Here is a 113,568-nt window from a genome sequence, read left to right as displayed (position 1 = left end):
ATCTCATCATCCGAGTCAACTGACTCCGACATCACTTGGGCCCCAGGTGTGACACGAGCCGTAAGGACGACCACCGGCGGGCCCCTTTCTCCACTTGGGGATCGCATGCGCATCAGAGCCACCGTGGCCGCCGTCTCCGGCGCCCTGGCCCTCTCCGCCCTCGCCGTACCCGGCGCGCACGCCGCCGACTCCGGCTCCACCTCCACCTACCGCGCGGACGCCGCCAAGGTGCGGGAAGCCGCCCACACCGCCACCTCCGGCAAGAGCGCGTTCAGCGCCTCTGCCGCCGCCGTGGACGAGCCGTACGTCCTCGACGCCACCTTCTCCAACGTCAAGGTGAACAAGGGCAAGTCGATCGTCGTCGGCGCCACGACCCACGTCACCGTCCCGGCCACGTACACGCTGACCCACGCCGCCGACGTCGACATCACCGCCGCGGACTTCTTCAGCGGCCCCTACATCTACAAGGGCTCGTTCGACACGCCGGACAACGTGCAGTTCGGCGACGACCCGGGCACCTGCACCCCCACCTCGTCGACCACCGCCTCCTGCGTGGCCGACATCGACATCTACGCCAACGAGGGCTACCTGATCAACTCGGACGCCGGCGCCTGGAAGGCCGCCGGCCTGGCCTACGCGTACAACGGCCAGGACCCGTCGAGCCCCAGCTTCGACATCACCAAGGTCGGCGTCGCCGACCAGGGCGGCTTCACCTCTCCCAAGGTCCAGCGGCTGTCGAAGCTGACGGTCAACGCCGCGCCGGAGCCGGTGAAGAAGGGCAAGACCATCACGGTCACCGGCAAGCTGACGCGCGCCGACTGGGAGACGAACAAGTACGTGGGTCTCAGCGGCCAGACGGCGACGCTGCAGTTCCGCAAGGCGAACAGCACCACCTACACCAACGTCAAGGGCATCAAGTCGACCGCGGGCGGCGCGCTGAAGACCACCGTCAAGGCCTCGGTCGACGGCTACTACCGCTTCACCTACGCGGGCATCACGTCCACCGCGGCCTCCACCGCCACGGGTGACTACATCGACGTGAAGTAAGCAGCCCCGCCACTACGCGGGAACGCGGCGGTCGACCCATCTCCACGTGAGTTCCAGGGCGACCGCCGCCACCGCCGCGATACCCACCGCGATCCACGGCATCGTCACCCCGACCAGCTTCAGCGCGAAGAAGTTCTGCAGCCACGGCACGACGAGCACCAGCAGGAACGCCCCGCCCATGGTCGCGACCAGGGCGATCCGCCACCATGTGTAGGGCCGGGCGACGATCGCCAGCACCCACATCGAGATCAGGAAGAGCGTCAGCGTCGCGGCGCTCGTCTCCGCGCTCAACGCGCCCGACCCGGTGTAGCGGTGACGGGCGATCAGGTACGTGATGAAGGTCGCCACCGCCGCGATGACGCCCCCGGGGATCGAGTACCGCATGACCCGCCGTACGAAGTTGGGCCTCGCTCGCTCCTTGTTGGGGGCGAGGGCGAGGAAGAACGCCGGGACGCCGATCGTCAGGGTGGACAGCAGGGTCAAGTGGCGTGGCAGGAACGGGTATTCGACCTGCCAGCACACCACCAGGATGGCCAGCAGCACCGAGTAGACCGTCTTCACCAGGAAGAGCGTCGCGACCCGGGTGATGTTCCCGATGACCCGTCGGCCCTCCGCGACCACCGAAGGCAGCGTCGCGAAGCTGTTGTTGAGCAGCACGATCTGCGCCACCGCGCGGGTCGCCTCGGAGCCCGAGCCCATGCTGACCCCGATGTCGGCGTCCTTCAGGGCCAGTACGTCGTTCACGCCGTCGCCGGTCATCGCCACGATGTGCCCGTTCGACTGCAGCGCGCCCACCATGTCCCGCTTCTGCTGCGGGGTGACCCGGCCGAACACCGTGCCCTCGTCCAGCGACTTCGCCATCTCAGCCTGCTCGGAGGGCAGATGGCGCGCGTCCACGACCGCGCCGCTCAGCCCGAGCTTCCCGGCCACCGCGCCCACCGACACCGCGTTGTCGCCGGAGATGACCTTGGCCTTGACGTCCTGTTCCGCGAAGTACCGCAGGGTGTCCGCCGCGTCCGGGCGCAGCCGCTGCTCAAGGACGACCAGGGCGGTGGGCTTCGCGCCCTCCTTGACGGTGGGATCGTCCAGGTCCTTCGTGGCCCGGGTGAGCAGCAGCACCCGCAGCCCCGCCTCGTTCAGCCGCGCGGTCTCGGCGAGCGCCGGATCCTGGTCCGACAGCAGCACGTCCGGGGCGCCGAGCAGCCAGGTACTCGACTCGCCGTTTCCCTCGCTGAACGACGCCCCGCTGTACTTGCGGGCCGAGGAGAAGGGCAGCGACTCCGTGCAGCGCCAGTCCTCACTGTCCGGGTAGGCGTCGATGATCGCCTTCAGGGACGCGTTCGGCCGCGGGTCCGACTCACCGAGCGAGCCGAGGACCTTCCGTACGTAACTCTCGTCGCTGCCGCCCAGGGGGCGCACCTCGGTGACGTCCATGCCGCCCTCGGTGAGCGTGCCCGTCTTGTCGAGGCAGACGGTGTCGACGCGGGCGAGCCCCTCGATGGCGGGCAACTCCTGCACCAGGCACTGCTGTCGGCCGAGCCGGATGACTCCGATCGCGAACGCGACGGAGGTGAGGAGGACCAGTCCCTCCGGGACCATCGGGACGATCCCGCCGACCGTCCGGGCGACGGAGCCCTTGAAGTCGTTCTGCTTGACCACCAGTTGGGTGATGACCAGGCCGATCGCGCTCGGGATCATCATCCACGTCACGTACTTGAGGATCGTGGAGATACCCGTTCGCAGCTCGGACTGGACGAGCGTGAACCGGGACGCCTCCTCGGCCAGCTGCGCCGCGTACGCCTCCCGGCCCACCTTCGTCGCTGTGAACGCGCCGCCGCCCGCGACCACGAAGCTGCCCGACATCACCTGGTCGCCGGGCTGCTTGACCACCGGGTCGGCCTCACCGGTGAGCAGCGACTCGTCGATCTCCAGGCCGTCGGCCTCCACGCACGTACCGTCGACGACGATCTTGTCCCCGGGCCCGATCTCGATCAGGTCCCCGAGCACGATCTGCGACGTACTGACCTCGGCGGCGACCCCGTCCCTGCGTACGGTCGGTTTCGCCTCGCCGATCACCGCGAGCGAGTCCAGGGTCTTCTTGGCCCGCCACTCCTGGATGATGCCGATCCCGGTGTTGGCGAGGATCACGTACCCGAACAGGCTGTCCTGGAACGGTGCCACGAACAGCATGACCAGCCAGAGCACGCCGATGATCGCGTTGAACCGGGTGAAGACGTTGGCGCGGACGATCTCCCGCACGGAGCGGCTGCTGCGCACGGGTACGTCGTTCACCTCACCGCGCGCCACCCGTTCGGCCACCTCGGCGGCGGACAGCCCCTGCGCCCGCTCGGAGAGGGAGGCGGGCATGGGCACAGGGTGAACGGGATCGAGTTCGGCGCCCGCGTCGATGTGCGTCATGCGTTCGACGGTACGTGCGGATATACGGCTTCACCCGCTGAGTGCCCCAAAGATCCGACCTGGGGAGGACGGGGGCGGCGGTCAATGATGCGGTGGTTGTAGGGGTTTTAGTTGGCTACTCCGCAGTTACGGGGGGCTGCCGCTGACTACTCCGCAGTTACGGGGGCTGTGGCTGACTACTCCGCGGTGGTGTCGGCTTCCGCGGCGCGCTTGAGGGCCGCCTCGCGCCCCCGGACGTACCAGATGCCGATCAGCCCGAGACCCGCGCCGGCCAGGCACGTCCACACCCACCAGGTGTGCCCACGGTCGTCGAACCAGCCGTAGAACGGCAGCTGCACCAGGAAGAGGACGAACCAGAGAATCGTGAGGCCGGTGATGGTGGCGACGACGGGCCCCTCCAGGGGCTCCGGCGCCTCGTGCTTGGGGGTCCACTTCGCCATGGGGACAGCTTACGAGCACCCCGCGCGGCTCTCCGCGCAGGTCGGCGGACACCCTTGTATACCAAGGGTCTACGCGCGGAGATGGCGATTTAGGACTCATATGTTCATACTGAAACCGCCTGAGTCTGGCTCTTTCTGTTCGTACGAAACACCAACGGAAACACTCAGGAAACCCACTGGTGATCACGCGACAGCCAGACTCGATCAAGTTCCCAGCCCGGCGCCGTCCCGCCCGGCGCCCACCGGCCCAGCAAGGCCCCCGTACGTATGAGGTCACGCATGTCCACCTCGGCCCTCACCAAGGCCCCCACCCCTGAGCAGCCGGAGCCCCGGCCCGGCCAGGGCGCCCTGGACCGCTACTTCAAGATCTCCGAGCGGGGCAGCACGCTGCCGCGCGAGATCCGCGGCGGTTTCGCCACCTTCTTCGCCATGGCCTACATCATCGTGCTGAACCCGATCATCCTCGGCAGCGCGAAGGACATGTACGGGCACCAGCTGGACAACGGCCAGCTGGTCACCGCGACCGCGCTGACCGCGGCGTTCACCACGCTCCTCATGGGTGTCATCGGCAATGTGCCGATCGCGCTGGCCGCCGGTCTGGGCGTGAACACGGTCGTCGCGCTCCAGCTCGCCCCTCGGATGTCCTGGCCGGACGCCATGGGCATGGTGGTCCTCGCGGGCCTCGTCGTGATGCTCCTGGTCGCCACCGGTCTGCGTGAGCGCGTGATGAACGCGGTGCCGCTGGGCCTGCGCAAGGCCATCTCGATCGGTATCGGCCTGTTCATCATGCTGATCGGCCTGGTCGACTCCGGCTTCGTCTCACGCATCCCGGACATCGCGCAGACCACCGTCCCGCTCCAGCTCGGCGGCGATGGTCACCTCAACGGCTGGCCCGTCCTGGTCTTCGTCCTCGGCGTGCTGCTCACGCTCGCGCTGATGGTGCGCAAGGTGTCCGGCGCGATCCTCATCTCGATCGTCACGATGACCGTCCTCGCCGTGATCATCAACGCCGTCGCCAAGATCCCGTCCTGGGGTCTGACCACCCCGGAGTGGCCCGGCAACCCGGTCGCCACCCCGGACTTCGGGCTCGTCGGCAAGGTCAGCCTCTTCGGCGGCTTCGGCAAGGTCGGCGTGCTGACCGGCGTCCTCTTCGTCTTCACCGTCCTGCTGTCGTGCTTCTTCGACGCGATGGGCACGATCATGGGCGTCAGCGACGAGGCCAAGCTGACCGACGCCCAGGGCAACATGCCCGGCATCAGCAAGGTCCTCTTCGTCGACGGCATCGCGGTCGCTGCGGGCGGCGCCACCTCCTCCTCGGCCACCACCTGCTTCGTCGAATCCACGGCGGGCGTCGGCGAGGGCGCCCGCACCGGCTTCGCCAACGTCGTCACCGGCGCGCTCTTCGCCGTCGCGCTCTTCCTGACCCCCGTCGCCACCATGGTCCCGTCCCAGGCGGCCACACCCGCGCTGCTCGCGGTCGGCTTCATGATCCTGGCGGGGTCGATCAAGGAGATCGACTGGGCGGACCACACGATCGCCATCCCGGCCTTCATCACGATGGTGATGATGCCGTTCACGTACTCGATCACGAACGGCATCGGTATGGGCTTCATCACCTTCGTGGTGCTGCGCCTGACGGCAGGACGTGGCCGTGACATCCCGGTCGCGATGTATGTGGTGGCGGCGGTGTTCGGGTTCTACTACCTGATGCCGGCGCTGGGTCTGACCTGAGCCTTGTCCGGACGGGGGGCACGTGATCCACCGGCTCACGTGATCCACCGGCTCACGTAACCCCGTAGAACTTCTCCGTCTCCTCGACCGCGGTCTGGAACCGCTCGTCGAAGTCGTCGCGAACGAGCGTCCGGACCACATAGTCCTGGACGCTCATTCCGCGTTTGGCGGCGTGGTGTCGGAGCCGGTTGAGCAGCTCCCCGTCTATCCGCAGGCTGAGCACGCTGGTCCCCATGGAGTCGAGGGTCGCGTTCCCCCGTGGGGTGAGGGGTCACTTTCCGGATCTGACTCACTCATATGAGTGACGTGAAGATTCAGTTTGCGGTTTCGCGGGCACGGCGGTGGTCTTTAGGGAGAGTAATGAGTTACGCTAAGGAACATGCCTGACCTTGCCCATGGCGACGATGCTGCCGCCGTGAACTCCCTCCGCTCCGCAGTCATGCGGTTGTCGCGCCGACTCAAGCACCAACGGGTCGACGAGTCGCTGAGCCCCACCGAGATCTCGGTGCTCGGCACCCTCGCCCGCTGTGGCAATGCCACGCCGGGTGAACTCGCCCGCAAAGAGCATGTGCAGCCGCCCTCGATGACCCGCATCGTCGCGCTGCTCGAAGCCAAGGGACTGGTCAGGCTGGAGCCGCACCCCGACGACCGGCGCCAGAAGGTCGTCACGCAGACCGACAAGGCCGAGGCCATGCTCGAAGAGGCCCGCCGCAAGCGGAACGCGTGGCTGGCCGGCCTGGCCGAGGGCCTCGACGAGGACGAGTGGGCCAAGCTCCGCGCGGCCGCTCCCGTCCTGGAGAAGCTCGCACAGATCTGAATCGCAGCCGCAGGGGTGACGGCACGACGATGTCCGCCACCCTCCACCACCGGAGGACGACGATGTTCGCCATGACAGGACGATGCCGTCCGTCATGACAGGTCGACGCCGTCCACCACCTCAGGACGACGACGTCCACCGTTCAGGACGACGCTGTCCGCATATCCCTACGCCTAGGAGGCGAGCCCTTTTGAGTTCGGGACCCGGAGCAGACTCCGCCCCCGCACCAGCCACCCACGACTCCCCGCCCACCCCCTCGTCGATGTTCAGCTCGCTGAAGGTCCGGAACTACCGCCTGTTCTTCATGGGCCAGGTCGTCTCCAACACCGGCACCTGGATGCAGCGCATCGCCCAGGACTGGCTGGTGCTGAGCCTGACCGGCTCGTCCGCCGCGGTCGGTATCACCACCGCCCTGCAGTTCCTGCCGATGCTGCTGTTCGGGCTGTACGGCGGCGTCCTCGTCGACCGACTCCGCAAGCGCCCGACCCTGCTGGCCACCCAGACGGCCATGGGCGTCACCGGCCTCGCGCTCGCCTTCCTCACCCTCTCCGGCCACGTCCAGGTCTGGCACGTCTACCTGGCCGCCTTCGCCGCCGGTCTCGTCACGGTCCTCGACAACCCGGCCCGCCAGTCCTTCGTCTCCGAGATGGTCGGCCCGGACCAGTTGCAGAACGCGGTCAGCCTGAACTCCGCCAACTTCCAGTCCGCCCGCCTGGTCGGCCCCGCCGTCGCGGGCGTGCTGATCACCGGCGTGGGCACCGGCTGGGCGTTCCTCTTCAACGGACTGTCGTTCGTGGCCCCCGTCGCCGGCCTGCTGATGATGCGCACCCGCGACCTGCACATGGTCAAGCGAGCCCCGCGCGCCAAGGGCCAGCTCCGCGAAGGACTCCACTACGTCGCCGGCCGCCCCGAGCTGCTCTGGCCGATCGTCCTGGTCGGCTTCATCGGCACCTTCGGCTTCAACTTCCCGGTCTGGCTCTCGGCCTACGCGGACGACATCTTCCACGCGGGCGCCGGCGCGTACAGCCTCTTCAACATCCTGATGGCGGTCGGCTCCTTGGCCGGCGCGCTGCTCGCCGCCCGCCGCGGCACGGCTCGCCTGCGCGTCCTGATCGCCGCGGCGGTGGCCTTCGGTGCCCTGGAGGTGGTGGCGGCCATGGCCCCCTCGCTCTGGCTCTTCTCCCTCCTCATGGTCCCGATCGGCCTCTTCGGTCTGACGGTCAACGTCACCGCGAACACCTCGGTCCAGATGGCCACCGACCCCGCCATGCGCGGTCGCGTCATGGCCCTGTTCATGATGGTCTTCATGGGCGGTACGCCCCTGGGCGCGCCCCTCGTCGGCTGGGTCACCGACGCCTACGGCGCGCGCATCGGCTTCGCCCTCGGCGGGCTGATCTCGACGCTTTCCGCGGTCACCATCGGCCTGGTCCTGGCCCGCCTCGGCGGCCTGCGCCTCTCCCTCGGCTGGAACCGCGGCCATCCCCACGTCCGCTTCGTACCGAAGGAGCAGCGGGAGCCGCTGACGGCGGCGGCGTGACGGGGGTGACGGCATGAGACTCTTCGCGGCTGTGCTGCCACCCGAGGGCGTGGTGAGTGAACTCGGCTCGGTGGTGGACGAGTTGCGGCGGCTGCCGGGTGCGGAGGGGCTGCGCTGGACGGGCCGCCCGGGTTGGCACTTCACCCTTGCCTTCTACGGCGAGGTGGACGAGGACGTCGTACCGGCCCTCTCGGAACGGCTGGCCCGCGCGGCTCACCGGAGCGCTCCCTTCGACCTTTCCCTGCGCGGTGGTGGCCACTTCGGTGGGCGGGCGCTGTGGGCGGGGGCGTCGGGAGACGTCGCAGCCCTGCGGCTGCTCGCCGACCGGGCGGAGGCGGCGGCCAGGAAGGCGCGCGTCCCGATGGGGGATCACCGCCGCTACCGGCCGCACCTCACGGTGGCCCGCAGCGGCTCCGACGCCGACTTCGCGGCGTACGTCACCGCCCTGGACGCCTTCGCCGGGCGCGAGTGGACGGTGGGGGAGCTGTGTCTCGTACGCAGCGACCTGCCGAGGTCGGGGGTGCCGGGGGAGCAGCCCCGCTACGAGACGGTGGCACGGTGGCCGCTGGGGGCGGGCGCGTGAGGCCGGCCACTGGGGGCGGGTGCCTGAGTTCGCCGCTCGGGGCAGGCGCCTGGAAGCTGGCCACTGGGGCGGGCGCCTGAAGTTGCGCTGCGGCGGCCGGATAACCTCGACGCCGTGGACCCCAAGACTCGTAACCGGATCATGGCCGGCGTGCTCGTGCTGATGTTCGTCGTGGTGGCGCTGGCGGCGGCGGTCGGGCAGTAGCCCGCCGCCGCCCCCTGTGCGTTGCCCTCACGGGCCGTGCGCGGTGCCTTTGAGGGCTGGGCTACCAGGCGAACGCCTCCGGCGACGGCCCAGGACCCGGGAAGATCTCGTCGAGCGAGGTCAGCAGCTCCTCGCTCAGCTCCAGCTCGACGGCGCGCAGCGCGGACTCGAGCTGTTCGGCGGTGCGCGGGCCGACGATGGGGCCCGTGACGCCGGGACGGGTCAGCAGCCAGGCCAGGGCGGCCTCGCCGGGCTCCAGGCCGTGCTTCTCCAGCAGATCCTCGTACGACTGGATCTGCGCGCGTGAGGTCGGGTTGGCGAGGGTGTCGGCCGCCCGGCCGCTCGCCCGGCGTCCGCCCTGGATCTCCTTCTTGATGACTCCGCCGAGCAGTCCGCCCTGGAGCGGCGACCAGGGGATGACCCCGAGCCCGTACTCCTGCGCGGCCGGGATGACCTCCATCTCGGCGCGTCGCTCGGCGAGGTTGTAGAGGCACTGCTCACTGACGAGCCCGATGGTGCCGCCGCGTCGCGCCGCGATCTCGTTGGCCTGGGCGATCTTGTAGCCGGGGAAGTTGGAGGACCCGACGTAGAGGATCTTGCCCTGCTGGATAAGGGTGTCGATCGCCTGCCAGATCTCCTCGAAGGGAGTGTCGCGGTCGACGTGATGGAACTGGTAGATGTCGATGTAGTCGGTCTGGAGCCGCTTCAGGCTGGCGTCCACAGCCCGCCGGATGTTCACGGCGGAGAGCTTGTCGTGGTTGGGCCAGGAGTCGCCGTCGGCGGCCATGTTCCCGTACACCTTGGTCGCGAGCACGGTCTTGTCCCGCCGCTCGCCGCCCTTGGCGAACCAGCTCCCGATGATCTCTTCCGTATGGCCCTTTTTCTCGCCCCAGCCATACACGTTCGCGGTGTCGAAGTAGTTGATTCCCGCGTCCAGCGCCGCGTCCATGATGGCGTGGCTGTCGGCCTCGCCGGTCTGCGGACCGAAGTTCATGGTGCCGAGGACGAGCCGGCTGACCTTGAGTCCTGTGCGTCCGAGCTGCGTGTACTTCATGACTACCAAGCCAACGACGTGGAGTGCGCTCTAAGCAAGGGCAGGGGGTGGGGTGGGGTCAGTCGCGGGGGAAGTCTTTGGTTTTGAGGGTGAGGCCGACCACGGTTTCGGTGAGGTCCAGAGAGTCACCGAAGGAGAGCTTCATCTCGGTCGCGTACTCCCCGTCCTTGGGCTGGGTGTATACGTGGCACCTTCCCTGGTAGGGGTCGGCGATGACATAGACGGGGACCTCGGCGCGTGCGTACGCGGCTTTCTTGAGACCGTAGTCGTTGGCAGCGGTGCCCTTGGAAATGACCTCGGCCACGAAAACGACGTCCTGATACCGCCACAGACCCCTGTCGTTCTTCTCAGCGTCTCTGGCGAGGAGCGTGACGTCGGTTGCGAAGCCGTTGAGGTGGCCGGGGTAGTCAATGCGCACGTCGGACTTCACGCGCTGGCGCGGGTACTTGTTCCGCAGCTGATCGTAGATGGCTGCGATGATCTCCCAGTGGGTGTCCCGCTGCGGCGACATGAAGATGTTTCCCCCGACGATCTCGACCCTGTATCCCTCGGGGACGGGCATCCTCTCCAGCCACTCGAACATCATGTCGAGCGAGAGCTCGCCAATGCTGTCGGCCATCTCGATCCTGTCTTCAAGGACGGTCATCGTGGCGCTCCTCCCCGGCCGCAACTCGGTCGAGCGCAGCCGCGCGGTACAACGATACGCACGGTGACTGGCTACGGCGCTTTTCAGTCGAGGGCGGCGAGGAAGATGGTCCAGGTGGTGGGGGTGACGGAGAGGGTGGGGGCGGTGGGGGTCTTGGAGTCGCGGATGTGGATGGTGGCGGGGGTGGTGGCTATCTCCAGGCATTCGCCGCCCTGGCTACCGCTGTAGCTGCTTTTGAACCAGTTGAGGTCGGTGCTCATAGTTCGCCTGCCACCTTGTCGATCAGCTTCGCCGACTCGTCGGGGTTGAGAGCCTGAGCCCGCAGAATGCCATATTGCGCGAACAGGTCGCCCAGGTTGGGATGTTGATCCACGAAGTAGCCGCCGCCCGGGCCCTCGACGTACGCGAGCGGCTGCCGCTCGGCCGTCTCCAGCAAAATCATGGGTCCGTTCAATCCCGCATGGACCTCTCGGTCATGGGGCATGACCTGGATCTCGACGTTGCGCTGTTTCCCGACCTCAAGTAGGTGCTCCAACTGCTCCTTGAGCGCTTCTCGACCCCCGATGGGACGGGTGAAAGTGTGCTCGTCCAGCACAAAGCCGACGAGTGGCAGGGGCTTGCGCCGCAGGATGTGCTGACGGTCGAGTCGGGCGATTACCCGAGCCTCGACCTCGTCGTCTTCGAACGGTGGGCAGTGCGTGTTAAAGATCGCCCGCGCGTACGCCTCGGTCTGGAGCATCCCGGGGATCACATGGTTGGCGTACATGTTGATGGTGACAGCCTGTGCCTCCAACTCCGCGTAGTCCTCGAACCATGACGGAAACCGGCTGGCCTTCAGCTCCCGCGCCGCGGTGAGAAGTGCACCTTGTGCACCCAGCTTCTCGTCCGCGATCTGTACGAGTTGCCCCTTCGGCGGTCGCTCCCCCCGCTCCACCATGGCTACTTGGGACTTGGAGTACCCCACATACTTGGCCAGCGCCTCCTGAGTCACCCCGGCCCGCTCGCGGAAGAACCGCAACAACGAGCCGAACATCTCCAGGTTTCCCGACCGTTGATCACCCGCGTGCACAGCGACCTCCCCAAGTACACAACCCCGCACTGCCCTTGCGAACCCCTGGTCACAGTATGTGACCGCGCGGAAGCATTTGCCGCATGAACACCGAACCCTTCCCCCCGGACGTCCACTCGTGGATCCCCGCCACCGGCCACGCCCTGCGCCACGCGGGCATTCACTTCGACGCCGTACGTATCGCCGCACCCCTCGCCGAGCGCGTCGCTTCTGAGTTGATGCGCTGTACGGACTTCGACGCGGGCCCGATCGTCCGCGAACTCACCGGCGAGCGAAGCCACTACTTCCTGTTGCCCCCGCAAACCGTGTCCCCGTACGCATGGCCACCCGGCGTACGCGCGCTGACCCGCGGTGACAGGGGGCTCGCGTACGTCGGCGTGCCGGCGCTCACCGGTATCACGTGGCCGCTGGACTGGCGGTCGACGCCTACAGTTGAAGCCCCCTTTGTGGAGCGGGAGTTGATGCGGGAAGTGGTGGGGAGGGTGGCCGGGGTCGTGACGTGACCGTGGGGCCGCCCGCTTCTTGGTCAGTGTCGTGCTTGCGCGTGCCGAGTAAAGGGCGCTCCGCTGCGCTACGCGTCGGCTACGCCGATCGGCCTCCGGCCGACCCTTGACCAGGCCCGCTCCAGCACGGAGGAGAAGCGAGCGGGCGGCCCGGGGGTGAGGGGGCCCCGAGGTGGGCTGGAGAGGCCGTGGGTGGGGTGTTGCCCGGGTCGGTGGAGCGCGATCGCGCCTCGCCTGCACGCCGGGTCGGTTCGGCGGCGAGCGGTGGGTGGGGTGCGCGGGCGGGGAGGTGAGGGGATTGGCAGATTCGTACCGGGATTGGGCGGCGTCGGGGCGTGTGGGGTGGGACGAATCTGCCAATCGGGGGTGGGCTGGCTCCGAATGAGGGGCTGTTGATCGGTGGCCGGGCGCTCTGGATTCAGAGGTCGGCTGTCGGCCACGAGGACTTCGAGTTCGACTCGATGCAGGCGGAGGAGGGGCTGATCCGCATCGTGAATTCCGATGACGGATGGCGGGTCGGCTCCATCTTCACGCCGGACTTCTGGACCTCTCACGTCACTTGGGATGTTTTGGTGACGGCGATCAAACAGTTCGACCGCTCCGTGCGCGAGGGCGTTGCCGCGTTGGGTATCGAGCCTGCCTTCATCCCGGAGCCCTGACGGCTGTCCCAGCCCTGTTGCCCATGGATGGGTCGCGCTCCAGGACCGTGGGCGGTTGCTTCCGGGCGGAACTCCGCCGCACCTCCGACGGCCGGTGCTTTCGCCGTATGGCGGTAGAGGCGGTGTGGGCGCGGGGCAGCTGCTCGTCCCTCCCGCCCGTTCAGGCGGAGTAGGGCTCGCCCAGGTCCCAGGCCTGGTACATCGCCTCGGCGAAGACCTCGGTGATGCGGTGCTCGCCGGTCTCGTTGGGGTGGGTGCCGTCGTAGGTGTCGAGGTTGACGTCGTACGGGGATGGAGGCGAGGTCAGGAGGAGGGGGGAGCGGGGTTCGTCGAGGTCGGCGACGGTTTTGGCGAGGAGTTCGTTGAAGGCGGCGACCTCGGCGGCGAAGGGGGCGTCGGACTCGACGCGGATGTTTGCGATCACCGGGAGTACGACCATGCGGATGCGCGGGTTCGCGGCGCGGGCCTCCGCGATGAAGGCGCGGGCGTTGTCCGCCGTCTGCGCCGCGTTCGTGTAGAAGCCCAGGTCGATGAGGCCCAGGGAGACCAGCAGGATGTCGGCGCGCTGCGAGCGGACCGCCTCGCGGATCAGCGGGGTCATGTGGAGCCAGCCCTCGCCCCAGCCGGCGAGATGGGCACGGGGGAAGTCCGGGTCCGCGTACTCGTAGGAGTCGGGGGACTCCGTCGCCTTGTCGTAGAGCGTCTCGCGCGGGCCGACGATCCGGAACGGGCCCGCGTACGTCTCGCGCAGGTGCTGCCACATCCGGTAACGCCATGTGTGTTCGCCGGCGCTTCCGATCGTCATGGAGTCGCCGACGGGCATGAACCTGAGCATTCGCTCATCATGAACGATCGGTGCGGGTGCCATGGGGGGTGGGAGTGTGAGGCTGGACACGCCTCACGGGGGGGCGGGTGTGAGGCTGGACACGCCCCGTGGTCGGGTGGGTCATCGTGGAGGTCGAAGTGAACGACTGTCCGGGGTGGCAGGCTTGGGGCATGCGTCGATCGTTTGCGTTTCTTGCCGGGGTCCTGCTCGTGGGTGTGTTCGCCGTGCCCGTGCCCGCCTCCGCCGCCGACGGCGACGAGGGGTTCACGATCAAGGACCCTCGCATCACGGAGTCCAGCGGGCTTGCCGCCTCCAAGCAGCACCCCGGGATCTACTGGACGCACAACGACCAGGACACCGGCGCCTACCTCTACGCCGTCGACAGCCGCACCGGCGAGACCGTCGCGACGATCACCATGACCGGAGTGGGCACCCCGCGCGACGTCGAGGCCATCTCGATCGGCCCGGACAACCAGATCTACGTCGGTGACATCGGCGACAACGACGGCGTCGTCTGGGACTACGTATGGGTCTATCAGCTGCCCGAGCCCAAGGAGCTCAAGGACCAGACGATCCGCACCACGCAGTACGTGGTGAAGTACTCCGACGGACCCCGCGACGCCGAGTCGCTGGTCGTGCACCCCAAGACCGGGCGGGTCTACATCATCGACAAGCAGGAGGACGGCGGGCACCTCTACGAGGGGCCTGCCAAGCTCTCCGCCTCCGGGACCAACGTCTTCAAGCCCGTCGTCCCCGTCGACCTGTGGGCCACCGACGCCGCCTTCTCCCCGGACGGCCAACAGCTCTCCGTACGCGGCTACTTCGGCGGGATCGCGTACGACTGGAACGACGGGAAGATCAAGAAGCTGGGGCGGATCAGTGTGCCCCTCGGGCAGGGGGAGTCCGTCAGTTACTCCACCGACGGGACCAAAATCATGCTCGGCAGCGAAGGCGCCGGGAGTTCGGTCGTGGCGGAGGACGCCCCCGGGGACACCGGTGAAGCATCGTCCAAGTCGCCGTCCGGGAGTGGGAGTTCGGCGGCGCAGGGTGGCGACAGTAATGGGTTCAAGGTCGGCGCTCTTGCCATTGCCATCGGGCTCGTCGTCGTCCTCGGGTTCAAGCGGTTGCTGCGGCGGTCGTAGGCGTCATCCTTTGCCGCGCTGGGCGACGAAGGTTTCGAGGCCGTCCAGGATGCGCTGTAGGCCGAACTCGAAGTGGTCGAAGTCGGGGCCGAAGGCGTCCTCGCTGAGGGAGGCGAGGAAGGGGTGGTTGCCGTCGCTCATGACCTTCTCGAAGACGGGGATGTGAGCCTGCCAGAATTCCGCATCCGTCAGGCCGGTTCGGCGTTCCGCCTCCTCGTGGTGCACCTGGGTGCGGGCCGCCCCGACGACGTATCCGTCGATCATGATGATCGCCGAGACCAGCTCGGGATCGGACAGGCCCATCGGCTTGATGCGGGAGAGCATCTTCTCCATGCCGTCGAGGGCGCTCGGGCCGAGGATCGGGCGGGACTGGTTGACCTGGAGCAGCCAGGGGTGGCGCCGGTAGAGGGCCAGGGTCGCGCGGCCCAGGGCCTCCAGGGCTGAGCGCCAGCTGCCGTCGCCGAGGTCGGCGGGGTTCTCGGACGGCCTCTGGACCCGGTCCAGCATCAGGTCGAGCAGCTCTCCCTTGCCGGGGACGTAGCGGTAGAGGGACATCGCGCCGGTGCCGAGTTCGGTGGCGATCCGGCGCATCGAGACCGCCTCAAGACCCTCGGCGTCCGCGACCCGGATCGCCGCCTCCACGATCCCCTCCAGCGTCAGACCCGGCTTGGGTCCGCGGCTGGGGCGCTTGCCGGTGTCCCAGAGCAGTTCGAGGGTGCGCCCGATGTCGCCGCTGCCGCTGGTCTCCGTGCTGCTCGTCATGGGTGCAGCTTAGTTCCGGGAGAAAAACTGGGTACGGTGTACGCGTAATCGGGTACGGTGTACTCGGTTAAGGGGAAGGGGACCCATGAACGACGGTTACGCGGTGCGGGCAAAGGGCCTGGAGAAGCGGTACGGAGACAAGCGCGCCCTCGACGGATTCGACCTGGCGGTGCGGGCGGGGACGGTGCACGGCCTGCTCGGGCCGAACGGCGCGGGCAAGACCACCGCCGTCCGTATCCTCGCCACGCTCCTGCGACTCGACGGCGGGAGCGCGACGGTGGCCGGCCTGGACGTGGCGCGGCAGCCGCGGGAGGTACGGGCCCGGATCGGGCTCACCGGTCAGTACGCGGCGGTGGACGAGGTGCTCACCGGGCGGCAGAACCTGGAGATGTTCGGCCGGCTGTTCCATCTGGGCGGACGCAGGGCGCGGCTGCGGGCGGGGGAGCTGCTTGAGCAGTTCGACCTCGTCGAGGCCGCCGACAAGGGAGTCGGGAAGTACAGCGGCGGCATGCGGCGCCGGCTCGACCTCGCCGCGTCGATGATCCTCACCCCGAGCGTGCTGTTCCTGGACGAGCCGACGACCGGGCTCGACCCGCGCGGCCGGGGTGAAGTCTGGGATTCCGTAAGGGCGTTGGTGACCGGTGGCACGACTGTGCTGCTGACCACGCAGTATCTGGAGGAGGCCGACAAGCTCGCCTCGCACATCACGGTGATCGACCAGGGCCGGGCCATCGCGGACGATACGCCGGACGGGCTGAAGGACACGGTCGGCGGCGACCGCATCGAGGTCGTGGTGAGCGAACGCGCCGACATCCCGAAGGTGGTGAAGGTCGTGGCCCGGGTCGCGGACGGCGAACCGGAGTCGGACGAGACCGAACTCCGCGTCCACGCGCCGGTGACCGACCGGGTGGCCGCGCTCACCGACGTGGCGCGCACCCTCCAGGACGAGGGCGTCGCGGTCGAGGACATCGGACTGCGCAGGCCGAGCCTCGACGACGTGTTCCTGCGCCTGACCGGGCATCGGACCGAGAGCTCTCCCGAGGACAAGAAGGCGGCGGCATGAGCGCGCTGGAGCTGACCGAACCGAGCGGTCGCGGTCGTACGTACTGGGCACTCGTCGACTGCTGGAACGTCGTCCGGCGCGGACTGACCCACTATCAGCGCCAACCCATCAACATCGTCTGGCAGTTGGGCTTCCCGATCCTCTCCGTGCTGCTGTACGGGTACGTCTTCGGCAGCGCGATGAAGGTGCCCGGAGGCGGGGACTACAAGGACTTCCTGATGCCGGGCATGTTCGTGATGACGATGGCCTTCGGCTTCATCAACACCGCGACGGTCGTGGTCTACGACGCGACCAGGGGCGTCATCGACCGGTTCCGCTCGATGCCGATGGCGCCGTCCGCCGTGGTCTCCGGTCGTGGGGTGACGGATCTGCTCGGTGCCTGCGCGGAGTTGACGATCCTGATGCTCACCGCGGTCGCCATGGGCTGGCGGCCCGACGGCGGATTCGCCTTCCTGGCGGCCTTCGCGCTGCTGCTCTGGCTGCGCTTCGCGCTGATCTGGCTCGGCGTGTGGCTCGGGCTGATGGTGCCCAACCCGGAGGCGGCGGGCGGGCTGTTCGCGGTGGCCTTCCCGCTGACGATGATCTCCAGCATCTTCGTCGCGCCGCAGCTGATGCCGGACTGGCTCGGCTTCGTCGCGGCCTGGAACCCGATCTCGTCCACGGCGGCCGCCGCGCGTGAGCTGTTCGGAACGCCGGTGGGCAGCGGGGACTCGTGGGTCGAGCAGCACGCGCTGCTGATGGCGGGGGTGTGGCCGGCGATCCTGACGCTGATCTTCCTGCCGCTGGCGGTGCGCAGGTTCAGGAAGCTCAGTCACTGACGAGAGAAGGGCGCCCGGGCACGATTCACGTGCCGGGCGCCCCTCTCCGCCGTAGAAACGGTTACAGCTTCTCGATCACGTAGTCGATGCTCTTCGTCAGCGCCTCGACGTCCGCCGGGTCGATGGCCGGGAACATCGCGACGCGGAGCTGGTTGCGGCCGAGCTTGCGGTAGGGCTCGGTGTCGACGATGCCGTTGGCGCGCAGGACCTTGGCGACGGCGGCGGCGTCGATCTCGTCCGCGAAGTCGATCGTGCCGATGACCTGCGAGCGCTTGGCCGCCTCGGCGACGAACGGGGTCGCGTACTTGCTGTCCTCAGCCCAGCTGTACAGGCGGGTCGAGGAGTCCTTCGTACGGGCCGTGGACCAGTCCAGGCCGCCCTGGCCGTTGATCCACTCCAGCTGCTCGTTGAGCAGGAAGAGGGTGGCGAGGGCCGGGGTGTTGTACGTCTGGTTCTTGCGGGAGTTGTCGATCGCCGTGGGGAGCGAGAAGAACTCCGGTACGTGGCGCCCGCTCGCGTGGATCCGCTCGGCGCGCTCGATCGCGGCCGGGGAGAAGACGCCGATCCACAGGCCGCCGTCGGAGGCGAAGGACTTCTGCGGGGCGAAGTAGTAGACGTCGGTCTCGGCGATGTCGACCGGGAGGCCGCCGGCGCCGGAGGTGGCGTCCACGAGGACGAGGGAGCCGTCGTCGGCGCCGGCCACGCGCTTGATGGGGGCCGCGACACCGGTGGAGGTCTCGTTGTGGGTGAAGGCGTAGACGTCCACGCCCGCCTCGGCCGCCGCCTCGGGGTGCGTGCCGGGGTCGGAGGAGATCACGGTCGGCTCGGCCAGCCACGGGGCGAGCTTGGCCGCCTTCGCGAACTTGGAGCTGAACTCACCGAAGGTGAGGTGCTGCGACTTGTTCTCGATGAGCCCGTGGGTCGCCACGTCCCAGAACGCGGTGGAGCCGCCGTTGCCGAGGACCACCTCGTAGCCCTCGGGGAGCGAGAACAGCGCGCTCACGCCCTCGCGCACCTTGCCGACCAGGTTCTTGACCGGGGCCTGGCGGTGGGACGTACCGAGCAGAGAACTGCCGGTCGCCGCCAGGGCGTCCAGCGCCTCCGTACGCACCTTGGAGGGGCCCGCGCCGAATCGACCGTCGGCGGGCTTGATGTCAGCGGGGATCTCGATATCAGCCACGCCCGCGAGCCTAGCCCTTTCCGGAAACGTGGGTGAAACCTCGTCCGTCGGGTGAGACAGGTGGCTGAGATTCAGCCCCTCCGGCGTTTGAGGAGCTGGGTCTGGGGCGGAGTCCCAGGAAGAAGGGACGGGCAGGGGCGGAGGGGGCGAGGAAACTACGGAGTCTCCAGCCGTACCGGCAGCCCGAACAGGTCGTTCTGGGTTACTACCGGCTTGTTGCGGAGTTCGGTTGGCGGGACTGCCAGGTCGAGGTCGGGGAAGCGCTCGTACAGGGCCGGGAGGGCCACTGCTGCCTCCAGGCGGGAGAGGGCCGCGCCGGGGCAGACGTGTGGGCCGTGGCCGAAGGAGATGTGCCGGTTCGGGGAGGTGCGGGCGATGTCGAAGTCGCCAGCGGTCGGGCCGTGGGCCTGCTCGTCGCGGCCTATCGCGCCGTAGGAGACGATCAGCGCGTCCCCCGCGGCGATGACCTTGTCGCCGACGGGAACGTCCTCCGTCGCGAAGCGGATCAGGACGTGCGAGGTGGGCGTGGAGTAGCGGAGCGTCTCCTCGACCACCGCGGACCAGCCGGCCTCGCCGGAGAGGACCTGGGCGCGCTGCTCGGGGTGGAGCGACAGGTTGACCACCGTGTTGACGATGAGGGAGATCGTCGTCTCGTGGCCCGCCGCGACCATCAGCTGGAGGGTGGAGACGATCTCCGCGTCGGTGAGGTGGTCGCCGTGCTCGGAGGCGAGGATGAGCGCGGACGTGAGGTCGTCGCCCGGGGCGGCGCGCTTGGCGGCGACCGTCTCGGCCATGATCCCGGCAAGCTCGGTGAGCGTGGCGATGACCTCCGCGGGCGGGGTCTGCGTCGAGAAGAACTTCTCGAAGAGCTCCTGGATACGGGGCAGCCTGGCCTCGTCGATGCCCATGAGGTCGGCGATGACGAACATGGGGAGGGGATAGGCGAACTCGGCCTTCAGGTCGACGGTGCCATCCGACTGAACAGCAGCCAGGTTGCCCTGGACAGCAGTCAGGTTGTCCAGCAGCTGTTCCGTCCGCTTCGCGATCCGCTCCCGCATCTGCTCCACCCGGCGCGGGGTCAGCGCCTGCGCCACCAGCGTCCGCATCCGGCGATGGTCCGCGCCGTCCACCGTGAGCATGGAACGGCCGGGGTTCACGAGCCCGATCAGCGGCCAGTCCGGGGCTATCTCGCCGCGCTGCCAGGCACCCCAGACGTCGATGTCCTTCACCAGCCGGGGGTCGGACAGCAGCCTCTTCGCCTCGGCGTGGTGCGTGACCGCCCACACCGGAACACCACCGGGCAGGTCCACGGCGGCGAGCGGCCCCGCCGCGCGCAGCCTGGCGCTCTCGCCGGCGAGGTCGGTGACGAAGGGGTCCAGGACGATACGGGTCTCTTCGGGACGGGTCTCTTCGGTGCCGGCGGTCGTCATGCGGGGGTCCCTCCAAGGGCCGGGGTGGGAGTGAAGCGCACGGGCAGTTCGGTCAGGCCCCGCAGCCACGGGGAGGGCCGCCGGGCCAGCGACTCGGCGGGCACGGCCAGGTCGATGTCCGGCAGCCGGTCCAGTACGACCTCGATCCCGGTCCGTGCGATGACCTCCGCGATCTCCTGCGCCGGGAACGGACAGCGGTGGTCGCCGTGGCCGAAGGAGAAGTGGGCGCTGTTGCCGCCGGTGAGAGCCGAGCCGTCGGTGCGGACCTGGGGGTCGGAGTTGGCGCCCTGGAGGCCGAGGATGAGCAGGTCGCCGGAGCGGATGCGGCGGCCGCCGAGCTGGGTGTCGCGGGAGGCCCAGCGGCCGGCGATGTTCTGCGAGGGGGTGTCCTCCCACAGGACCTCGTTCATCGCCTCGGCGACGCTGTGCCGGCCGCCGAACAGCGACGCCGCGAAACGGTCGTCGGTGAGCATCAGGCGCAGCGAGTTGCCGATCCAGTCGGCGGTCGGCTGGTGGCCCGCCGCCAGCATGACCATCAGGTCCTGGACGATCTCCTCGTCCGTGAAGCCCGAGCCCTCGGCCGCGGCCTCCTGGGCGAGCGCCGTCGCCAGCATGCGGCTGACCACGTCGTCCGCGGGCGTCTCCTTGCGGTCGGCGAGCAACTGCCCCATGGACGCGGCGAGATGCTGCTGCCCCGCCAGTGCCCCCTCCGATCCGTTGATCATGTCGTTGAGGTCGGTGACCAGGCGCGGTCCCTGCTCGTCCGTGAAGCCGTAGAGCGTCGCGAGGACGCGGACGGGCAGCAGCGTCGCGTAGTCCCCGATGAGGTCCGTCTCGCCCTTGGCGCTCACCGCGTCGATCAGTTCGTCGGCGAACTTCTCGGCATGGCTGCGCAGTTCGAAGGGGTCTACGGCTTCGAGGGCGTCGCTGATCATCGCGGCGCGCACGCGGTGGCGTTCGCCGACCGTGTAGAGGATGGAGGGCTGCTTGCGGCCGATCATCGGCAGCATCGGCCAGTCGTCCGGGATGCCGGGCCACTGGCTCCACAGGTCGGAGTCGCGGCTGAACAGCACGGGATCGCCGGTGACCTGGTGCAGTTCGCGGTAGCCGAGCACCAGCCAGGCCGGTATGTCACCGTCGAGCGAGACGGGCACGACGGCACCGTGGTCGCGCCGCAACTCCCGGTACAGCTCGGCGGGTTCGGTCTGGAACCGGGGCCCGCTGAGGGGCACGGAGGCGGAGGTCACAGGGCCAACTCCGGTGATTTGAGGGGGGTTTCGCCGACAGCTCCGACAGCTCCGACAGCTCCGGGGGCGCCTGTGGCGGCGTACAGACTCTGGATGTACTCGACCAGCGTTATCAGCACCCGCTTGCCGGACTCCCGTGAGCGGGCGTCGCAGTCGACCAGGGGGATGTGCGGGTCGAGGTCGAGGGCCTCGCGGACCTGGGCGGGGGTGTGCGGGTGGCCGCCGAAGTCGTTGCAGGCCACGATGAACGGCGTGCCGTGGTGTTCCAGGCGGTCGATGGCGTACCAGGAGTCGTCGATGCGCCGGGTGTCGACGAGGACGACCGCGCCGAGCGTGCCGGAGAACAGGCGGTCCCAGAGGAACCAGAACCGCTCCTGTCCCGGCGCGCCGAACAGATACAGCACGTTGCGGGCGTCGAGCGTGATGCGCCCGAAGTCGAAGGCGACGGTGGTCGCGGACTTGTCGCGCACCTCGCTGATGTCGTCGACCGCCTCGCCCGCCTGGGTCATCGTCTCCTCGGTGTTGAGGGGACGAATCTCGCTCACGGAGCGGACCAGCGTCGTCTTGCCGACGCCGAAACCACCGACGACGACGATCTTGAGGCCGTTGTCGGCCGACGCCGCGAGAGGCGTACGGGCGTCGGCCGGGAGAGGCGTACCGGCGTCTGCGGGCACGGCGTCAGCGGGCGCGGCGGCACCGACAGTGGCGGCACCGACAGGCCTGCCGGCGTCAGAGGTTACGGAGTCCAACGAGCACCTGCTCCAGGATGTCGGGATCGGGAAGAGCGGCGACGTGCGGATGACGGGCGCTGACGCGGCCGGTGGCGAGGAGATCGGAGAGCAGGACCTTCATGATGCTCACCGGCAGCCGCAGTTCGGCCGCGAGCTCGACGACCGCCGTGGGCCGCCGGGCGAACCGCAGGATCGCGGCGTGCTCCGACTGCATGCCCGCCGCCGGATCGCACTCGGCGACCACCAGCGTCACCAGGTCGAACGGTGTGTCGGGTCCGGACCCGCTGCGCCCTCCTGTGAGGGTGTACAGCCGGTCGGGCGCGTCGTCCCTGCCCGGACGGCTCATGACGTACGCGGCGGCGCGCTCAGGTGTTCGCCGAGTTGCTCGACGAGTTCGCTCATGTTGTGGCCGACCAGACCGGCGTCCGCGTCCTCGGCGGTGATCACCGCCAGGTGCGCGCCGTCGCCCGCCTCGACGATGAACAGGACCCCGCCGTAGAACTCGGTCATCGCGGACCGTACGCCCCCGCTGCCGTCGCCGAACTCCACGGACGCTCCGTGGGACAGCGACTGGATGCCGGCGGCGATCGCCGCGAGCTGATCGGCCTGGTCGACCGAGAGCTCGGGGGTGCGGCACAGCTTCAGGCCGTCACGGGAGAGCACGAGCGCGTGCCGTGTGCCCGGGGTGCGCTCAAGGAGGCCCTCGATGAGCCAGGAGAGCTTCTCGTCGGCTGTGGTGGTGCCGGTCATGAAGTGGTGTGGCCTTTCGGGTGCGAGTGGGCGGGCGACTGGGTGGTCGGCTGGGAGGGGGCGGCGGAGACCGTGTCCCGTACCCCTTCCTGTACTTGTTCGTGTTCCTGCTCGCGTGCTTCCTCTTCGCGTTCTTCCTCGATGTGTACGACGTCCTCGGCGCCCTGCGCCGCACCGCGTACCGCCTGCCGAAAGCTGCTGAAGCGGTCGCCCCGGGACTTGGCGCGGTCGGCGCTACGGGGGTCCGGGTCGGCCGGAGGCGTGGCGCGGGCGCGGCTGCGCTCGGCGTGCGCGAGGGTGCGGCCGCGGCGGCGCTTGGGGAGGCCGCCGGTCGACGGGGTGCCCTCCTCGTGCCGGGGCGAGTCATGGGTGGGGACGGGGTCCGGGTCGAGGTCGGCGGCGTCGGCGCGGGCGGCGGCGTACGACGGCTCGGGGAGCGGCTGGACGGCGGCCGGCGCGGTCGTGGTCGCCGTCGCCGTCTCGGCAGGCTCGTCGTCGAGGGGCAGCGTGAAGGTCGGGAGGGTGAGGAGGTCCTGGGGGATGAGCACCAGGACGCCCGTGCCGCCGCGTGCGGAGGGCCGGAAGGACACCTTCAGGCCGTGCTTGCGGGCGAGCCGGCCGACCACCGCGAGGCCGAGCCGGGTGCCGGTGAGCCCGCCCAGTTCGACGCTGTCGCCGGACACGGCACGCTCGGCGCGGCGCAGCTGGACGTCGCCCATCACCAGGCCGCTGTCCTCGACGGAGACGATGACGCCGGCCGGGACCTCCTCGACGTACACATGCACTTCGGCGGTCGGCGGGGAGAAGTTCGCGGCGTTGTCGAGGAGTTCGGCGAGCGCGTGCATCACGCCCTCGGCGGCGTGCCCGGCGACGGCGGCCTCGCTGGCGGAGTGGATGCGGACGCGCTGGTAGCCGCCGATGCGGCCCATCGCGCCGCGCAGGATCGACTCCATGACGATGGGCCGCGCCCAGCGGCGGCCGGAGCGCGCGCCCGAGAGGACGGCGACGGAGTCGGCGAGGCGGCCCGCCTGCGCGGTGCGGTGGTCGAGGTGAAGCAGGTCGGCGAGGACCTCCTCGTCGGAGTGCCGCTCTTCCATGGCGCGCAGGTCGGCGAGCATGCCGGTGGACAGTGCCTGCATCCGGCCGGCCGCGTTGGCGGTCGAGGCGAGCGCGGCGGCGCGGTCACCGGTGGCGTGTCGGGCGCGCTCGGTCAGGCGGGCGTTCTCCGCGGTGAGGCGGTCCCGTTCGTCGGTGAGCCGCCGGCGCTCGGCCGTGAACTCCTCGGTGAGGCGCGCGCGTTCCCGCGCGGCGGTCTCGGTCAGCCGCTCCCGCTCCCGCGTCGCGGTCTCCGTCAGCTGTACGCGTTCCTTTGCCGCCGCCTCGGCCAGGCGCGCCCGCTCGCGGGCGGCGTCACTGTTCAGCCGGGCCTGTTCCTGGTTGAACTCCTCGGTCAGCCGAGCCCGTTCCTGTAGAAGCCGTCCGGCGTCCTGGGTCACGGCGTCGAGCCGACGGCGTACCAGCCTCGACGTCTGTACGGCGCGGGCGGCCACGGCGACGGCCGCGCACAGCAGCACGGCTGCGGCGCCCGCGGCCCAGGCGAGGGGGACGCGCACCGAGTCGGGTGCCAGGTAGACCGCGCCGACGACCGCGAGGGCGGCCGGGACGGCGGTGATCAGGGGGGCCGGCGCGACGGCGCGGAGGGTGGGTCGTTCGCCGGAGGGGGTGGGCGCTGTTGGCGCGGTCATGAATCGTGTCCTCGGTCGTGTCCTGGGCGAGGTTCCTGGAGGGGGCGAGGTTCCTGGGCGAGAAGCGACACCTGGTGCTCAACTGACCGTCACTATATGAGAGTTCGTGATCGTATTGGGACCGTTGCGGTTTCCCGGTCTGAGTATTCCCGCCCACATTCGACCCGTCGAACGCGATCGCGTTCGGTGGCTAATCGGTCACTGTCAGTGGTCGGGGGCATCCTGGGGGCATGACGGATCAAGGTGCACTGCGGGCAGGGTTGCGGAAGGCCGTGCGGGGCGAGGTCGCCTTCGACGTGACCGCGCGGGCGCTGACCACCATGGACGCGTCCAACTATCGGCGCGTCCCGCTCGGTGTCGTCTCCCCGCGCGACGCGGACGACGTGGCGGCGGCCCTCGCCGTGTGCCGTGAGCACGGGGTGCCGGTCGTCGCGCGCGGCGGCGGCACGTCGATCGCCGGGCAGGCGACGGGCACGGGGGTCGTCCTGGACTTCACCCGCCACATGAACCGGATCGTTTCCGTGGACCCCGATGCCCGTACGGCGGTGGTCCAGCCCGGTGTCGTACTGGACCGCCTCCAGGACGCCGCCGCCCCGCACGGCCTGCGCTTCGGCCCCGACCCCTCTACCCACGGCCGCTGCACGCTCGGCGGCATGATCGGCAACAACTCGTGCGGGTCGCACTCGGTCGCCTGGGGCACGACGGCGGACAGCGTGCGGGAGCTGTCAGTGGTCACGGGCCGGGGGGCTGCTGTGCGGCTGGGGCAGGACTGGGCGGGCGCCCCCGATGGCCTCCGTCCCTTGGTGGAAGGCGAGTTGGCGCGCCTGCGCACGGGCTTCCCGGACCTCCCGCGCCGGATCTCCGGGTATGCGCTGGACGCGCTCCTCCCCGAGAGAGGCGCGGATGTCGCCCGGTCCTTCTGCGGCTCGGAGGGCACCTTGGGGGTGCTGACCGAGGCGGTCGTACGACTGGTCGAGGCTCCGCGCGCGCGGGCGCTGGCCGTGCTGGCGTACGCGGACGAGAGCGCGGCGGCGGAGGCGGCCGCCGGGCTGCTGCCGCTCGGCCCGCTGACGGTGGAGGGGATGTCCGCCGACCTCGTACCGGCCGACGCGGGGCTGCCGCGCGGCGGGGCCTGGCTCTTCGTGGAGACGGGCGGGGCGGACGCGGCGGAGGCCCGCGCACGCGGCGACGCGATCGTGCGGGCCGCCGACGTCATCGACTCCTTCGTGGTCACCGACCCGGCCGGGCAGCGCGCCCTGTGGCGGCTGCGCGAGGACGCCAGCGGCACGGCGACCCGGATGCCGGACGGCAGCGAGGCCTGGCCGGGCTGGGAGGACTGCGCGGTGCCGCCCGCCCGGCTCGGGCCCTACCTCCGCGACTTCCGGGCCCTGTTGAAGGCCCACGGGCTGCGCGGCACGCCGTACGGCCACTTCGGCGACGGCTGCATCCACGTACGCATCGACTTCGACCTGATGACGGCCGGCGGGGTCGGTCGCTTCCGGCGCTTCTCCGAGGAACTCGCGGACGTCGTCGTGTCCCACGGGGGCTCGTTGTCGGGCGAGCACGGTGACGGGCAGGCGCGGGCGGAGCTGCTGCCGAGGATGTACGGCGCGGAGATGGTCGGCCTCTTCGAGCGGGTCAAGGGCATCTGGGACCCGGACGACCTGCTCAACCCCGGGATGCTGGTGCGCCCGCACCGGCTTGACGAGAACCTGCGGTTCGCGGTGCTGCCGCGCGAACCGGTGGACGTGGCCTTCGGGTATCCGGCGGACGGCGGTGACTTCTCGGCGGCGGTGCGGCGGTGTGTGGGGGTTGCCAAGTGCCGTACGCCGGCCGGGTCTTCCGGCTCTTCCGGGGATGTCATGTGTCCCTCCTTCCGGGCCACCGGCGAGGAGGAGCACTCCACGCGGGGGCGGGCACGGCTGCTCCACGAGATGCTCGCGGGCGAGGTCGTGACGGACGGATGGCGTTCGACGGAGGTCCGCGACGCGCTCGACCTCTGCCTCTCCTGCAAGGGATGTCGATCCGACTGCCCGGTCGGCGTCGACATGGCCACGTACAAGGCGGAGTTCCTCCACCACCACTACGAGGGACGCCGTCGCCCCGCGGCCCACTACGTCATGGGGTGGCTGCCGGTGTGGCTCGGGGCCGTCGCCAGGACCCGCACGGCGCGGATCGTCAACTCCCTTGCCGGCGTGGGGCTTTTGGCGGCGGTGGCGAAGCGGCTGGGCGGGATCGCGCCCGAGCGGGGGATTCCGCCGGTGGCGCGGGAGACCTTCAGCGGGTGGTGGTCGCGGAGGTTCCGGGAGCGGGTGCGGAGTTATGTGCGGGGGGTCAAGCGGGGGGTGCGGGGGCCGTTTCCGGGGTTCGGGGCCGGAGCCGGAGCCGGAGCCGGGGTTGGGGCCGGGGCCGGGACAGGCTCTGGAACTGGCTCCTCCGGCTTGGGTTCTGGTGGGCAGGTCATTGTGGTGTGGCCGGACACCTTTACGGAGTACCTCTCGCCGTCCGTGGGGCAGGCCGCCGTACACGTTCTGGAGGCGGCGGGGCTGACGGTGCTGCTGCCGCCGACGAGGGCGATGAGGTTCACGCCGGCGGGGGCGGGTGCGGGAGTGTCGGAGGAGCATGCCGGGGCCGGGGTATCGCGAGGTCCCGGCGGGGGCGGGCCGTCACGGGGCCCGATCGGGGACGGCGTGACGAAGGGGCCGCTCGGATTCGGCGCGGTCCTGCCGCGTCGCCGGCACCGCGTCTGCTGCGGCCTGACCTACGTCTCCACCGGCCAACTCGACCGCGCCCGGACCGTGATGCGCCGCACGCTGGACCTGATGGAGCCGTACCTGGAGATGGGCACCCCGGTCGTCGTCCTGGAACCGAGCTGCGCCGCCGCCCTCCGTACCGACCTACCGGAGCTGCTGCACGACGACCCGCGTGCGGCGCGTCTGGCGGCGGCGGTGACGACGTTCGCGGAGGCCCTGGAACGGCACGCCCCGCACTGGACCCCACCTCGCCTGGACCGCCCGGCCGCCGGCCAGACCCACTGCCACCAGCATGCGGTCCTCGGCGACGCCGCCGACCGCCGCCTGCGCGAGGCCGCGGGCCTCACCGGCACCCTCGCCGGCGGCTGCTGCGGCCTCGCCGGCAACTTCGGCTTCGAGAAGGGCCACTACGAGGTGTCGACGGCCTGCGCCGAGGAGCAACTCCTCCCGGCCGTACGGGCCGCCTCGGACGACACGGTGATCCTGGCGGACGGCTTCTCCTGCCGTACGCAGCTGGACCAGCTGGCGGGGCAGAGGGGGCGGCACTTGGCGGAGGTGCTGGCGGAGGGGTTGAGGGAGGGCTGACGGATGGCTGACGACGGGCTGGCGGAGGGCTGGCGGAGGGCTGACGACGGGCTGATGGAGGGCTGACGACGGGCTGATGGAGTGGCAGGCTGATTTGCCTAAAGGTATTAGCTAAATGCATGATGGCCATCGGTGATTCGGAGGATGGTTATGGTTCGAGTAGGGCTGACCGCGGAGCGTCTGACCCGGGCCGGGGCGGAGCTGGCCGATGAGGTCGGCTTCGACCAGGTGACCGTCTCGGAGCTCGCCCGGAGGTTCGACGTCAAGGTCGCGAGTCTGTACTCGCACGTGAAGAACTCCCATGACCTCAAGACGAGGATCGCCCTGTTCGCGCTGGAGGAACTCGCCGACCGGGTCGCCGCCGCACTGGCCGGGCGGGCCGGCAAGGACGCCCTGGCCGCTTTCGCGGACGCCTACCGCGACTACGCCCGGGAGCACCCCGGTCGGTACGACGCCATGCGGCTCCGGCTCGACCCCGAGACGGCGGCCGCCAGTGCCGGCGTCCGGCACGCACAGATGACGCGGGCGATCCTGCGGGGCTACGACCTGACGGAGCCGGACCAGACGCACGCGGTCCGGATGCTCGGCAGCGTCTTCCATGGTTACGTCAGCCTGGAGATGGCCGGCAGCTTCAGCCACACCGCTGTCGACTCCCAGGAGTCCTGGACCTGGACCCTGGACCGCCTGGACGCCCTCCTGCGCAACTGGACCACGCCCTGATCAGCCACAGCAACAGCCGCAGCAACGGCCAGAGCAACAGCCGCAGCCGCAGCAACGGCCAGAGCCGCAGCCCCATAGCCTCACAGCCACAGCCACAGCCACAGCCACAGCCACAGCCACAGCCACAGCCACAGGACCATGAGCAATGAACGCTGAGTACGACTGGATCACCACACCCGTCACCGTGGACATGCTGCGCGGTTTCCTGGACGTCGAACCGACCGCGCACGGTCTGCTGCCGCATCGCCTGCCCGCTCGGGCCCGTCGGCAGATCCCCGACGACCAACTGGCCGTAGCCGAGGCCCAGCCCTCCGGTGTGCGGTTGGTCTTCCGCACCCGGGCCACCACCATCGAACTGGACACGCTGCCCACCAAGCGGGTCTACCAAGGTCTCCCGGCCCCGGCGGACGGCGTGTACGACCTGCTGGTCGACGGCCGACTCGCTGCCCAGGCCACGGTGCCCGGCGGTAACGTCCGCACGATCATCGACATGGTCACTCAGGCCGCCGAACTGAGTGAAGGACCTGCCGGCACCGCCCGGTTCACCGGTCTGCCGACGCGTGACAAGGACGTCGAGATCTGGCTTCCGCATACGGAGATCACCGAGGTGATCGCCCTGCGCACCGATGCCCCGGTCGAGCCGGTGCCGGACAACGGGCGCAGGGTGTGGCTCCACCACGGCAGTTCCATCAGCCACGGCTCGAACGCCGCGCACCCGAGCGCCATCTGGCCGGCCCTGGCCGCGGCGCAGGGTGGAGTGGAGCTGATCAATCTGGGGTTCAGCGGGAGCGCGCTGCTCGACCCGTTCACCGCCCGGGCGATGCGGGACACCCCGGCGGACCTGATCAGCCTCAAGATCGGCATCAATGTCGTCAACACCGACGCGATGCGCCTGCGCGCCTTCACCCCCGCGGTCCACGGCTTCCTGGACACCATCCGCGAGGGGCATCCGACGACACCGTTGCTGGTCGTGTCCCCCATCCTGTGCCCGGTCCAGGAGGACACCCCCGGCCCCCTGGCGCCCTACTTCGACGGCGGGACCCTGCGCTTCAAGGCCACGGGCGATCCCGCCGAACGCGCCGCCGGGCGCCTCACCCTCAACGTCATCCGCGACGAACTCGCCCGGACCGTCGAACAGCGGGCAGCCGACGACCCGAACCTGCACTACCTCGACGGCCGTCACCTTTACGGCGAGAAGGACTACGCCGAACTGCCACTGCCCGACGAGGTCCACCCTGATCCCTCGGGACACCGCCGCATCGGCGAGAACTTCGCGCGGCTCGCGTTCGGAGTCGGCGGCCCGTTCGCCACCAGGACCGGCTGACCGGACTGACGACTCCTGACAAGAGGAAGACCCGTTTCTGGAACTCCGGCAATGACGATGTGTCAGTTCTCGTTCGTGAACGCATACGTGAACGCATACGTGATCGCGTAAGTGGCAGTCGGGCTCGCGCAGTGTTCACATCCGGGATCTCAGCACGTCGACCTCACAGCCCTGCGCGAACGGGTCGAAGCCGTGCTCGACCAGCCAGCGAATCACCAGCAGGCTTCGCAACGACCACCACGCGTGGATCACGTCGAGGTCGATGTCGGTGCCATAGCCGGCGACGACGTCGTCGAGGTGCTCCTCGTGTCCCAGCGTGAAGGTGGCGAGGTCGTACAGGGCATCACCCTGGCCCGCCTCGGACCAGTCGATGATGCCCGTGACCTCGTCGCCGTCGAGGAACACGTGCTCGATCTGCAGGTCGCCGTGTGTGAACGCCGGAGTCCACGGCCGGAGCGCGGCCTCGGCGACCTGGCGGTTGCGGGTGACCAGGTCAGCGGGCAGGACGCCGTTCGTCACGAGCAACTCGCACTCGTCGTCGAGTTCCGCCGCCAGCGCGACGATGCTCCGGCTGGGCCGGGGCGGCAGCGGTGCGTCGTGCAGCTTCCGGATGGCGGCGCCCGCCGCGGCCCACGCCGCAGGCGACGCGGTCGACGGCTCGCCGAGGCGCCCAAGCGTCGTCCCCGGGAGTGCGGCGATCGCGAGCACGGGCGGCTTGCGCCACAGGACCTCCGGGGTCGGGACCGGCGCGAGGTCCATCGCCTCGACCTCGACGTCGATGCGCGCCTGATCGGCGTCCACCTTGAGGAACACATCGCCGACGCGCAGGGTCGCGCGCTCGGAATGGGCGACAACGACTTTGACCTCATCCATGGGCGACCAGTATCCCGGGGATGATCGCCGACGTCGCCGGGTTTATCGCGTGCGATTACGCGGCTGACCGCGTCCCGATACTCGGCTGCCTCGTGCACGACACCGACCTCTGACCAGGTCAAGTCCACGACTTTTGTCAGGAGTCCTGACCCGGCTGACCAAATCTCGGTGAGTCAGTGGCGAGCGGTCATATGCGCGAGGGTCTGTTCGGCGCTGTCGAGGGCGAAGGCGCCGTCGATGCCCTCGGCGGCTCCTTCGGCGGCTTCGACGGACCGGGGCAGGAGGACCTTCTCGTACGCGGCGACGGCGTCGTCGATGTGGGCGTGGGTGTGGGTGTGGGTGTGGTCGATGAGGGCCTGGGCGAGGTCGGCGCCGTCGCGCATGGCGAGGTTGGCGCCCATGCCCGAGAACGGGGACATCAGGTGGGCGGCGTCGCCCAGCAAAGTGACGCCAGGGGTGTACTCCCAGGTGTGCGGGACGGGCAGGGCGAACAGGGGACGATTGACGTAGCCGGTGTCGGTGCCGGTGATGTAGCCGTGCAGGACCGGGCTCCAGCCGGCGAACCGCGCCAGCAGGGCGTCGCGGACCGCGACGGGGTCGGTGAGGTCGACGCCCGCCTGCCGGTGCCAGTCCTCGGCGGCGCGCATGCCGACGTAGACGCGGATGTGGCCGCCGCTGTTGCGCTGGGCGACGAAGCCGAGGCCCTCGTCGAGGGCCATCATGGTGCCGCTGCCGGTGAGGGCGGCGAGCTCCGGGTGGCGGGCGTCGGCGTCGTTCAGGCCGGTCTCGACGAACGTGACCCCGGTGTAGAGGGGAACGGCGTCGGACATGAGCCGGCGCACCCGGGACCAGGCGCCGTCGGCGCCGACGACCAGGTCGGCATCGACGCTCGCGCAGGGGGCTCCGGGGGCGAAGTGCAGGCGGTGCCGGCCGTCGCCGAGCGGTTCGGCGTGCTCCAGCTTGTGGCCCCACCGGACGGTGCCCGGAGCGAGGGAGTCCAGGAGCAGGTCGCGCAGCTGGCCGCGGTCTATCTCGGGGTTGCCCTGGCCGTCCTGGGGCGGGGCGGCGTCGAACAGGACCTGGCCGTCGCGGCTTACCAGGCGCATCTGTTCGCCTTCGGGGCGGGCCAGGGTGCTGAAGGCGTCCCACAGACCGGCGGCGTGCAGGGCGTGCCGGCCGGTGTCGGGGTGCATGTCGAGGGTGCCGCCCTGGTTGCGGGCGGTCGCGGAGGCGTCGAGGTCGTAGACGGTGACGTCGACGCCGTGGCGCTGGAGGACGCGGGCGCAGATCAGGCCGCCGGGTCCGGCGCCGATGACGGCGATGCGGGCATGGGGGCGGGCAGGGGTAAGGGCAGGGGTGGGGTTCATGGTCGTTTGACCACGCCTTTCAGGGCGTTGGGGAATCGGCAGATCGGGAAGTCGGGAAGTCGGGAAGTCGGGAGATCGAGAAGTCGAGGACGGTCGTCGGCGGTGCCGAAAGGCCGGGCAGGCGCTCCCGACGGGTCCTGCTGTCTCCACGAAAGCACATCGACCAAGAAAGTTCAACGACACAACTTTTTGCGTCAGGCAATAGTGGGTATGGTGGGACCATGACGACTCCAGTGGGACGGCGCGAACGCAAGAAGGCCGCCACGCGCCAGGCGCTCGCCGATGCCGCCCTGAACCTCTTCATCAAGCACGGCTACGACGCGGTGACCCTGCACGACGTCTCCGAGGCGGCCGACGTGTCCACCACCACGCTCCTCAAGCACTTCCCGAGCAAAGAGGCCCTCGTCTTCGACGAAGAGGCCGACCAGGAGGCCGGGCTGGTCGCCGCCGTCCGCGACCGCACCCCCGGTACGACCATCCCCCAGGCCCTGTGCACACACGTCAAACGCGTCCGCCTCCGCGCCGCCGACTCAGACGTGCGCTACACCCAGTTCCTCGACCTGGTGAGAAACACCCCGGCCCTGAGCGACTACGCCCACCGCATGTGGACGCGCCACCAGGACGCCCTCGCCCGCGCCATCGCCGCCGACACCGGCGCCCCACCCGACGACCCGCGCAGCGCGGCCCTGGCCCACTTCGCCCTGGAGACCTCCGCCCTCGCCCACCGCGCCGCGGACCCCGAACAGGCCGTCGACATCGCCTTCGACCTCCTCGACAACGGATGGAACGCCCCGGACCGACACTCCGAGGCCGGCCACTCCTGACTCCGGCTGCTGTACCCCGGCTGCTGTTCGGCGGGCGCCACACCCTCGGCCGGCACAGCCCCGTTCCTGGGTGATCCCCTAAGGGGGAGGCACTTGGCGGAGGTACTGGCGGAGGGGCTGGACGGTGCGACTACGCGATAGGCGAACATCGGGGCGGGGGCGGTGTGCGCGACCGAGGGTGGTGCCCATGCCGACCCCTGCCATGCCGACCCCAGTTGACCGGGTCGCTGTCCTCTCCGACATCCACGGAGTGCTGCCCGCGCTGGAAGCGGTCCTCGCCGAACCGGACGTGGCCACCGCTGACCGCATCGTGCTCACCGGTGACATCTCGGCAGGCCCGCAACCCGTCGAGGTGCTGGACCTGCTGGCGAAACTGGGCGACCGGGCAGTGTGGATCAGTGGCAACGCCGACCGCGAGCTGGTCGAGTACCGCCGCGGTCGACGTACGTCGATCCCGGACCCGATCGCCCCCTGGGCCGCAGACCAACTCCGCGACGACCAGGTCGACTTCCTGGCCGGACTCCCGAAGACACGCGCTCTCTCCATCGCCGGGCTCGGCGAGGTGCTGTTCTGCCACGCGACGCCACGGGACGACGAAGAGGTCGTCCTCGTCGACTCCCGCCTCGCGCGCTGGGCGGAGATCTTCGCGGACCTCGACGGCACCGTCCGCACGGTGGTCTGCGGCCACACCCACATGCCGTTCGTCCGACTCGCCCACGGCCGCCAGGTCGTCAACCCCGGCAGCGTCGGCATGCCGTACGGCCGCCCCGGCGCCCACTGGTCCCTCCTCGGCCCGGGCGTCTCCCTCCGCACCACGCCCCTCGACATCCCGGCCGCGACCGCCCGCCTCACCCGGGAGTCCGGCTACCCGGAGATCGCCGAGTGGGCCGACTACTTCCTCAACGCCCGGGCCACGGACGCGGAGGTGATCGAGGCGTTCGGGCCGCGGGACGGGCGTTGACCTGCGGGACGGGGGTGATCCAGGGGGCGCAACTGCCCGTTGAGATACTCCGATCATGGACGTGAGTACGAGGGTGGGCGGACCGGGGCGGGGGCGGGCGACATCCGGTGCTGCCCTGGGAGGGGCCGGTGGATGGGCACTGCGCGTCGCGGAGCCGGCGGACGTCGAGGTGATCGCGGAGTTGCGGGCGAGGGTGATGCGGCCGGATCTGGAGCGGCTGGGCCGGTTCGACGAGCACCGGGTCCGGCAGCGCCTGCGTGACTCCTTCTCCGCGCGGTACACGTCGGTCGTCGTGGCCGACGACGCCTTCGCGGGCTGTGTGACACTGCGCCCGGGCGAGGGCGGTCAGTGGCTGGAACACTTCTATCTCGCCCCGGAACTCCATGGCTGCGGCATCGGTTCGGCGATCCTGCGTACTCTGCTGGACCGCACGGACTCCGAGGGCGCGATGGTCCGCCTGAACGTGTTGCAGGGCAGTGCCGCCAGACGCCTCTACGAGAGGCATGGCTTCACCGTGGAGAGCCAGGACCCCGTCGACGTCTTCATGGTCCGCCCGCCCGTCAGTCGCGGGCAGCCCCGAGTCCCGGGGGAGCTCCACGCGTGACTCGCCGCCTCTGGCCGGGCAGGCAGCTGGTGAGAGGTTGCTGAGTCCCAGCGACACGCCGTAAGCCATGGTGTGTCGCTGGGACTGGCAGGACAATTGCGTCACCAGACGCATTCGCCCACAGGGTGAGGGACGGTTTCGGGGCCTCTCGCCCTGGACGCTTCGCTCAGTTAGGCGGTTCGGCCGGAGGCGCCTGGCGTTGTGACGGCGGGTCGTGAGGCGGAGGCTGACCTGCACATACGGACACGCCGATCGGAACCGGTGCGCGGAAAATCCCGTGAGTACGCTGGCAGATCCACCTACCCCCATGAGGAGTGCCGCGCATGAGTCTCCGCCTGCAGGCGATCACCCGTGAAGAACATCTGGCGTTCGTCAGGACGCGGCCCTCGGCGAGCCATATGCAGGTGCCGTCCTGGGGTGATGTGAAGCCGGACTGGCGGGCGGAGAGTCTGGGCTGGTTCGAAGGGGATGGAGGGGAGGGGCGGCTCGTCGGCGTGGGGCTGGTGTTGATGCGGCCACTGCCGAAGATCAAGCGGTACCTCGCCTATCTCCCTGAGGGGCCGGTCATCGACTGGCGCGCGGCGGATCTCGAACGCTGGCTCGATCCGATGCTGGCCCACCTCAAGGCGCGGGGCGCGTTCTCGGTGAAGATGGGGCCGCCCGTGGTCCTACGGCGGTGGAGTGCGGACGCGGTCAAGGCGGCGATCGCCGATCCGGCGGCGCGGCGGCTGGGAGACGCGGCGGCGACGACGTACGAGCCGGGGGCCTTCGAGGTCGCGGAACGGCTCCGGCGGATGGGCTGGCAGCAGACCGAGCCCGACAGCGAGGACGGATTCGCGGCCGGACAGCCGCGGTATGTCTTCCAAGTCCCGTTTGCTGGGCGGTCGTTGGAGGAGATCCAGCAGGGCCTCAATCAGCAGTGGCGGCGCAACATCAAGAAGGCCGAGAAGGCCGGCGTGAAGGTGGTGCGGGGCGGGTATGACGACCTGCCCGCCTTCTATGAGCTGTACGCGGAGACGGCCGGACGCGACCGTTTCATCCCGCGCCCGCTGCCCTACTTCGAGCGCATGTGGAACGCGCTCACGGCCGAGGACCCGGACCGCATGCGCCTCTACCTCGCCCACCACGACGGCGACATCCTCGCCGCCGCCACGATGCTGACCGTCGGCGGACACGTCTGGTACTCGTACGGCGCCTCCACCAGCCGCAAGCGCGAGGTCCAGCCGAACAACGCCATCCAGTGGCGCATGATGTCCGACGCCCACGAACTCGGCGCCTCCGTCTACGACTTCCGCGGCATCACCGACACCCTGGACGAGACCAACCACCTCCTCGGCCTGCTCCGCTTCAAGGTCGGTGCCGGTGGCGAGGCCGCCGAATACCTCGGCGAATGGGACTTCCCCCTCAACCGAGTCCTCCACAAGGCGCTGGATCTCTATATGGCCCGACGTGGGTGACACGTGGCCCGACGCGGGTGACCCATCCCACCCTTCGCGCCCCGTGGTAAGCCGTAAAAGGAGTTCACAGTCCTGACGTAGTCCATTACTCTGGACTGGCAAGTGCAGCAGGATAGACGATCATCAGTGAACCGCGACTCGAACCGCGACTCGAACCGCGACTCGAATCTCGACCCGACCTTCCTGGACGGCTCCCGTGAAACTCCCCAGCGCTGACGTGGCCACGACGGCGACCGAACCCGCTGTCGCCGCAGCGGCAGCCGCTTCCGCGGAAGGTTCCGCGAAGAGTTCCGGGCGCCGGGGTGCCCTCGGCCCGCTGGGCCTGGTCCTCGCCGGCGGGATCTCCGTGCAGTTCGGCGGCGCGCTGGCCGTGACGCTGATGCCGCGCGCCGGGGCGCTCGGGGTCGTCACCCTGCGGCTCGCGGTGGCCGCGATCGTGCTGCTCGTGATCTGCCGTCCCAAGGTGCGCGGCTACTCACGTGCCGACTGGGGCACCATCGTCGTCTTCGGCGTCACGATGGCCGCGATGAACGGGCTGTTCTACCAGTCGGTCGACCGCATCCCGCTGGGCGCCGCCGTCACCCTCGAAGTGCTCGGCCCGCTCGCCCTCTCCGTCCTCGCCTCCCGCCGCGCCCTGAACCTCGTCTGGGCAGGCCTCGCCCTCGGCGGCGTCTTCCTTCTCGGCGGCGGAGGCTTCAGCAGCCTCGACCCCCTCGGCGTCGCCTTCGCCCTGTCGGCAGGCGCCATGTGGGCGACGTACATCATCTTCAGTGCCCGTACGGGGCGACGCTTCCCCCAGGCCGACGGGCTCGCGCTCGCCATGGTGGTCGCGGCGGTGGTGTTCCTGCCGCTGGGGATCGTGGAGTCGGGCTCGAAGCTGCTGGCCCCCACGACGATCGCCCTGGGCGCCGCCGTGGCGGTACTCTCCTCCGTTCTCCCCTACACCTTCGAACTCCTTGCCCTGCGCAGCCTCCCCGCCTCCACCTTCGCCATCCTCATGAGCCTCGAACCGGCCATCGCAGCGACCGCCGGCTTCCTCATCCTCGACCAGGCACTCTCCGCCATACAGGCCCTCGCGATCGCCCTCGTCATCGCGGCGAGCATGGGCGCGGTGCGGACTCAGGTGGGGCGGGGGAAGGCGCGGGTGGGCGCCGAGTAGGCGTCTTGGGCTGATGCCTGGGCCTGTCGGAATCGGTCGAGCGGAACGGGCGGACGGTTCCGCGTGACCTGGCAGTGGGAGTACGTCCCGGACGTGATGCCCTCCACGCCCGCTCCCCGCCTCGGCACAACCGACGTCAGCCGGGCAGACCCTCCACGCGTGCGCCCAGAGCGGCACCGTATCGGGAGTACTCCTTCGTGAGCTCGCCGAGTGCCGGGACGAGTTCGGCAGCGGCCGGGCCGAAGAACTCCTCGGATTCGGTGAACTCGGTGGTGCCGTCCGGCTGGGGAGTGAGGACGAACGAGTGTCTGCCGAGGATCGCGTCGAGCGATCCGCCCTCCCAAACCAGCCGACGAGGGGCCTCCACCTCGACGATCCTCATCGTGACGTCCTGCTCAGCGGAGTCGCCGCCCGAGACGCGGCCCGGAATCTCCGCCCCGACCACGACCTGTTCGGGCCTCGCGTCGAGGGACAGAACCGGGTGCCACCGCACGTATTGGTCGAACGTCACGAGCACGCGCCACACGTCCTCCACCGAAGCGGAGATCCTGGTCACCGCGGTGACGACAGGGGCTGCTTCCTTCACGATCGGCTCCTTTCGGTGGCTTCGGTGGCCGCGGTGGCCGCGGTGGCGCCGCGGTGCCGGTCCCCGGCGTTCACGGCACCAGCACGATCCGGCCCCGCTGTCCGCCCCGGGCGAGTTGGGCGTGGGCTTCGGCTGCCTGCGACAGGGGGTAGATCTGTGCCAGGCGCGGCGTCAGCACACCAACCTCGGCGAGCGCGGAGAGGTACGAGAGACGCGTCGCGTCGGGACCGGCGGAGGTGTGGCGTACCACCACGCCCCGCTCCGGCGTCGGCAGCACGTCGACCCGCACGCTCACGAACACCCCGCCGTCACGGACAGCGGCCAGCGCGGGGGCGCCCAGGGCCGCCGCGTCGAGCACGCCGTCCACGCCCTCCGGCACCAACCGGCGTACCGCCCCGCTCAGTTCCTCGTCGCGCGACACGAACCAGGTGGCGCCACGATCGCGGAGGAACTCCTCGTCCTCGGGCCGCCCCTGCGCGACGATCCGCACGCCCCGCGTCCGGGCCAGCTCGACGGCGTAGCCGCCGACGGCACCGGCGGCGCCCGTGACGAGCAGGGTGTCGCGGGGGCGCAGCGGGAGGTGGTCCAGGGCCAGGGAGGCGGTCATCGCGTTGAGCGGGATCGTCGCGGCGAGCGTCAGGTCCATGCCCTCCGGGGCGGGGGCGAGGGAGTTGAGGTCGGTCACGAGGTATTCGGCCTGGGCCTTCGTGGGGCGCAGCACGGGGGCGTGGAACACGATCACCGGGGTGCCGACCTTGAGGAGGACACCCGGGCCGACCGCGTCGATCGTTCCGGCGGCGTCCAGACCGAGACCGATGTACTCGACCTCCTCCAACGGCCCGAAGAAGCCACCCCACACAGCGGCGTCGGCGGGATTGAGCCCGGCGGCCGCGACCTTGACGCGGACCTCGAAGGGACCCGGTTCCGGGAGGGGGACCTCCACGACCTCGACGGCCTCGGGTCCACCGATCTTCCTCACGACTGCTGCACGCATGATCTTCACTCTTCCCTTTGCAAATTCGAACGCTCTGTATGCTACGAACGCTAGGGGAGTTACGATCGATTCGTAAGTAGGCACTTTTTAGTGCGTTACGCCCTTCGCGGGGGCTTCCGTGCTTCCGTTGCCGCTACTGCTCGGTCTTCCGGGTGTCGTAGTGCGCTCGCGCCTCGTCGACCTCGTCGGTCTTGTCGGCGGCCCAGTCGCGTACTTGCGAAAGCAGGCCGTACAGGCCTTGCCCGAGCGGGGTCAGCTCGTAGTCGACACGTACCGGCACGGTCGGTGTGGCCGTCCGTTTCACCATGCCGTCGCGCTCAAGCATGCGCAGGGTCTGGGTGAGCATCTTCTGGCTGACGCCGGGGATCTCTCGGCTGATGTGGCTGTACCGCATCGCGTCGCCGTAGGACCCGAGAGTGCACATCGTCAGGCTGACCCACCGGTTGCTGATCGTCGAGAGCAACGCCACCGCGGGACAGTCGTGCATGTACGCCTCATACGTGCCGGGCTCGATCTGGCGCGCCGACTTCGCCGTGCTGGTCATCCGCATCTCCCGTCAGGGGCGTAGCGCACCAAATAGTGCCTACTTACGAATCGATCGTAACTCCCCTGGCGTTCGTGGCGTTCGAATTCGCAAAGGGCGCGGGAGGCGAAGGAGGGGCGGCTGCCGGTACGCCGTGACTCGTCGGACCCGGGGTGATCCAAACGGCACCCCCTAGGTGAGCGCCCCTTCGGCAGCCGCCCGCACGAACGAAATCAATAATGCAAGCACGCTTGCTTGTTTCTGTGTCCGCTGCCATGCTCCGAAACGCAGCACGTACCACGCCGAACGCCGCCCGCACACCGTCGGCCCCCGAGGGGAGCGCCATCGTGTTCGACCCGTCGTCCGTGATCGACGATCTGCACCGGGAGAGCGAGGAACTCGACCAGCTGGTGGGGAAGTTGGAGGAGGGTGAATGGACCCTTCCGACGCCTGCCGAGGGGTGGAGCATCGCCCATCAGATCGCGCATCTCGCGTGGACCGACCGGGCGGCACTGATCGCCATCACGGACGCGGAGGCGTTCGGGCGAGAGACCGAGAAGGCGTTCGCGGCGGCCGGGTCCTTCGTGGACGAAGGGGCCGAAGAGGGGGCGCGCACGGCGCCCGCGCGCTTGCTCAGCACCTGGCGTGCGGGGCGCGGGGAACTGGAACGCGCGCTGCGCGCCGCGCCCCTGGGCGGGCGCTTCCCCTGGTACGGGCCGCCCATGTCCGCCGCCTCCATGGCCACCGCCCGCGTCATGGAGACCTGGGCCCACGGACAGGATGTGGCCGACGCGTTGGGTGTGATGCGCGCACCTACGGACCGGCTCCAGCATGTGGTGCGCATCGGTGTGCGGACGCGGAACTTCGCCTTCGGGGTACGAGGGCTCCCCGCGCCGAGTGCGGAGTTCCGGGTGGAACTCGCGGGCCCGTCGGGGGAGTTGTGGACGCACGGGCCCGAGGACGCCGCCCAGCGCGTCACCGGCCCCGCGCTCGACTTCTGCCTGCTGGTCACCCAGCGGGCGAACCGTGCCGACCTCGCCGTACGGGCGGTAGGGCCCGACGCCGACCGTTGGCTGGACATCGCGCAAGCCTTCGCGGGGCCGTCCGGCGCCGGGCGTGCACCGAAGTCCGGCGCCGGGCGTGCGTCGAAGTCCGGTACCGGGCGTGCGTCGAAGTCCGGTACCGGCCGCGCACCGAAGGGGCTGGCGCGGTGACCATCGCACCCCTCCGCATCGGCAACGCCTCCGGGTTCTACGGCGACCGCTTCGACGCCATGCGTGAGATGCTCACCGGCGGCCCGCTGGACGTCCTCACCGGCGACTACCTCGCCGAGCTGACCATGCTCATCCTGGGGCGGGACCGGCTGAAGGACCCCGGGCGCGGATACGCCAAGACCTTCCTGGGCCAGCTGGAGGAGTGCCTCGGCCTCGCGCACGAGCGCGGCGTACGTATCGTCGCGAACGCCGGCGGCCTCAACCCGGCCGGACTCGCCGACGCCGTAAGGGAGTTGGCTGACCGGCTCGGCATCCCGGCGCGGGTCGCCCACGTCGAAGGCGACGAACTCGGCTCCAGGTACCCGAAGAGCCTCGCCGCGCACGCCTACCTCGGCGGCGCCGGAATCGCCACGTGCCTGCGTGAGGGCGCGGACATCGTCGTCACCGGGCGGGTGACGGACGCGGCGCTCGTCACCGGGCCCGCCGTGGCCCACTTCGGCTGGGCCCCGGACGCTTACGACCGGCTCGCGGGCGCCGTGGTCGCCGGGCACGTCCTGGAGTGCGGCGCCCAGGCCACCGGCGGCAATTACGCTTTCTTCGCCGAGCACGACCCCGCTGTTCTCCGCCACCCCGGCTTCCCGCTCGCCGAACTCCACGAGGACGGCACGAGCGTCATCACCAAACACGACGGCACCGGCGGACTCGTCGACCTCGGCACGGTCACCGCGCAGCTGCTGTACGAGACGTCGGGCGCCCGGTATGCGGGGCCCGATGTCACCGCCCGGCTCGACACCGTCAGGCTGACCCAGGAGGGCCCCGACCGGGTGCGCATCGACGGCGTACGCGGCGAGGCGCCGCCCCCCACCCTCAAGGTCGGCCTCAACCGGCTCGGCGGCTTCCGCAACGAGGTCGTGTTCGTGCTGACGGGGCTCGACATCGAGGCGAAGGCCGCCCTCGTCCGGGACCAGATGGACACCGCGCTGGCTTCGGCCAAGTCCCGCCCCGCCGACGTGCGTTGGGAGCTCGCCCGCACCGACCACCCCGACGCCCCCACCGAGGAGACCGCGAGCGCGCTCCTCCGGCTCGTCGTACGGGACGCGGACCAGCACGCGGTGGGGCGGACGTTCAGTGGCGCCGCAATCGAACTCGCCCTCTCCGGCTACCCCGGATTCCATGTGATGGCGCCACCTGGGACGGGCGCGCCCTATGGGGTCTTCGAGGATGTGTACGTCCCCCATGGCGACGTGGACCATGTGGCCGTCCTCCACGACGGGCGCCGAATCTCTGTGGCCCCGGCCCACGACACCCTCGTACTCGAAGGACTTGAAGCACGCGAAGGACTTGAAGCACGCGAAAGACTCGAAGACGCGCCGGAACCGCCCCTGCCCGAGCCGCCGCCGTCACCGTCGTCGGAACCCACCCGCCGCGCCCCCCTCGGTCGCGTCGCCGGAGCCCGCAGCGGCGACAAGGGCGGCAACGCGAACGTCGGCGTGTGGGTCCGCACGGACGAGGCCTGGCGCTGGCTCGCCCACACCCTCACGGTCGACCGGTTCCGCGAACTCCTCCCGGAGAGCGCCGACTTGACCGTCGTACGCCATGTGCTGCCGAACCTTCGCGCCCTCAACTTCGTCGTCGAGGGAATCCTCGGCGAGGGCGTGGCCTCGCAGGCCCGCTTCGACCCCCAGGCCAAGGCGCTGGGCGAATGGCTCCGCTCCCGCCACCTCGACATCCCGGAGTCCCTGCTGTGACCGTCATCTCATCGGCGCTCGACACGCGGAGCCCCGACTACGCCGCCAACCGCGAAGCCATGCTCAGCAAGGTCACCGAGCTGGACGCCGAGCATGCCAAGGCGCTCGCGGGCGGCGGTGAGAAGTACGTCGCCCGGCACCGCAAGCGCGGCAAGCTGCTCGCCCGGGAACGCATCGAACTGCTCCTGGACCCCGACACACCGTTCCTTGAGCTGTCGCCGCTCGCGGCCTGGGGGAGTGACTTCGCGGTCGGTGCCTCGCTGGTCACCGGGATCGGTGTCGTCGAGGGCGTGGAGTGCCTGATCACGGCGAACGACCCGACCGTGCGCGGCGGCGCCAGCAACCCGTGGAGTCTGAAGAAGGCCCTGCGGGCCAATGACATCGCCCTCGCCAACCGGCTGCCCTGCATCAGTCTCGTCGAGTCGGGCGGCGCCGATCTGCCGTCCCAGAAGGAGATCTTCATCCCCGGAGGCGCGATCTTCCGCGACCTCACGCGGCTGTCGGCGGCCGGAATCCCCACCGTGGCCGTCGTGTTCGGGAACTCCACCGCCGGAGGCGCGTACATCCCCGGCATGTCCGACCACGTGATCATGGTCAAGGAGCGGGCCAAGGTCTTCCTCGGCGGGCCGCCGCTGGTGAAGATGGCCACCGGCGAGGAGAGCGACGACGAGTCGCTGGGCGGCGCCGAGATGCACGCGCGCGTGTCGGGGCTCGCGGACTACTTCGCCGTCGACGAGCAGGACGCGATCCGGCAGACCCGGCGCGTGGTGGCCCGCCTCAACCACCGCAAGGCGCACGGCGATCCGGGCCCGGCCGCACCGCCGAAGTACGACGAGGACGAGCTCCTGGGGATCGTTCCGGGGGACCTGAGGCACCCCTTCGACCCGCGCGAGGTCGTCGCCCGTCTCGTCGACGGCTCCGACTTCGACGAGTTCAAGCCCCTCTACGGGACGAGCCTCACCACCGGCTGGGCGACGCTCCACGGCTATCCCGTCGGCATCCTTGCCAACGCCCAAGGAGTGCTCTTCAGCGCCGAGTCGCAGAAGGCCGCCCAGTTCATCCAGCTGGCCAACCAGCGCGACATCCCGCTCCTCTTCCTGCACAACACCACCGGCTACATGGTCGGCAAGGAGTACGAGCAGGGCGGCATCATCAAGCACGGCGCGATGATGATCAACGCCGTCTCCAATTCGAAGGTCCCTCACCTCTCCGTCCTCATGGGGGCTTCGTACGGAGCCGGTCACTACGGCATGTGCGGGCGGGCGTACGACCCGCGCTTCCTCTTCGCCTGGCCCAGCGCCAAGTCCGCCGTCATGGGCCCACAGCAACTCGCCGGCGTCCTCTCGATCGTCGCCCGGCAGTCCGCCGCCGCCAAGGGGCAGCCGTACGACGATGACGCCGACGCCGCGCTGCGCGCCATGGTGGAGCAGCAGATCGAGTCCGAGTCCCTGCCGATGTTCCTGTCGGGGCGGCTGTACGACGACGGGGTCATCGACCCGCGCGACACCCGCACCGTCCTCGGCATGTGCCTGTCCGCGATCCACACGGCGCCCTACGAGGGTGCGCGCGGTGGCTTCGGCGTCTTCCGGATGTGAGGCCTGTCCTTTGCGGCTAAACCGCCGCCGCTCTCGCGGACCTGGTTGCTCGCCGTGGTAGTTCCTCAATTGATGGTTGCGGTGATCTAGTGGAAAGAGTGCACTCCTCATGATCAGAACCCTTCTGGTCGCCAACCGTGGCGAGATCGCCTGCCGCGTCTTCCGCACCTGCGGCGAGTTGGGAATCCGGACGGTCGCTGTGTTCTCGGACGCCGACGAAAACGCCCTCCACGCGCGCGTGGCCGACGCGGCGGTACGGCTGCCGGGCGCGGCGCCCTCGGAGACGTATCTGCGCGGCGACCTGATCGTGAAGGCGGCCCTGAGCGCCGGGGCGGACGCCGTGCACCCCGGGTACGGATTCCTCTCCGAGAACGCCGACTTCGCGCGGGCCGTGCTCGACGCGGGGCTCGTCTGGGTCGGACCGCCGCCCGAGGCCATCGAGGCGATGGCGTCGAAGACGCGCGCCAAGAAGCTGATGGGGCTCGAACCCCTGTCGACGGTGACCGACGACGACCTTCCCGTGCTGGTGAAGGCGGCCGCGGGCGGCGGCGGGCGCGGTATGCGCGTCGTACGGGAGCTTGCTGAGCTCGACGCGGAGTTGACGGCCGCCCGCGCCGAGGCCCTCAGCGCCTTCGGCGACGGGGAGGTCTTCGTCGAGCCCTACGTAGAGGGCGGACGGCACGTCGAGGTGCAGATCCTCGCCGACACGCACGGCACGGTGTGGGCGCTCGGCACGCGCGACTGCTCGCTCCAGCGGCGCCATCAGAAGGTGATCGAGGAGGCGCCGGCACCCGGACTCGCACCCGCGCTGGTGGCAGAGCTCCACGAGCTGGCCGTACGTGCCGCGCGCGCCGTCGACTACGTGGGCGCGGGCACCGTCGAGTTCCTGATCGCCGACGGCAAGGCCCACTTCCTGGAGATGAACACCCGCCTCCAGGTCGAGCACCCCGTCACGGAAGCCGTCTTCGGTATCGACCTTGTGGCGCTCCAGCTCCGGGTCGCCGAGGGCGCGGTACTCGAAAACGACCCTCCACGCGCGCGTGGCCACGCGATCGAGGCCCGCCTCTACGCCGAGGACCCGGCCCGCGCGTGGGCCCCGCAGACCGGCACCCTGCACCGCCTCGCCGTCCCCGAAGGCATCCGACTGGACACCGGCTACACCGACGGCGACCCCATCGGCATCCACTACGACCCGATGCTCGCCAAAGCCGTCGCCCACGCCCCCACGCGCGCGGAGGCCCTCCGCAAGCTGTCGGGCGCCCTGGAGCGGGCGAGCATCCACGGCCCGGTCACCAACAGGGACCTTCTAGTACGGTCCCTGCGGCACGAGGAGTTCGTGTCGGGGCGGATGGACACCGGCTTCTACGAGCGCCACCTGGAGGAGCTCACCAGGGCGGCCCCGGACCCGTACGCGCCCCTCGCCGCGGCCCTCTCCGACGCGCACGGCCGCTCCCGGTTCGGCGGCGGCTGGCGCAACCTGCCCTCCCAGCCGCAGACCAAGCGCTACCTCGTCGACGGCACCGAGCACGAGGTCCACTACCGGCACACCCGCGACGGCCTCACCGCCGAAGGGGTTCGCGTCGTGCACGCCGACGCCGATCTCGTCGTACTCGAAATCGACGGCGTACGGCGCAAGTTCGAGATCAGCCGCTACGGCGACCAGCTCCACGTAGGCCCCACCACCCTCACCGCGCTGCCCCGCTTCCCCGACCCCGCCGCCCAGCAGGCCCCCGGCTCGCTCCTGGCCCCCATGCCGGGGACCGTCGTCCGCGTCGCCGACGGCCTGGCCGCCGGAGCCGCTGTGACGGCCGGACAGCCCCTCGTCTGGCTGGAGGCGATGAAGATGGAACACAAGATCTCCGCGCCCGCGTCAGGCACCCTCAGCGCACTTCACGCCGCTCCTGGCCAGCAGGTCGAGGTCGGCACCCTTCTGGCCGTGGTCGAGCCCGACGAGCCCCTTTAGCCGGACGAGCCCCTTCAGGGGCGCTGCGCGACCAGCCACGACGAAGCCGCACCCTCCAGGAGACCCCATGAGCCCGGCAACAGAGACCGAAGAGCACAAAGACCTCCGAGCGGCCGTAGCCGCGCTCGGCAAACGCTACGGCCGCGACTACATCACCAAGGTCATCGCCGACGGCGCCCACCCCGACGAACTCTGGTCCGAGGCGGCCAAGCTCGGCTACCTCGGCGTCAACCTGCCGGAGGCGTACGGCGGCGGAGGCGGCGGCATCGCCGAACTCTCCATCGTCCTGGAGGAGTTGGGCGCCGCGGGCTGCCCCCTGCTGATGATGGTCGTGTCGCCCGCGATCTGCGGCACGGTGATAGCGCGCTTCGGCACGGACGCGCAGAAACAGGAGTGGCTCCCGGGCCTCGCCGACGGCACCCGCACCATGGCCTTCGGCATCACCGAACCCGACGCGGGCTCCAACTCGCACCGCATCACCACCACGGCCCGCCGCGACGGCGAGGAGTGGGTGATCAGCGGCCGCAAGGTGTTCATCTCCGGCGTCGACGTCGCCGACGCGACACTCATCGTGGGACGTACGGAGGACGCCAGGACCGGCCGCCTCAAGCCCTGCCTGTTCATCGTCCCGCGCGACGCCGACGGCTTCGGGCGGCGGCAGATCGACATGGAACTCCACGGTGCGGAGAAGCAGTTCGAGCTCACCCTGGACGACGTGACGCTGCCCGCCGACGCGCTCGTCGGCGACGAGGACGCGGGCCTCCTCCAGCTCTTCGCCGGCCTCAACCCCGAACGCGTCATGACGGCCGCGTTCGCGATCGGCATGGGCCGCTACGCACTCTCCACAGCGATCGGCTACGCCAAGGAGCGCACCGTCTGGAAGGACCCCATCGGCGCCCACCAGGCCATCGCGCACCCCCTCGCGCAGGCCCACATCGAGCTCGAACTCGCCCGTCTGATGATGCAGAAAGCGGCCTACCTGTACGACGCCGGGGACGACGTCGGTGCGGGAGAGGCCGCCAACATGGCCAAGTACGCGGCCGGAGAAGCCTGTGTGAAGGCAGTCGACCAGGCCGTGCACACCCTCGGCGGCAACGGCCTGACCCGCGAGTTCGGCCTCGCCTCGCTGATCACGGCGTCGCGCGTGTCCCGTATCGCACCGGTCAGCAGGGAGATGATCCTCAACTACATCTCCCACCAGACCCTGGGCCTGCCCAAGTCTTACTGAGCCGTGCTAGGCAGTGCGCCAGAGAGTGCGCAGAGAGCGCCAGGTACTGCCCAGCCCGCCCAGTCGTCGCCAGGAGGCACCGTGTTCCGCAGCCAGTACGAAGACGTTCCGGCCGTCGAGGAACCCATCCACGACGCGGTCCTCGGCCACGCCGCCGAGCGCGGTGAGACACCCGCGCTCATCGACGGGGTCGACGGCACCACGCTCACCTACGGCCAACTCGACGTGTTCCACCGCCGGCTGGCCGCCGGGTTCGCCGAAGCGGGCGTCAGCAAGGGCGACGTACTGGCCCTGCACAGCCCGAACACCATCGCCTTCCCGACGGCGTTCTACGCGGCCACGCGCGCGGGGGCATCGGTCACGACCGTGCACCCGCTCGCCACGCCCGAGGAGTTCGCCAAGCAGCTGCGCGACTGCGCCGCGAGCTGGATCGTGACCGTCTCGCCCCTCCTGGAGTCGGCACGCCAGGCCGCCGAACTCGCGGGCGGCGTACGGGAGATCTTCGTCTGCGACCAGGCGCCCGGCCACCGCTCGCTGATGGACCTGCTGGAATCCGAGGCGCCCGAACCGCAGATCGACATCGACCCGGTGGAGGACATCGCGGCCCTCCCGTACTCCTCGGGCACCACCGGCATCCCCAAAGGCGTGATGCTCACCCACCGGTCCATCGCCACCAACCTCGCGCAGCTCTGGCAGTCCGTGCCGATGGGCCCCGGCGACCGCATCCTCGCGGTGTTGCCCTTCTTCCACGTCTACGGGCTGACGGCCCTCATGAACGCGCCCCTCAAGCATGGCGCCACGGTCGTCGTGCTGCCCCGCTTCGACCTCGAAACCTTCCTCGCGGCCATCCAGAAGCACCACATCAACGCCCTGTACGTGGCCCCGCCGATCGTCCTCGCCCTCGCGAAGCACCCGGCCGTCGCGCAGTACGACCTGTCGTCCCTGAAGTACATCATCAGCTCGGCGGCCCCCCTGGACGCCGCCCTGGCCGCCGCCTGTTCACGGCGGCTCGGCCTGCCGCCCATCGGCCAGGCATACGGCATGACAGAACTGTCGCCCGGTGCCCTCGTCGTCCCCCTGGACGCCGAGAACCCGCCCCCCGGGACCGTCGGCAAACTCATCGCCGGCACGGAGATGCGCATCGTGTCCCTGGACGACCCCTCCGAGGACCTGGAGGTCGGCGAGGCGGGCGAGATCGCCATCCGCGGACCCCAGGTCATGAAGGGCTATCTGGGGCAGCCCGAAGCCACCGCCGCGATGATCGACCCGGACGGCTGGCTGTACACCGGAGACGTCGGCTACGTGGACGACGACGGCTGGCTCTTCGTCATCGACCGCGTCAAGGAACTCATCAAGTACAAGGGCTTCCAGGTCGCCCCCGCCGAACTCGAAGCCCTGCTGCTCACCCACCCCGGCATAGCCGACGCCGCCGTCATCGGCGTCTACAACGAGGACAAGAACGAGGTCCCGCGCGCGTACGTGGTGCGCCAGCCGTCCGCCCCCGACCTCTCCGAAGGAGAGGTCATGATGTACGTCGCCGAACGCGTCGCCCCCTACAAGAGGGTCCGCGAGGTCGCGTTCATCGAGGGCGTGCCGCGAGCGGCTTCGGGCAAGATCCTGCGCCGCCAACTCCGGGAGCTCCAGTGACCCTTGTGCACACGGCGCACGACCGCGCCGTCACCACCCTCACCCTCGACTCACCCGGTAACCGCAACGCCCTGTCGGCCGCACTCGTGGGCGAACTCGCGGACGCCCTCACACACTGCGGCAAGGACAGCGACGTACGCGCGATCGTCCTCACCCACACCGGAAACACCTTCAGTGCGGGCGCCGACCTACGCGACCCGCCGCGCCCGGACGCCCTCGTCGGACTGCTGCGGCAGCTCGTCGAACTGCCCAAACCCGTGGTGGCCCGGGTGACCGGACACGTACGTGCGGGCGGCCTCGGCCTGCTCGGCGCCTGCGACATCGCGGCCGCTTCCCTGGACGCCACCTTCGCCTTCACGGAAGTACGCATCGGCGTCGCCCCCGCCGTCATCTCCCTCCCCCTCCTGCCCCGCGCCGACCCCCGCGCCCTCGCCCGCTACTACCTCACCGGCGAACGCTTCGACGCCACCGAGGCCGTACGCACCGGGCTCCTCACGGCGGCCGGCGACGACGTCGACGTAACCCTGGCGCCCGTCCTCGACGGACTGCGCCGGTCCTCCCCGCAAGGCCTCGCCGAGACGAAGTCGCTGCTCACGGCTAAGGTGCTGGAGGCCTTCGACCGGGACGCGGCCGACCTGACCGCGCTCTCGGCCCGGCTGTTCTCCTCCGCGCAGGCTCGCGAGGGAATGACGGCCTTCCTCGAACGACGGGATCCCGCATGGGTGGTGTGACCGCCACGGACAGTGCACCGGAGGGCGCGAGAGAGGCCGCCGTACGTCCGCCGCACGTCCCCAAACAGGACCGCAGCCGGGCCACCCGGCAGCGGCTCCTGGCAGCCGCCGTGGCCTGCCTCGCCGAACACGGCTGGGCGGGCTCCACGGTCTCCGTCGTCGCCGAACGCGCCGGCGTCTCCCGGGGCGCCGCCCAACACCACTTCCCGACCCGCGAGGACCTCTTCACAGCGGCCGTCGAGTACGTCGCCGAGGAACGCTCCACAGCCCTGCGCGCCCTCTTCCCGCAGGGCGCCGCCGACCGCCGCGAGGTGGTCGCCGCCCTCGTCGACCTCTACACCGGCCCCCTCTTCCGCGCCGCCCTCCACCTCTGGGTCGCCGCCTCCAACGAGGAACAACTCCGCCCCAGGGTCACGGAACTGGAAGCCCGCGTCGGCCGCGAGACCCACCGGATAGCGGTGGAACTGCTCGCCGCGGACGAGTCCCACCCGGGCGCACGGGAGACCGTCCAAGGCCTCCTCGACATGGCCCGAGGCCTCGGCCTCGCCAACCTGCTCACCGACGACGGGGGGCGGCGGGAGCGGGTGGTCGCGCAGTGGGCCGTACTACTGGAGGAGGCGCTCGGGACCGGGTTCAGGGACTGAGCCGCTCCACCTTCCAGCTGCCGTCCGCCTCCGCCACGTACCGCAGCCGGTCGTGCAGCCGGTTCTCGCGGCCCTGCCAGAACTCGACCGTCTGCGGGGCGATCCGGAAACCGCCCCAGTTCGGGGGCACCGGGACCTGCTCGCCCTCCGGGTAACGGGCGCTCAACTCCGCGTACGAGGCGTCCAGTTCAGCGCGGGAGTCGATCACCGAGGACTGGACACTGGCCCACGCGCCGAGCTGGGAACCGTGCGGCCGGGTCCGGAAGTACGCGGCCGTCTCGTCACGTCCGGTACGCCGCGCCGTGCCCGTGACGATGACCTGGCGGGCCATCGAGTGCCACGGGAAGAGCAGCGAGACGTACGGGTTGGCGGCCAGGTCGCGCGCCTTGCGGGACTCGTAGTTGGTGTAGAAGACGAAGCCCTGCTCGTCGTACTGCTTCAGCAGCACCGTGCGCGAGCTGGGCCGGCCCTCCGCGTCCGCGGTGGAGACGACCATGGCGTTGGGTTCGTACACCGCACCCCGCGCCGCGCCGCGCACGGCCTGACCGAACCAGCGCGCGAACTGTTCCATGGGGTGGGCGGCCAGCTCGGTCTCGGCGACTCCCTCGGCCCGGTACTGCTCGCGCATCGCGGCGGGGTCGAGAGCGGGGTCGACGGTGGGATCGAGGGGACGATCGAGGGCGGGGTCACGGTCGTTCACATGGGCATCCTGCCGTATCCGCGCCCATGCACGGCGGGAGTGCGGTGAATTGCCGGAGGCACGTGCATGGCACCCTGCGTGGCACTGAGTGCCGCGCACTCTCCCCAAAGGTGGCACTCAGAGATATCGTGCTGGTGTCGCAACGGTCGGGTGACCGCCGACCGCATGGGGCATCACCGAGGTGACGTACAGGACCGCGAGTCCACGAGGAGACCGCGGAACCAGACGTATGTCACTCATCGCAGACATATGGTCGCGAGAGCCACCAAGCCGCCCAAGCAATCCAAGCAACCCATCAAGTACTCGTCCATCAAGTACTCGCCCATAAAGCACTCGCCCGTAAATCATTCGTCGCACACATCATGAGGAGCCGCCTGATGTCCGACTTCGTACCCGGACTCGAGGGAGTCGTCGCTTTCGAGACGGAGATCGCCGAACCGGACAAGGAGGGCGGCGCTCTCCGGTACCGGGGCGTCGACATCGAGGATCTGGTCGGCCACGTCTCCTTCGGAAACGTCTGGGGACTTCTCGTCGACGGAGCCTTCAACCCCGGCCTGCCGCCCGCCGAGCCGTTCCCGATCCCCGTCCACTCCGGCGACATCCGCGTCGACGTACAGTCCGCGCTGGCGATGCTCGCCCCCGTGTGGGGCCTGCGCCCCCTCCTCGACATCGACGAGCGGCAGGCCCGCGAGGACCTCGCCCGCGCCGCCGTCATGGCCCTGTCGTACGTCGCCCAGTCCGCCCGCGGCCAGGGCAACGCCATGGTCCCGCAGCGCGAGATCGACAAGGCGCAGTCCGTCGTGGAGCGCTTCATGATCCGCTGGCGCGGCGAGCCGGACCCCAAGCACGTCGCAGCGGTCGACGCCTACTGGACGTCCGCCGCCGAACACGGCATGAACGCCTCCACCTTCACCGCCCGCGTCATCGCCTCCACCGGCGCGGACGTGGCCGCGGCCCTCTCCGGAGCCGTGGGCGCCATGTCAGGACCGCTGCACGGCGGCGCCCCCTCCCGCGTCCTCGGCATGATCGAGGAGATCGAACGCACCGGCGACGCCGACGGCTATGTCAGGCAGGCCCTCGACAAGGGCGAACGCCTCATGGGCTTCGGCCACCGCGTCTACCGCGCCGAGGACCCACGCGCGCGCGTGCTCCGCCGCACCGCCCGCGACCTCGGAGCCCCCCGCTTCGAGATCGCCGAAGCCCTGGAGAAGGCCGCCCTCGCCGAACTCCACGCCCGCCGCCCGGACCGCGTCCTGGCTACGAACGTCGAGTTCTGGGCCGCCATCGTCCTCGACTTCGCCGAGGTCCCGGCGCACATGTTCACCTCGATGTTCACCTGCGCCCGCACCGCCGGCTGGTCCGCGCACATCCTGGAACAGAAGCGCACGGGACGACTCGTACGCCCCTCCGCCCGCTATGTGGGCCCCAGCACCCGCGGCCCCCGGGAGATCGCGGGCTACGAGGACATCTCGCACTGAACCCTGTGCCGTACGCCACCCTGTGCCGTACGCCGCCGGTCATCACGCGGGAGTGAGCAGCCCCGCGTGATGACGGGCGGCGACCAGCGGATGCGCCCGCAGCTTCCCCTTCAGCTCGTTGAAGCCGTACTCCGCGAAGAGCGGATTCGCCGGATCCGTCGTCACGCCGGGCGCGGCGGACGCGTGCGGGAAGGGCAGCGGTTCGATACGGGCGTCGAGGCGCGGATTGTAGAAGAACGGCACCGAGAACCGCTCGGTGGCACCGGCCGGACTCATCACCCGGTGATTGGTGGCCAGCAGATACCCATCGGTGGCCACCTCGAGCAGCTCACCCAGATTCACCACGAACGCTCCCGGAAGCGGGGGCACATCATGGAAGAGCCCGTCGTCCCGCCGCACCTCGAGCCCCCCGACCCGGTCCTGGAGCAGCAGCGTCAGGAACCCGTAGTCCTTGTGCGCGCCCACCCCCTGATCACCGCCGTCACCGGCGCTCCCCGGATACCGCACCAGCTTCAGATGCGGATACGCGCGCGAACCGAAGACGGGCTCGTAGAAGTCGGCGGGCGCCCCGATCGCGGCCAGCAGCTCCCGCAACAGCCGCGCCGCGACATCACTCAGCCGCTCGATCCACGCCAGCGCGGCCACCCGCAGCTCCGGCAGCGCGTCCGGCCACTGATTGGGCCCCTCCAACCACCAGTACGCCGGCTCACCCGCCCCAGGTGTCCGGGCGGCGCGCTCCGCCCCGATGTCGAGCTGGTCCCGCCAGTCCCGGCTGCCTCCCGTGAGCTCGTCTCCCGTACGCGTATACCCGCGGAAGTGCGGCGAGTTGACGTTGTCCAGCGCGAGCCGATCGGCCTCCGGAAGCGCGAAGAAACGCCGCATCGCGCGCAACAGGGCATTGGTCTCACCCGCGCTCACCCCGTGCCCGACGAGCTGGAAGAACCCCACGTCATGAGCGGCGCTGTGCAGCTGCGCGTGCAGCAGCCCACGCGCCTGCGGCCCGCGATCGGCGGCCGACAGATCAATGATCGGAAGCTGCTGGTACTGGAAGGAGGACGTGTTCGTCGTCGTCATGGTGTGCGTCCGCAGGGAGTACGGCTGCCCGGGCACGGCCGCCAGAAAACGGGGTCGGGGCCCACGGGTGCCAAGCGAAAAAGGAAGAGGAAGAGGAAGAGGGAGAGGCCTAGGTCAGACGGAACCCGGACACCCCATGCTCGTGACGCGGACGAAGTCCACGTGGCGGCGTCGAACGAGCATCGGAAGCATGGCCTCAGAGTACTGCGAACCCCCCGATTTGCAGGTGCCTGTGCTCACACGCCCACAGAACGCAGACGACCCGCGAGCTCTGGTCCCTCCGCCTCACGGCGAAGGAGCCGGCCGGACTTACCGGCGAGCCCGCGGGTCGGGTGACTGCTGGAGATTGGGCCGGCTGCACGCACACTTCACGCGCTGGTCCGGCACCGCACTGGGTGTGGTGACGGGCTACTAGCCCGCAGCCACCTCGCTTGTCCGGTTGTCATACATCTACCGGATCACCTCCTCTTCTGTCTCTAGCGTGCCGCCCACTTTAGGAACCGATCGAACACGGCTCAACCGGTTTTTCGAAAAGGTTGTGGCAGGAGTTCTCGCCGGGTGGAGTATCCGTATCCGTCGCCCCGCTGCACGAGTCGTAGGTTCCAGTGGGAGACGTTGAAGCGGCCCGCCGGTGTTGTGAGACTGTGCTGCCCTCTGGCTCGTACGGAGATACGCCCCGTCCATGTGCCTGTCCACTTGCCGGAGGGCACGTTGGCACGTACGAGATCTCCAGTGACATACCCGAAGTGCTGCTTCACCCGGGCCCGGCTGAGGCGGGGGAACCCAAACCGGTCTGGAGTGGTGCGGGCGTAAGAGCCGCGCCCGGTGGCTTTGGCGACGAGGACACCTTCCGGAAACCGGACGATTGCGTCGCCGTCCTCGTGATTCAGGCGTCCGACGGACAGGGCGTCCAGGGTGTGAGTCTTGTTGAGCCCCATAGCCGTGCGGTTCCACTTGGTGCGGCCACCCGACCATGTGTGGACTGGTCTCCCTAGTTGTTCCAGTGCCGCTGTGAGCCGCCAGCGGGTCGTGTTCATGACTGCGGCGTCATGGAGTGGCGTCTTGACCTGCTGAAGGATCTTCGCGAGGCGATCGGGCCGGTCGGCCAGGAAGACGGCGACGGGCGTGCTGCCTTTGGCCTGGTTGCAGGGAACGCAGGCGAGGACGAGGTTCGAGATGCGGCCGGAGCCGCCACGACTCCGGGGCCGGAGGTGGTCGATATTCAGCGGTACGCCGGTCGCGTCGCAGTAGGCGCAGGCTCGGTTCCACTTGGCGTGGAGGTAGGCACGGGCTTCGGTTCCGGCGAGCGTGCCCTGTTGGTACTCCGCTCCGGTGAGGTGCTTTCCCGCGCTCATGGAGTGCGTGTCGAAGGCGGCGCTCTCTACGTGGATCTCGGTGATGGGTGCGTATCGACACATGCGCTTCGCCAGGGACAGAGTCGTGTCGACGCGATGGCGCAGCGAGGGAGGCAGCCAGCCTTCTGGGTGGGTGCGGTTGTCTGAACGGGGTTGTCGGTAGCGGCAGTTGGCCGACCGTCGCCTGTTTCGGTATCCGGCGCGCTGCTGCATGCACATGTGGATCTGGTCGCCCCGGTGCTGGAGCTCGATGGAGACCAGTCCGCGCCTTAGGGTGACAGTGGCACCGCGCGCGTTGGTCTCTTTCTTCTCGTCGGTGAGGGCGAGACCTGTGCCTTTGGAACCGGGGTCGATGCGTAACTGCACGCCGTCGACTTCCGATTCGGCGAGCGTTCGGTCTCTCAGCCGGATGGTGAAGGGGATCTGCCGTGCGACCACGGCCCGCCCCTTGCCGAGGAGCTCGCGTGCGCGGGCGGGGTGGCAGGGCATCAGAGGCTGTCCTTCCTTGGACAGGACGAAGACCCTGCTTGCGCCGATGTCACCCGCGTAGGTGTGCTCGTCCGGGGGAACGTCACCGTTCCCGTTCTCTGCCGTCTCCGCTCCCGAAGGAGCGGTTTCGGCGTGACGCCGACGGGTTCTGGTGCCGTGCCCGTCGGTCTCCCCTCGCCCATGTTCCCTGCCGGCGCCCCGCGCGGTGGCGGGGTGTCCGTGAGCCGTTTCGTCCCTGCTCCCAGGGGTGTCTGCTCCCACGGATTCCAGAGCCTGGCGCTGAGGAAGCACGCCAGGGTGGGTCTGCTGGCCTACAGGAAACGTAGCCATCGAGGGCACCTCCCTGATCTTGCGGATCGTGATGACTTGGGCTGGTCACTCGGCCTGTCCGTCACACGGCACAGGCTTCGGCTTGCGGCCGAGGAGCGAGTGACCTCCTTTCATAGCGTGAATATGACGCTAGCGATCAAGCGCCCGTGGGGAGCCGAACGCCTCCGGAAACGCCCATCCGTGCGAATATTTCCAATTCTCCGAACGCGCAGCCGACCTTGCTGCTACCCAGGCCACTCCAGCACCCGCAATTCAGGCCACTCCTGCCGCCACCGCTCCGCCTTGGTCTCGTACACCGCCCGGGGTGCGAGAACCGGATTGGGCCGGATCACAAGGTTGAACACGTCGGCCAGCCCATGCGGGGCATAGACCCGCCACCGCCCGTCTGCTTCCAGTCGCACCCCGAGGCAGCATGTCGTGGACGCGAAGGAGTCGATCGCGGACTCGACGGAGTCGTGGGGTGGGCAAGCGACGCCGAATTTCTGCTCGTACCAGAGGTGGACGCGGGCTTCGTTGCGGATCTCGACGTCGGCAGGAAGGTCGGCGAAGGCGGCCCGTCCGGTCCGGATCGCCGCGTCCTCGGCCTCCCATGACAGGTCCGTGTCGTCGAAGTAGAAGACGTCGTAGTCCTTGATGCCGTGGGTCGGGGGCCTGCCCGTGACGACGTTCCAGACTGTTTGGAACAGGCAGCCTGCCGTCAGGTACCACTGGGGGAGATCGAGGGCTGCGGTGCGTTCGAGGATCCGTAGGAGTGTGGTGTTCCGCGAGAGGACCGTTTGCAGGGCGCCGAGCTGGGCGTCCAGGGGCAGGCGGGCGATCGTCGGGGATGGCCCTTGCGGCTGGTCACCGGGCGGGCAGGGCGGAAATGCGGCGTACAACGATTTCGTCCAATCTTTGGGGAACCCGGTGTGGGCTGGGTCACGTTCGAGTTGAATGATGGTGAGTGTGCGAACTGTCGCGTCGTACGTGCGGACGCAGCCTGCAGGGGGTCCAGGTGAGTGCTTCCCGGCGTAGTGGGACCACCGATGAGCTGGGGCCGGATGAGCCCGAGCGGGATGGTTCGGATCTTCTTGCCGCGCTGTTGGACGGGATGGACGCGGCGCTCTGTGCGTTTGACGCCGATGGGGTCGTGACGCACTGGAATCGTGAGGCCGAGCGGATTCTCGGGTGGACGGCCGCCGAGGCCGTGGGGCGGCAGGGATTCGCCGGGTGGGCCGTGCGGACCGCCGACGCGGAAGAGGTCGAGGGGCGGCTGTTGTCCGCCATGGAGGCGCCCGGCCGACAGGTGAACGAGTTCGCCCTGCTGACCAAGGACGGCGGGCGGGTGCTCGTACGGACCCAGTCGGCTGCCGTGCGCGGGCCCGACGGGAAGCCCGCCGGGGTGTACTGCGCCTTCAGCGAGGTGCACGCGCAGATCGATCTGGAGCGGTCCATCGCCCTGAGCGAGGCGTTGTTCGAGGACGCCAGCTGGGGTGTGGTGCTCGTGGACGCGGATCTGCGCCCCGCTGTCGTGAACGCGCACGCTGCTCGGGCGCTCGGGATCGGGCGTACGGCGGTTCTCGGTCGGCCGCTGGGGGAGTTGCTCTCGCAGGGCGTCGAGGAGTTGGAGAGCGCGCTCACACATGTGCTGGCCGAGGGCGCGCCGCCCGCTCCCGCCGAGATGTGGGTGAGCGTGCGGACACAGGAGGGCGAGACGCGGCGGTGCTGGCGGAGCGGCTTCCTGCGGCTCTCCTCGCCGCTCACGGAGGAACCCGTCCCGCTGGGTGTGGGGTGGCTCTTCCAGGACGTGACCGAGGCCAAGCAGACCGAGCAGGAGGCGGCGCTGCTGCGATTCCGGGCCAACCAGCTGCACCGGGCCGCGCGGGCGGCGGCCGAGTGCGAGGACCCGGGCGAGGCGGCCACCGTACATCTGGATTTCTCGCTCGCCGGGTTCGCCGATCATGCGCTGGTCGACCGGGTGGCGGGTGGTTCGGTGCGGGACGGCGAGGGGCCTGTGCGGCTCGTACGGGCCGCCGCCACGCCCTCCGGGGCGCCGGGGCCGAGCATGCCGGGCGGTAAGGCCGGACTGCCGGTGCGGTACGCGCACGGGCATCCGGCGTTGCAGTGCGTGGAGCGGGCCGGGTCGGTGCGGGCGAGTGCGCGGGAGTCCGAGCCCACGCGGGCGCGGGAGTGGGCCGTGACACGGCAGTGGCCGCCGGATTCGGTGCACGCGCTGTGCGCGGTACTGCGCAGCCGGGGGCGGACGCTGGGTGTCGTGACGTTTCTGCGGGGTGCGGGGCGCAGCCAGTTCGAGCGCACGGACGCGACGTACGCGGAGGATGTGGCTGTACGGATCGCGATGGCGCTGGATCTGGAGGATCTGCGGGACCAGGCGGGGCGCGCCTGAAGCGGGACCCAGGCAGGGCGCCTGAAAGGCGGGGGCGGGGGCTTCCCGGGAGGCCCGGCGCCCGTCGGTTCAGTGCCGGTATCGGTTCAGTGCCGGTATCGGTTCAGTGCCGGCGTCGGTTCAGTGCGGGCGTCGGTTCAGTGCCGGTAGAAGATCCGGTCCCCGTACTCCGTCATCACCCGGGTGTTCCACTCGGGGCCGCCGTCCACGTTGCCGGAGCGCAGCAGCGGGGGCTCGATGCCGCGGTCGGCCAGGGCGCCCGCCGCGGTGGCCATGACGGCCTGGAGGAGAGCCGAGGTGACGACCGTGGAGGCTGGGGCGAAGGGTGCCTCGATGGTGTCCACGGTGAGTTCCGCGTCGCCGACCGGGATCCTCGAGTCGAGGACGATGTCGCAGTGGTCCTTCAGGTAGGTCCCCGACGCGTGCCGGGACTTCGTCTCCGTCGTGTAGGCGACGGAGGTCACGCCGATGACCTTGAGGCCGAGGGTGCGGGCGCTCATGGCCATCTCGACGGGGAGCGCGTTGCGGCCGGAGAGGGAGATGATCACGAGTACGTCGCCGGAGCGGGCCGGGCTGGATTCCAGGACGACGGTCGCCAGGCCGTCGACCCGTTCCAGGGCCGAGCCCAGGGTCGCCGGCATGACGTCGACGCCTACGACGCCCGGTACGACGAGCAGGTTCATCAGGGCGAGGCCGCCCGCGCGGTAGACGACGTCCTGGGCGGCGAGTGAGGAGTGTCCGGCGCCGAACGCGAAGAGGCGTCCGCCGGCGGCGACGGTGTCGGCGATCAGGGTCCCGGCCGCCTCGATCTCGCCGGCGTCCGCGTCCCGCACCTGTTGCAGCCGACCGATCGCGGCGTCGAAGAACTGCCCGGCCAGCTTGCTTTCGCTCATCGGCTAAGCCCCTTCGAAGTGTCGCGATGTCTCGCGAAGTCGCGCCGGCGTCGACGTGTCGCGGATCACGGTGCGGTCTGGACCAGCGCGCTGTCAATACGGCGGGCGATACGGCAGGCGATACGGCGGGCAATACGGCGGGCAGTATGTTCGGCAGTACGGCGGAGGGCTTGCGGGTGGCTTGTATACGGGGTTTTCGCCCGCGGGTGCCTACCCGCCCGGGAGTGCGCGTAGGCACTTGAAACCAGGTGGTTTCAACGGCGAGGCACGCTTGTCAGTGGTATGCGTCAGAATTGAGTCCAGGGCCAGCGCACAAGCCGGTGAGCCACGGAGCCTCCGGCAGAGCTAATCGAGGGGCACACATGTCCGGACTGATCGACACCACGGAGATGTATCTCCGCACCATCCTCGAGCTGGAGGAGGAAGGCGTCGTTCCCATGCGCGCCCGGATCGCGGAGCGGCTGGACCAGAGCGGGCCGACGGTCAGCCAGACGGTGGCACGGATGGAGCGCGACGGTCTGGTGGCGGTCGCCAGCGACCGGCACCTGGAGTTCACCGACGAGGGGCGGCGGCTGGCCACGCGTGTCATGCGCAAGCACCGGCTCGCGGAGTGCCTCCTGGTCGACGTGATCGGTCTGGAGTGGGAGCAGGTGCACGCCGAGGCGTGTCGCTGGGAGCACGTGATGAGTGAGGCCGTGGAGCGCCGGGTGCTGGAGCTCCTGCGCCACCCGACGGAGTCGCCGTACGGCAACCCGATCCCGGGTCTGGAGGAGCTGGGCGAGAAGGACAGCGCCGATCCGTTCCTGGACGAGGGCATGGTGTCGCTGGCGGAGCTGGACCCGGGTGTCGACGGCAAGACCGTGGTCGTACGGCGTATCGGCGAGCCGATCCAGACGGACGCGCAGTTGATGTACACGCTGCGGCGGGCGGGCGTGCAGCCCGGCTCTGTCGTGAGCGTGACGGAGTCCGCGGGTGGGGTCCTGGTGGGCAGTGGTGGCGAGGCCGCGGAGCTGGAGGCGGAGGTCGCCTCCCACGTGTTCGTCGCCAAGCGCTGAGGTGTTTGTCGGCGGCCGCTGACGCACGCACTGACGCATGCCCTCACGCGTGCACTGGCGCATGCCCTGAACGCATGCGCCCTGGCAGGACCGCGTCCGTCGCCCACTGTCGGTGTGTCAACTCCCGCGGTCACAGAGGCAGTTGTGACGCCGGTGTGACCTCACCGAAACCAAGATTCAGTGTGCGGAATCGCAGCGCTGGGACCATTTGCGTGCGAGGCTGTCGCGTGAGGCATATGACCTGAGAGCTCTTGACCGTGTCCGAGAGCGAGGGCGCGCGGTCGGGGAGGGGGCGGAAGGATGTGCCGTAGACGTGGAGAGGGCCCCGGCACCGAATGGCGCCGGGGCCTGTCCTCCCCTGTACTGACCCGGAGCCCCGAGCTCCCAGGGTCATTCCCTTCGGACCGGCTTCCCCGAGCGGCCCGCCCCCCGCTGAAGATCTCCCCTCGGCGTCGGCGGCCAATCCTTGAGATGGGTCACTCGAATGAGGGGTGTTGCGCCCGAGAAGGGCATTCTCGAATCCTCATTCGATAACGTGACGGCATATCCGGGGTACCAGGAGCACACGTAGATCGGGAGCCGACAGCAGCCGGTAGCAATCAGCACCAGCCGGCGGCAATCCAGTGCAAGCGGGCAGCAGAAGCAGCAGGAGCAGCGGTACGACAGCGGTAGGAATCGGTACGGGTGGACCGGTCGGCTCGAGCGGGAGCGAGGCGGTCCGAGCGAGCTAGGGGGGTGCCATTACCTGTGGTGCGGCGCATCGACGTGACGGGAGCGGGGGGCGTACGCCTGGCCGCCTGGGAGTTCGCCGATCCTCCCAAGCCCAAGGCGGATCCCTCCAGGACCGACCATCCCAGGATCGCCCCTCCCAGGTCCGAGACCGGGGCGGAGACCGGGGCGGAGGCTGAGATCGCGACCGGGGCTGAGACCGCGGCGGGGGCTGAGACCAGGACCGGGCCTGAGATCGGAGCCGGGTCCGAGGAGGTCTCCCGTGCGCCCGGCGTGCTCTTACTGCACGGCCTGATGGGCCGCGCCTCCCACTGGGCGTCGACCGCCCGCTGGCTCTCCGAACGACACCGCGCCGTCGCGCTCGACCAGCGCGGCCACGGCCAGAGCGACAAGCCGCCGGAGGCCGCCTACACCCGCGAGGCGTACGTCGAGGACGCCGAGGCCGCTCTCGAACAGCTCGGCCTCGCCCCGGCCGTCCTCATCGGCCATGCCATGGGCGCCCTGACCGCCTGGCAGCTCGCCGCCAAGCGCCCCGATCTCGTCTGCGGCCTGATCATCTGCGACATGCGGGCGTCTGCGCTGGGCGCCGCCTCGCAGCGCGAGTGGGAGGACTGGTTCAAGGCCTGGCCCGTCCCCTTCGCCACGCTCGCCGACGTACGCAAGTGGTTCGGCGAGGACGACCCCTGGGTGGAGCGCCCCAACCCGTCCCGCGGCGAGTTCTACGCCGAGGTGATGCACGAGTCGGGCGACGGCTGGCGCCCGGTCTTCGAACCCGCGCAGATGCTCAAGTCCCGCCAGACCTGGGTGTACGACGCCCACTGGGAGGAACTCACGCAGGTCCGTTGCCCCGCTCTGGTGGTACGGGGTCTCGACGGCGAGCTCGGCCGGGCCGAGTCCCAGGAGATGGTCCGCGTCCTGCCGAACGGCCAGTACGCGGAGGTGGCCGAGGCAGGCCACCTCGTGCACTACGACCAGCCGGACGCGTGGCGCGGGGCGATCGAACCGTTCCTTGACGGGGTTCTCACCGGCTAGCCGGTGCCTGCCCGGCCCCTTCGCTGACCGCCGCGGCCGGAAACTCGGAGTGAGCTGATGGCCGACGGTCCGCTCCGGTCCGCTCCGCCCCGCTCCGCCCCGCCCCGCTCCGTTCCGTTCCGGTCCGGTCCGTTCCGGCGGTCAGCCCTTGCTGACCGCCACCAGGATCTCCGGCAGTCGCCCCGCCGTCCGCGGCGCCGCCATCCGCAGCCCTGCCACCGTGAGCAGGGCTCCGTACGCGGCGCCGAACGGCAGCAGCAGCCACGTCCACTCGTTCCCGTCCGCGGACACGTTCAGCCAGATCGTCAGGACGATGACGGGGGCGCACAGCAGGGCCGCCGCGACCATGCCGCCGAAGATCGCGATCCAGGCGAGTCCGGCCTGCCCGGGGGCCACGTTCTTGTAGCCCTCCTGGGGGATCGAGTACGGGAAGCGGGCCGACGACCACGCACCGGTCGCCAGCATCGCGCCGAGCAGCGCGAAGGAGAGGCCGAGCGCCTCGGGCAGTTTGGGCCAGTCGCCGAGCAGTGCGGTCGTCAGGACGGTCACGAGGGCCGTGTACGGGAGGGTGATCAGCAGCAGCGCGAGCGCGCGCCCGCGCAGTTCGACGTACGCGTCGCGCGTGGACGAGATCGTCATGGCGACCATCCAGAACGCGGACGTGTCCTGTCCGAACTGGTTGTACATCTGGATCCCGAGCATCCCGGCCGCGAAGCAGGCGAAGTAGATCGAGCCGGTGCCCTGCAGGGCGTTGAACACGGGCACGATCAGTCCGATGGCGAGTGAGGTCACCCACGCCGCCTTGGTCTTCGGGTCGCGCCACACGTACCGCAGGCTGCGCTCCATGACGGTCCCGGTGCGGCCGGTCGGCAGCAGTCGGCTCAGGCCCGAGGATCCCCGTTCCCGCGCCGCCGGCTCCGCCGCCTGCAGGGTCGACCCGTCCGGCGAGGTCATCAGCCGGGTCAGGTGGTGGGACCAGAGTGCCAGCAGCCCCACCAACGTGGCCGCGCTCAAGGCAAGTTGGGCGACCCCGATCCCGTACGACCGCTCACTCACCGAATGCACCGCACCGATCGCGGAGGCGGGCGGCACCCAGCTCAGCACATCGCCCACCGCGTCGAGCTCGGAGAGCCCGCCGGACGAATTGAGCCGCTGCGCACCGAAGTTGACCACCTGCGCGCCGACCGCGATGACCAGGCCGCTCAGCACGGCGAGGTCACGGCCCCTGCGGCTGGTCAGCAGGCGGATGTTGGCGGCGGCGACGGCGCGCGCGAGAGCCACGCAGACGAGGAGCCCGAGGACCACGGCGACGACGGCGGTGACGTACGCCGCCGCGCCGTGCGCCACGGCGATCACGGATCCGACGAGCAGGCACAGCGTGAACAGCGGCCCGATGCCGACGAGTGAGGCCGCGAGCAGCGCCCGTACCAGCGGGTGTGGCCGCAGCGGCAGCATCACCAGGCGGGTCGGGTCGAGCGTCTCGTCGCCGCTGGGGAAGAACAGTGGCATCACGGTCCAGCCGAGTGCCAGGAGCGCCAGGAGAAGTACGGCGACGGCGGTGGCGTGCGCGTTCCCGCGCAGGGCGATCAGGCCGAGCAGTTGGAGGGCGGCGAAGAGGAGGACGAGGACGGCGGAGGCGACGTACGCGGCCCGTCGTCCGCCCGACTGCCGCAGTCCGTTGCGCAGGAGCGACAGCTTCAGTCGTACGACGACGGGGGTGATCGACGTGGCGGAGACAGCGGCGTTGGTGATCGAGGCGGCGGGTGCGCCGGTCTTCGCGCTCATCGTGCTCCGCCGCCCAGCCAGTCCAGGTCGGCACCGGCGGCGCGGCTGTTCGCGCCGACCAGTTCCAGGAAGGCCTGTTGGAGGGAGGGGGCGCTGCCGACTACGTCCGCCAGCGGGCCGTGCGCGCGGATCCGCCCCGCGGCCATGACGGCGACCCAGTCGCACAGCGACTCGACCAGTTCCATGACGTGGGAGGAGAAGACGACGGTGGCGCCCGATCCCGTGTACCGCTCCAGGACGCCGCGGATGGTCTGCGCGGAGACCGGGTCGACGCCCTCGAACGGCTCGTCGAGGAAGAGGACTTCGGGGTTGTGGAGGAGGGCGCAGGCCAGACCGATCTTCTTGCGCATGCCCGTGGAGTAGTCGACGACGAGTTTGTGCTGGGCGCCCGCGAGGTCGAGTACGTCCAGGAGTTGGGTGGCGCGCTTGTCGACCTCTGCGCCGGGCAGGCCTCGCAACCGGCCGGTGTAGCCGAGGAGTTCGCGCCCGGAGAGCCGCTCGAAGAGCCGGAGCCCCTCGGGCAGGACACCGATCCGAGCCTTCACCTCCACCGGGTCGCTCCACACATCACGCCCGACGACCTCGACGGTGCCCTGGTCGGGCCTGAGCAGCCCGGTCACCATCGAGAGGGTGGTGGTCTTCCCGGCCCCGTTCGGCCCGACGAGTCCGATGAACTGCCCCGCCGGCAGCTCCAGATCGATCCCGGCGACAGCGACCTGCTCCCCGAACCGCTTCCAGAGCCCTCGCACGCGTACGGCGGGCACGACGGCGCCTGCTGATCCCTGGGTCATGGAAGCACCCTAAGGGCCAACTCCCTGCTTTTAGGGGCGCGGGGAACTGCGCGACCAGCCACAGCGAGCCCGCAGTCGAAGAACGACCTGCGGGAGCTATCGGCGGCCTTCTCGCCCGCAGGCGTAAGCGAGGGGCGAGATCAACTCTTCGGCATCAGGCAGCCACCGATTCGCGGGGGTGGGCCGACAGGCCCACTGCACAGCCCCCCGCGACCCGAACCGCGTAGGCGGCGCCGCAACATACGCTCCCTCGCCCAGCGCGACCAGATCGAGGGACGCCGCCGGCCAGCCCGCCTTCCGCACCAGGTCGGGGACTTTCGCGGAGGCGCCCGGAAGCACGAAGAAGTGCATGCGCCGGTCCGGGGTGCAGGTGACGGGCCCGAGGGTCAGCTCCATGCGCTCCATGCGGGCGAGGGCGAGGAACCCGGCGGTCTCGGGCACGTCGATCGCGTCGAACGTACGCCCGGTGGGCAGCAGGATCGATGCCGTGGGGTGCTTCGCCCACAGCCGGCGCGCGACGGTCGCACTGCCCGTGGCCTGCGTCGCCCAGTCCTCACGCGCCGGATGCGCGCCGGGCGCGGGGCACGCCGCATCGCCGCAGGAGCAGTGATGCACCCCGTCGACTGCTTCCAGCCAGGTGCCGGGGAACACGTCCCAGTGGCGCTCCTCGGCATAGCGCACGGCGGTGTCCTGCAGCGATTCGCCGCGCTGCTTGGGGATCTGGGCGGTCTCGGTGCCTGCGATGGTCTCGTCCACGTGGAACACAACTCCCGCGTCCACCTCGGGTTACGGGGGACGCGCGCGCGGGGGAGGGGCATCGATTCCGCATGTGGGGCGCATGGATGCATGGGTGGGGGCGCGCATGGGGAATCGCGGCGGGGGCTGGGTAACCACGTGAGGGGTTGGGCCACGGCCTTTACCCCGGCAATCCTCACATGTCTCGCATCTTCGCTGTGTCTGCGGGGCATTGATCTTCATGGCCGAGTTCTTTCGCTGTTCCTGTTCTTTCGCTCTTCCTTTCCTGAGTTCGGCCGCTGAGGACACGTCAACTCGGTGCGTGGACAGGCATCGCAGCACAGCCACAGGGGGTACGCCAATGGCCGCAAGGCCGCTCGTCGCGCGGCAGCCGAACGAACGACTGCAGGCGCTCATCCAGGAAGCGGGTTGCTCGAACGCCGGGCTGGCCCGCAGGGTCAACATGTGCGGCGCGGAGCACGGTCTCGATCTGCGGTACGACAAGACGTCCGTGGCGCGCTGGCTGCGCGGACAGCAGCCGCGTGGGCGGGCTCCGGCGATCATCGCCGAGGCGCTCGGCCGCAAGCTGGGCCGTACGGTCACGATCGACGAGATCGGCATGGCGAACGGCAAGAACCTCGCGTCCGGTGTCGGTCTCCAGTTCTCGCCGACCGTGCTGGGGGCCATCGAGCAGGTCTGTGAGCTGTGGCGCAGTGATGTGGGCCGCAGGGACTTCCTCTCCGGCTCGTCGGTCGCCGCCTCCGCGCTCGTCGAGCCCAGCCGCGACTGGCTGATCTCCTCGCCGGACTCCCAGGTGGCGCGTTCGGCGGGCCCGCGGGTCGGGGTGTCGGATGTCGCGGCGGTCCGCGCGATGACCCAGGCGCTGGTGGACCTGGACCATCAGTACGGCAGCGGGCATGTACGCCCGGTCGTCGTCCACTACCTGAACAGCGTGGTCTCCGGGCTGCTCGCGGGCTCCTACCGGGAGGCGGTCGGCCGTGAACTGTTCGCCGCCGTATCCCGGTTGACGGAACTCGCGGGCTACATGGCCATCGACACCGGCCAGCCGGGCCTCGCCCAGCGCTACTACATCCAGGCGCTGCGGCTCGCCCAGGCGGCCGGGGACCGGGCGTATGGCGGGTACGTACTGGCCGCGTCCATGAGCCACTTGGCGGCGCAGCTCGGCAACCCGCGCGAGATCGCGCAGTTGGCGCGCGCGGCGCAGGAAGGGGCGCGCGGGCGGGTGACTCCGCGCGCGGAGTCGATGTTCCACGCCGCCGAGGCGCGCGGGCACGCGCTGCTGGGCGACACGCGTGCCGCCCAGGCGGCGTCGGGACGGGCCGTCAGTGCCCTGGAGGCGGCCGACTCGGCCTCCGGGGACGACCCGACGTGGATCGCGCACTTCGACGAGGCCTATCTGGCCGATGAGTTGGCGCACTGCCACCGGGACCTCGGCCAGGCGGAGGCTGCCGCGCGCTACGCGGAGGAGTCCCTCGCCGGGCTTCCCGAGTCGAAGGCCAGGCGGCGCGCGATCGGCTATGTACTACTGGCCACCGCGCAGGTCCAGCAGCGCGAGATCGAGCAGGCGTGCCACACCGGGCTGCGCGCCGTCGAGTTGCTCGGCACGCTGCGTTCCAACCGGGGCGCCGAATACCTGGAGGACTTCCAGCAACGCCTGGAGCCGTATCAGGACGAGCCGGTGGTACGGGAGTTCGGGGCACGCATGGATTTGCAGGCGGCTGCGTGAACGACGTTCGCAGGTCCGGGGCGTGAACGCACGGGAAACGATCAAGGGCGTTGTGGGGAGGGGAAGATACACCGCGATGGGGTGCGGTTTTGTTACTGCGGTCACAGGGTAGGGCTCTCGCTCTGTGCTGCGTGGCATCGGGTTGTGGGGACCCGGTAGCGTGAGCCGATGATTCCGAAGGTCCCCCATTCGTAGGAGTCCCGGTGACGCAGAGTGGACAGGGCGAAGAGCCTTCGTCGCGACCCGCGCGCGAAGGCATCGTGCTGCCCTCCGACGGCGGTGCGCCCCTGCTGCCAGGTACGACGGGCGACCGTACGACCCCGGCGGGCGGCCAGGCCTGGGACCGGCCGTGGGGTCCAGATCAGCAGGCCGCGCCCGCCCCGCAGCCGGAACAGCAGCCTGACCCGGGATGGGGAGCGCCGGTGAACGGTACCCAGACCTGGGGAGCCGCCCAGTCGGGCGCCCCCGCCCCGGAGTGGGGCACTCCCGACGCGACCCAGGGCTGGATTCCCCCGGAACCGAGGCCGGGCTGGGGCGACAGCCCGGCCCAGCCGCCGCCTGGCCCTGGTGCGTACGGGGCTCAGGAGCAGTCTGGTGCGTACGGGGCTCAGGAGCAGTCTGGTGCGTACGGGGCGCAGGAACTGCCTGGTGCGTATGGGGATCAGGAGTTGCCGGGTTCGCAGGGGGCTCAGCAGCCGCAGGGCTTCGCGCCGCGGTCGGCGCCCGGCGCCGGGCCGTTGCCGCCGGAGGGTGCGTCCGGTCCGTCGTACGGGGGCGCTCAAGCTCCGTCGTACGGGGGCGTGTCGGCACCTTCGTACGAGGGTCATGACGGCGGCGTAGCGCAGGGGCACGGTGGATACGGTGCCGCAGGGGCCTCGTCGCCGTCTGCGCCCTCATCGTCCTTGCCGCCCGCCGCGCAGCCGTTGCCGCCGGAGGGCGCGGGCGTGGGAATGGGTGTGGCGGGTGTGCCGCTGCCGCCCGCCGCCCCGGAAGGTGCGACCCAGTACATACCGCACATTCCACCCGCTCCGGCCGCCGACGAGGGTGCGACGCAGTACATACCGCACATCCCGCCCGCCGCCTCCGCGCCCGACGAGGGTGCCACCCAGTACATCCCCCCGGTCGGCCCAGGGGCGCTGCCGCCCGAGGTGCAGGCCGGCGCCACCCAGTTCCTTGGGCGACAGTCGCAGGGGGGCGCAGGACCGTTGCCTCCCGCCGAGCACCCGGACGCTCAGGCCACGCAGTACATCGCTCCGGTTCCCGCGCAGCCGGGCGGGGCGCCGCCGTACGGGATACGTCCGGGCGAGCCGGAGGACCGGCAGCCGCCGGCGGAGTTCGACAACCTGTTCCGCAGCGAGCCGGAGGGGCCCCCGGGGACGCAGCAGTTGCCGCGGTTCGACCCGTCGGCGCCGCACGGCGCACAGGCCCCGCAGGGGGCACCCGCACCGTACGGGGCACAAGCTCCAGGCGCGTACGGCGCGCAGGGCCCGGGCGGGTACGCCGGGCAAGCCCCGGGTGGGCCCGGAGCGCCGGGCGGACGGGCCGCCGCACGGCGCGCGGGCGCGAATGACGGCGGTGGCGGTGGCGGCCGCGGGGGACGCAGCGGTTCGCGTGTCCCCCTGATCGCCGCGGTCGGCATCGGCATCGCCGTGCTCGGCATCGGTGCCGGCGCCATGCTCAGCAGCGGCGGAGGCGACGACAGCGAGGACAACAGCACGACCGTGTCGGCGACGGCTCCCGCCACGGACGGCTCGGCGTCGGCGTCCGCCGACTCGGCCAAGGCGCAGGCCGTCGAGCTGGACAAGCTTCTCGCGGACGCCAACGCCAGCCGCGACTCGGTGATCAACGCCGTGGCGGACGTGACGGCGTGCAAGAACCTGGGCCAGGCGGCCAGTGATCTGCGGGACGCGGCCAATCAGCGGGGCGAGCTGGTCACCCGGCTCGACGCCCTCGCGCTGGACCAACTCCCGAACCACGCCGAGCTGACGACCCAGCTCACCAACGGCTGGAAGGCCTCCGAGTCGGCCGACAACCACTACGCGGCCTGGGCCGACCAGGCGGCCGGCAAGAAGGGCTGCAAGGACGGCCGGGCCGTCGGCACGGGCCAGAGCCAGGCGGGCAACGCGGACAGCGGCACGGCGAGCACGGCAAAGGAGAAGGCCGCGAAGCTGTGGAACTCCATCGCGTCGACGTACGGACTGACGGAGCGCACGCGAACCCAGCTGTGAGTCCTGGTCCGCGTTGATTCGCGTTCGCGCTGATCCGCGCCGGCCCGGGACCGGTTGGCGCCAGTGTGTGCCGCCGGCCGGGGGCCGGCCCCGCAGCCGGTGCGGGGCCGGTGCGGGATCGGTCATCGGCCGGCGCGGACGAACAGACCCGGGCCAGGTCCTGTCCGGCGGATCAGGTCCTGGGCCAGCCCTTGGTCAGCCGTAGGCCAGCCCTATGTCACCCCCGCCTGTTCTAGTCCTAGTCCGCGCTCTCCAGCGTCTTCGACATGTTGACGAACCCCTTGCGCGCCGCCGCCAGTTGGCCCTTGCGGACGACCTGGAAGGTGACGTCGGCGTTGACGAGGCGGGGGAAATCGACGGCCGCGATCATGTCCTCGAAACGCCAGCTGAGGGTAGGGGTGAGGCCGCCGGTGGTCACCTTGAGGCCGTCGTCGAGGGCCCGCCGGATCGTGAGCGCGGACACCTCGCCCTCGCCGAGCGACTCGACGGTCTTCTTCAGCACGGTGTACGCGATCCAGGTGGTCTGCACTCCCGCGTCCGCGGGGTCGACCCGGTTGTCGTCGAAGGCGTGCTCCGTGATCACCTTGCGCATCGCGTCCCAGCTCGGGTCGCTCGCGGGCGGGTACCAGCCGGTGACGTACGCGCCTTCGTACGGGCTCGACGCGCCGCCGGTGGAGTTGATGACCGACTGGTCGACGCTGCCGAGGATCGTGCCGACGCCCACCTTCGAGTAGTCCTCGCGGTCGCGCCGGAAGGAGTCCATGAAGGTGTCCGTACGGTCGCCGAGCGCGGGCACCACGCAACCGTCCTCGAGCGGGTCGGAGGTCGCGGTCTCCAGGGCCGTCTGCGTCTGACGCGAGTACTCGGTCGCGTCGTCGGCGGCCCGCTGGTCGATGGCGGACGAGTGGGCCGCCGCCTTCAGGCCGGAGTCGAGGAGTACCGGGAGCTCGTCACCGGCGATGGTGTCCGGACGTATGAGCGATACCGGACCGCAGGTCTTGCCGAGCTGCTCGCCGAGGCCTGCCAGCAGCGCGGGCTCCCCGCCGTTGACGGGGTAGGACAGGGGACTGGTGAACTCGTCGTCGGTGACGCCGTAGCCGCCGATGTACGGGATGCCCGCGCCCTCCAGCGGGGCGAGGAAGGAGCGGCCGTGCTGGCTGTAGGAGCCGACGACCGCGACGACGTTCTCCTTGACGGCGCGCCGGGCGCAGCCGGCGGCGTCCACGCTGTCGTTGTGGTCGTTGCAGGTGAGGATGTTGAGCTTGTGGCCGTTGATGCCGCCCTGGCTGTTGACCCAGCGGGCGTAGGCCTTCGCCATGGCGGGCATGCCGGGCTTGTTGGTCGCGGCGGTGTCCTCGGGCGCCCACGTCATGACGGTGATGGAGCCATCCCCGGAGCCCCCCGAGACACCAGGGATGACCCCACACCCGACGGCGACCGACGCACACGCCACCAGCGCGCCCGCGGACAGCAGCGTGGCCTTGAGAGGCCGGGGGAGGACGGGAGAGGAGGTGCGCGTGCGTCGCCTGCCGGTCATGGACATGCACGATTCCGTCACATCAATAACCCAGGAGTGACCGGTGGTCGACATGAGGTGACTCAGAGGTGAATTACAGGGGTGGATGATCTGTTTTTCGCAAGGAACGTACGATCGGTGACCGTGCAAGGTTCGGAGAACTCTTCCCGTCGCGGCCGTCGCTCCTCCACCATGGGCGACATGCCACTGAACGACATGCCGTGGTGGCGCTGGCGCAGCAATGTGCGCTCCGCGCTGCACATGCTTTCCGACACCGACTTCCAGCGGGGCGTCTGGCTCGCGGGCGTCGAAGGGTACGGGGACGTCACCGACGCCGTGTACCGCCTGGTCGAGGACACCTGGCTGGACAACTGGTCCGCCGAGAAATACGTCGGCACGATCTTCCGGGACTCCCAGGAGGCCGCGCTCGTCGACACCGCCGTGCTCCGCGTCCTGCGGATCATGCACCAGGTGGGACCCGACGCCCTCGTCTCCGCCTACCTCGACCACCCGGGCTGGCCGGACGCCGTGGGCGCCGCGCGCGCCGCGCACGTGCGCCTCGCGGTGAGCGATGGGGAGGACCCCGACATTCCACCGCGCACGCTTGAGGTGCTGAAGATCCTTACGCGGTCGGCGTAGGCCCGCGCGGTCCTGCGGTCCTGCGGTCCTGCGGTCCTGCGGTCCTGCGGTCCGCCGGCGGACCGGTCGTCCGGCGGACGGGTCCCGCGTCATGTCCGGGTGGTGGGCGCCGGGTCCGCCTCCTGACCTGGTCCGCCTGGCGGGACGACCGACCGTCCGAGGTGGGCGGTATGGGACCCTGTCCTGCATGAATGAGCAGTCCGTCCGCGGGGCAGCACCCGCCGCCGAGCAGTACGTCCTGACCCTCTCCTGCCCTGACAAGCAGGGCATCGTGCACGCCGTGTCGAGCTACCTCTTCATGACCGGCTGCAACATCGAGGACAGTCAGCAGTTCGGCGATCACGACACGGGACTGTTCTTCATGCGCGTCCACTTCTCGGCGGAGGCGCCGGTGACGGTGGACAAGCTGCGCGCGAGCTTCACGGCGATCGGCGACGCCTTCCGCATGGACTGGCAGATCCACCGGGCCGAGGACAAGATGCGGGTCGTACTGATGGTGAGCAAGTTCGGGCACTGCCTGAACGACCTGCTCTTCCGCGCGCGGACCGGCGCGCTGCCGGTCGAGATCGCGGCCGTGGTCTCCAACCACACGGACTTCGCGGAGCTCGTGGGGTCGTACGACATTCCCTTCCACCACATCGCGGTGACGAAGGACACGAAGGCGGAGGCCGAGGCGCAGCTCCTGGAGCTGGTCCGGGCCGAGAACGTCGAACTCGTCGTCCTCGCCCGCTACATGCAGGTGATCTCGGACGACCTGTGCAAGCAGCTCAGCGGGCGGATCATCAACATCCACCATTCCTTCCTGCCGAGCTTCAAGGGTGCGAAGCCGTACCACCAGGCGCACGCCCGGGGCGTGAAGCTCATCGGTGCCACCGCGCACTATGTGACGGCCGACCTCGACGAGGGGCCGATCATCGAGCAGGAGGTCGAGCGCGTCGGCCATGGCGTGACACCGGACCAGCTGGTCGCCATCGGGCGCGATGTGGAATGCCAGGCGCTGGCGCGGGCGGTGAAGTGGCATGCGGAGCGACGGATCCTGCTGAACGGGCGCCGCACGGTGGTGTTCGCGTAGGGCCATCGTTTCAGCCCGTCCGGCGTTTGAGGACGAGGCCGTCCAGGCCGAAAGCGGGGGTCTGGGGGCGCAGCCCCCGGTACGGGACGGGAAGGGGCGGAGGGGGCGAAAACCCCAACGCCCGCCCATCCGCGGCCGGTCTACATCCGGCTCAACGACGCCGCAGCGAACAGCACATCCCTGATCGCCTCCCGGTCCCCGTCCTGCCCCGCCGCAGCCTCCTCCGGCGACACATGCCCCGCCGCCAGCCGGCAGAACTCCACACCGTCCAGCGCGACATGGGCGACCTCGCGCTCGGCGGAGGCAACCGCGCCGGGAGAGTCGAGCGGGATCAGCCACTCGCCGCCACCGGAGCCCTCGATCTCCAGACGCAGGCTCCGCCCGGGCGCACCCGCCGCGACGAGATGGCGGGGCGGCGCCGCGGAGAGCCCCGCCCGGCGCCGCTCGGCCAGCGAGGCGGGCAGCATGCGGGCCGCCAGATCGATCATGCCGTGCAGATGGCGCGGGGCCGGCGGGTCGTACGGATAGTCCACCGCCTCCGCGATGTCCCCCGCGTGCACCCAGCACTCGAAGGCCCGGTCCAGCATCGAGTCGCTCAGCGGCAACTCGAAGGCGCCGTACTGCACGGGCAGGCGCCCGGAGCCCCCGCCCGCGAACGACACCGTACGGACGAGGTTGTGGCTCTGCTCCCGCCAGGGCCCGCGCACGGAACGGGTGGGCGGGAAGTGCGAGGCGTTCCAGTACGCCTCGGTGCGGGCCGCCGGAGTCGCCTCCCGCGGGGACGCGCCGAGCGGGTCCTCCAGGCCCAGCGCGACGGCGACCAGGCCGTCGACGGTGATCAGATGGGCGATGACCCCGGCGACGGTCGTACGGCGGCTGATGGGCCCGTCGCCCTCGAACCAGCGCAGCCGTACGGGCGCGTGCCACTCGGCGTCGCCTATGTCCTGGAGCAGCGCGTCGAGCCGCGCGGTCTCCGCGTCGTACGGAGCCGCCCAGTCGGGCACCGGAATACGCGGTGGGCGCCGTCCGAGGCAGCCCTCCAGGACGCGGGTGCGCAGCGCCGGGTCGAGGTCGAGGCTCTCGGCCGGGTGCAACAGGCCGACCGCCTCGCGCAGTCGCAGCGCCTCGTCCGCGCAGGAGCCGCAGTCCCCGAGGTGCTCCTCGACGGCCGCCGTCTCCTGTGCCGAGCACGCGGCGAGCGCCCAGGCGCCGAGCAGCGACTTCAGGACCCGGTGCTCAAGGACTAGGGGTTCGGGTGCGGGGGCGGGCACCGGCGTCGGCAGCGGCAGTCCGGTGTCCTCGACGGAGGAACGCGGCAGCGGTATGCGCGGTGGCCGTCCGGGCACGTCGTCCTGAGCGCCCGAAGGCCGGTCGGGACCTTGCGGGCCGCCAGGACCTTCCGCACCGCGGACATCTCCCGGCCGACCCGGCTCCCTGGGGCCGGCGAGGCCGGAGGGGCCGATGGCGCCACCCTCGATGCCCTCCTCCCGCGTCTCGTCCCCGTCCCCGTCCTTGTCCCGCTTGTCCTGGTCCCGCTTGTCGTCGTCCTTGTCCCGCTCGTCGAACGCCTCGAACCGGTCCGCCCCTCCGCTCACCGGACACCCCCGTATCCGGGCGATGCCCCGGAGGGGCCGCCGGTGTCGTGGGCGGTGGACAGGAGCTGGAGGCCGAGGCGGAGCCGGCGGCGGGCCTCGTCCTCGGTGACGCCGAGGTCGGCGGCGGCCTGGCGGTAGTCACGGCGCTGGAAGTAGGCGAGCTCCAGGGCGGCCCGCAGCGGGGCGGGCATGGACGTGACGATGTAGTCGGCGCGGGCGGCCACGGAGGCGCTGCGCACCTTGCGCTCCAGCTCCTCGGTGGTACCCCGGCCGCCCTGGGCGAGCGCGGCGGTCTCCGTGGCGCGCAGCCGCTGGACGGCGAGGCGATGGGTCAGTGTGGCGACCCAGGAACGCAGGGGGCCCTGCTTGGGGTCGTACGCGTCGGGGTTCTCCCAGACGTGGGCGAACACCTCGCGCGTGATGCCGTCGGCGGCCCGCTCGTCCCCGAGCACACGGTGGGCGAGGCCGTGCACCAGCGACGCGAACCGGTCGTAGAGCTCACCGAGCGCCGCCGCCTCTCCGCGTGCGAGCCGCTGTTGCATCTTGCGGTCCCAGCGGGGCGGTGCGTCCTTTGTCGCCATGCGGCCCCCTCACTCTGGTCGTGCCCGGCGCCTGTCCCTGTGTCCAGCCTGTCTGCCCGCGTGCCCGTGCTGTGTCCAGCCTGCGCACACTCACTGTCTCGAATGTAGTCGGCACGTCTGACAGCGCACGCCCCTTTGCGTCAATGTGCGCCCCTGGGCGGTCCATGAATGGTAGGCGCCTGCCCTGGACTGAACACATCGGAACGTACGCGGCCGAAATAGCTCGCTCATCGAGCACTTTCGACTGTAGAGCGACGTTTCTTCGGGCCCGGACCCGTGTTTCATGGAACGACAGTCGGGCAGGCGCGCTGAAAGGAAGCGTAGGGATCGCTTCCATTTCTGGTGCGCGAGGCGTGCGGGACGTGCGAGGCGAGCGAGAGGCGTGGCGGTGACGGTGACGCTCAAGGTGACTGACGACGAAGAGGGCGAGTGGGCCGTGCTCCGGGTGTCCGGCGAGATGGACCTCGTCACGTCACCTGTGCTGCGTCAGCGGGTGCACGACGCGGTGGCCGACGGCCGCCGCAGTCTCGTCCTCGATCTCTCCGAGGTCCTCTTCTGCGACTCCAGCGGCGTCGGCGTCCTGATCGCCATCCGCCGCCTCATCCGGTCCTGCCAGGGCCGCCTGCGGCTGATCCTGCCCGCCCAGGGGGCGGTTGACGGCTCCCACGTCAACCGGGTCCTCGCGGCCCTCGGTGTCCGCCGCCTCTTCGACGTCTACCCGGACGTCGCCGCGGCCGTCGGCGAGGAGTCGACCCCTCTGTCGGCGTGACTCGTCCATTTACGAGCCGTTACGCGCCGTGCCGTTACGTGCCGTGACGCGCCCATGACCTGTCGTGAAGTGATCACTTGGTGTGAAGTGGCTTTCACTCGGCGGGAGGGCTCCGCCACATCGTTGTCCCGGAATTCCCGCAGTCTTGGTACAAGCGTCGTTTTCCCGCTCCCCGGGTGCCTCTGACGTCGTACGCTCCGTCCCAGATGCACCCTCACGTGACGTAAGGCGGCCCGAACGACATGGCCAACAGCGAGTACGAGCGCAGGATCGCTGCCCGGTTCTCCGGCTTCGACCAGGACGGCAACGGCTACATCGACAGGGAGGACTTCAACGTCGCGACCAAGGCGGTCCTCGCCGAGTTCGGTACGGCGGCCCGGTCGGACAAGGGCCAGGCCCTGTACGTGGGCGCGGAGGCCTTCTGGCAGGGCATGGCAGGGATAGCGGACCGTGACGGCGATCAGCGGATCACCCGTCAGGAGTTCGTGAACGGCGCGGTCAAGCGGCTGCGCGACAACCCCGAACGCTTCGCCGAGATCGCCCGCCCGTTCCTGCACGCGGCCCTCGCCGTCGCGGACGCCGACGGGGACGGAGCGGCCACGGTCGACGACACCGCGCGCGTGCTCAAGGCGCTGGGCGTCCCCGAGGGCATCGCCGCCGCAGCGGCCGGCACCCTCGACGTGGATGCCGACGGCCGGATCGGCGAGGTGGAGATCGTCACCGCCTTCGCCCGCTACTTCACGGTGCCGGAGTGAATCCGTGCTTCACGGTGCCGGAGTGAATCCCTGTGAATAGCGCTCCCTGAGCTTGTACTTGAGCACCTTCCGCAAGGTCTCGTTCCGCGGAAGGGCGTCCACCACCTCCAGCTGCTCCGGCAGCTTGTGCACGGACAGCCCTTCCGCACGCAGGTAGGACGTGATCCCGGCGAGGGTCAACTCGTCCGTCCCGGTCAACTGGTCCGCCCCCGGCGGATGTTCGGCCGCCTCGATCACCGCGCAGACCCGTTCCCCGCGTTCGGCGTCCGGCAGTCCGATCACGGCGGCGTCCCCGACGGCCGGGTGCCGGTGCAGCAGATCCTCGATCTCCTTCGCGGAGATGTTCTCGCCCTTGCGGATGATGACGTCCTTCAGGCGTCCGGTGAGTACCAGATGCCCGCCCTCCGTGAGATGCCCGACGTCACCGGTGATCAGGAACCCGTCCGTGTCGAAGGCCTCCGCCGTATGTGCGGGGTCCAAGTACCCCTGGCAGACGGCCTCTCCGCGCAGCCGTATCTCCCCGTCCACGATCCGTATCTCCATGCCTCCGGGCGGCCGTCCCTCCGTCGTCGCCAGGTTCTCCACCGAGTCGTCCGGCGACCCCATAGTGATCATCGGGACCTCGGTCATCCCGTACCCGTGGGTGAGCTGGACCCCCATCTCGCGTACGACGCTGTGGTAGACCTCGGGCGGCTTCGGCGCCCCACCGCCCGCCAGGAGCCGCAGAGTTGGAATGAGCGGTTCTCCCGGCTGCTTGCGCTGTTCGGCGAGGAACATCGAGTAGAAGGCGGTCGAACCGCCGGCCACCGTCACGCCGTGCTTGCGGTAGTCCTCCAGGGCGGCGGGCAGCGCGAAGTGCTCGAACAGCACGGCCGGGAAGCCGTACAGCAGCAGCATCACCGTGTAGTCGGGCCCGGCGATGTGCGCGTACGGGAAGGCCATCGAGCCGATGTCATCGGCGGACAGGTGCAGCGCGTGCGCCAGGCAGGAGCCGCCCGCGATCAGTGAACGGTCCGTGTGCAGGACGCCCTTGGGGTCCGAGGTCGTGCCCGAGGTCCAGTAGATCCAGCGGACCGAGGTGCCTTCGGAGGGCGGGGCGGGGAGTACGGAGGGATCGCCGTCCGGCAGTCGGTCGTACGCCTCGAAGACGCCCTTCGCGCCGAGCCGCCGCGCCATCGCCGTGTGGTCGAAGCCGCGCCACTCACCCGGTACGGCGAAGAACTCGGCCTTGGACTCCCGCAGCGCGAAGCCGACTTCGCGGTCCCGGTAGAACGGGATCACCGGGGACTGTACGGCGCCGAGCCGGGCCAGCGCGAAGGACAGCAGGGCCGTCTCGATCCGCGTGGGCAGCTGCCAGGCGACCACCGTGCCGGGGCGTACGCCCATGTCGTACAGGCCCGCCGCCACTCGCTCGGCGCGGTCGCGCAACTCACCGAAGCTCAGGGACCGTTCGCCCTGGAGGAGGACGGGCCGGTGGGGGGTGAGGTCGGCGCGGCGGGCGACCAGTTCCCAGAGGGTGCGGGAGGAGTCCAGGGTGTGTGCGGTGTCGTTCACTTCGGCCCCCGGCAATAGCTGATGGAACTGACGGACAGTCAGATAGTGCGGAGAGCGTAGGGCTCGCCGCCTTGTCGGTCCATAGGTCCGGAGCTAGCCTGCCTCCTGACGGTCCATCAGGTCACCATCGGAGTGGGCAGGTATCGGAGTGGGCGGGTAATGGATCTCACGTACACGGACGAGGAGGAAGACTTCCGCGCGCGGCTGCGTGAGTGGCTCGCCAAAGTGCTCCCCTCGCTACCCCCGAAACCGTCCCCCGGCGACTGGCCGGGACGGCGCGCTTACGACCTCGGCTGGCAGCGGACGCTGTACGACGCCGGGTACGCGGGGCTGCACTGGCCCGCCGACGCGGGCGGGCGCGGGGCCACCCCGACGCAGCACCTCATCTACCTGGAGGAGACCGAAAAGGCCGGTGCACCCTACGTAGGAGCCAATTTCGTCGGGCTGCTGCACGCGGGCCCCACGATCGCGGCGGAAGGAACCCCCGCGCAGCGGGCGCGCTGGCTGCCGCCCGTGCTGCGCGGCGACGAGGTCTGGTGCCAGGGGTTCAGTGAGCCGGACGCCGGTTCGGACCTCGCGGCGCTGCGCACGCGCGCGTGGCGGGACGGCGACGACTACGTGGTGAACGGGTCCAAGATCTGGACCTCCCACGCGGAGGTCGCCGACTGGTGCGAGCTGCTGGTCAGGACCGACCCTTCGGCGCCGAAGCACCGGGGGATCTCGTGGCTCGCGATGCCCATGGACGCGCCGGGGATCACGGTACGGCCGCTGCGCACGCTCGCGGGCTCGGCCGAGTTCGCGGAGGTCTTCCTCGACGATGTGCGCGTGCCGGTGGCGAACCGGGTCGGCGCGGAGAACGACGGCTGGCGCGTGACCATGGTGACGCTGTCGTACGAGCGCGGTACCGCCTTCGTCGGCGAGGTCGTCGCCTGCCGCCGGGTGCTCGGTGAACTCGCCCGCGAGGCGCAGCGGAACGGCCGCTGGGGCGACGACGTGGTGCGCCGCCGACTCGGGCGGCTGAACGCCGAGTTCCGCGCGCTGTGGCGGCTCACGCAGTGGAACGTCAGCGAGTCGCAGCGCAGTGGGGGAGTGCCCGGTCTCGGCGGGTCCGTCTTCAAGCTGCGGTACTCACATGCGCGACAGGAGCTGTACGACGCCGCTGCCGAGGTGCTCGGCCCCGAGTCGCTCGACCTCCGGCACGAGTGGACCCTCGACCGGCTCTCGTCCCTGTCGTACACCATCGCGGCCGGCACCTCGCAGATCCAGTCCAACATCGTGGCCGAGCGGATCCTGGGCCTTCCGAAGGGACGGTGACGTCGACCCCGTGGACTTTCAACTGGGCCAAGATCAAATGGCGTTGAAGGCGGGCGTGCGCGAACTGCTGACCGCGCGCTTCGGGCGCGAGGGCCTGCGGGCCGCCATGGACAACGGGCCCACGCTCGACCGGGCCCTGTGGCGTGAGCTCGGCGACGCGGGGTTCTTCGCGCTGCGGCTCCCGGAGGCGGACGGCGGCGTCGGACTGGGGCTCCCGGAGGCCGTGTTGGCCTTCGAGGAGGCCGGCCGGGTGCTCTTGCCCGGACCTCTGGTGGCCACCCACCTCGCGGCGGGCACGGTGGACGGGGCGGCCACCGGGGAGGCCGTGGTGGCCGCTGTCGACGGGCAGCTGGTGGAATGGCTGGCGGTGGCGGACGTCGTACGAGGGGACGCCGCCGGCGCGGAGCCGCTGAGGTCGGTGGACCCGCTGACACCACTGCACCGGGTGCCCGCGTCCGAGGGGGCGGACTTGGTCCTGTCCGGGGGTGCGGACCCGGTCCCGCCCATGAGGGCCGACTCGTCCCCGTCCGAAAGGGCCGACCCGGCCGACGTACTTCTCGCCTCGCTCCTCACATCCCTCCTCACCGCCGCCGAACAGCTCGGTACCGCCGCCCGTGTCGGTGAACTGGCCGTGCAACACGCCCGGACGCGTGAGCAGTTCGGCCAGCCGATCGGGGCCTTCCAGGCGGTGAAGCATCTGTGCGCGCAGATGCTGGTGCGGGTGGAAGTGGCACGCGCCGCCGTCTACGCGGCCGCCGTGACCGCCGACCCGCTGGATGTCGCGACGGCCCGGTTGCTCGCCGACGAGGCCGCCGTGCGCGGCGCCCGGGACTGTCTCCAGGTGCACGGCGGCATGGGCTTCACCTGGGAGGCAGACGTCCATCTCTATCTGAAGAGGGCATGGGTGCGGACACAGCGTGCGGGTGGTGCGACGCAGAGTGAGGACGTGTTGGCCGAAGATCTGCTGGTCGGAACAGGCCAGTAGGGCTCTGTGCAGGAACGGTTCGGGAAGCGCCGGAATCGCGTGTCGCGGATCGTGGCATACCGGAATCACGGAGCGTTGATATCGGGTTGTGTCCTAGGCGTGACTTGTCACGGCCTGGAGTCGGCGCCACGCTCCGGTACCTTGTGTGGGATGCGAGTGGTTCTGAGCTTGAGCCATGCCGGTGTTGCCCGAGAGGCGGCTCCGGACCCGGCGATGCACACCGCTCGCAGGGCAGGGCGAATCCTCGCGCCTGCCTGTTCGACTCCCCGTGGCGAGCGTCGCACAGTATCCCGCACGCGTACTCCTTCGCGCTGGAATATGCCCGAAGCGCTTGTTGGGGTGACTGTACGTCAACCATGCTGTCTCGCAAGGGAATCACGTTCCGTGATCCTTGTTCTGGCCATGCAGAAAATGGCTACGATCGTGGCCCTTGTGAGGCGCGAGGCGATGTGTCCGCCGGTTCGGATGGTGTGAGCGGTGCAGGTGCTTCAAGTGCAGCTGGAGATTCGGCCCGACCCCGCAGAGGTGGGGCGTGCCCGGAGGTGGGCGCGTTCGCGGCTCGCCGGGTCCGGGATAGGGGCTGATGAGCCGCTCGCCGAGACGCTGATTCTGCTCGTCTCCGAACTCGTGACCAACGCCGTGGTGCACACGGGCTGTCCCGCCGTGCTGCGGCTGTCCCTGCCGGACGGGGTGGAGGCCACCACCGTCCGCCTGGAGGTGGCCGACTCCAGCACGCGGCCCCCGATCCCCCGGCATGCCGACGGCGAGGAGACCAACGGCCGCGGCCTGGAACTCGTCGACGGCCTCGCGGACCGCTGGGGCTGGTGTCCCGAGGGCGCAGGCAAGCGCATCTGGGTCGAGGTGGACCGTTGTTCGCCGGCTGCGGCGGCGGTGGCCTCCTATCCGGGGTACGAGGACTTCGCGTACGAGGCGGTCTAGCGCACGGGCCTCGGCCCTCGAGGTTTGGTGCGCGGGTTCATGCGCGTATGCACGGGCGCTGTTTCCGTGGCATATATGCATGAACGCTGCCGCCGCGGCTTCGGGGGTGGCTGAATGCGCCGGGCCGTGCTTCCGTGCGCGCCATCACGAATAGGTCATAAGTGATAAATCCCCGAACGGGTGTTGACGTGACGTGTCCGTTTGATCACGCTTGTTGTCAGCGATTCGCCGCGAGGGGACGGCAAGGGTTCCGGTGACGGGAGCCCTCGCCGAGTGCGGGTCGTGACTCGGCGTCAGCTCCCGTGGGGCAGCGGGAGCAGGGCGGGTGCGCCGGAGCCGGATGGCGGCGTGCGGTGCCGCGCTCGGGGCGAGCAGGAGCGCGCCGCCATCCGGCGCTCAGGTGCGGTGCCGGCTACGGCGCCGGTGTGGGTGCCACGGGTTGTGGTGTCGGCTACAGCGTCGGCGCCGGTGCGGGTGCCGTCGGTTGTGGTGTCGGTCTCGGTGTCGGCTACAGCACCGCGACGGGTGCCACCGGCGTCCCCGTGCCGCCGACGAACGGTTCGGGCATCGCGGACAGCAGGAACGCGTAGCGCCCCTCTTCTCCACAGGCTGTGGACAACTCTTCGAGATTCCAGTTCTGGCCCTGCAACATCCCCATTTCGACCAGGTCGAGCGCGTGCACGGGCAGCCACAGGTCCTCGATCTCGGGCGGAAAGATCTCGAAGGTGAGGGTGTCGTTGGCGACGGCGGCGACATCGCGCGCGTGGAACCACTCGGGGGTGCGGACGGACAGACCGGGCGACGGATACCCGTAACCCTGCTTGTCGCCCGCGAGATACACCTGGACCTGGCCCGTCCGTACGAGGACGATGTCGCCCGCTCGTACCCGCGTACCCGCCAAATCCTCTGCCGCCTCAAGGTCTTCGGGTGTCACGGCGTGCCCGCCGTCGAGCCGGTCCTGCCCCCGTGCGCGTGCTACGTCGAGCAGCACGCCCCGGGAGACGATGTGCCGCGGCTTGTCGATCCCGCCGAACTCGGCCCCGCCGTGCGGGGTGATCGTGCCGGCCGGGCGGCCGTTGTAGAGCTTCCCGGAGTGCGAGACGTGGGTGAGGGCGTCCCAGTGGGTCGCCGACTGGAGGCCCATCGTCACGGCGTCGTCGCTGCACGCGACGGTGCCTGGGCCGAAGAGTTCCTGGTTGATCTGCACCATGACGTGCAGGGGGTTGACCCGTCCGGGGATCATGCCGGTCTGTACGCCGTCCTGCTGGAGGGGGAGCGCGAGGGGAACGCGCCGACCGGTACGGACCGTGGCGGCGGCCTCGCGTACGACCTCGTCGGTGATGAGATTCAGGGTTCCGATCTCGTCGTCGGCCCCCCAACGCCCCCAGTTGTTCACGCGTTTGGCGATGTCATGGAACTCCGGGTGAAGCGTCGGCAGTGACATGAGTCCTCCCGGGGGCTTGTCTCCAGGTATCTGACGGGTCGTAGAATCCAGTTGAATCTAACGGACCGTCAGAAACCGCGGGAAGGGGCCGGGCGTGGGGAACTTCCTGGCAGGCAAGGTCATCGCCGTCACGGGGGCGGGGCGGGGTATCGGACGTGCGGTCGCGCTGGCCGCGGCGGCGGAGGGCGCGCGGGTCGTCGTCAACGACTACGGAGTGTCCGTCGAGGGGGCTGAGCCGACGAGTTCGATCGCCGAAGCCGTGGTCAAGGAGATCGAGGCGGCGGGCGGGGACGCGGTCGCGGTGGCCGACGACATCTCGACGATGGCGGGCGGCGGGCGGGTCGTCGAGGCGGCGCTGACGTCGTACGGGCGGATCGACGGTGTCGTGTGCGTCGCCGGGATCCTCCGCGAGCGGATGCTCTTCAACATGGCCGAGGAGGAGTGGGATCCGGTCATCGCGACCCATCTGAAGGGCACGTTCACGGTCTTCCGGGCCGCGTCCGCGGTGATGCGCAAACAGGGTTCGGGGACGCTCATCGGCTTCACCAGCGGCAACCACCAGGGGTCCGTCTCCCAGGCCAACTACAGCGCCGCCAAGGGCGGGATCATCTCGCTGGTCCGCAGCGCGGCGCTGGGACTCCACACGTACGGGGTGACGGCGAACGCGGTCGCGCCCGTCGCGCGCACCCGCATGTCGGCAGGCGTCCCCATGGAGTTGACCGAGATCGGCGAGCCGGAGGACGTGGCCGCGATGGTGGTGTACCTGCTGTCGGAGCGGGCGCGCGAGGCGCGCATCACCGGGCAGGTCTACACGGTCGCCGGGCCCAAGATCGCGGTCTGGGCACAGCCCCGGGAGCTGCGGGCGGCGTACGCGGAGAGCTCCTGGACTCCGGAGCGGATCGCGGAACTGCTGCCGGGGACGGTGGGAGTTGATCCGATGCCGCTGCTGGAGCGGGTGGAGGAGATGGCCCGGGCGGCGGCGGAGAAGGGGCGGCCGAACCGGTGAGGGTGCCATCCGAGGTCAGGGGATTGCCTTGTGAGTCGGGCGGGAGGGGCGCGCGTGGAGTTCGGATTCGGGGCTGAGGACGAGGTCTTTCGTGGAGAGGCGCGCGGCTGGCTGGAGGCGCACCAAGGTGGCGACCCGGCCCGCTCCGAACCGGCTCGCTCCGACTGGGAGCGGGAACTCGGCCGGGGCGGCTGGATCGGGCTCGGGTGGAGCGAGGGCGGATACGGCAACCGGCGGGCGAGCCTGACCCAACAGGTCGTCTGGGCCGAGGAGTACGCCCGCGCCAAGGCACCGCCCCGGTCGGGCCACATCGGCGAGAACCTGCTGGCGCCGACCCTCATCGCCCACGGCACGGACGAGCAGAAGACCCGCTTCCTGCCTCCCGTAGCCCGTGGCGAGGAACTGTGGTGCCAGGGGTACAGCGAGCCGGGCGCGGGTTCGGACCTGGCGGGGATACGGACAACTGCCGTACGGGACACGGGGGGTGGGTCCGGTGACCCTGGCCGGTCTGGCAGGTCCGGCGGGTCTGGCAGGTCCGGTGGGTCGTACCGGATCACGGGTCAGAAGATCTGGACCTCCCTCGCCCACGAGGCCGACTGGTGCTTCGTACTCGCTCGTACGCGGCCGGAGTCGACGCGGCACCACGGTCTGACCTTCCTTCTCGTACCGATGGACCAGCCGGGCCGGATCGAGGTCCGCCCGATCCGGCAGTTGACCGGTACCAGCGAGTTCAACGAGGTCTTCTTCGACGGAGCTGTGGCGAGTGCCGAGCATGTCGTGGGCGGCGAGGGCAACGGCTGGCGGGTGGCGATGAGTCTCCTCGGTTACGAGCGGGGTGTCTCGATGCTGGCCCAACAGATCGGCTTCGCGGAGGAGTTGGGGCGGGTGGTGGAGGCGGCGGTGACGAACGGCACGGCTGCCGATCCGGTCGTACGCGATCTCCTCGTACGGCAGTGGGCGGAGTTGCGGACGATGCGGTGGAACGCGCTCCGGACGCTGGGGAGTTCGGGGGACAGTACGGGTGCGGCGGGGGCGCCCAGTGTGGCCAAGCTGCTGTGGGGACGGTGGCATCAGCGGCTCGGTGAGCTGGCGGTACGGGTGCGGGGTGCCGGAGCCGCGGTGGGCCCTGCGGACTGGTCGACGGCGTCGCCGTACGAACTGGACGCGTTCCAGCATCTGTTCCTGTTCAGCCGGGCCGACACGATCTACGGCGGCTCCGACGAGATCCAGCGCACGATCATCGCCGAGCGGGTGCTCGGCCTGCCGAAGGAACCCAGGGGACAGGGAGGCTGAGCGATGCGGGGCGTGATCTTCGACGGAAAGCAGACCGAGGTCGTGGACGACCTGGAGATACGGGATCCAGGACCCGGAGAGGTGCTGGTCGCGATCTCCGCGGCCGGGCTGTGCCACAGCGACCTGTCCGTGGTGGACGGGACCATACCCTTCCCCGTCCCTGTGGTGCTGGGCCATGAGGGCGCGGGGGTTGTGGAAGCGGTTGGTGTGGGCGTCATCCATGTCCAGCCCGGTGACCATGTGTCGCTGTCCACGCTCGCCAACTGCGGGACCTGCGCCGAGTGCGACCGGGGGCGGCCGACGATGTGCCGCAAGGCGATCGGGATGCCGCAACAGCCGTTCGCGCGGGGCGGTCGGCCGCTCTATCAGTTCGCTGCCAACTCGGCTTTCGCGGAGCGGACGTTGGTGAAGGCGGTCCAGGCGGTCCGCATCCCTGACGAGATCCCCATGCAGTCCGCCGCCCTCATCGGGTGCGGGGTGCTGACGGGCGTGGGGGCCGTGCTCAACCGCGCACGGGTGGACCGGGGAGACACCGTCCTGGTGATCGGTACGGGCGGCATCGGCCTCAACGTCATCCAGGGCGCGCGGATCGCGGGCGCCCTGAAGATCGTCGCGGTCGACTCCAACCCGGCGAAGGAGCCAGTGGCCCGCCAGTTCGGCGCGACCCACTTCCTGACCTCGACAAAAGCCGTCAAGGACATCCTCCCCACCGGCGCGAACCACGCCTTCGAGTGCGTCGGCCGCGTCGAACTCATCCGCCAGGCCATCGACCTACTGGACCGCCACGGCCAGGCAGTACTCCTCGGCGTACCCCCCTCCACCGCCGAGGCCTCCTTCCTCGTCTCCTCCATGTACCTCGACAAGTCCATCCTGGGCTGCCGCTACGGGTCTTCGCGCCCCCAACGTGACATCGCCCTGTACGCGAACCTGTATCGGGAGGGGCGCCTGCTACTGGATGAACTGGTGACGGCGACGTATCCGGTGGAGGACTTCGAGAAAGCGGCGGAGGACGCGCGTGGGGGGAGGGTGGCCAGGGCGGTGCTGACGTTTTAGGTTGTTTAGCCCGTCCGGCGTTTGAGGACGAGGCCGTTCAGGCCGACAGCGGGGGTCTGGGGGCGACAGCCCCCAGGAGCAAGGGACGGGTAGGGGCGGAGGGGGCGAAAAACCTCCACCCACCCACCCGCACCGAAGTTATCCACAGGCCACGAAATCCCATGGGCCGCTGTCAGTCGCGTCCCCTAACGTCGTCGCATGAGCTACCGAGACGTCGCCACCAAACAGGTCCTGGCCTGGGCCGCCGTGGCCATCGGCGCCCGCGCCCCGGTCGCCATGACCCCCCTGGCCCTGGTCTTCCTGACCCGCGAACGCCCGGGCGGCTACACGCTGGGCGCGGCCCTGGCAGCGGCGTACGTGCTCGGCGAGATCGCGGGCGCCCCCCTCCTGGGCATGCGCCTGCGCCCGCAGGACGCCCGCCCCCACCTGGCCACCGGCCTGGCGATCGGCTCGGTCGGCTTCGCGGGCCTCGGCGCGTTCCCGGACGCGCACCCGGCGATACTCGCGGCGTTGGCAGCCCTGGCCGGCGCCGCCCCCGCCGCGGCCCCCGGCGGTCTGCGCGCCCTGCTCACCAGCCTCGTCCCGAAGCGGGCGGTGACCCAGGCGCTGTCCACCGAGTCGATGCTGACCTTCGGCATATGGTCCCTGACCCCGGCGGCGGTCACCGGTCTCGCGCTCGGCGTCGCCCCCAGGGTGCCGCTGCTGCTCGCCGCTGCCCTGATGGCATCGTCCGTCGCGGGCCTGTGGCTGCTGCCCGCGGGCTGGGCGGCGGACGAGACGGACCGCGACGGCGAGTCGATGTCGCGGATCCTGGCCAGGGCCTGGCCGGCGTACGTCACGGGCGCGGCAAGCCTCTCACTGCTGGCCCTCTCCGAACTCGTCCTGCCCGCCCTCCTCGAACAGCGCGACATGGGCGTCGGCTGGGCGGGGCCGCTGCTCACGGGGCTGGCGCTCGGGTCGGCCGCGGGCGCGTTCCTGTACGGGCTGCGCGGCTGGCCGGGGCAACTGCGCACCCGCAGCGTGGTGCTGCTGTGTGCCATGTCCGGGTGCGTGGCGCTGGCCGCGCTGATACCGGCCCTCGCCTGGATGGCGACCGCGCTCGTCCTCGCGGGCGTACTCCAGGCGGGCGCGATGCTCACCCGCAACCTGTCGCTGCGCGAGATGCTCCCGCCGAGCGCGCTGGCCGCGGGGTACTCCGTGATGTACGCGGCAGTGGGCGTGGGTTATGCCGCGACGGGCTCTCTCGCGGGTGTCCTCCTCAACGTCGTCGCGCCGTCGACCGCGATCCTGGCCGGCGTCGGACTCACCCTGTTGCTCACCTTCGTGGGCGCGCTGGGCGAGAGCCGCCGGGTGCGGGTGCGGGCGGCGGGCGGCGGGCGGGGGCGGGGGTTCAACAGCCGCTGTGGAGGAGGTCGTTGTCGACGGACGGGGTGCCGGACGTGGTTCCGGACTGGAAGGTGCGCCGATATGCGGTGGGGGTGACGCCGAGCGCCGTCTGTAGGTGCTGGCGCATCGACTGGGCCGTGCCGAAGCCGGATTCGCGGGCCACCTGGTCGACGGACAGGGCGCTGGACTCCAGCAGGTGGCGGGCCCGTTCGACGCGTTGCTGGGTGAGCCACTGGCCGGGGCTGACGCCGACCTCCTCGCGGAAGCGGCGGGTGAAGGTGCGTACGGACATGGACTCCTGCTCGGCCATGTCGCGCAGCTGGATCGGTTCGTCGAGGCGGCCGAGGGCCCAGGCGCGGGCCGCCGTCGTGGTGGCCGCCTGCGCCTCCGGTACCGGGCGCTGGATGTACTGCGCCTGGCCGCCGTCACGGTGCGGCGGTACGACGGTGCGGCGGGCGACGTCGTTGGCGACGGCGGTGCCGTGGTCACGGCGTACGAGGTGGAGGCAGAGGTCGATGCCGGCCGCGACACCGGCGGAGGTGAGGACGTCCCCGTCATCGACGAAGAGCACGTCGGCGTCGACTCTGACCTTCGGGAAGAGGTTCTGGAAGTGCTCCGCGTGCATCCAGTGCGTGGTGGCCGGGCGGCCGTCGAGATAGCCGGCCGCGGCGAGGACGTATCCGCCGGTGCAGATGGAGACGAGACGGGTGCCGGGGCGGATGTGGGCGAGGGCGGCCGCCAGTTCGGGAGTGAGCACGCCCTCGTCGTGGACGGGGCCCAGCTCGTACGAGGCGGGGATGACGACGGTGTCGGCGGTGGCCAGGGCCTCGGGGCCCTTTCCGACGAGGACGGCGAAGTCGGCGTCCGTCTCGACGGGGCCCGGCGGGCGGATCGAGCAGGTGACGATCTCGTACAGGTCGCGGCCGTCCGCGTCACGCGCCTTGCCGAAGATGCGTTGCGGGATGCCGAGTTCGAAGGGCAGCAGGCCGTCGAGGGCGAGGACGACCACGCGGTGCCGGGTGGATGCCTGCTGCTGGGACGTCTCGTGCGGGAGTGCCTGTCGGTCTGCCATGGCCCAATCCTAGCTAATGCTGTCCTTCGGGCCACTCGTCCTCGGGGATCGCAGGTCCGAAGCTCTATGACGTGACCCAGACGACCGACTCCATCGACCCCAACGACTCGACCGACTGCACCGACGCCGCTGACTCCGCCGACACCATCAAGGCAACTGAGGCCATTGAGGTCGCTGACGCCACCGAGGTCGATGGGCAGACCCGTACCACCAAGTCGACCCGTACGACCAAGCAGCACCGCATCCACCGCGCCTGGTTCGTCGCCGCTGTCACCTTCGTGACGATCATCGGCGCGGCGGCCTTCCGCTCGCTGCCCGGGCTGCTGATCGATCCGCTGCGCGAGGAGTTCTACTGGTCGCGCGGCACGATCGGGGCGGCGGTGTCGATCAACCTCGCGCTGTACGGGCTGACGGCGCCGTTCGCCGCCGCGCTGATGGACCGCTTCGGGATACGGCGGGTAGTCGCGGTCGCCCTGGTCGTCATCGCGCTCGGGTCGGGGCTGACGGTGTGGATGACGGCGGTCTGGCAGTTGCTGCTGTGCTGGGGGCTCCTGGTCGGGCTCGGGTCCGGTTCCATGGCGCTCGCCTTCGCGGCGACCGTCACGAACCGCTGGTTCACGGAGAAGCGCGGCCTGGTGACGGGCATCCTCACGGCGGCCTCGGCCTCCGGCCAGCTGATCTTCCTGCCGCTGCTGTCGTGGATCGTGACGAGGCACGACTGGCGGCCCGCCGCCGTGACGGTGTCCCTCGCGGCTCTCGCGGTGGTCCCCTTCGTATGGCTGCTGCTGCGGGACCACCCGGCGGACGTGGGCCAGAAGCCTTACGGGGCAACGGAGTTCGTGGAGAAGCCCGCCCCCGTGCCGGGCGCCGCCCGCCGTGCGGTGACAGTCCTCCTCTCCGCCGTCCGCACCGGACCCTTCTGGCTGCTCGCCGGTACCTTCGCGATCTGCGGTGCCTCGACGAACGGCCTGATCCAGACGCACTTCGTGCCCGCCGCCCACGACGCTCACATGCCGGTCACGGCGGCGGCCTCGCTCCTCGCCGTCATCGGCGTCTTCGACGTCGTCGGAACGATTGCCTCCGGCTGGTTCACCGACCGCTTCGACCCGCGCCGGCTGCTGGCGGTGTACTACGCGCTGCGCGGCGTCTCGCTCCTCTTCCTGCCGATCCTGCTGTACCCGACCGTGCACCCGCCGATGATCTTCTTCATCGTCTTCTACGGCCTCGACTGGGTCGCCACCGTCCCGCCCACCCTGGCCCTGTGCCGGGAGCAGTACGGCGATGACAGCGCCATCGTCTTCGGCTGGGTCCTCGCCTCGCACCAGATCGGCGCCGCCCTCGTCGCCTTCCTCGGCGGCGTCGCGCGGGACGTGTTCGGCTCGTACGACGTGGTCTGGTACGCGTCGGGAGCGCTGTGCGCGGCGGCGGCGCTGATGGCACTGGTGATCCGGCGCCGGCCCGTGCGGGCGACGCCCCTGTTGGCGGCCTGAAAGCGCCGGTCGACCGGTGGCTGGTCGCCGGTCCCCCGGCGCTCTGGGGCGAACCGTCCTCAGACGAACCGTCCTCAAGCGAACCACCCTCAGACGAACCGCCCCTTGTGGAACAACAGCGGTGCCGCCTCGTCATTGCCCGTGCCCAGCGCCTCCACCCGCCCCACCACGATCAGATGGTCCCCACCTGTGTGCACCGCGTGGATCGTGCAGTCGATCCAGGCCGCGGCGTCCGCGAGACGTGGAGAGCCCGTGACAGGCGCCGCGTCGAACGCGACCCCCGCGAACTTGTCCCCGCCGCGCACCGCGAAGCCGCGGCACAACTCGCCCTGGTGTTCCCCCAGCACGTTGACGCAGAAGACACCGGCGCGGGCGATCCGCGGCCAGGTCGACGACGTACGGCCGACCAGGAAGCAGACCAGCGGAGGGTCGAGCGAGAGGGAGGAGAACGACTGGCAGGCGAAGCCGGCCGGGCCGGATCCTGGGGATCCCGAGCCACCGCCCTCGGAGCCGTCGGCGGCGGGCGCGGTGACCACGGTCACCCCGGTCGCGAAGTTCCCCAGCACGCGGCGGAATTCGGCCTGGTCGACCGGTGCCCGTTCGTCGTCCGCGACCGCCCGTAGCTCCGGGCGCGGCAGCGCTTCGACGGGCTCCGCGACCGTGGGCGCCCCGACCGACCTGAGATATCGGACAGCGGTGGCCGCCATCCCTGCGTGTCCCATCACGACACCCATTGAAGCTGACGGATCGTCAGAAGTGAATGGTGTCAGCGGTTTCGGTCAACGTCCCCGGTACCGGGGCTCCCGCCGCTCCACGAAACTCGCGACCCCCTCGTTCGCGTCCGCCGTCGTCATGTTGATCTCCTGAGCGGCGGCTTCGGCGGCGAAAGCCGTCCCGCGGTCGCTGTCCAGGGACGCGTTGACCAGCTGTTTGGTGAGAGCGAGCGCGCGGGTCGGGCCGGTGGCGAGACGCTCGGACCACTCGCGGGCGGTCTTCTCCAACTCCTGCGGCGGTACGACCTTGTTGACCAGGCCGAGCCGTTCCGCGTCCGCGGCCGTCAGCGCGTCGCCGAAGAACATCAGCTCCTTGGCGCGCTGCGGCCCGATCAGACGGGGCAGGAGGTACGCGCCGCCGCCGTCCGGGACCAGGCCGCGGCGTACGAACACCTCGATGAACCTGGCTCCGTCCGCGGCGAGTACGAGATCGCACGCGAACGCGAGGTGCGCGCCGATCCCGGCCGCCGTGCCGTTCACCGCCGCGATCACCGGCTTTTCGCAGTCCAGAACGGCGGAGATGAGGCGCTGGGCGCCGAGGCGGATCGTACGGGCGACGTCGCCGGGCACCCGTTCCCCGGCCGGCGGGCCCCCGCGCAGGTCCGCGCCCGCACAGAATCCGCGCCCCGTCCCCGTGATGACGACGGCCCGCACGTCCGGGTCGGCGGAGGCCTCCGCGAGCAGCCCGATCACCCGCTCCCGCTGGTCCCAGGTGAGGGCGTTCATCGCCTCGGGCCGGTTGAGGGTGATCCACGCGACGGCGTTGTCAGTGGTGTGAAGTATCAATGAGTCGAGGGACTTTTCGGGAGATTCATGGGGGGAGTCGGACATGGGGGAACTCCGTTTCGTACGAGGAGCAGTGAGCCTTCTGCGCGGAGTAGCTCTCCTGTGCGGAGTAAGCCTCCTGTGCGGAGTGGGCCTTCTGCGCGGAGTGGGCCCACTGCGCAGGAGGCGTGGCCGCTCAGCGGCACATCACCAGCGCGTCCAACGCCACCGCCCCCTGCCCCCGAGGCAGCACCATCAGCGGATTGATGTCCAGCTCCGCGATGTCGTCCCCGAGTTCGAGTGCCATGCGCTGGACGCGTATGACGACCTCCACCAGCGCGTCGATGTCGACGGGCGGAGCCCCGCGGACCCCGTCGAGAAGCGCCCGCCCCCGCAGCTCGGCGAGCATGGTGTGGGCCTGGTCCTCGCCGAAGGGCGGCACGCGGACGGCCGTGTCGTGGAGTACCTCGACGAGGACGCCGCCGAGACCGACGGTCACGGTCGGCCCGAAGAGCTCGTCGTGCGTGACGCCGACGACCATCTCGACGCCCCGTTCGACCATCTGGCACACGAGCACCCCGTCGAGCGAGATCCCCTCGTAGCGCGCGATGTCGGTCAGCTCGCGATAGGCGTCGCGGACCTGGCTGGCCGAGGTCAGCGGGAGCTTCACCAGGCCGAGTTCGGTCTTGTGGGCGATCTGCGCGCCGGAGGCCTTCATCACGAGGGGGTAGCCGATCAGGCTCGCCGCCCGCACGGCCGCCGCCGCACTGGTCACCAACTGCTCGCGGGGCACGCGGATCCCGTACGTGCGCAGCAACTGCTTCGCCGCGTGCTCGCTCAGCTGCTGCCCCGGCCGCATCAGGGCTTGCGCCTTGCGGAAGGAGGGCGAGGGGGTGCGGGGTGCCTCGTCGAAGGGGGAGCGGTAGGCGGCTGCGAACCGGTGGTGGTCCAGGTAGGCGCGTACGGCGGTGATGCAGTTGGCGAACGTACGGAAGGTGGCGACCCGGGACGACCCGAGCAGCGTCTCGCGGTACGCGGCCTCCGTGCCGACCGGCGACCCCCACACCACGCAGACCAGCTTGTCCGTCTGCTCCGCCGCGTCCACCAGATCCTGCGCCAGCTTGTCGCTCATCGGCGGGAAGGGGCCGGTGATGGGACAGATCAGCACGCCGACGGAGGGGTCGGCGAGGATCGCGTCGATGATCTTGCGGCCGCGCCAGTCGCCCACCGGGTGACCGCCGTTGTCGACGGGGTTGGCGACGTTCAGATATTCGGGTATCCACTCGTGCAGCTCGGCCTGCTTGTCGGTCGGCAGCGTGGGCAGGGACAGTCCCGCCTCGCTCGCCAGGTCCGCGAAGTGCGCGCCCGTGCCGCCCGAGATCGAATAGACGACGACCCCGTCGGCCTGCGGGGCGCGGGCGCGGGCCAACAGGGCCGCGGTGTCCTGGAGTTCGTCGAGTCCGTCGACGCGGATCACGCCGTACTGCCGCATCGCCGCGTCCACCACGGTGTCGGCGCCGGTCAGCTTGCCGGTGTGTGAGGCGGCCGTGCGGGCGCCGGTCTCGGTGCGGCCGACCTTGACCGCGACGACGGGAACCCCGCGCCGGGCGGCGCGGTCGGCGGCGAGCAGAAAGGAGCGGCCGTCCTTCAGTCCCTCGACGTAGCAGGCGATGGCACCGACCTCGGGCCGCTCGGAGAAGTAGGAGATGAAGTCGGCGGTCTCCAGGTCGGCTTCGTTGCCGGTGGGTGCCCAGTGGGAGAGCCGCACGCCCAGCTCCTGCATCGCGAACACCGGCCGTCCCTGATGCCCGGACTGTGTGATGAGCGCGATCGCGGGACCGTCGAGGTCGTCGCGGAACCTCTCGAAGGCGTTGAGGTTGGTGTTGGGCCCGAGCAGCCGCAGCCCCGAGCCGGAGACGGCGGTGGCGAGCCGGGCCTGTGCGAGGGCTCCCTCGGCTCCGGTCTCGGCGAACCCGGAGGCGAAGGCGACCGCGAACTTCACCTTGGCCTCGGCCAGTTTTTCGATCAGGGGAAGGGGGTCGCCGACCAGGAGGACGGCCAGGTCGACCTGCTCGGGCAGGTCCGAGATGGAAGGGAGACACGGTATGCCGAAGACGGACTGACGGGTGGGGTGCACCGGGTGCAGCCGCGCGCCGACCCGCTCGGCCCAGGCGATCAGCTGCCGCGTGATGCCGGTGTTCGGCCGCCCCTCGGCGTCCGAGGCGCCGATCACGGCCACGGACTCGGGACGGAAGAAACGGTCCAGATCGGGTACGCCCGCATACAGAGGACGGCCGCTGACGTCCAGGTCGTGGACCTCGGCCGGCCGGCCGTGTACGACGGGTGAGGGTTGCTCGCCGCAGGCGATGACCCGGGCCCGGCGGGAGTCGGTGGTGAGGGTGCCGTGGGTTGATCCAAGCATCGGTCCGCCCGCTCCTGTGTGACAGCCAATTAACTGACGCATAGTCAGATTACTTAACTGACGCCGTGTCAGGAACCGTCGTGCACGCAAAGACGCGTGGAGGGCGCTTGGTTGCGGGTTCTCGACGCCCGCGCCCAGCTCTCGACGGGGCGCCCGGCGTCCACCGGCAGTCTCAGGTGTACCCGCGTGAGCTACGCCCGACCCCTCCGTCGTGTGGCGAACGCTCCGATGAAGATGACCCGAGGGTGACCCGAGGGTGACCCGAGGGTGGCCCAAGGGTGACCCGAGGTGGATACTTGCCCCGTCAAGCATATCGCTTGATTCGTCAAACAAGTAAGATGAGAGCTATGTCGACCTCCGAGCAGCCACTGCAGCCCATGAGTGCGGACGAGGAAACCCTCGTGCGCGAGCTCAGCCGGGTGATGATCGCCCTGCCTCGCGTGGTCGACGCCGACATGATGCGAGAGCAGCACATGCAGCTCTCCGAGTACATGACACTGATGTTCCTGTCCGAGGCCCCGCACCGGCTGATGCGCATGAGCGAGCTCGCCGCCATCGGCAGCCTCTCGCTGAGCGGGATGACCCGCATCGTCACTCGCCTGGAGAAACTGGGACTGGTCGAACGGGTCAGATGCGCCGAGGACGCCCGAGGGTGGAACGCCGTCCTCACGGATGCGGGCCTCGCCCGGCTGGAACAGGCGTGGCCCGCCCACCTGGCCAGCGTCCGGCGCCACATCCTCAACCACGTCGAGGGCACCGACCTGACCCAACTCATCAGCGCGCTGCGGCACTTCGCGACCTGACACACCTGGCGACACACCTACTGACACACCTATCGACACACCTGGTGATGCGCGCCGGAGCGAGAACCCGAGGAGCACGACCATGACCGACCACTCGATCGACCGAACCGGTGACAAAGACGTCACGCTCGGGCTCGACACCTTCGGCGACGTGACGAACGACGCCGAGGGCACACCGCTGACGCACGGCGAGACCATTCGCGGACTGGTCGAGGAAGGCGTCCTCGCCGACCAGGTCGGCCTGGACCACTTCGCGATCGGCGAGCACCACACCGAGAGGCAGCCGCTCTCGGCAGCCGACGTCGTGCTCGCGGCCATCGCGGCCCGCACCTCGCACATCCGCCTCGGTTCGGCGGTGACGGTGATCAGCTCGGACGACCCCGTCCGGGTCTTCCAGCGCTACGCCACGCTCGACGGCGTCTCCGGCGGTCGCGCCGAGGTGATCCTCGGCAGGGGATCGAGCACCGAGTCCTTCCCGATCTTCGGCTATGACCTGAACGACTACGAGGAGCTGTTCGAGGAGAAGCTCAACCTGTTCGCCGAACTGCTCCAGGAGAAGCCGGTCACCTGGTCGGGCAACACCCGCCCGTCGCTCGACGGCCTCTCCATCTACCCGCACAGCGAGTCGGGAGCGATCCCGACCTGGGTCGGCGTCGGCGGCAGCCCCCAGTCGGTCGTCCGGACCGCCAAGTACGGCTTCTCGCTGATGCTCGCGATCATCGGGGGCGAAACAGCCCGCTTCGCACCGTTCTCCCAGCTGTTCCAGCAGGCGCTGGAGAAGTTCGGACAGCCCCGGCGGCCCGTCGGCGTCCATGCGCCCGGCCATGTCGCGGCCACCGACGAGCAGGCGGTGGAGGAGTTTCTGCCCGCCTTCGAAACCGTGATTCGCGGCGTGGCCAAGCAGCGAGGTTTCCGTACCCCCACCCGCGAGAGCCTCATGCGTGATGTGGGCCCCGGTGGCGCGCTGCACGTGGGATCGCCCGAAACCGTGGCCCGCAAGATCACCGCGACACTCAAGGAACTCGACGCGACCCGCTTCGACCTCAAGTACGCGATGGCCGGCATGCCGCACAGCACGCTCCTGACCAACATCGAGCTGTACGGCACGAAGGTGGCACCCCTGGTGCGCGAGATGATGAGCTCCTGACGCCTCGGCGTTCTCGGCGTTCATCGGCCGTGCGGCGCGAACCGGCACGACCGCTTGTTCTGTGACGTCCACGGTTCACGGCCGCGTGAAGACGGCCTCGCAGTTCATCCCGGCCGGTGGCAGGCCGGGGACCCGGACATCGCGATCCTCAGCGACGCGGACGCACGGCGTGGGTGTCGTCGTCCGTGCCGACGGCCTCAGTAGTAGGTCGTCCGCGCCGACGGCGCCTCAGTAGTAGATGGGGCCTCGGGTACCGCCGCTCGCGACGATCGGATCGCCGTTCAGCGCGACGCTTTTCGGGCTGGCGAGGAAGGTGACCACAGCCGCGACCTCCTGCGCGGTCACCAGACGGCCGATCGACACCGTCGACGCCATCGCCCGCTCCACCTCCTGCACGCTGGTGCCTCGTGCGTCGGCCGTAGCGGCGAGCACCTGCGTGGTCTGCTCGGTACGCGTCGCGCCAGGGTGTACGACCAGGACGTTCACGCCTTGAGGGCCGAGTTCGTCCGCGAGGTTCTTGCTCAGTGCGGCCACTGCGACGTTGCGTACGGATCCGACCACCGAACCCGTCTGGCGTGCGGCAAGGCCGGCGATGTTGATGATGCGGCCCCAGCCCTGAGCGGTCATGAGCGGCGCAAAGGCACGTGCCGTGCGTAGATATCCCTGGACCTTGACGTTGATCTCGCCTTCCAACGCGTCCTCGGAGAAACCACCGGTGTTGGGGGTGGCTGCGGCATTGACGAGAATGTCGACGCCTCCGAGCTGCCGGACGACCTCCTCGGCCATCGCGGCCACGGACTGGTCGTCCCCGGTGTCGGCAGGTACACCGATCACTCGGCGGCCGCTCTCCGCGGCGAGCTGCTCGGCAGCCCTCGTGAGAGCGTCCTTGTCTCGCGCGACAAGTGCCACATCGGCCCCCTCGGCTGCCAATGCCCGTCCGATCGCCAGACCGATCCCTCGGCTCCCGCCAGTGATAACCGCACGCCGACCAGTCAGTTCAAGATCCACTGTGACTTCCCTTCATCGCTCCCCACATGATCCTCAAGCACATGGACCCGCCCCCGTGTTCCCGTGGCCGGTCCGCACCGCTTCGGTCAGTTCGCTCCGGTAGCCCGTGTACGTGGCACGCAGGGTCGGCGCGGGCCGGTCGGCGGGCAGCAGTTCGCCGGGCAGGACGGCGTCGGTGAGCAGCTGCCGGACCATGGCTGCGGCTGCGGCTGCGGCGGTGGCGGTGGCGGTGGCGAAGCGCAGCGCCCGCACCTCAGCCGACTCCGACTCCGCTGATTCCGTCCCATGGCCTGTCCAGCGCATCCCCCGCGGCCAGGATGCGCTCGCGCACCTCGGAGTTCAGGAAACAGGCCCTGAAGACGGTTTCCGCGTCGTGGAGTGGCGGGCGATGACCTTCGCGATCTTCTCCGCGTCGATCGACAGTTCGCGGAACATGCCGCTGATGGGGTTGGTGAAGCCACTGAAATAGAGGCCGGGGGCGTTCCTCGGGGTGCGGGCGCCGTGTACGGCCGGGCGGCCGCGCTCGTCGAGTACGCCGAGGTGGCCGACGAGACCCTCCAGGGCGCGCTGGTAGCCGGTCGCGGCGATCACGATGTCCGGGCCGATCCGGCCGCCGTCGGCGAGGACGACCTTGCCGTCCTCGAAACCGTCCACCGCGGCCACGATCTCGACCCGGCCCTTGCGGACGGCGTCGATGAGACCCACGTCCTGGACGGGGATGGAGCCTTCGTTGACACGTGAGTAGAGGCCGGTGTCGGGGCGGGGCAGCCCCTGGGCGGAGAGGTCGGGGACGCTCAGCCTGGCCATCGGCCCGGCGAGGCGGTCGACGAGGCCGACCGGCAGCCGACGTACGACGATGCCCGTGAACTGGGCGGCCCAGCCGGCCGTGGAACGGCGCACGATGTGCGGGGCGGTCCGGACGGAGAGACGGACGCGCGCGGCGCCGCCCTCGATCAGGTCCACGGCGATCTCGGCGCCCGTGTTGCCGACGCCGACGACGAGGACATCGCGGCCGGTGAAGGGGGCGGGGTTGCGGTAGTCGCCGGCGTGCAGGAGTTCGCCGGTGTAGCTGTCGCGGCCTGGCCAGTCGGGGACGTGGGGCGTGTGGTTGTAGCCGGTGGCGATGACCACCGCGCTGCCGGTCAACTCCCGCCCGCCGGTGGCGTGCAGCAGCCAGCCGTCGCCGCCCGGGGCGGGTTCGACGCGCGAGACCTCGACGCCCGTCACGATCTCCAGCTGGTGGTGCTCGGCGTACTTCTCCAGGTAGCGCACGACGTTGTCTCGTGACACCCACCGCCCGAACGCGCGCGGTATGGGCAGACCGGGGAGCGACGACAGTCGCCGTGTGGTGTGCAGGTGCAGCCGGTCGTAGTGGCGCCGCCAGGACGCCGCGACGCGCTCGGACTTCTCCAGCACGACGGCGCGTACGCCCTGCGCACGCAGCGCGTACGCAGCGGCGAGTCCGCCGGGGCCGCCGCCGATCACGTACACGGGGCGGTCTTCGTGGGACGGCACCGGGTGCGGTGTCGAGGAAGCAGAGGAGTCGGCCATGTTCGTGAGCGTAATCACGTGGTCACTTGTTAGGTCTCGGTCAAGCCCGGAATCGGTTGCGAACTGATCACGGCTGTAGGAGGGGTGGGTGGGGCTCGTGGCGTAGGTCACTTGGTTGTGCTGGGCGCGTGGAGGGGGCGGGTGCGGTGGGGCTCGGTGGAGGGCTCGCGCCGGGCTGTTCGGGGGAGGGGCCGCGCTGGGGCCCTCGGTGGAGAGGGGCTTGGGTGCCGGGAGCGTGCGGCGGTGGTGTACGCCTCTTGCGTGTCCGCTTCCGTGCGGTGAAACTGACGTACCGTCAGAAACCGAGGGAGTGGGGTCGCCCATGGACACGATCTGGCTCAGCGGGGCGGAATGGCTGGCCGTGCTCCGTATCGGGCTCGGGCTGTGGTGGCTGGAGAGCTGGCGGCACAAGGACAAGAAGGCGTGGTTCGAGCGGGGGAGCGGGATCGCGTGGGCGGCGGACATCGCGGCGAAGCACCGGTGGAACGCGGTCCGAAGCGGCTTCGACACGGTCGTCGCGCCGCGCCCGCGGACGATGGCGTATGTGGTCGCGTACGCGGAGCTCGCACTGGGCCTCGGGCTGATCCTCGGCTTCCTGACGCCGATCGCCCTGGTCGGAGGGCTGCTCCTCAACCTTCTCTACCTCGTCCTCATGATCCACGACTGGGCCGAGCAGGGTCAGAACTCGATGATGGCGCTGATCTCGGTCGTCGCTCTGTTCGGGATGTCGTGGCAGACGTGGTCGTTGGACGACGCGATCGGGCTGTTCTCATGAGCGCCGGGGGCCGGGGAGTCCTCGTGACTGGCGGAGGGTCCCGATGAGCGGCGCGCGCTTCGATCTGCCCGAGGTGGACGCTTTCACGCGGCCGTACTGGGACGCGGCGCGGGAGGGCCGGCTGCTGGTGCGTCGCTGCGGGGGGTGCGGGCGGGTCCACCACTACCCCCGGGAGTTCTGCCCGCACTGCTGGAGCGAGGACGTGCGGTGGGAGCAGGCGAGCGGCCGCGCCACGCTCTACACCTGGTCCGTCGTCCACCGCAACGATCTCCCGCCGTTCGGCGAGCGCGTCCCGTACGTCGCCGCCGTCGTCGACCTCGCGGAGGGGCCGCGGATGATGACCGAGGTCGTGGAGTGCGCGGAGGGGGCGCTGCGGGTCGGGATGGGCCTTGGGGTGACGTTCCGGGACGTGGGGGGCGCGGGGGACGTGTGGGTGCCGGTGTTCCGGCCTTGGGGGTGAGTCGTACGGGCGCGGACAGTCGTACGCGCGCGGACGGCGGCTCGCAGGTCGACGCCCTGCTGCTCGGTGACCCGGCCCCGAGTGGGAGCCGTACGCGCTGAGGAGTTTCAATGGGTGGATGGCCGAAGTCCACGAGCAGTACGCCATCCAACCCTTCCCCGAGCGGCGCGGGCACGGTCTGCGGCTGCGCCCCTGGAACGCCGAGTCCGACGTCGACGTATCGGCGTGGCTGCGCGGGCTGTCCGACCCGGAGTTCCAGCGCTGGAACACGCCGCTGAAGATCGTCCGGGACATCGACGGCGCGCGTGAGTCGCTCCGCTCGCGTGCCGAGGCCGCGGTGGACGCGAGCGGTGTCTCCTTCTGCGTCACGGAGGCGGACACCGGCGAGGTGTTCGGCCACATCGGCGTCAACGAGATCGACCACGTCATGCGCTGCGCCCGCGTCGGCTACTGGGTCCTCCCCGACGCCCGCGGCCGCCAGGTCGCCACCCGCGCCCTCCTCGTCGCCACCAGCTTCGCCTTCACCGACCTCGGCCTGCACCGCCTGGAACTGGGCCACGCCCTGGGCCACGACGCGTCCTGCCGCATCGCCGAGCGCTGCGGATTCCCGTACGAGGGGACGCTGCGGGGCGCGATGTTCGAGGCGGGGCGGCACGACACGTTCCGGGATGTGCACTTGCACGGGCGGGTGGCCACGGATCCGGAGCCGACCGCCCCGTAATGACCCTCGACCTCACGGCCCCGACGTCACGACCCCGACCTCACGGCCACAGCAGTTCCTTGAGCCAACCAGCTTCCGCACGACGGTAGTTGAGGCGTACGTGGCGTCTGTGGGCGTCTCCCTGGAAGAACTCCGCCTCGTTCGGGCGGAGGTGGTAGAGGGTCCAGGTGGGGGCCGGGGTGGCGGGCTCGCGCTGGGCCTGAGACCAGGCCGCGTCGGACGCTCGCTCCAACTCCTTTTGCGACGGCAGGATTTCGCTCTGGTGGCCGACGAGGGCGGCGGCCAGTGCGCCGGTGGAGCGCGCGTGCAGGTCCGCCTGGCTTGCCGCGGGAGGGGCGACGGTGACGGGGCCGCGGAGGCGGATCTGGCGGCCCTGCGCGGGCCAGTAGAAGCCGAGGGCGGCGTACGGGCGGGCGGCCAGTTGCCGCCCCTTGCGGCTCGTCGCGTGCGACGCGAAGGACCAGCCGTCCGCGTCCGCCCCGTGCAGCATCACCGTACGGACGTCCGGCAGTCCGTCCTCGTCCGCCGTGGCGAGGGACACGGTGTGCGGCTCGGTCTGTCCCGCCGCCACCGCCTCCGCGAACCACCGCTCGAACAGCGGCAGTGGCTCGTCGGGCGCCGCCCCCGGATCGAAGGGGGGCAGCTCGGTGTCCCAGACCCGTTGGGACCGGAGCAGACGAACGAACTCGGCGGACGGGTCGGCATGGTCGGCGCTCATACCCCGATTGTCACGCGGGACCCGCCTCGCGCCGAACCCGCCTCACCCGACTCACGCCGAACCCGCCTCACCCGACTCACGCCGAACCCGCCTGACCCGCCTCACACCGAGCCCGCCTGACCCGCCTCACACCGAGCCCGCCTCCCACCGAACGGGCCTTACGACTGACTGGGTTTACGACTGACTGGCTTTACGCCCGACCCCGTTTCGGGCCCGACCTGCCCCACGCCCAACTCGCCTCACACCGAGCCGAGGTCGGACGAGACCCAGTGTTCGGGCTGCATGCGGACGATCACGTTGGCGCCGTGTTCCTTCCATGCGAAGTCGACGTAGGCGTCGACCTTTTCGGCCGGGAGGTAGCGGGCCGAGATCTCCTGGAGCTGTTCGCGGGTGGCGGGAGTGCTGTCGAGCACCGGTCCCTCGACCGACACGTACCGGATGGTGGGTTCGAGCCGGTCGACCATCAGCGTGAACCGGCCCGCCGCGCTGATCAGGCTGTTCTTACGGGAGTTTTGCCCCGTCATGATCCATACGATGCCGCCGGGCTCGTACTGGTACCAGATCGGCACGGTGAGCGGGGCCCTTCCCGCCCCCGCGTCGATCGCGATCGCGGCGACGTGCGGCTCGGCGAGAAAGGCTTCGCGCTCTTGGCGAGTCAGGGCCATGTCGGTCTCCTCCATGCTGCGGGCAGGCTGCGAACACTGGTTGTCTGCGTCAGCGTGCCCGGTACCGCTCCGCATTCCGGGCGACCGACACACCCGCGGGCGGGGCCGACACCCCCGTGGGCACCCGGCCCATGGTGGGGCTAGCCGTACCCCCAGTTGGGTAGTGCACCTCCTCGTGCTGAGGCGCGGGCGACGACATCGTTGAACCCAGTTGATCCCAGAGGTTCACGGCCCCGCCCGGAAGGAAACCCCTCCCATGAATTCGCTGCTCTTGTCGCAGCCGGAGACGGCGTTCGCGGCGCGGGGTTCCGAGCCGACGGAGCCCGGCACGGACGGGGTACGCCCGATCCGGGTGACCCCAGTGACCCCAGTGACCCCAGTGACCCCCGTAACCCCGGCGCCTCTGGCTGTCCCGGCGATCCCGGCGGCCCCGGAGACCCCTGCGACCCCTGGCCCACTCGCCTCCTTCGCCCGGTTCGTCCTGTGCGGCGGCGGTGTCGGGCTCCTCTCCAGTGCCGCCGTGGCGATGCTCGCCGGGACGCTGCCCTGGGCTGTGGCGAACGCGCTGATCACCGTCGCCTCCACCGTCCTGTGCACGGAGTTGCACGCACGCTTCACCTTCGGGGCCGGGCAGCGTGCCGGATGGCGCCAGCACTGGCAGTCGGCGGGATCGGCCGTGGGCGCGTACGCGGTGACTTCCGTCGCGATGTTCGCCCTGCATCTCGCGCAGTCGTCGCCCGGGACGCTGACCGAACAGGCCGTCTACCTCAGCGCCTCCGGGCTCGCCGGAATCGGACGCTTCCTGGTGCTGCGCCTGTTCGTCTTCGCGGGCCGCCGGAACCGGACACCGGCGCCGGCGAAGATACCGACGCCGGTCAGGGCGGTACGTCAGAACCGGTCAGCGCCGAACTTCTTTGCCCTGTCGGTGGGTTGAGTTGTTCAGGGCCTCACCCATGTGTCGCAGTCGTCGGTGCTGGAGCCGCGCCGCAGAGGACGGACAGGACCAGACGGAACCACAGTTTGGGTGAGTGGTCCCCGCCATGCCATGAATCGGCCCCTCTCCACTCGCTTCACCGCTTCTCTACGGGTCTCTCTGGTACCCCGCGGACTGTCCGACACGCGAGTGAAGTGCCGTACAGGTAGATGGTGTTGAGGGTTCGAGGCATCGGTCGCGGCTCACCCCCGCCCCAGCACCACCGTCCCTGAGGAGCAGAACCACCCGCCCGTACCCGAGGCCACCGCCAGCTCCGGAAGGCGCCCGCCGGTTTTTCTCACCTGGCGTTCCCCGGCCTCTCCGCGCAACTGCCGTACGGCTTCCACCAGTAGGAACAGCCCCCGCATCCCCGGGTGTTGGGCCGAAAGACCGCCGCCGTCCGTGTTGACGGGCAGTTCCCCGCCCACCAGCAGCCGGCCCTTCGCGGCGTCCACGAACGGACCTCCCTCCCCCTTCTCGCAGAAGCCGAGGTCCTCCAGTGTCACGAGCGTCATGTAGGTGAAGGCGTCGTAGATCTCGGCCAGGTCGATCTCGTCCGGGCGGACCCCGGCGCGGGAGAAGGCGAGGCGACCGCTCACCGCCGCCGGCGAGACGGTGAAGTCCGCCCACTCGGACATGGCGGTGTGCGAGACGTGCTCGCCGGTGCCGAGGACCCAGACGGGAGCGGTACGGCAGTCCCGTACGTACTCCTCGGCGGCCAGCAGGACCGCCGCGCCGCCGTCGGAGCGGATGCAGCAGTGCAGCTTGGTGAAGGGGTCCGCGATCATCGGGCCGGACAGGACGTCGTCGACGGTGACCGGATCGCGGAACATCGCCTCCGGGTTCGCCGCCGCGTTCGCGCGGGCCTGGACGGCGACCGAGGCGAGCTGTTCCAGGGTTGTGCCGTACTCGTGCATGTGGCGCCGGGCGGCCATCGCGTACTTGGCGATGAGGGTGTGGCCGTACGGGACCTCGAACTGGAGGGGGCCCCGGGCGCCGAAGGACAGGTTGCTGGTGCGGCGGCCTGCCTTGATGTCGGCGCGGGCGGTGGAGCCGTAGACCAGCAGGACCGCGTTCGCGTGGCCCGCCGCGATCGCGTCGGCCGCGTGGGCCGCCATGACCTCCCAGGTGGAGCCGCCGACGGAGGTCGAGTCGACCCAGGTGGGCCGCAGCCCCAGATACTCCGCCACCTCCACGGGCGCCAGCGTGCCGAGGCCCGCCGACGCGAGACCGTCGACCACCTCACGGCCGAGCCCCGAGTCGGCCAGCGCACGCCGGGCGGCCTGGGCGTGCAAGGCGTACGGGGTCGCCTCGTCGACGCGGCCGCAGTCGGAGAGGGATACGCCGACGACGGCCACCCTGCGCTTACCGGAAGTCCTGGCCTTGGTGGGAGTTCCTGGCGTCATGAATCTGACGGTACATCAGGTAATGGTGGGTGGGGGAGGGTGTCGCGGGCCTGTGCGTTCCCGCGCTGCGGGGCGGTGCATTCCCGTGGTGCGGGGCCAGGTGTTCCCATGGTGCGGGTCCATCCATTTCCGTGGTGCAGGCCTGTGCATTCCTCTGGTGCGGGCCTAATATGACGGTCCGTCAGATCCGGGGAGGAGGCTGCCATGGACGCCCGTTTCACCGCCGAGCAGGAGGAGATCCGGCGCACGCTGAGGGAGTTGCTGGTCAAGCGGTGCGGGCCGGAAGAGGTGCGGGCCGCCGTGCGGAGCCCCGACGGATACGATGCCGCGCTCTGGGACGCGCTCGCGCAGCAGCTCGGGCTGCCCGGGCTCGCCCTTCCCGAGGCGTATGGCGGTGTCGGCTGCTCGGTCACCGAACTCGCCCTCGCCTGCGAGGAGTCGGGGCGCGCCCTCGCCCCTTCCCCGCTCCTGTCCACGGCCGTCCTCGCGGCCCCGCTGATCCTGGCCCTGGGCACCGAGGCCCAGCGCGCGGAATTGCTGCCGCGCCTTGCCTCCGGCGAGGTGACCGCCGCCCTAGCGGTGCCGGGCGCGCGGCTTGCGACGGTGCTCGGACTGGTGGGCGACAACCGCGGCGACTGGGCGGGCGGCGGCCGTGCCGGTGGCATACAGGCTCGGCAGGTCGATGGTGTGTGGCGGCTCTATGGGCAGGCGGCACAGGTGCTCGACGGACATAGTGCGGGGCTGCTTGTGGTGGCTGCGCACACAGGGGGCTTCGTACGGGCTCGGACGCTGCTGTTCCTCGTACGGGCGGGGGAGACCCGAGTAGGGGACGGGGCTGTCGACGGGCTCGTGCGGGTCCGGCAGACGTCCCTCGATGAGACGCGGCCCCAGGCACGGATCGAACTCCGTGATGTGGAAGCCGAGTTGCTCGGGGACGATGGCGCCGATGTGTCCGGAGCGCTCACCGATGTCGGGGACGTGGCTGCTGCCGTACTAGCCACCGAGGCCGTGGGCGCCGCCGACCGGGCTCTGGAGCGGACGGTCGAGTACGTGCGGCAGCGGGAGCAGTTCGGGCGGGCGATCGGGTCGTTCCAGGCGGTGAAGCACCGGCTGGCGGATGTGTATGTGGGGGTGCAGGCGGCGCGCTCGGCGGCGTATTACGCGGCTTGGGCGGCCGGTGCCAGCCCTGGTGCCGGTGCCGGTGCCGGTGCCGGTGGTGAGCGGGTGGGCGGGCTCGCGCTCGCTCAGGCGCTGGAGGCCCTGCGGGTCGCCGCGTCCGAGGGGATCCAGTTGCACGGCGGTATCGGGTTCACCTGGGAGCACGAGGCCCATCTGTACTTCAAGCGGTCGGCCGGTGACGAGCTGCTCTTCGGGCCGGTGCATCGCCTACGGGGGCACGCCGCCGATGTGGCGCACTTGTTCGATTACGGCGGCGACAGCCGTGGAAAGGTGGCCATGTGATGCCCAGTGCCAGTGACCGTGCCAGTGCCCGAGTCGGCGGCCGGGTTCCAGGGGTCCGGCTGGTGCAGAAGGTCTCCTCGACCCGGGCGTTCGCGCGGGTCGCGCCGCACCTCATTCCCGCGCTGGACCGTGTGGTGCACCGGCTGACGCGCGGCAAGGTGCTGCTCAGTGCACAGATGCTGCCGGGGGTCATCCTCACCGTGCGTGGTGCCAGGAGCGGGCTGGAGCGGCGTACGCCGTTGGCCTGTATGCCCGAGGCTTCCGAGGGCGAGGGTGCCGCCGGTCCGGGCAGCTGGATCCTCATCGGCTCCAACTTCGGCCGCCCGGATCACCCTGCCTGGACCGCCAATCTCCTCGCGCATCCGGACGGCGGGATCAGCTGGAAGGGCGAGGACATCGCCGTAACCGCTCATCTCCTGGAGGGGGACGAGCGGGCCGCGGCCTGGAAGGCGGTGGTGGCGTTCTGGCCGCCGTACGTCACTTATCAGGAGCGGATCGACCGGGAGATCCGGCTGTTCCGGATCGTGCGGCGCTGAGCTCGTCCGAAGGCGGAGAAGGAAGGGCTGTGCCGCGCGCACAGCGCAGCAGGCGGCAGTCCACAGGGATGGGTGGACTGCCGCCCGCATGACAGGAGTTGAACCACTGGACGGGAAGGGGCAGGGGTGGGGGCAGGAAGGGACGCGAAGGATGGCTACTTCGTGGGCTTCTTCCCCGTCACGCCCAGGTGCACCAACAGCGCCAGATTCGGCTTGAGTTCAGCCTGCTTGACGCCCCACGACTGGAAGCCCCTCTGGTGCGAGGCCACCGCCGCGAGCAGGGCGACGAGGGAACCGGCCATCGCCGCCGGGTTCACGTCCTTGTCGACCTTGCCCTTGGACTGGAGATCGGTGACCGTGTCCGTAAGGGAGTTGTTCACGGAGTTGAGGATCTTCATACGGATCTTGTAGAACCGTTTGTCGCCCTCGGCGGCACCGAGATCGACGACCCTGAGGATCGCGTCGTTCCGCCGCCAGAACTCCAGGAAACCGTCGACGAGTTCCTGTGAGGTCTGCCAGCCTGCCTTGCCGACCCAGGAACGCCCGTCGAGCAACTGGGTCAACCCGGCGCCCTCCGTGGCCATTTGCTCGGCGATCTCCAGGACGGCGCCTTCGACGTCCGGGAAGTACTGGTAGAAGGTCGCGGGTGAAGTGCCCGCCTTCCGGGCGACATCAATGACTTTGACGTCCCGGTAAGGGGAGGAGCTGAGCATCTCGCTGAGGCAGTCGAGCAGCTTCTGCCGGGTCGCCTGCCCACGCCGCCCGGCCACGCGGCCGTCGACGGTACGCACTTGTCCTGTCATGCCGTCAGCTTACCGAGGGGTGATCGGAGCGCGATTCGGCCGACTGCAAATGGGGTGCGGCTGCTCATCACAGGGGTGCGTGTGCCTGTGCACACAGGGTGCGGGTGCCTGTTCACGCGGGGGTGCGTGTGCCCGTGCACAAAGGGATGCGCATGCTCTGCGGGATGCGTGAAGGCCCGTTAGCTTGGCCGCATGGCCGAATCCGCCCCCTTGCCCGAGAGCCCCGCCGCTTTCTCCGAAGGCGTCCCCTGCTGGGTCGACGCGCAGCTCGCCGATGTCGCGGCCGGCAAGCGCTTCTACGGTGAGCTCTTCGGGTGGACCTTCGAGGAGGGGCACCACCCGGACGAACCCGGGGCTCCGGCGCGAGGGGCCGTGCGGGCGCACCTTCACGGCGAGCCCGTCGCCGCCCTCGTGCCCAAGCGGGACGGCCGGATGCCCACCGTCTGGACCGTGTACTTCGCGACGCCGGATGCCACCGCGCTCGCCGACCGGATCGGGGCGGAGGGCGGCCAGCTGATCACCGCGCCGACGCCGGTGGGCGACTTCGGCACGAGGGCCCTCGCGGCCGACCCGGAGGGCGCCGTCTTCGGCCTCTGGCAGGCCGGCACCCACCCCGGCTTCGGCAAGCGCTACGAGCCCGGCACCTTCTGCTGGGCCGAGCTGTACGCCCGGGACATGGCGACGGTCGACCAGTTCTACGGCACCGTCTTCCTGGATGCGCTCTTCGGCCCCGATGCCTCCCCTGATTTCGGCAGGGCCCCCGTGGCCGACGTCTTCCCGGCCGAGATGCCGCCCCACTTCCTCGTCCACTTCGGCGTCGAGGACTGTGACGCCGTACTCGGGACGGTGAACCGGCTCGGCGGCCGCGTCCAGGCGCCGCCCTTCGACACGTCGTACGGGCGGGTGGCGGTGGTCACGGACAACCAGGGGGCGTCGTTCGCCCTACTTCAGCGGTCCTAGACGATAGGCGGTCCTGGATGGCAGGCGCCGTACTTCAGCGGCCCCAGCCGGTAGGTAGGGCGGCGAACTTGTAATAGACCTGGCGTCTCGGCCGCAAAAGGCCTCGTCCGAGCCGTATACGGGGGTGGTGTCCCGGCCGTGCTCGAAAGTGCGGCCATTTTGCCCCAAGACACCCCGATCCGCCCCCGGGTTCGCAACCATCGGCTCGGACAGGAAGAATCGGGGTGCGTGCCGCCATGGCGGTGCGGTGGTGAGACGCTGCACGGGGCCGCGTTCATACGTGGATGACGTGGCTCGTACGGGGAGGTGGCAGGCAAGTGGTGGATCAGCTGACGCAGCACGATCCGCGTCGGATCGGGCCGTTCGAGGTGCTGGGGCGGCTGGGTGCCGGCGGCATGGGGCTGGTCTATCTCGCGCGCTCGGCTTCCGGCCGGCGCGTGGCAATCAAGACGGTCAGGACGGAGCTCGCCGAGGACCAGTTGTTCCGGGTCCGTTTCTCGCGCGAGGTCGAGGCGGCCCGGGCTGTGTCCGGCTTCTACACGGCGGCCGTGGTCGACGCCGACGCGCGCGCGGCCGTGCCGTGGCTGGCCACCGCGTACGTGCCCGCGCCCTCGCTGGAAGAAATGGTGAATGAGTGCGGGCCGATGCCGGCCCAGGCGGTGCGCTGGCTGGCGGCCGGTGTCGCGGAGGCGCTGCAGTCCATCCACGGCGCGGGCCTCGTCCACCGCGACCTGAAGCCCTCGAACGTCCTCGTCGTCGAGGACGGCCCGCGAGTGATCGACTTCGGCATCGCCTCCGGTGTCTCAAACACTCGTCTGACCATGACGAACGTCGCCGTCGGCACGCCCGCGTACATGTCGCCCGAGCAGGCGAAGGACTCGCGCAGCGTGACCGGCGCGAGTGACGTCTTCTCGCTCGGTTCGATGCTCGTCTTCGCCGCCACCGGCCACGCCCCCTTCCACGGCGCGAACCCCGTCGAGACGGTCTTCATGCTGCTCAGGGAGGGCCCGGACCTCGAAGGCCTGCCTGCGGAACTGCGCCCGCTCATCGAGTCCTGTATGCAGATGGAGGCCACGGGCCGCCCCAACCCCGCCGACCTCCAGGCCCAGCTGGCACCCCACCTCTTCGGCTCCGGATCCGACGACAGCGGTACGGCGTCGGCGTGGCTGCCCGAGCGTGCGGTGAGCCTGATCGAGGCGCGCCGCGGGGGCCGGCCGCCCGCGAAGCCCGCGCCGTCGGCAGGCCGCAGTGGCGGCGGGCGTGTGCCGCCCCCGCCCGCGCACGCCCCCCTGCCCGTCGGGGCGCCCGACACCGGCCCCGTGCGCCTCGCGGGTGGCCAGGTGCCCATCGGCCCAGGTCCGCGCGTTGTCGATGCCCGCGCCGCCGCCGTCAAGGCACCCCCTCCGGAGGCGGGCCTCGCCGCGTCCTGGTCCCGGCCGCGCCCCGGCGTGAACGGCGCCGACCCCGCGCCCGTCGTCGCGCCCCCCGCGCCGGACTCCCCGTCCGGCTGGCGGCCGTGGCGCTTCCGTATGTCGAACGACGTCTGGGGTACGCCCTCGGTCGCCGACGACCTGGTCTACGTCACCTCCTTCGAGGTGCACGCCCTGGACGTCGCGACCGGCCGGCGCCGCTTCAAGACGCGCGACGTGGCCTGGTCCATGTCGGTGGCGGACGGCCGTATCCACGCCTCCGACGGTCCCACGCTCTTCGCGCTGGACGCCCGGGAGGGCGGTGACCTGTGGCGTCTGTCGACGGACGCCTGGGTGTACTCCCTCAAGGCCGACCGGGGCACCGTCGTCACCGGCACGCGCGGCGGCGGCGTACAGGCCTGGGAGGCCGCCAACGGCCACAAGCTGTGGCAGATCTCCGGCGCCCAGACCGACTTCGAGTCCCCGGAGGCCGGGCCCGCCGTCCACGACGGCACCGTGTACGTCTGGCAGGACGCCCGGCTGCGTGCCCTGGAGGCCCGTACCGGCGAGGAGCGCTGGTCCTACCCGATCGGTGACGCGGCCTCCTGCGGCGGTGTGCCGGTGCGGATCACTTCGGCGCCCGACGGGTACGTGTACGTCTCCGCGGGCACCCGTGTTCTCGCCATCGACACGGCGAACGGGCATGTCCGCTGGCACTTCGAGGCCCCGGCGGTCTTCCTCTGCCCGCCGGCCTTCGTGCCGGGTCCCGCCGTCACCGGCGGTGGCGTCTACCTCGCCGACTACCTCGGCACCGTGTACGCCCTCGACGCCACCGACGGCCGTGACCGGTGGCGCATCGCGACCGAGTCCCGATCCTCGATCGAACCGGTCCTCGTCGCCGCCGGCCACATCCACGTCGGCAGCGGCAAGGGCCTCTACACCCTGGACGCCGTCACCGGCACCCCCAAGTGGCGCTTCCAGGCGGGCGGCGACCTGGTCGGCGCCCCAGCTGTCGCCGAGGGCCGCATCCACTTCGGTTCCACCGACCATCTCCTGTACACGCTGAAGGCGGACGACGGGCGGCTGCGGTGGAAACTCGCCACCGGCGGTGAGATCACCGGAGCCCCGGTGGTCAAGGACGGCGTCGTGTACGCCTGCAGCAAGGACCGGTGCGTGTACGCGCTCGACGCGGAGAAGGGGACGGGGACGGCCCGGACGGTGTGAGGGGTTGTTCGCCCCCTCCGCCCCTTCCCGTCCCGTACTTCCGGGGCTACGCCCCGTTTCAGCCCGTCCGGCGTTTGAGGACGAGGTCGTTCAGGCCGACAGCGGGGGTCTGGGGGCGGCAGCCCCCAGGGACAAGGGACGGGTAGGGGCGGAGGGGGCGAAAAACACCCCACCGCCGCCCCCTGACGTCAACGGGTCCTGAACGCCGAGCGCCGGGCGCTGAACAGCCCCGCCTGCCGCTCGCTCGGCAGGTTGCCGAGGGAGACGAGATGCGGCGCGTGGGCGAGTGCCTGGGTACGCGCCGCCTCCTTCGCCGACCACAGCGCACGCACGGTGCCCTGGACGGCCTCCGTCGGATACGAGGCGATGACCGCGGCACAGGACACGGCCGCAGCCAACGCCCCGCCGGGCGCGGTGAGTTCGGACACCAGCCCCACCTCATACGCCCGCCGCGCCGAAATCCGCTCCGCCGTCCCCATCAACGCCATCCGCGCCACCTCCCCGAACGGCATCCGCTGCGCCATGTAGATGGACTCGTACGCGCTGACCATCCCGTACGTGGTGTGCGGATCGAAGAAGGTCGCCGCCTCGTCCGCGACGACGAACTCCGATTCCCCCAGCAGGTAGAAGGCACCCCCGCAGGCCATGCCGTTCACGGCGGCGATGACCGGCTTCCACAGGTCGTTCGCCTTCGGCCCGATGGCGAGGAGCGGATCGTCCACCATGTAGGGGGAGTTGGGCTGCGGAACGTCGACGCCCCGGTCGATCCCGGTACAGAACGCCCGCTCGCCCGCCCCGGTGACGACGAGGGCTCGTACGGAGTCGTCGTACCGGAACTCCCGCCACGCCGAGGCGAGTTCCGAGGCCGTCTCGACGTCGATGGCGTTGAGCTTGTCGGGCCGGTCGAGGGTGAGGACGGCGACCCCGGTGTCCTTGTCGGTGGTGACGCGCAGGCCGTTTCCGCTCATGGCCGATCCAGTATCCAGCGCGGCACGCACACCCCGTCCGTCTCAGCGAAGACCACCTGCACCCGCGCCCCGATCCGAATCCGCTCCACCGGGGCGGAGTTGAGCGGCGCGCCGGGCCCGCTCACCAGATTCCCCACGAGCCGGATCCGCGGAGCCTCCGCGAGTTCGACCACGATCGCGTTGTACGGGGCCTGAGCCGCGTACGCGGGAAGGAGCGGCGGATGCGGGACGACGTACGACCAGACGCGCCCCCGCCCGCTCATCCTCCGCCACTCGCTCGCGAAGGAGTGGCAGTGCGGGCAGCAGGGACGGGGCGGGAAGCGGAGTTCGCCGCAGTCGGCGCAGGCCTGGATTCGGAGTTCGCCGCGGGCGGCGTACTGCCAGAAGGGGGCGCCGTCGTCGTCGGGGACAGGGGAGAGGAGGGCGGCGTGGTCGTCGTCGCTCATGGTCAACTCCTCAGGAGAAGGGCGGAAGTCGGGACGCCTTCGCCGGCCGTGACCAGGCAGGTGGCGGCGCCCGGCACCTGGGCGGTACTCGTGCCCCGCAACTGCTTCACCCCTTCGTTGATGAGGTTGAAGCCGTGCACGTACGCCTCGGAGAGCCCGCCTCCCCCCGTGTTCATGGGCAGCCGCCCGCCGATCTCCAGCGCACCGCCCTCCGTGAACCCCGCGCCCTCGCCCTTCCCGCAGAAGCCGTATCCCTCGAGGGAGAGCGGTATGAGAGGCGTGAACGCGTCGTAGATCTGCGCGACGTCCACGTCCTCGGGTGTGAAGTCGGCGTGTTTCCAAAGGTGTCGGGCGGCGGTCCAGGCGGGGCCGGTGAGCGGGTCGTCGTTCCAGTAGTTGACCATCCCGTGGTGCTGGGAGGGCAGGCCCTGGGCGGCGGAGTGGACGTACACGGGCTTGCGTCGGCAGTCCCTGGCCCGCTCGGCGGAGACGACGACACACGCCAACGCGCCATCCGTCTCAAGGCAGTTGTCGAAGAGGCAGAGGGGTTCGCTGATCCAGCGGGAGGTCATGTACATCTCGCGGGTGAGGGGGCGCTCGTACATGATCGCGGCCGGGTTCTGGTTGGCGCGGTTGCGGCAGGCGAGGGCGACGTTGAAGAGGTGGTCGCGGGTCGCGCCGTACTCGTGCATGTAGCGGCGCGCCAGCATGCCGATCTCGTCGGCGGGTCTGAGGAGTCCGAAGGGGCGGGTCCACTGGGCGGGGGTGGGGAGTTGGACGGCCGTGTTCTTCCAGGGCCGGGGCCCGCTGCCCCGCTTCCGTGACCGCCAGGCGACACCGACCGTGGCCTGTCCGGTGGCGATGGCGGCGGTGAGATGCGCGACGGTGGCGCACGAACCCCCGCCCCCGTAGCCCACCTTGCTGAAGAAGGTGAGGTCACCGAACCCGACGGCCTTCGCGACCTCCACCTCGTCCGTCTCCTCCATGGTGTAGGAGGCGAGCGCGTCGACCTCGGCGGGCTCGATCCCGGCGTCGTCGAGGGCGGCGAGGACCGCACGACAGGCCAAGGCCTTCTCGGACTCGGGGAGTTGGCGGGCGAAGGGGGTCTGCCCGATCCCGACGATGGCGGTGGCGTCCTTGATCCCCGGCATGGTCCTTGGGGCGGTCCTGGGAGTGGCCCTTTTTGCGGTCCTTGCCATGTGCGCACACCTCCGCACGGAGTCCCAACAGCTGACAGGGCGTCAGGCTACAGCTAATCTGACGGTCAGTCAGCAGTTGCGTTTCGGGTGCGGGGAGGCGTGAGATGCGCGGAGACCTGGAGTGGGGCAGCATCCCGGGACTGGTCCGGTCGGCGGCGGCACGCTTCGCGGACCGGGAGGCGGTGGCCGACGGCCGTACCCGTATCTCGTTCGAGGAGTTGGGCGCCCGCGTCGAACGCGCGTCGGCGGCCAGTCTCGCGAGCGGGGTCCGGCCGGGCGACCGGGTCGCCATCTGGGCCCCGAACACCCTCGACTGGATCGTCTCCGCGCTCGGCGCGGTGTCGGCGGGGGCCGTCCTGGTCCCGCTGAACACGCGCTTCAAGGGGACGGAGGCGGCGTACGTACTGGCCCGCAGCCGGGCCCGCCTGCTCTTCGTGACGGGCACGTTCCTGGGCACGTCGTACGTGGCGTCGCTGCGGCGGGCCGCGGGGGAGGGAGACGGCGCGGGTCCGCTCCCCGGCCTCCCGCACCTGGAACAGGTGGTCGTGCTCTCGGATGACGCCCCCGCCGACTTCCGTACCTGGAAGGACTTCCTGGCGGCCGGGGAAGGCGTGGGCGCGGCGGAGGTACGCGAACGGGAAGCCGGCCTCTCCGGATCCTCCCCCTCCGACATCGTCTTCACCTCCGGCACGACCGGCCGCCCGAAAGGCGCGGTCATCACCCACGCGCAAACACTCCGCGGCTATGCGATCTGGAGCGAACTGGCGGGCCTGCGCGAAGGCGACCGCTACCTGATCGTGAACCCCTTCTTCCACACCTTCGGCTACAAGGCGGGCATCGTGGCCTGCCTGATGCGTGGCGCGACGATGATCCCGCAACCGGTGTTCAACGTGGACACGGTCCTCGCGAACGTGGCCTCGGAACGCATCTCGGTCCTCCCCGGCCCGCCGACTCTCCACCAGTCCCTGCTGGACCACCCCTCCCGGGACGCCCACGACCTCTCGGCGCTGCGCCTGGTCGTGACCGGCGCCGCCGTGGTCCCCCTCCGCCTCGTCGAACGCCTGAAGTCGGAGCTGAAGATCGACACGGTCCTGACGGCGTACGGGCTTTCGGAGGCCAGCGGAATCGTCACGATGTGCCGCCGCGGAGACGCCCCGCCCGTGATCGCCTCGACCTCCGGGCGGGCGATCCCGGACACGCAGG

103 protein-coding genes (1 of these 103 running past the window's edge) are annotated in these 113,568 nt (G+C 70.3%); 55 read left to right on the top strand and 48 right to left on the bottom strand.

The window, feature by feature from the left end; translation table 11 throughout:
* Window positions 1-105 precede the first annotated feature (105 nt).
* Window positions 106-1,047, top strand: coding sequence for a hypothetical protein (locus AB0N66_RS13075; protein ID WP_365432520.1), 942 nt, complete (start codon window positions 106-108; stop codon window positions 1,045-1,047).
* A 12-nt stretch (window positions 1,048-1,059) separates the two neighbouring features.
* Here AB0N66_RS13075 and AB0N66_RS13070 read toward each other — a convergent pair whose 3' ends face one another.
* On the bottom strand, window positions 1,060-3,465 hold the full coding sequence (locus AB0N66_RS13070; RefSeq protein WP_365432517.1) for an HAD-IC family P-type ATPase: 2,406 nt from the start codon (window positions 3,463-3,465) through the stop codon (window positions 1,060-1,062).
* Between the two features lie 176 nt (window positions 3,466-3,641).
* Window positions 3,642-3,905, bottom strand: coding sequence for a DUF2530 domain-containing protein (locus AB0N66_RS13065; protein ID WP_365432514.1), 264 nt, complete (start codon window positions 3,903-3,905; stop codon window positions 3,642-3,644).
* Between the two features lie 279 nt (window positions 3,906-4,184).
* Between AB0N66_RS13065 and AB0N66_RS13060 the strand changes: the two genes are divergently transcribed.
* Window positions 4,185-5,636: an NCS2 family permease gene (locus AB0N66_RS13060; RefSeq protein ID WP_365432511.1), complete on the top strand. Its 1,452-nt coding sequence runs from the start codon at window positions 4,185-4,187 to the stop codon at window positions 5,634-5,636.
* 52 nt (window positions 5,637-5,688) lie between these two features.
* Here AB0N66_RS13060 and AB0N66_RS13055 read toward each other — a convergent pair whose 3' ends face one another.
* On the bottom strand, window positions 5,689-5,871 hold the full coding sequence (locus tag AB0N66_RS13055; RefSeq protein ID WP_365432508.1) for a ribbon-helix-helix protein, CopG family: 183 nt from the start codon (window positions 5,869-5,871) through the stop codon (window positions 5,689-5,691).
* A gap of 144 nt (window positions 5,872-6,015) precedes the next feature.
* Between AB0N66_RS13055 and AB0N66_RS13050 the strand changes: the two genes are divergently transcribed.
* From AB0N66_RS13050 to thpR, 3 genes are all read left to right on the top strand, one after another.
* A complete protein-coding gene (locus AB0N66_RS13050; RefSeq protein ID WP_365432505.1) occupies window positions 6,016-6,453 on the top strand; it encodes a MarR family transcriptional regulator in 438 nt (145 codons plus the stop codon).
* A 262-nt stretch (window positions 6,454-6,715) separates the two neighbouring features.
* Window positions 6,716-7,990: an MFS transporter gene (locus AB0N66_RS13045; protein WP_365432502.1), complete on the top strand. Its 1,275-nt coding sequence runs from the start codon at window positions 6,716-6,718 to the stop codon at window positions 7,988-7,990.
* Between the two features lie 13 nt (window positions 7,991-8,003).
* Entirely contained in the window at window positions 8,004-8,573 is a 570-nt protein-coding gene (thpR, locus tag AB0N66_RS13040; RefSeq protein WP_365432499.1) for an RNA 2',3'-cyclic phosphodiesterase, read from the top strand.
* 265 nt (window positions 8,574-8,838) lie between these two features.
* Here thpR and AB0N66_RS13035 read toward each other — a convergent pair whose 3' ends face one another.
* The 4 genes from AB0N66_RS13035 to AB0N66_RS13020 form a co-directional block, all read right to left on the bottom strand.
* On the bottom strand, window positions 8,839-9,831 hold the full coding sequence (locus tag AB0N66_RS13035) for an aldo/keto reductase (protein ID WP_365432496.1): 993 nt from the start codon (window positions 9,829-9,831) through the stop codon (window positions 8,839-8,841).
* 58 nt (window positions 9,832-9,889) lie between these two features.
* Window positions 9,890-10,477: a Uma2 family endonuclease gene (locus tag AB0N66_RS13030; protein WP_365432493.1), complete on the bottom strand. Its 588-nt coding sequence runs from the start codon at window positions 10,475-10,477 to the stop codon at window positions 9,890-9,892.
* Window positions 10,478-10,560: 83 nt separating this feature from the next.
* Complete coding sequence (locus AB0N66_RS13025; RefSeq protein WP_365432490.1) at window positions 10,561-10,737, bottom strand: DUF397 domain-containing protein; 177 nt, start codon at window positions 10,735-10,737, stop codon at window positions 10,561-10,563.
* Window positions 10,734-11,510, bottom strand: a complete 777-nt coding sequence (locus AB0N66_RS13020) for a helix-turn-helix transcriptional regulator (RefSeq protein WP_365432487.1) — start codon at window positions 11,508-11,510, stop codon at window positions 10,734-10,736. Before AB0N66_RS13020 ends, AB0N66_RS13025 begins: the two co-directional genes overlap by 4 nt.
* A gap of 119 nt (window positions 11,511-11,629) precedes the next feature.
* On the opposite strand from AB0N66_RS13020, the gene AB0N66_RS13015 reads away from it, so the two are divergent.
* Together AB0N66_RS13015 and AB0N66_RS13010 are read left to right on the top strand one after the other, a co-directional pair.
* The gene (locus AB0N66_RS13015; RefSeq protein ID WP_365432484.1) at window positions 11,630-12,049 is read left to right on the top strand and encodes a hypothetical protein; all 420 of its coding nucleotides are present in this window, start codon (window positions 11,630-11,632) and stop codon (window positions 12,047-12,049) included.
* A 392-nt stretch (window positions 12,050-12,441) separates the two neighbouring features.
* Window positions 12,442-12,708 carry a hypothetical protein gene (locus tag AB0N66_RS13010; RefSeq protein WP_365432481.1) on the top strand — a complete coding sequence of 89 codons (267 nt, stop codon included), beginning with the start codon at window positions 12,442-12,444 and terminating at the stop codon, window positions 12,706-12,708.
* Between the two features lie 160 nt (window positions 12,709-12,868).
* Here the strand turns inward: AB0N66_RS13010 and AB0N66_RS13005 are convergent, their stop codons facing one another.
* Window positions 12,869-13,543, bottom strand: coding sequence for a GDSL-type esterase/lipase family protein (locus tag AB0N66_RS13005; RefSeq protein WP_365432478.1), 675 nt, complete (start codon window positions 13,541-13,543; stop codon window positions 12,869-12,871).
* Window positions 13,544-13,704: 161 nt separating this feature from the next.
* Between AB0N66_RS13005 and AB0N66_RS13000 the strand changes: the two genes are divergently transcribed.
* Complete coding sequence (locus AB0N66_RS13000; RefSeq protein ID WP_365432475.1) at window positions 13,705-14,676, top strand: WD40 repeat domain-containing protein; 972 nt, start codon at window positions 13,705-13,707, stop codon at window positions 14,674-14,676.
* A gap of 3 nt (window positions 14,677-14,679) precedes the next feature.
* Here AB0N66_RS13000 and AB0N66_RS12995 read toward each other — a convergent pair whose 3' ends face one another.
* Complete coding sequence (locus tag AB0N66_RS12995) at window positions 14,680-15,438, bottom strand: TetR/AcrR family transcriptional regulator (RefSeq protein WP_365432472.1); 759 nt, start codon at window positions 15,436-15,438, stop codon at window positions 14,680-14,682.
* A gap of 85 nt (window positions 15,439-15,523) precedes the next feature.
* On the opposite strand from AB0N66_RS12995, the gene AB0N66_RS12990 reads away from it, so the two are divergent.
* Both AB0N66_RS12990 and AB0N66_RS12985 read left to right on the top strand, forming a co-directional pair.
* The gene (locus AB0N66_RS12990; RefSeq protein ID WP_365432469.1) at window positions 15,524-16,501 is read left to right on the top strand and encodes an ATP-binding cassette domain-containing protein; all 978 of its coding nucleotides are present in this window, start codon (window positions 15,524-15,526) and stop codon (window positions 16,499-16,501) included.
* Window positions 16,498-17,319, top strand: a complete 822-nt coding sequence (locus AB0N66_RS12985; protein WP_365432466.1) for an ABC transporter permease — start codon at window positions 16,498-16,500, stop codon at window positions 17,317-17,319. Before AB0N66_RS12990 ends, AB0N66_RS12985 begins: the two co-directional genes overlap by 4 nt.
* Before the next feature lie 61 nt (window positions 17,320-17,380).
* Here the strand turns inward: AB0N66_RS12985 and serC are convergent, their stop codons facing one another.
* The 7 genes from serC to AB0N66_RS12950 all read right to left on the bottom strand — a co-directional run bounded on the left by serC (window position 17,381) and on the right by AB0N66_RS12950 (window position 24,402).
* On the bottom strand, window positions 17,381-18,499 hold the full coding sequence (gene serC / locus AB0N66_RS12980) for a phosphoserine transaminase (protein WP_365432463.1): 1,119 nt from the start codon (window positions 18,497-18,499) through the stop codon (window positions 17,381-17,383).
* A 155-nt stretch (window positions 18,500-18,654) separates the two neighbouring features.
* The gene (locus AB0N66_RS12975) at window positions 18,655-19,929 is read right to left on the bottom strand and encodes a cytochrome P450 (RefSeq protein ID WP_365432460.1); all 1,275 of its coding nucleotides are present in this window, start codon (window positions 19,927-19,929) and stop codon (window positions 18,655-18,657) included.
* Complete coding sequence (locus AB0N66_RS12970) at window positions 19,926-21,176, bottom strand: cytochrome P450 (protein ID WP_365432457.1); 1,251 nt, start codon at window positions 21,174-21,176, stop codon at window positions 19,926-19,928. Before AB0N66_RS12970 ends, AB0N66_RS12975 begins: the two co-directional genes overlap by 4 nt.
* On the bottom strand, window positions 21,173-21,850 hold the full coding sequence (locus AB0N66_RS12965) for an ATP/GTP-binding protein (protein WP_365432453.1): 678 nt from the start codon (window positions 21,848-21,850) through the stop codon (window positions 21,173-21,175). The genes AB0N66_RS12970 and AB0N66_RS12965 overlap by 4 nt, the downstream gene beginning before the upstream one ends.
* Window positions 21,851-21,905: 55 nt before the next feature.
* Window positions 21,906-22,253, bottom strand: coding sequence for a DUF742 domain-containing protein (locus AB0N66_RS12960; protein ID WP_365432450.1), 348 nt, complete (start codon window positions 22,251-22,253; stop codon window positions 21,906-21,908).
* Complete coding sequence (locus AB0N66_RS12955) at window positions 22,250-22,657, bottom strand: roadblock/LC7 domain-containing protein (RefSeq protein WP_365432447.1); 408 nt, start codon at window positions 22,655-22,657, stop codon at window positions 22,250-22,252. Before AB0N66_RS12955 ends, AB0N66_RS12960 begins: the two co-directional genes overlap by 4 nt.
* The gene (locus AB0N66_RS12950) at window positions 22,654-24,402 is read right to left on the bottom strand and encodes an ATP-binding protein (RefSeq protein WP_365432444.1); all 1,749 of its coding nucleotides are present in this window, start codon (window positions 24,400-24,402) and stop codon (window positions 22,654-22,656) included. The genes AB0N66_RS12955 and AB0N66_RS12950 overlap by 4 nt, the downstream gene beginning before the upstream one ends.
* Before the next feature lie 230 nt (window positions 24,403-24,632).
* On the opposite strand from AB0N66_RS12950, the gene AB0N66_RS12945 reads away from it, so the two are divergent.
* From AB0N66_RS12945 to AB0N66_RS12935, 3 genes are all read left to right on the top strand, one after another.
* Window positions 24,633-27,740, top strand: coding sequence for an FAD-binding and (Fe-S)-binding domain-containing protein (locus AB0N66_RS12945; RefSeq protein ID WP_365432441.1), 3,108 nt, complete (start codon window positions 24,633-24,635; stop codon window positions 27,738-27,740).
* Between the two features lie 150 nt (window positions 27,741-27,890).
* Window positions 27,891-28,460 (top strand): WHG domain-containing protein, encoded by a 570-nt coding sequence (locus tag AB0N66_RS12940; RefSeq protein ID WP_365432438.1) that lies wholly within the window; start codon window positions 27,891-27,893, stop codon window positions 28,458-28,460.
* Between the two features lie 145 nt (window positions 28,461-28,605).
* A complete protein-coding gene (locus AB0N66_RS12935; protein WP_365432435.1) occupies window positions 28,606-29,784 on the top strand; it encodes a GDSL-type esterase/lipase family protein in 1,179 nt (392 codons plus the stop codon).
* 135 nt (window positions 29,785-29,919) lie between these two features.
* Here the strand turns inward: AB0N66_RS12935 and AB0N66_RS12930 are convergent, their stop codons facing one another.
* Together AB0N66_RS12930 and AB0N66_RS12925 are read right to left on the bottom strand one after the other, a co-directional pair.
* Window positions 29,920-30,657: a phosphotransferase gene (locus AB0N66_RS12930; RefSeq protein WP_365432433.1), complete on the bottom strand. Its 738-nt coding sequence runs from the start codon at window positions 30,655-30,657 to the stop codon at window positions 29,920-29,922.
* A 173-nt stretch (window positions 30,658-30,830) separates the two neighbouring features.
* Window positions 30,831-32,024, bottom strand: a complete 1,194-nt coding sequence (locus AB0N66_RS12925) for an NAD(P)/FAD-dependent oxidoreductase (RefSeq protein WP_365432430.1) — start codon at window positions 32,022-32,024, stop codon at window positions 30,831-30,833.
* Between the two features lie 221 nt (window positions 32,025-32,245).
* On the opposite strand from AB0N66_RS12925, the gene AB0N66_RS12920 reads away from it, so the two are divergent.
* The 5 genes from AB0N66_RS12920 (at window position 32,246) to AB0N66_RS12900 (ending at window position 37,029) form a co-directional block, all read left to right on the top strand.
* A complete protein-coding gene (locus AB0N66_RS12920) occupies window positions 32,246-32,848 on the top strand; it encodes a TetR/AcrR family transcriptional regulator (RefSeq protein WP_365432427.1) in 603 nt (200 codons plus the stop codon).
* A gap of 187 nt (window positions 32,849-33,035) precedes the next feature.
* On the top strand, window positions 33,036-33,809 hold the full coding sequence (locus tag AB0N66_RS12915) for a metallophosphoesterase family protein (RefSeq protein ID WP_365432424.1): 774 nt from the start codon (window positions 33,036-33,038) through the stop codon (window positions 33,807-33,809).
* 139 nt (window positions 33,810-33,948) lie between these two features.
* On the top strand, window positions 33,949-34,413 hold the full coding sequence (locus AB0N66_RS12910) for a GNAT family N-acetyltransferase (RefSeq protein WP_365432767.1): 465 nt from the start codon (window positions 33,949-33,951) through the stop codon (window positions 34,411-34,413).
* A gap of 323 nt (window positions 34,414-34,736) precedes the next feature.
* A complete protein-coding gene (locus tag AB0N66_RS12905; protein WP_365432421.1) occupies window positions 34,737-35,870 on the top strand; it encodes a peptidoglycan bridge formation glycyltransferase FemA/FemB family protein in 1,134 nt (377 codons plus the stop codon).
* Window positions 35,871-36,087: 217 nt separating this feature from the next.
* Complete coding sequence (locus tag AB0N66_RS12900; protein WP_365432764.1) at window positions 36,088-37,029, top strand: EamA family transporter; 942 nt, start codon at window positions 36,088-36,090, stop codon at window positions 37,027-37,029.
* A gap of 136 nt (window positions 37,030-37,165) precedes the next feature.
* On the opposite strand, the gene AB0N66_RS12895 is transcribed toward AB0N66_RS12900, so the two are convergent.
* The 3 genes from AB0N66_RS12895 to AB0N66_RS12885 form a co-directional block, all read right to left on the bottom strand.
* Window positions 37,166-37,615, bottom strand: coding sequence for an SRPBCC domain-containing protein (locus tag AB0N66_RS12895; protein ID WP_365432418.1), 450 nt, complete (start codon window positions 37,613-37,615; stop codon window positions 37,166-37,168).
* A gap of 70 nt (window positions 37,616-37,685) precedes the next feature.
* The gene (locus AB0N66_RS12890; RefSeq protein WP_365432415.1) at window positions 37,686-38,609 is read right to left on the bottom strand and encodes an NADP-dependent oxidoreductase; all 924 of its coding nucleotides are present in this window, start codon (window positions 38,607-38,609) and stop codon (window positions 37,686-37,688) included.
* 133 nt (window positions 38,610-38,742) lie between these two features.
* Window positions 38,743-39,153: a helix-turn-helix domain-containing protein gene (locus AB0N66_RS12885; RefSeq protein WP_365432412.1), complete on the bottom strand. Its 411-nt coding sequence runs from the start codon at window positions 39,151-39,153 to the stop codon at window positions 38,743-38,745.
* Between the two features lie 326 nt (window positions 39,154-39,479).
* Here AB0N66_RS12885 and AB0N66_RS12880 point away from each other — a divergent pair, with 326 nt between their 5' ends.
* The 8 genes from AB0N66_RS12880 (at window position 39,480) to AB0N66_RS12845 (ending at window position 49,902) form a co-directional block, all read left to right on the top strand.
* The gene (locus AB0N66_RS12880) at window positions 39,480-40,346 is read left to right on the top strand and encodes a TIGR03084 family metal-binding protein (RefSeq protein WP_365432761.1); all 867 of its coding nucleotides are present in this window, start codon (window positions 39,480-39,482) and stop codon (window positions 40,344-40,346) included.
* 2 nt (window positions 40,347-40,348) lie between these two features.
* Window positions 40,349-42,094: an acyclic terpene utilization AtuA family protein gene (locus AB0N66_RS12875; protein WP_365432758.1), complete on the top strand. Its 1,746-nt coding sequence runs from the start codon at window positions 40,349-40,351 to the stop codon at window positions 42,092-42,094.
* On the top strand, window positions 42,091-43,689 hold the full coding sequence (locus AB0N66_RS12870) for a carboxyl transferase domain-containing protein (protein ID WP_365432409.1): 1,599 nt from the start codon (window positions 42,091-42,093) through the stop codon (window positions 43,687-43,689). The genes AB0N66_RS12875 and AB0N66_RS12870 overlap by 4 nt, the downstream gene beginning before the upstream one ends.
* A 109-nt stretch (window positions 43,690-43,798) precedes the next feature.
* Complete coding sequence (locus AB0N66_RS12865) at window positions 43,799-45,652, top strand: biotin carboxylase N-terminal domain-containing protein (RefSeq protein ID WP_365432406.1); 1,854 nt, start codon at window positions 43,799-43,801, stop codon at window positions 45,650-45,652.
* 67 nt (window positions 45,653-45,719) lie between these two features.
* Complete coding sequence (locus AB0N66_RS12860) at window positions 45,720-46,880, top strand: acyl-CoA dehydrogenase family protein (RefSeq protein ID WP_365432404.1); 1,161 nt, start codon at window positions 45,720-45,722, stop codon at window positions 46,878-46,880.
* Window positions 46,881-46,961: 81 nt separating this feature from the next.
* Entirely contained in the window at window positions 46,962-48,527 is a 1,566-nt protein-coding gene (locus tag AB0N66_RS12855) for a 4-coumarate--CoA ligase family protein (RefSeq protein WP_365432401.1), read from the top strand.
* Complete coding sequence (locus AB0N66_RS12850; RefSeq protein ID WP_365432398.1) at window positions 48,524-49,258, top strand: enoyl-CoA hydratase family protein; 735 nt, start codon at window positions 48,524-48,526, stop codon at window positions 49,256-49,258. Before AB0N66_RS12855 ends, AB0N66_RS12850 begins: the two co-directional genes overlap by 4 nt.
* Window positions 49,246-49,902, top strand: coding sequence for a TetR/AcrR family transcriptional regulator (locus AB0N66_RS12845; protein ID WP_365432395.1), 657 nt, complete (start codon window positions 49,246-49,248; stop codon window positions 49,900-49,902). The genes AB0N66_RS12850 and AB0N66_RS12845 overlap by 13 nt, the downstream gene beginning before the upstream one ends.
* Here AB0N66_RS12845 and pdxH read toward each other — a convergent pair.
* Window positions 49,892-50,530, bottom strand: a complete 639-nt coding sequence (gene pdxH / locus AB0N66_RS12840) for a pyridoxamine 5'-phosphate oxidase (RefSeq protein ID WP_365432755.1) — start codon at window positions 50,528-50,530, stop codon at window positions 49,892-49,894. The two genes, AB0N66_RS12845 and pdxH, sit on opposite strands and share 11 nt — an antisense overlap.
* A gap of 449 nt (window positions 50,531-50,979) precedes the next feature.
* Here pdxH and AB0N66_RS12835 point away from each other — a divergent pair, with 449 nt between their 5' ends.
* Window positions 50,980-52,080 carry a citrate synthase 2 gene (locus AB0N66_RS12835; RefSeq protein WP_365432392.1) on the top strand — a complete coding sequence of 367 codons (1,101 nt, stop codon included), beginning with the start codon at window positions 50,980-50,982 and terminating at the stop codon, window positions 52,078-52,080.
* A gap of 42 nt (window positions 52,081-52,122) precedes the next feature.
* On the opposite strand, the gene AB0N66_RS12830 is transcribed toward AB0N66_RS12835, so the two are convergent.
* The 3 genes from AB0N66_RS12830 to AB0N66_RS12820 form a co-directional block, all read right to left on the bottom strand.
* The gene (locus AB0N66_RS12830; RefSeq protein ID WP_365432389.1) at window positions 52,123-53,154 is read right to left on the bottom strand and encodes a 2-oxoglutarate and iron-dependent oxygenase domain-containing protein; all 1,032 of its coding nucleotides are present in this window, start codon (window positions 53,152-53,154) and stop codon (window positions 52,123-52,125) included.
* A gap of 515 nt (window positions 53,155-53,669) precedes the next feature.
* Complete coding sequence (iscB, locus tag AB0N66_RS12825) at window positions 53,670-55,022, bottom strand: RNA-guided endonuclease IscB (RefSeq protein ID WP_365432752.1); 1,353 nt, start codon at window positions 55,020-55,022, stop codon at window positions 53,670-53,672.
* Window positions 55,023-55,552: 530 nt separating this feature from the next.
* The gene (locus AB0N66_RS12820) at window positions 55,553-56,146 is read right to left on the bottom strand and encodes a nucleotidyltransferase family protein (RefSeq protein WP_365432749.1); all 594 of its coding nucleotides are present in this window, start codon (window positions 56,144-56,146) and stop codon (window positions 55,553-55,555) included.
* Between the two features lie 176 nt (window positions 56,147-56,322).
* Between AB0N66_RS12820 and AB0N66_RS12815 the strand changes: the two genes are divergently transcribed.
* Complete coding sequence (locus AB0N66_RS12815; protein ID WP_365432386.1) at window positions 56,323-57,714, top strand: PAS domain-containing protein; 1,392 nt, start codon at window positions 56,323-56,325, stop codon at window positions 57,712-57,714.
* Window positions 57,715-57,851: 137 nt separating this feature from the next.
* Here the strand turns inward: AB0N66_RS12815 and AB0N66_RS12810 are convergent, their stop codons facing one another.
* A complete protein-coding gene (locus AB0N66_RS12810; RefSeq protein ID WP_365432384.1) occupies window positions 57,852-58,607 on the bottom strand; it encodes an SIS domain-containing protein in 756 nt (251 codons plus the stop codon).
* A 362-nt stretch (window positions 58,608-58,969) separates the two neighbouring features.
* Here AB0N66_RS12810 and AB0N66_RS12805 point away from each other — a divergent pair, with 362 nt between their 5' ends.
* Together AB0N66_RS12805 and AB0N66_RS12800 are read left to right on the top strand one after the other, a co-directional pair.
* Window positions 58,970-59,662 (top strand): metal-dependent transcriptional regulator, encoded by a 693-nt coding sequence (locus tag AB0N66_RS12805; protein WP_365432381.1) that lies wholly within the window; start codon window positions 58,970-58,972, stop codon window positions 59,660-59,662.
* Between the two features lie 747 nt (window positions 59,663-60,409).
* Window positions 60,410-61,423: an alpha/beta hydrolase gene (locus AB0N66_RS12800; RefSeq protein ID WP_365432378.1), complete on the top strand. Its 1,014-nt coding sequence runs from the start codon at window positions 60,410-60,412 to the stop codon at window positions 61,421-61,423.
* A gap of 141 nt (window positions 61,424-61,564) precedes the next feature.
* Here AB0N66_RS12800 and AB0N66_RS12795 read toward each other — a convergent pair whose 3' ends face one another.
* The 3 genes from AB0N66_RS12795 to AB0N66_RS12785 form a co-directional block, all read right to left on the bottom strand.
* On the bottom strand, window positions 61,565-63,208 hold the full coding sequence (locus AB0N66_RS12795; protein WP_365432375.1) for a transporter: 1,644 nt from the start codon (window positions 63,206-63,208) through the stop codon (window positions 61,565-61,567).
* Window positions 63,205-63,999 carry an ABC transporter ATP-binding protein gene (locus tag AB0N66_RS12790; RefSeq protein WP_365432372.1) on the bottom strand — a complete coding sequence of 265 codons (795 nt, stop codon included), beginning with the start codon at window positions 63,997-63,999 and terminating at the stop codon, window positions 63,205-63,207. Before AB0N66_RS12790 ends, AB0N66_RS12795 begins: the two co-directional genes overlap by 4 nt.
* A gap of 96 nt (window positions 64,000-64,095) precedes the next feature.
* The gene (locus AB0N66_RS12785; RefSeq protein ID WP_365432369.1) at window positions 64,096-64,764 is read right to left on the bottom strand and encodes a bifunctional DNA primase/polymerase; all 669 of its coding nucleotides are present in this window, start codon (window positions 64,762-64,764) and stop codon (window positions 64,096-64,098) included.
* Window positions 64,765-65,095: 331 nt separating this feature from the next.
* On the opposite strand from AB0N66_RS12785, the gene AB0N66_RS12780 reads away from it, so the two are divergent.
* Together AB0N66_RS12780 and AB0N66_RS12775 are read left to right on the top strand one after the other, a co-directional pair.
* Window positions 65,096-66,481: a transcriptional regulator gene (locus AB0N66_RS12780; RefSeq protein WP_365432366.1), complete on the top strand. Its 1,386-nt coding sequence runs from the start codon at window positions 65,096-65,098 to the stop codon at window positions 66,479-66,481.
* A 203-nt stretch (window positions 66,482-66,684) separates the two neighbouring features.
* Window positions 66,685-68,709 (top strand): hypothetical protein, encoded by a 2,025-nt coding sequence (locus tag AB0N66_RS12775; RefSeq protein WP_365432363.1) that lies wholly within the window; start codon window positions 66,685-66,687, stop codon window positions 68,707-68,709.
* A 238-nt stretch (window positions 68,710-68,947) separates the two neighbouring features.
* Here the strand turns inward: AB0N66_RS12775 and AB0N66_RS12770 are convergent, their stop codons facing one another.
* Entirely contained in the window at window positions 68,948-70,246 is a 1,299-nt protein-coding gene (locus tag AB0N66_RS12770; RefSeq protein ID WP_365432360.1) for an ABC transporter substrate-binding protein, read from the bottom strand.
* Window positions 70,247-70,363: 117 nt separating this feature from the next.
* On the opposite strand from AB0N66_RS12770, the gene AB0N66_RS12765 reads away from it, so the two are divergent.
* Together AB0N66_RS12765 and purU are read left to right on the top strand one after the other, a co-directional pair.
* Entirely contained in the window at window positions 70,364-70,864 is a 501-nt protein-coding gene (locus AB0N66_RS12765) for a hypothetical protein (RefSeq protein WP_365432357.1), read from the top strand.
* Window positions 70,865-71,051: 187 nt separating this feature from the next.
* A complete protein-coding gene (gene purU / locus AB0N66_RS12760) occupies window positions 71,052-71,936 on the top strand; it encodes a formyltetrahydrofolate deformylase (RefSeq protein ID WP_365432354.1) in 885 nt (294 codons plus the stop codon).
* Window positions 71,937-72,076: 140 nt separating this feature from the next.
* Here the strand turns inward: purU and AB0N66_RS12755 are convergent, their stop codons facing one another.
* The gene (locus AB0N66_RS12755; RefSeq protein WP_365432746.1) at window positions 72,077-73,282 is read right to left on the bottom strand and encodes a maleylpyruvate isomerase N-terminal domain-containing protein; all 1,206 of its coding nucleotides are present in this window, start codon (window positions 73,280-73,282) and stop codon (window positions 72,077-72,079) included.
* Between the two features lie 245 nt (window positions 73,283-73,527).
* The gene (locus AB0N66_RS12750; protein WP_365432351.1) at window positions 73,528-74,112 is read right to left on the bottom strand and encodes a sigma-70 family RNA polymerase sigma factor; all 585 of its coding nucleotides are present in this window, start codon (window positions 74,110-74,112) and stop codon (window positions 73,528-73,530) included.
* Window positions 74,113-74,500: 388 nt separating this feature from the next.
* Here AB0N66_RS12750 and AB0N66_RS12745 point away from each other — a divergent pair, with 388 nt between their 5' ends.
* On the top strand, window positions 74,501-74,881 hold the full coding sequence (locus AB0N66_RS12745; protein WP_365432348.1) for an STAS domain-containing protein: 381 nt from the start codon (window positions 74,501-74,503) through the stop codon (window positions 74,879-74,881).
* Between the two features lie 242 nt (window positions 74,882-75,123).
* Window positions 75,124-75,636 carry an EF-hand domain-containing protein gene (locus AB0N66_RS12740; protein ID WP_365432345.1) on the top strand — a complete coding sequence of 171 codons (513 nt, stop codon included), beginning with the start codon at window positions 75,124-75,126 and terminating at the stop codon, window positions 75,634-75,636.
* A gap of 9 nt (window positions 75,637-75,645) precedes the next feature.
* On the opposite strand, the gene AB0N66_RS12735 is transcribed toward AB0N66_RS12740, so the two are convergent.
* Window positions 75,646-77,190 (bottom strand): AMP-binding protein, encoded by a 1,545-nt coding sequence (locus AB0N66_RS12735; RefSeq protein ID WP_365432342.1) that lies wholly within the window; start codon window positions 77,188-77,190, stop codon window positions 75,646-75,648.
* Window positions 77,191-77,349: 159 nt separating this feature from the next.
* On the opposite strand from AB0N66_RS12735, the gene AB0N66_RS12730 reads away from it, so the two are divergent.
* The 3 genes from AB0N66_RS12730 (at window position 77,350) to AB0N66_RS12720 (ending at window position 80,428) form a co-directional block, all read left to right on the top strand.
* A complete protein-coding gene (locus AB0N66_RS12730) occupies window positions 77,350-78,504 on the top strand; it encodes an acyl-CoA dehydrogenase (RefSeq protein WP_365432339.1) in 1,155 nt (384 codons plus the stop codon).
* 10 nt (window positions 78,505-78,514) lie between these two features.
* Window positions 78,515-79,489 carry an acyl-CoA dehydrogenase family protein gene (locus tag AB0N66_RS12725; protein WP_365432336.1) on the top strand — a complete coding sequence of 325 codons (975 nt, stop codon included), beginning with the start codon at window positions 78,515-78,517 and terminating at the stop codon, window positions 79,487-79,489.
* 492 nt (window positions 79,490-79,981) lie between these two features.
* Window positions 79,982-80,428, top strand: a complete 447-nt coding sequence (locus AB0N66_RS12720) for an ATP-binding protein (RefSeq protein WP_365432333.1) — start codon at window positions 79,982-79,984, stop codon at window positions 80,426-80,428.
* Between the two features lie 508 nt (window positions 80,429-80,936).
* Here AB0N66_RS12720 and AB0N66_RS12715 read toward each other — a convergent pair.
* A complete protein-coding gene (locus AB0N66_RS12715; RefSeq protein WP_365432330.1) occupies window positions 80,937-81,872 on the bottom strand; it encodes a cyclase family protein in 936 nt (311 codons plus the stop codon).
* Window positions 81,873-81,966: 94 nt separating this feature from the next.
* On the opposite strand from AB0N66_RS12715, the gene AB0N66_RS12710 reads away from it, so the two are divergent.
* From AB0N66_RS12710 to AB0N66_RS12695, 4 genes are all read left to right on the top strand, one after another.
* Window positions 81,967-82,878, top strand: coding sequence for an SDR family NAD(P)-dependent oxidoreductase (locus AB0N66_RS12710; RefSeq protein WP_365432327.1), 912 nt, complete (start codon window positions 81,967-81,969; stop codon window positions 82,876-82,878).
* 54 nt (window positions 82,879-82,932) lie between these two features.
* Window positions 82,933-84,171: an acyl-CoA dehydrogenase family protein gene (locus tag AB0N66_RS12705; protein ID WP_365432324.1), complete on the top strand. Its 1,239-nt coding sequence runs from the start codon at window positions 82,933-82,935 to the stop codon at window positions 84,169-84,171.
* Window positions 84,172-84,174: 3 nt separating this feature from the next.
* The gene (locus AB0N66_RS12700) at window positions 84,175-85,224 is read left to right on the top strand and encodes a Zn-dependent alcohol dehydrogenase (protein WP_365432321.1); all 1,050 of its coding nucleotides are present in this window, start codon (window positions 84,175-84,177) and stop codon (window positions 85,222-85,224) included.
* Window positions 85,225-85,422: 198 nt separating this feature from the next.
* The gene (locus tag AB0N66_RS12695) at window positions 85,423-86,706 is read left to right on the top strand and encodes an MFS transporter (RefSeq protein ID WP_365432318.1); all 1,284 of its coding nucleotides are present in this window, start codon (window positions 85,423-85,425) and stop codon (window positions 86,704-86,706) included.
* On the opposite strand, the gene AB0N66_RS12690 is transcribed toward AB0N66_RS12695, so the two are convergent.
* The gene (locus AB0N66_RS12690) at window positions 86,615-87,682 is read right to left on the bottom strand and encodes a helix-turn-helix domain-containing protein (RefSeq protein WP_365432315.1); all 1,068 of its coding nucleotides are present in this window, start codon (window positions 87,680-87,682) and stop codon (window positions 86,615-86,617) included. The two genes, AB0N66_RS12695 and AB0N66_RS12690, sit on opposite strands and share 92 nt — an antisense overlap.
* A 242-nt stretch (window positions 87,683-87,924) precedes the next feature.
* Here AB0N66_RS12690 and AB0N66_RS12685 point away from each other — a divergent pair, with 242 nt between their 5' ends.
* A complete protein-coding gene (locus AB0N66_RS12685; RefSeq protein WP_365432743.1) occupies window positions 87,925-89,172 on the top strand; it encodes an MFS transporter in 1,248 nt (415 codons plus the stop codon).
* A gap of 89 nt (window positions 89,173-89,261) precedes the next feature.
* Here the strand turns inward: AB0N66_RS12685 and AB0N66_RS12680 are convergent, their stop codons facing one another.
* The 3 genes from AB0N66_RS12680 to AB0N66_RS12670 form a co-directional block, all read right to left on the bottom strand.
* The gene (locus AB0N66_RS12680) at window positions 89,262-89,894 is read right to left on the bottom strand and encodes a flavin reductase family protein (RefSeq protein WP_365432740.1); all 633 of its coding nucleotides are present in this window, start codon (window positions 89,892-89,894) and stop codon (window positions 89,262-89,264) included.
* 57 nt (window positions 89,895-89,951) lie between these two features.
* Window positions 89,952-90,776, bottom strand: a complete 825-nt coding sequence (locus AB0N66_RS12675) for an enoyl-CoA hydratase-related protein (RefSeq protein ID WP_365432312.1) — start codon at window positions 90,774-90,776, stop codon at window positions 89,952-89,954.
* A 130-nt stretch (window positions 90,777-90,906) separates the two neighbouring features.
* Complete coding sequence (locus tag AB0N66_RS12670) at window positions 90,907-93,132, bottom strand: acetate--CoA ligase family protein (protein WP_365432309.1); 2,226 nt, start codon at window positions 93,130-93,132, stop codon at window positions 90,907-90,909.
* A gap of 347 nt (window positions 93,133-93,479) precedes the next feature.
* Here AB0N66_RS12670 and AB0N66_RS12665 point away from each other — a divergent pair, with 347 nt between their 5' ends.
* Window positions 93,480-93,935, top strand: coding sequence for a MarR family transcriptional regulator (locus tag AB0N66_RS12665; protein ID WP_365432306.1), 456 nt, complete (start codon window positions 93,480-93,482; stop codon window positions 93,933-93,935).
* An 82-nt stretch (window positions 93,936-94,017) separates the two neighbouring features.
* Complete coding sequence (locus AB0N66_RS12660; protein WP_365432303.1) at window positions 94,018-95,082, top strand: LLM class flavin-dependent oxidoreductase; 1,065 nt, start codon at window positions 94,018-94,020, stop codon at window positions 95,080-95,082.
* Window positions 95,083-95,310: 228 nt separating this feature from the next.
* On the opposite strand, the gene AB0N66_RS12655 is transcribed toward AB0N66_RS12660, so the two are convergent.
* From AB0N66_RS12655 to AB0N66_RS12645, 3 genes are read right to left on the bottom strand one after another with little or no spacing between them, the layout of a single operon-like run.
* Window positions 95,311-96,090, bottom strand: a complete 780-nt coding sequence (locus tag AB0N66_RS12655) for an SDR family oxidoreductase (protein ID WP_365432300.1) — start codon at window positions 96,088-96,090, stop codon at window positions 95,311-95,313.
* A gap of 33 nt (window positions 96,091-96,123) precedes the next feature.
* The gene (locus AB0N66_RS12650; RefSeq protein ID WP_365432298.1) at window positions 96,124-96,393 is read right to left on the bottom strand and encodes a hypothetical protein; all 270 of its coding nucleotides are present in this window, start codon (window positions 96,391-96,393) and stop codon (window positions 96,124-96,126) included.
* Window positions 96,394-96,429: 36 nt separating this feature from the next.
* A complete protein-coding gene (locus AB0N66_RS12645) occupies window positions 96,430-97,641 on the bottom strand; it encodes an NAD(P)/FAD-dependent oxidoreductase (RefSeq protein WP_365432295.1) in 1,212 nt (403 codons plus the stop codon).
* A 322-nt stretch (window positions 97,642-97,963) separates the two neighbouring features.
* Between AB0N66_RS12645 and AB0N66_RS12640 the strand changes: the two genes are divergently transcribed.
* The 3 genes from AB0N66_RS12640 (at window position 97,964) to AB0N66_RS12630 (ending at window position 99,597) form a co-directional block, all read left to right on the top strand.
* A complete protein-coding gene (locus AB0N66_RS12640) occupies window positions 97,964-98,416 on the top strand; it encodes a DoxX family membrane protein (RefSeq protein WP_365432292.1) in 453 nt (150 codons plus the stop codon).
* Between the two features lie 43 nt (window positions 98,417-98,459).
* Window positions 98,460-98,876 (top strand): Zn-ribbon domain-containing OB-fold protein, encoded by a 417-nt coding sequence (locus AB0N66_RS12635; protein ID WP_365432289.1) that lies wholly within the window; start codon window positions 98,460-98,462, stop codon window positions 98,874-98,876.
* A 118-nt stretch (window positions 98,877-98,994) separates the two neighbouring features.
* On the top strand, window positions 98,995-99,597 hold the full coding sequence (locus tag AB0N66_RS12630) for a GNAT family N-acetyltransferase (protein WP_365432286.1): 603 nt from the start codon (window positions 98,995-98,997) through the stop codon (window positions 99,595-99,597).
* 40 nt (window positions 99,598-99,637) lie between these two features.
* Here AB0N66_RS12630 and AB0N66_RS12625 read toward each other — a convergent pair whose 3' ends face one another.
* A complete protein-coding gene (locus AB0N66_RS12625; RefSeq protein ID WP_365432283.1) occupies window positions 99,638-100,315 on the bottom strand; it encodes a pyridoxal 5'-phosphate synthase in 678 nt (225 codons plus the stop codon).
* A gap of 239 nt (window positions 100,316-100,554) precedes the next feature.
* The gene (locus AB0N66_RS12620; RefSeq protein ID WP_365432280.1) at window positions 100,555-100,980 is read right to left on the bottom strand and encodes a pyridoxamine 5'-phosphate oxidase family protein; all 426 of its coding nucleotides are present in this window, start codon (window positions 100,978-100,980) and stop codon (window positions 100,555-100,557) included.
* A 403-nt stretch (window positions 100,981-101,383) separates the two neighbouring features.
* On the opposite strand from AB0N66_RS12620, the gene AB0N66_RS12615 reads away from it, so the two are divergent.
* Window positions 101,384-101,914, top strand: a complete 531-nt coding sequence (locus tag AB0N66_RS12615; protein WP_365432737.1) for a GtrA family protein — start codon at window positions 101,384-101,386, stop codon at window positions 101,912-101,914.
* Window positions 101,915-102,156: 242 nt separating this feature from the next.
* On the opposite strand, the gene AB0N66_RS12610 is transcribed toward AB0N66_RS12615, so the two are convergent.
* Window positions 102,157-103,359, bottom strand: a complete 1,203-nt coding sequence (locus tag AB0N66_RS12610) for an acetyl-CoA acetyltransferase (RefSeq protein ID WP_365432277.1) — start codon at window positions 103,357-103,359, stop codon at window positions 102,157-102,159.
* 204 nt (window positions 103,360-103,563) lie between these two features.
* Between AB0N66_RS12610 and AB0N66_RS12605 the strand changes: the two genes are divergently transcribed.
* Window positions 103,564-104,820 carry an acyl-CoA dehydrogenase family protein gene (locus AB0N66_RS12605; RefSeq protein ID WP_365432274.1) on the top strand — a complete coding sequence of 419 codons (1,257 nt, stop codon included), beginning with the start codon at window positions 103,564-103,566 and terminating at the stop codon, window positions 104,818-104,820.
* Entirely contained in the window at window positions 104,820-105,356 is a 537-nt protein-coding gene (locus tag AB0N66_RS12600; RefSeq protein WP_365432271.1) for a nitroreductase family deazaflavin-dependent oxidoreductase, read from the top strand. The genes AB0N66_RS12605 and AB0N66_RS12600 overlap by 1 nt, the downstream gene beginning before the upstream one ends.
* Before the next feature lie 155 nt (window positions 105,357-105,511).
* Here AB0N66_RS12600 and AB0N66_RS12595 read toward each other — a convergent pair whose 3' ends face one another.
* On the bottom strand, window positions 105,512-106,147 hold the full coding sequence (locus tag AB0N66_RS12595; protein ID WP_365432734.1) for a TetR family transcriptional regulator: 636 nt from the start codon (window positions 106,145-106,147) through the stop codon (window positions 105,512-105,514).
* Window positions 106,148-106,351: 204 nt separating this feature from the next.
* Between AB0N66_RS12595 and AB0N66_RS12590 the strand changes: the two genes are divergently transcribed.
* Together AB0N66_RS12590 and AB0N66_RS12585 are read left to right on the top strand one after the other, a co-directional pair.
* Window positions 106,352-107,119, top strand: coding sequence for a VOC family protein (locus AB0N66_RS12590; RefSeq protein WP_365432268.1), 768 nt, complete (start codon window positions 106,352-106,354; stop codon window positions 107,117-107,119).
* Window positions 107,120-107,436: 317 nt separating this feature from the next.
* Window positions 107,437-109,752, top strand: a complete 2,316-nt coding sequence (locus AB0N66_RS12585; protein WP_365432265.1) for a serine/threonine-protein kinase — start codon at window positions 107,437-107,439, stop codon at window positions 109,750-109,752.
* A gap of 188 nt (window positions 109,753-109,940) precedes the next feature.
* Here the strand turns inward: AB0N66_RS12585 and AB0N66_RS12580 are convergent, their stop codons facing one another.
* Genes AB0N66_RS12580 through AB0N66_RS12570 form a run of 3 tightly spaced genes read right to left on the bottom strand, consistent with a single transcriptional unit; the run spans window position 109,941 to window position 112,317 of the window.
* On the bottom strand, window positions 109,941-110,720 hold the full coding sequence (locus AB0N66_RS12580) for an enoyl-CoA hydratase/isomerase family protein (protein ID WP_365432262.1): 780 nt from the start codon (window positions 110,718-110,720) through the stop codon (window positions 109,941-109,943).
* Window positions 110,717-111,166 carry an OB-fold domain-containing protein gene (locus tag AB0N66_RS12575; RefSeq protein ID WP_365432259.1) on the bottom strand — a complete coding sequence of 150 codons (450 nt, stop codon included), beginning with the start codon at window positions 111,164-111,166 and terminating at the stop codon, window positions 110,717-110,719. Before AB0N66_RS12575 ends, AB0N66_RS12580 begins: the two co-directional genes overlap by 4 nt.
* 2 nt (window positions 111,167-111,168) lie before the next feature.
* A complete protein-coding gene (locus AB0N66_RS12570) occupies window positions 111,169-112,317 on the bottom strand; it encodes a lipid-transfer protein (protein WP_365432731.1) in 1,149 nt (382 codons plus the stop codon).
* A 152-nt stretch (window positions 112,318-112,469) separates the two neighbouring features.
* Here AB0N66_RS12570 and AB0N66_RS12565 point away from each other — a divergent pair, with 152 nt between their 5' ends.
* Window positions 112,470-113,568, top strand: the 5' portion of a protein-coding gene (locus AB0N66_RS12565) for a FadD3 family acyl-CoA ligase (protein WP_365432256.1). The gene runs 500 nt beyond the window's last position; the window shows 1,099 of its 1,599 coding nt (coding positions 1-1,099); the start codon lies at window positions 112,470-112,472; its stop codon lies beyond the right edge, outside the window.

Source organism: Streptomyces sp. NPDC093544, assembly GCF_040683495.1.
In the GTDB taxonomy this organism is placed as follows: Bacteria; Actinomycetota; Actinomycetes; order Streptomycetales; family Streptomycetaceae; genus Streptomyces.
This window is presented reverse-complemented; position numbering and strand designations above follow the sequence as displayed.

Coding starts and splice junctions, on each gene's coding strand:
- AB0N66_RS13075 (WP_365432520.1), top strand. CDS start 106: ATGCGCATCAGAGCCACCGTGGCCGCCGTCTCCGGCGCCCTGGCCCTC.
- AB0N66_RS13070 (WP_365432517.1), bottom strand. CDS start 3,465: ATGACGCACATCGACGCGGGCGCCGAACTCGATCCCGTTCACCCTGTG.
- AB0N66_RS13065 (WP_365432514.1), bottom strand. CDS start 3,905: ATGGCGAAGTGGACCCCCAAGCACGAGGCGCCGGAGCCCCTGGAGGGG.
- AB0N66_RS13060 (WP_365432511.1), top strand. CDS start 4,185: ATGTCCACCTCGGCCCTCACCAAGGCCCCCACCCCTGAGCAGCCGGAG.
- AB0N66_RS13055 (WP_365432508.1), bottom strand. CDS start 5,871: ATGGGGACCAGCGTGCTCAGCCTGCGGATAGACGGGGAGCTGCTCAAC.
- AB0N66_RS13050 (WP_365432505.1), top strand. CDS start 6,016: ATGCCTGACCTTGCCCATGGCGACGATGCTGCCGCCGTGAACTCCCTC.
- AB0N66_RS13045 (WP_365432502.1), top strand. CDS start 6,716: ATGTTCAGCTCGCTGAAGGTCCGGAACTACCGCCTGTTCTTCATGGGC.
- thpR (WP_365432499.1), top strand. CDS start 8,004: ATGAGACTCTTCGCGGCTGTGCTGCCACCCGAGGGCGTGGTGAGTGAA.
- AB0N66_RS13035 (WP_365432496.1), bottom strand. CDS start 9,831: ATGAAGTACACGCAGCTCGGACGCACAGGACTCAAGGTCAGCCGGCTC.
- AB0N66_RS13030 (WP_365432493.1), bottom strand. CDS start 10,477: ATGACCGTCCTTGAAGACAGGATCGAGATGGCCGACAGCATTGGCGAG.
- AB0N66_RS13025 (WP_365432490.1), bottom strand. CDS start 10,737: ATGAGCACCGACCTCAACTGGTTCAAAAGCAGCTACAGCGGTAGCCAG.
- AB0N66_RS13020 (WP_365432487.1), bottom strand. CDS start 11,510: ATGTTCGGCTCGTTGTTGCGGTTCTTCCGCGAGCGGGCCGGGGTGACT.
- AB0N66_RS13015 (WP_365432484.1), top strand. CDS start 11,630: ATGAACACCGAACCCTTCCCCCCGGACGTCCACTCGTGGATCCCCGCC.
- AB0N66_RS13005 (WP_365432478.1), bottom strand. CDS start 13,543: ATGCTCAGGTTCATGCCCGTCGGCGACTCCATGACGATCGGAAGCGCC.
- AB0N66_RS13000 (WP_365432475.1), top strand. CDS start 13,705: ATGCGTCGATCGTTTGCGTTTCTTGCCGGGGTCCTGCTCGTGGGTGTG.
- AB0N66_RS12995 (WP_365432472.1), bottom strand. CDS start 15,438: ATGACGAGCAGCACGGAGACCAGCGGCAGCGGCGACATCGGGCGCACC.
- AB0N66_RS12990 (WP_365432469.1), top strand. CDS start 15,524: ATGAACGACGGTTACGCGGTGCGGGCAAAGGGCCTGGAGAAGCGGTAC.
- AB0N66_RS12985 (WP_365432466.1), top strand. CDS start 16,498: ATGAGCGCGCTGGAGCTGACCGAACCGAGCGGTCGCGGTCGTACGTAC.
- AB0N66_RS12975 (WP_365432460.1), bottom strand. CDS start 19,929: ATGACGACCGCCGGCACCGAAGAGACCCGTCCCGAAGAGACCCGTATC.
- AB0N66_RS12960 (WP_365432450.1), bottom strand. CDS start 22,253: ATGAGCCGTCCGGGCAGGGACGACGCGCCCGACCGGCTGTACACCCTC.
- AB0N66_RS12955 (WP_365432447.1), bottom strand. CDS start 22,657: ATGACCGGCACCACCACAGCCGACGAGAAGCTCTCCTGGCTCATCGAG.
- AB0N66_RS12950 (WP_365432444.1), bottom strand. CDS start 24,402: ATGACCGCGCCAACAGCGCCCACCCCCTCCGGCGAACGACCCACCCTC.
- AB0N66_RS12945 (WP_365432441.1), top strand. CDS start 24,633: ATGACGGATCAAGGTGCACTGCGGGCAGGGTTGCGGAAGGCCGTGCGG.
- AB0N66_RS12940 (WP_365432438.1), top strand. CDS start 27,891: ATGGTTCGAGTAGGGCTGACCGCGGAGCGTCTGACCCGGGCCGGGGCG.
- AB0N66_RS12935 (WP_365432435.1), top strand. CDS start 28,606: ATGAACGCTGAGTACGACTGGATCACCACACCCGTCACCGTGGACATG.
- AB0N66_RS12930 (WP_365432433.1), bottom strand. CDS start 30,657: ATGGATGAGGTCAAAGTCGTTGTCGCCCATTCCGAGCGCGCGACCCTG.
- AB0N66_RS12925 (WP_365432430.1), bottom strand. CDS start 32,024: ATGAACCCCACCCCTGCCCTTACCCCTGCCCGCCCCCATGCCCGCATC.
- AB0N66_RS12920 (WP_365432427.1), top strand. CDS start 32,246: ATGACGACTCCAGTGGGACGGCGCGAACGCAAGAAGGCCGCCACGCGC.
- AB0N66_RS12915 (WP_365432424.1), top strand. CDS start 33,036: ATGCCGACCCCTGCCATGCCGACCCCAGTTGACCGGGTCGCTGTCCTC.
- AB0N66_RS12905 (WP_365432421.1), top strand. CDS start 34,737: ATGAGTCTCCGCCTGCAGGCGATCACCCGTGAAGAACATCTGGCGTTC.
- AB0N66_RS12890 (WP_365432415.1), bottom strand. CDS start 38,609: ATGCGTGCAGCAGTCGTGAGGAAGATCGGTGGACCCGAGGCCGTCGAG.
- AB0N66_RS12885 (WP_365432412.1), bottom strand. CDS start 39,153: ATGACCAGCACGGCGAAGTCGGCGCGCCAGATCGAGCCCGGCACGTAT.
- AB0N66_RS12865 (WP_365432406.1), top strand. CDS start 43,799: ATGATCAGAACCCTTCTGGTCGCCAACCGTGGCGAGATCGCCTGCCGC.
- AB0N66_RS12860 (WP_365432404.1), top strand. CDS start 45,720: ATGAGCCCGGCAACAGAGACCGAAGAGCACAAAGACCTCCGAGCGGCC.
- AB0N66_RS12845 (WP_365432395.1), top strand. CDS start 49,246: ATGGGTGGTGTGACCGCCACGGACAGTGCACCGGAGGGCGCGAGAGAG.
- pdxH (WP_365432755.1), bottom strand. CDS start 50,530: ATGCGCGAGCAGTACCGGGCCGAGGGAGTCGCCGAGACCGAGCTGGCC.
- AB0N66_RS12835 (WP_365432392.1), top strand. CDS start 50,980: ATGTCCGACTTCGTACCCGGACTCGAGGGAGTCGTCGCTTTCGAGACG.
- AB0N66_RS12830 (WP_365432389.1), bottom strand. CDS start 53,154: ATGACGACGACGAACACGTCCTCCTTCCAGTACCAGCAGCTTCCGATC.
- AB0N66_RS12810 (WP_365432384.1), bottom strand. CDS start 58,607: ATGAGCGAAAGCAAGCTGGCCGGGCAGTTCTTCGACGCCGCGATCGGT.
- AB0N66_RS12805 (WP_365432381.1), top strand. CDS start 58,970: ATGTCCGGACTGATCGACACCACGGAGATGTATCTCCGCACCATCCTC.
- AB0N66_RS12795 (WP_365432375.1), bottom strand. CDS start 63,208: ATGAGCGCGAAGACCGGCGCACCCGCCGCCTCGATCACCAACGCCGCT.
- AB0N66_RS12790 (WP_365432372.1), bottom strand. CDS start 63,999: ATGACCCAGGGATCAGCAGGCGCCGTCGTGCCCGCCGTACGCGTGCGA.
- AB0N66_RS12780 (WP_365432366.1), top strand. CDS start 65,096: ATGGCCGCAAGGCCGCTCGTCGCGCGGCAGCCGAACGAACGACTGCAG.
- AB0N66_RS12770 (WP_365432360.1), bottom strand. CDS start 70,246: ATGACCGGCAGGCGACGCACGCGCACCTCCTCTCCCGTCCTCCCCCGG.
- purU (WP_365432354.1), top strand. CDS start 71,052: ATGAATGAGCAGTCCGTCCGCGGGGCAGCACCCGCCGCCGAGCAGTAC.
- AB0N66_RS12750 (WP_365432351.1), bottom strand. CDS start 74,112: ATGGCGACAAAGGACGCACCGCCCCGCTGGGACCGCAAGATGCAACAG.
- AB0N66_RS12740 (WP_365432345.1), top strand. CDS start 75,124: ATGGCCAACAGCGAGTACGAGCGCAGGATCGCTGCCCGGTTCTCCGGC.
- AB0N66_RS12730 (WP_365432339.1), top strand. CDS start 77,350: ATGGATCTCACGTACACGGACGAGGAGGAAGACTTCCGCGCGCGGCTG.
- AB0N66_RS12715 (WP_365432330.1), bottom strand. CDS start 81,872: ATGTCACTGCCGACGCTTCACCCGGAGTTCCATGACATCGCCAAACGC.
- AB0N66_RS12700 (WP_365432321.1), top strand. CDS start 84,175: ATGCGGGGCGTGATCTTCGACGGAAAGCAGACCGAGGTCGTGGACGAC.
- AB0N66_RS12695 (WP_365432318.1), top strand. CDS start 85,423: ATGAGCTACCGAGACGTCGCCACCAAACAGGTCCTGGCCTGGGCCGCC.
- AB0N66_RS12690 (WP_365432315.1), bottom strand. CDS start 87,682: ATGGCAGACCGACAGGCACTCCCGCACGAGACGTCCCAGCAGCAGGCA.
- AB0N66_RS12680 (WP_365432740.1), bottom strand. CDS start 89,894: ATGGGACACGCAGGGATGGCGGCCACCGCTGTCCGATATCTCAGGTCG.
- AB0N66_RS12675 (WP_365432312.1), bottom strand. CDS start 90,776: ATGTCCGACTCCCCCCATGAATCTCCCGAAAAGTCCCTCGACTCATTG.
- AB0N66_RS12670 (WP_365432309.1), bottom strand. CDS start 93,132: ATGCTTGGATCAACCCACGGCACCCTCACCACCGACTCCCGCCGGGCC.
- AB0N66_RS12665 (WP_365432306.1), top strand. CDS start 93,480: ATGTCGACCTCCGAGCAGCCACTGCAGCCCATGAGTGCGGACGAGGAA.
- AB0N66_RS12660 (WP_365432303.1), top strand. CDS start 94,018: ATGACCGACCACTCGATCGACCGAACCGGTGACAAAGACGTCACGCTC.
- AB0N66_RS12650 (WP_365432298.1), bottom strand. CDS start 96,393: ATGCGCTGGACAGGCCATGGGACGGAATCAGCGGAGTCGGAGTCGGCT.
- AB0N66_RS12645 (WP_365432295.1), bottom strand. CDS start 97,641: ATGGCCGACTCCTCTGCTTCCTCGACACCGCACCCGGTGCCGTCCCAC.
- AB0N66_RS12640 (WP_365432292.1), top strand. CDS start 97,964: ATGGACACGATCTGGCTCAGCGGGGCGGAATGGCTGGCCGTGCTCCGT.
- AB0N66_RS12635 (WP_365432289.1), top strand. CDS start 98,460: ATGAGCGGCGCGCGCTTCGATCTGCCCGAGGTGGACGCTTTCACGCGG.
- AB0N66_RS12630 (WP_365432286.1), top strand. CDS start 98,995: ATGGCCGAAGTCCACGAGCAGTACGCCATCCAACCCTTCCCCGAGCGG.
- AB0N66_RS12625 (WP_365432283.1), bottom strand. CDS start 100,315: ATGAGCGCCGACCATGCCGACCCGTCCGCCGAGTTCGTTCGTCTGCTC.
- AB0N66_RS12620 (WP_365432280.1), bottom strand. CDS start 100,980: ATGGCCCTGACTCGCCAAGAGCGCGAAGCCTTTCTCGCCGAGCCGCAC.
- AB0N66_RS12610 (WP_365432277.1), bottom strand. CDS start 103,359: ATGACGCCAGGAACTCCCACCAAGGCCAGGACTTCCGGTAAGCGCAGG.
- AB0N66_RS12605 (WP_365432274.1), top strand. CDS start 103,564: ATGGACGCCCGTTTCACCGCCGAGCAGGAGGAGATCCGGCGCACGCTG.
- AB0N66_RS12600 (WP_365432271.1), top strand. CDS start 104,820: ATGCCCAGTGCCAGTGACCGTGCCAGTGCCCGAGTCGGCGGCCGGGTT.
- AB0N66_RS12590 (WP_365432268.1), top strand. CDS start 106,352: ATGGCCGAATCCGCCCCCTTGCCCGAGAGCCCCGCCGCTTTCTCCGAA.
- AB0N66_RS12580 (WP_365432262.1), bottom strand. CDS start 110,720: ATGAGCGGAAACGGCCTGCGCGTCACCACCGACAAGGACACCGGGGTC.
- AB0N66_RS12575 (WP_365432259.1), bottom strand. CDS start 111,166: ATGAGCGACGACGACCACGCCGCCCTCCTCTCCCCTGTCCCCGACGAC.
- AB0N66_RS12570 (WP_365432731.1), bottom strand. CDS start 112,317: ATGCCGGGGATCAAGGACGCCACCGCCATCGTCGGGATCGGGCAGACC.